Annotated in this window: 104 protein-coding genes, 1 other RNA gene and 1 CRISPR repeat array (2 of these 106 only partly in view); of the genes, 54 read left to right on the forward strand and 51 right to left on the reverse strand. The window is 29.5% G+C overall.

The window, feature by feature from the left end:
• Both Lupro_RS03555 and nusB read right to left on the reverse strand, forming a co-directional pair.
• On the reverse strand, window positions 1–185 hold the 5' end (the start) of the coding sequence (locus tag Lupro_RS03555; RefSeq protein ID WP_068206332.1) for a DUF1573 domain-containing protein. Its footprint begins 271 nt before the window's first position; only the first 185 of its 456 coding nucleotides appear in the window; it begins with the start codon at window positions 183–185; its stop codon lies beyond the left edge, outside the window.
• Window positions 186–219: 34 nt separating this feature from the next.
• Entirely contained in the window at window positions 220–1,158 is a 939-nt protein-coding gene (gene nusB / locus Lupro_RS03560) for a transcription antitermination factor NusB (protein WP_068206334.1), read from the reverse strand.
• 177 nt (window positions 1,159–1,335) lie between these two features.
• On the opposite strand from nusB, the gene Lupro_RS03565 reads away from it, so the two are divergent.
• Both Lupro_RS03565 and Lupro_RS03570 read left to right on the forward strand, forming a co-directional pair.
• On the forward strand, window positions 1,336–3,090 hold the full coding sequence (locus Lupro_RS03565) for an ABC transporter ATP-binding protein (RefSeq protein ID WP_068206337.1): 1,755 nt from the start codon (window positions 1,336–1,338) through the stop codon (window positions 3,088–3,090).
• Between the two features lie 82 nt (window positions 3,091–3,172).
• Window positions 3,173–3,538: a PUR family DNA/RNA-binding protein gene (locus tag Lupro_RS03570; RefSeq protein ID WP_068206339.1), complete on the forward strand. Its 366-nt coding sequence runs from the start codon at window positions 3,173–3,175 to the stop codon at window positions 3,536–3,538.
• A 75-nt stretch (window positions 3,539–3,613) separates the two neighbouring features.
• Here the strand turns inward: Lupro_RS03570 and sucC are convergent, their stop codons facing one another.
• Window positions 3,614–4,807, reverse strand: coding sequence for an ADP-forming succinate--CoA ligase subunit beta (sucC, locus tag Lupro_RS03575; protein WP_068206341.1), 1,194 nt, complete (start codon window positions 4,805–4,807; stop codon window positions 3,614–3,616).
• Window positions 4,808–4,989: 182 nt separating this feature from the next.
• On the opposite strand from sucC, the gene Lupro_RS03580 reads away from it, so the two are divergent.
• The 8 genes from Lupro_RS03580 (at window position 4,990) to ppgK (ending at window position 14,019) form a co-directional block, all read left to right on the forward strand.
• Window positions 4,990–7,407: a DUF5916 domain-containing protein gene (locus tag Lupro_RS03580; protein WP_068206342.1), complete on the forward strand. Its 2,418-nt coding sequence runs from the start codon at window positions 4,990–4,992 to the stop codon at window positions 7,405–7,407.
• 41 nt (window positions 7,408–7,448) lie between these two features.
• Window positions 7,449–8,111, forward strand: coding sequence for an ABC transporter ATP-binding protein (locus Lupro_RS03585; RefSeq protein WP_068206344.1), 663 nt, complete (start codon window positions 7,449–7,451; stop codon window positions 8,109–8,111).
• Between the two features lie 10 nt (window positions 8,112–8,121).
• Window positions 8,122–8,856: a 5'-methylthioadenosine/adenosylhomocysteine nucleosidase gene (locus Lupro_RS03590; RefSeq protein WP_068206345.1), complete on the forward strand. Its 735-nt coding sequence runs from the start codon at window positions 8,122–8,124 to the stop codon at window positions 8,854–8,856.
• 55 nt (window positions 8,857–8,911) lie between these two features.
• The gene (locus Lupro_RS03595; protein WP_068206347.1) at window positions 8,912–10,870 is read left to right on the forward strand and encodes a BatA domain-containing protein; all 1,959 of its coding nucleotides are present in this window, start codon (window positions 8,912–8,914) and stop codon (window positions 10,868–10,870) included.
• A complete protein-coding gene (locus Lupro_RS03600) occupies window positions 10,867–12,120 on the forward strand; it encodes a dihydroorotase (protein ID WP_068206349.1) in 1,254 nt (417 codons plus the stop codon). Before Lupro_RS03595 ends, Lupro_RS03600 begins: the two co-directional genes overlap by 4 nt.
• A 44-nt stretch (window positions 12,121–12,164) precedes the next feature.
• Window positions 12,165–12,494, forward strand: a complete 330-nt coding sequence (locus Lupro_RS03605; RefSeq protein ID WP_068206351.1) for a DUF4870 domain-containing protein — start codon at window positions 12,165–12,167, stop codon at window positions 12,492–12,494.
• A 62-nt stretch (window positions 12,495–12,556) separates the two neighbouring features.
• A complete protein-coding gene (locus tag Lupro_RS03610; RefSeq protein ID WP_068206353.1) occupies window positions 12,557–13,210 on the forward strand; it encodes an alpha/beta hydrolase in 654 nt (217 codons plus the stop codon).
• 65 nt (window positions 13,211–13,275) lie between these two features.
• The gene (ppgK, locus tag Lupro_RS03615) at window positions 13,276–14,019 is read left to right on the forward strand and encodes a polyphosphate--glucose phosphotransferase (RefSeq protein ID WP_068206355.1); all 744 of its coding nucleotides are present in this window, start codon (window positions 13,276–13,278) and stop codon (window positions 14,017–14,019) included.
• Here the strand turns inward: ppgK and Lupro_RS03620 are convergent.
• From Lupro_RS03620 to Lupro_RS03645, 6 genes are read right to left on the reverse strand one after another with little or no spacing between them, the layout of a single operon-like run.
• Complete coding sequence (locus tag Lupro_RS03620; RefSeq protein WP_068206357.1) at window positions 14,012–15,343, reverse strand: DUF58 domain-containing protein; 1,332 nt, start codon at window positions 15,341–15,343, stop codon at window positions 14,012–14,014. The genes ppgK and Lupro_RS03620 overlap by 8 nt on opposite strands.
• Before the next feature lie 18 nt (window positions 15,344–15,361).
• Window positions 15,362–16,345, reverse strand: coding sequence for an AAA family ATPase (locus Lupro_RS03625; RefSeq protein ID WP_068211413.1), 984 nt, complete (start codon window positions 16,343–16,345; stop codon window positions 15,362–15,364).
• Window positions 16,335–17,537 carry a DUF4350 domain-containing protein gene (locus tag Lupro_RS03630; protein WP_068206359.1) on the reverse strand — a complete coding sequence of 401 codons (1,203 nt, stop codon included), beginning with the start codon at window positions 17,535–17,537 and terminating at the stop codon, window positions 16,335–16,337. The genes Lupro_RS03625 and Lupro_RS03630 overlap by 11 nt, the downstream gene beginning before the upstream one ends.
• Window position 17,538: 1 nt before the next feature.
• Window positions 17,539–18,279, reverse strand: coding sequence for a DUF4129 domain-containing protein (locus tag Lupro_RS03635; protein ID WP_068206361.1), 741 nt, complete (start codon window positions 18,277–18,279; stop codon window positions 17,539–17,541).
• Between the two features lie 3 nt (window positions 18,280–18,282).
• Window positions 18,283–19,173: a hypothetical protein gene (locus tag Lupro_RS03640; protein WP_068206363.1), complete on the reverse strand. Its 891-nt coding sequence runs from the start codon at window positions 19,171–19,173 to the stop codon at window positions 18,283–18,285.
• Window positions 19,160–20,128, reverse strand: a complete 969-nt coding sequence (locus Lupro_RS03645; protein ID WP_068206365.1) for a stage II sporulation protein M — start codon at window positions 20,126–20,128, stop codon at window positions 19,160–19,162. Before Lupro_RS03645 ends, Lupro_RS03640 begins: the two co-directional genes overlap by 14 nt.
• A 107-nt stretch (window positions 20,129–20,235) precedes the next feature.
• Here Lupro_RS03645 and Lupro_RS03650 point away from each other — a divergent pair, with 107 nt between their 5' ends.
• Genes Lupro_RS03650 through Lupro_RS03660 form a run of 3 tightly spaced genes read left to right on the forward strand, consistent with a single transcriptional unit; the run spans window position 20,236 to window position 22,441 of the window.
• Window positions 20,236–20,955: an RDD family protein gene (locus tag Lupro_RS03650; RefSeq protein WP_068206367.1), complete on the forward strand. Its 720-nt coding sequence runs from the start codon at window positions 20,236–20,238 to the stop codon at window positions 20,953–20,955.
• Window positions 20,955–21,587 carry an NUDIX hydrolase gene (locus tag Lupro_RS03655; RefSeq protein ID WP_068206369.1) on the forward strand — a complete coding sequence of 211 codons (633 nt, stop codon included), beginning with the start codon at window positions 20,955–20,957 and terminating at the stop codon, window positions 21,585–21,587. The genes Lupro_RS03650 and Lupro_RS03655 overlap by 1 nt, the downstream gene beginning before the upstream one ends.
• A gap of 47 nt (window positions 21,588–21,634) precedes the next feature.
• Window positions 21,635–22,441 carry a lysophospholipid acyltransferase family protein gene (locus Lupro_RS03660; protein ID WP_068206371.1) on the forward strand — a complete coding sequence of 269 codons (807 nt, stop codon included), beginning with the start codon at window positions 21,635–21,637 and terminating at the stop codon, window positions 22,439–22,441.
• Between the two features lie 63 nt (window positions 22,442–22,504).
• Here Lupro_RS03660 and Lupro_RS03665 read toward each other — a convergent pair whose 3' ends face one another.
• A complete protein-coding gene (locus tag Lupro_RS03665; protein WP_068206374.1) occupies window positions 22,505–22,975 on the reverse strand; it encodes a Dps family protein in 471 nt (156 codons plus the stop codon).
• A gap of 125 nt (window positions 22,976–23,100) precedes the next feature.
• Between Lupro_RS03665 and Lupro_RS03670 the strand changes: the two genes are divergently transcribed.
• A complete protein-coding gene (locus Lupro_RS03670; RefSeq protein WP_068206376.1) occupies window positions 23,101–24,048 on the forward strand; it encodes a hydrogen peroxide-inducible genes activator in 948 nt (315 codons plus the stop codon).
• 13 nt (window positions 24,049–24,061) lie between these two features.
• Here the strand turns inward: Lupro_RS03670 and Lupro_RS03675 are convergent, their stop codons facing one another.
• The 3 genes from Lupro_RS03675 to Lupro_RS03685 all read right to left on the reverse strand — a co-directional run bounded on the left by Lupro_RS03675 (window position 24,062) and on the right by Lupro_RS03685 (window position 25,276).
• Window positions 24,062–24,259: a hypothetical protein gene (locus tag Lupro_RS03675; protein ID WP_068206378.1), complete on the reverse strand. Its 198-nt coding sequence runs from the start codon at window positions 24,257–24,259 to the stop codon at window positions 24,062–24,064.
• Between the two features lie 114 nt (window positions 24,260–24,373).
• A complete protein-coding gene (locus Lupro_RS03680) occupies window positions 24,374–24,640 on the reverse strand; it encodes a hypothetical protein (RefSeq protein ID WP_068206380.1) in 267 nt (88 codons plus the stop codon).
• 204 nt (window positions 24,641–24,844) lie between these two features.
• The gene (locus Lupro_RS03685; RefSeq protein WP_335339129.1) at window positions 24,845–25,276 is read right to left on the reverse strand and encodes a peroxiredoxin; all 432 of its coding nucleotides are present in this window, start codon (window positions 25,274–25,276) and stop codon (window positions 24,845–24,847) included.
• A gap of 136 nt (window positions 25,277–25,412) precedes the next feature.
• Here Lupro_RS03685 and Lupro_RS03690 point away from each other — a divergent pair, with 136 nt between their 5' ends.
• The 5 genes from Lupro_RS03690 to Lupro_RS03710 all read left to right on the forward strand — a co-directional run bounded on the left by Lupro_RS03690 (window position 25,413) and on the right by Lupro_RS03710 (window position 28,535).
• On the forward strand, window positions 25,413–26,420 hold the full coding sequence (locus tag Lupro_RS03690) for an adenosine deaminase (RefSeq protein WP_068206383.1): 1,008 nt from the start codon (window positions 25,413–25,415) through the stop codon (window positions 26,418–26,420).
• Window positions 26,420–26,911 carry a tRNA (N6-threonylcarbamoyladenosine(37)-N6)-methyltransferase TrmO gene (gene tsaA / locus Lupro_RS03695; protein WP_068206385.1) on the forward strand — a complete coding sequence of 164 codons (492 nt, stop codon included), beginning with the start codon at window positions 26,420–26,422 and terminating at the stop codon, window positions 26,909–26,911. Before Lupro_RS03690 ends, tsaA begins: the two co-directional genes overlap by 1 nt.
• A gap of 77 nt (window positions 26,912–26,988) precedes the next feature.
• Window positions 26,989–27,579, forward strand: a complete 591-nt coding sequence (locus tag Lupro_RS03700; RefSeq protein WP_068206388.1) for a coiled-coil domain-containing protein — start codon at window positions 26,989–26,991, stop codon at window positions 27,577–27,579.
• A gap of 48 nt (window positions 27,580–27,627) precedes the next feature.
• Window positions 27,628–28,254 (forward strand): Crp/Fnr family transcriptional regulator, encoded by a 627-nt coding sequence (locus Lupro_RS03705; RefSeq protein ID WP_068206389.1) that lies wholly within the window; start codon window positions 27,628–27,630, stop codon window positions 28,252–28,254.
• A 77-nt stretch (window positions 28,255–28,331) separates the two neighbouring features.
• Entirely contained in the window at window positions 28,332–28,535 is a 204-nt protein-coding gene (locus tag Lupro_RS03710) for a YgaP family membrane protein (protein ID WP_068206391.1), read from the forward strand.
• Window positions 28,536–28,774: 239 nt separating this feature from the next.
• On the opposite strand, the gene Lupro_RS03715 is transcribed toward Lupro_RS03710, so the two are convergent.
• Both Lupro_RS03715 and idi read right to left on the reverse strand, forming a co-directional pair.
• On the reverse strand, window positions 28,775–29,185 hold the full coding sequence (locus Lupro_RS03715) for a 6-pyruvoyl trahydropterin synthase family protein (RefSeq protein WP_068206393.1): 411 nt from the start codon (window positions 29,183–29,185) through the stop codon (window positions 28,775–28,777).
• Between the two features lie 2 nt (window positions 29,186–29,187).
• The gene (gene idi / locus Lupro_RS03720) at window positions 29,188–29,706 is read right to left on the reverse strand and encodes an isopentenyl-diphosphate Delta-isomerase (RefSeq protein WP_068206395.1); all 519 of its coding nucleotides are present in this window, start codon (window positions 29,704–29,706) and stop codon (window positions 29,188–29,190) included.
• Between the two features lie 133 nt (window positions 29,707–29,839).
• Here idi and Lupro_RS03725 point away from each other — a divergent pair, with 133 nt between their 5' ends.
• Window positions 29,840–31,429 carry a peptide chain release factor 3 gene (locus Lupro_RS03725; protein WP_068206397.1) on the forward strand — a complete coding sequence of 530 codons (1,590 nt, stop codon included), beginning with the start codon at window positions 29,840–29,842 and terminating at the stop codon, window positions 31,427–31,429.
• 1 nt (window position 31,430) lies between these two features.
• Here Lupro_RS03725 and Lupro_RS03730 read toward each other — a convergent pair whose 3' ends face one another.
• The gene (locus Lupro_RS03730) at window positions 31,431–32,792 is read right to left on the reverse strand and encodes a pyridoxal-phosphate dependent enzyme (RefSeq protein WP_068206399.1); all 1,362 of its coding nucleotides are present in this window, start codon (window positions 32,790–32,792) and stop codon (window positions 31,431–31,433) included.
• Between the two features lie 90 nt (window positions 32,793–32,882).
• The gene (locus tag Lupro_RS03735) at window positions 32,883–34,121 is read right to left on the reverse strand and encodes an ABC transporter permease (RefSeq protein ID WP_068206401.1); all 1,239 of its coding nucleotides are present in this window, start codon (window positions 34,119–34,121) and stop codon (window positions 32,883–32,885) included.
• A gap of 7 nt (window positions 34,122–34,128) precedes the next feature.
• On the opposite strand from Lupro_RS03735, the gene Lupro_RS03740 reads away from it, so the two are divergent.
• From Lupro_RS03740 to cas2, 3 genes are all read left to right on the forward strand, one after another.
• Complete coding sequence (locus tag Lupro_RS03740) at window positions 34,129–35,370, forward strand: exo-beta-N-acetylmuramidase NamZ family protein (RefSeq protein WP_068206402.1); 1,242 nt, start codon at window positions 34,129–34,131, stop codon at window positions 35,368–35,370.
• Window positions 35,371–35,528: 158 nt separating this feature from the next.
• A complete protein-coding gene (gene cas1, locus Lupro_RS03745; protein WP_068206404.1) occupies window positions 35,529–36,413 on the forward strand; it encodes a type II CRISPR-associated endonuclease Cas1 in 885 nt (294 codons plus the stop codon).
• Window positions 36,404–36,733: a CRISPR-associated endonuclease Cas2 gene (cas2, locus tag Lupro_RS03750; RefSeq protein WP_068206406.1), complete on the forward strand. Its 330-nt coding sequence runs from the start codon at window positions 36,404–36,406 to the stop codon at window positions 36,731–36,733. Before cas1 ends, cas2 begins: the two co-directional genes overlap by 10 nt.
• A 105-nt stretch (window positions 36,734–36,838) precedes the next feature.
• Window positions 36,839–38,123: a CRISPR direct-repeat array (repeat unit 37 nt; unit sequence AATATCGTTTTCTCTAATCTTTAATCAAACCACAACA).
• Window positions 38,124–39,806: 1,683 nt separating this feature from the next.
• On the opposite strand, the gene Lupro_RS03755 is transcribed toward cas2, so the two are convergent.
• From Lupro_RS03755 to Lupro_RS03765, 3 genes are all read right to left on the reverse strand, one after another.
• The gene (locus tag Lupro_RS03755) at window positions 39,807–40,124 is read right to left on the reverse strand and encodes a GIY-YIG nuclease family protein (RefSeq protein WP_068206407.1); all 318 of its coding nucleotides are present in this window, start codon (window positions 40,122–40,124) and stop codon (window positions 39,807–39,809) included.
• A 62-nt stretch (window positions 40,125–40,186) separates the two neighbouring features.
• Window positions 40,187–43,573 (reverse strand): type II CRISPR RNA-guided endonuclease Cas9, encoded by a 3,387-nt coding sequence (gene cas9, locus Lupro_RS03760; protein WP_068206408.1) that lies wholly within the window; start codon window positions 43,571–43,573, stop codon window positions 40,187–40,189.
• A gap of 376 nt (window positions 43,574–43,949) precedes the next feature.
• Window positions 43,950–44,447, reverse strand: coding sequence for a YkgJ family cysteine cluster protein (locus Lupro_RS03765; protein ID WP_068206410.1), 498 nt, complete (start codon window positions 44,445–44,447; stop codon window positions 43,950–43,952).
• A 76-nt stretch (window positions 44,448–44,523) separates the two neighbouring features.
• On the opposite strand from Lupro_RS03765, the gene Lupro_RS03770 reads away from it, so the two are divergent.
• The 7 genes from Lupro_RS03770 to Lupro_RS03795 all read left to right on the forward strand — a co-directional run bounded on the left by Lupro_RS03770 (window position 44,524) and on the right by Lupro_RS03795 (window position 51,505).
• The gene (locus Lupro_RS03770) at window positions 44,524–46,047 is read left to right on the forward strand and encodes a serine hydrolase (protein ID WP_068206411.1); all 1,524 of its coding nucleotides are present in this window, start codon (window positions 44,524–44,526) and stop codon (window positions 46,045–46,047) included.
• Window positions 46,048–46,101: 54 nt separating this feature from the next.
• Window positions 46,102–47,877, forward strand: a complete 1,776-nt coding sequence (gene argS / locus Lupro_RS03775) for an arginine--tRNA ligase (RefSeq protein ID WP_068206413.1) — start codon at window positions 46,102–46,104, stop codon at window positions 47,875–47,877.
• Between the two features lie 92 nt (window positions 47,878–47,969).
• Window positions 47,970–49,358, forward strand: a complete 1,389-nt coding sequence (gene lpdA / locus Lupro_RS03780; RefSeq protein WP_068206415.1) for a dihydrolipoyl dehydrogenase — start codon at window positions 47,970–47,972, stop codon at window positions 49,356–49,358.
• Between the two features lie 302 nt (window positions 49,359–49,660).
• A complete protein-coding gene (locus Lupro_RS03785) occupies window positions 49,661–50,080 on the forward strand; it encodes a hypothetical protein (RefSeq protein WP_068206417.1) in 420 nt (139 codons plus the stop codon).
• A 15-nt stretch (window positions 50,081–50,095) separates the two neighbouring features.
• On the forward strand, window positions 50,096–50,512 hold the full coding sequence (locus tag Lupro_RS03790; RefSeq protein ID WP_068206418.1) for a hypothetical protein: 417 nt from the start codon (window positions 50,096–50,098) through the stop codon (window positions 50,510–50,512).
• Between the two features lie 226 nt (window positions 50,513–50,738).
• On the forward strand, window positions 50,739–50,978 hold the full coding sequence (locus tag Lupro_RS13905; RefSeq protein ID WP_335339130.1) for an endonuclease/exonuclease/phosphatase family protein: 240 nt from the start codon (window positions 50,739–50,741) through the stop codon (window positions 50,976–50,978).
• Between the two features lie 8 nt (window positions 50,979–50,986).
• Window positions 50,987–51,505 carry an exodeoxyribonuclease III gene (locus tag Lupro_RS03795; protein WP_335339131.1) on the forward strand — a complete coding sequence of 173 codons (519 nt, stop codon included), beginning with the start codon at window positions 50,987–50,989 and terminating at the stop codon, window positions 51,503–51,505.
• A 181-nt stretch (window positions 51,506–51,686) separates the two neighbouring features.
• Here Lupro_RS03795 and bshC read toward each other — a convergent pair whose 3' ends face one another.
• Window positions 51,687–53,279 (reverse strand): bacillithiol biosynthesis cysteine-adding enzyme BshC, encoded by a 1,593-nt coding sequence (gene bshC / locus Lupro_RS03800; RefSeq protein ID WP_068206420.1) that lies wholly within the window; start codon window positions 53,277–53,279, stop codon window positions 51,687–51,689.
• Window positions 53,279–53,935: a methyltransferase domain-containing protein gene (locus Lupro_RS03805; protein WP_068206422.1), complete on the reverse strand. Its 657-nt coding sequence runs from the start codon at window positions 53,933–53,935 to the stop codon at window positions 53,279–53,281. The genes bshC and Lupro_RS03805 overlap by 1 nt, the downstream gene beginning before the upstream one ends.
• A gap of 131 nt (window positions 53,936–54,066) precedes the next feature.
• On the opposite strand from Lupro_RS03805, the gene Lupro_RS03810 reads away from it, so the two are divergent.
• The gene (locus Lupro_RS03810) at window positions 54,067–56,538 is read left to right on the forward strand and encodes a M14 family metallopeptidase (RefSeq protein ID WP_068206423.1); all 2,472 of its coding nucleotides are present in this window, start codon (window positions 54,067–54,069) and stop codon (window positions 56,536–56,538) included.
• 176 nt (window positions 56,539–56,714) lie between these two features.
• On the opposite strand, the gene rimO is transcribed toward Lupro_RS03810, so the two are convergent.
• The 7 genes from rimO to Lupro_RS03840 form a co-directional block, all read right to left on the reverse strand.
• Window positions 56,715–58,025, reverse strand: coding sequence for a 30S ribosomal protein S12 methylthiotransferase RimO (gene rimO / locus Lupro_RS03815; protein ID WP_068206425.1), 1,311 nt, complete (start codon window positions 58,023–58,025; stop codon window positions 56,715–56,717).
• A 70-nt stretch (window positions 58,026–58,095) separates the two neighbouring features.
• Window positions 58,096–59,742, reverse strand: a complete 1,647-nt coding sequence (locus Lupro_RS03820) for an amidase family protein (protein WP_068211416.1) — start codon at window positions 59,740–59,742, stop codon at window positions 58,096–58,098.
• A gap of 92 nt (window positions 59,743–59,834) precedes the next feature.
• Complete coding sequence (ftsY, locus tag Lupro_RS03825) at window positions 59,835–60,788, reverse strand: signal recognition particle-docking protein FtsY (protein ID WP_068206427.1); 954 nt, start codon at window positions 60,786–60,788, stop codon at window positions 59,835–59,837.
• Between the two features lie 86 nt (window positions 60,789–60,874).
• A complete protein-coding gene (locus Lupro_RS13110; protein WP_082703849.1) occupies window positions 60,875–61,027 on the reverse strand; it encodes a DUF4295 domain-containing protein in 153 nt (50 codons plus the stop codon).
• 42 nt (window positions 61,028–61,069) lie between these two features.
• Entirely contained in the window at window positions 61,070–61,255 is a 186-nt protein-coding gene (gene rpmG / locus Lupro_RS03830; RefSeq protein WP_068206429.1) for a 50S ribosomal protein L33, read from the reverse strand.
• Window positions 61,256–61,267: 12 nt separating this feature from the next.
• Window positions 61,268–61,507, reverse strand: coding sequence for a 50S ribosomal protein L28 (gene rpmB / locus Lupro_RS03835; protein ID WP_068206431.1), 240 nt, complete (start codon window positions 61,505–61,507; stop codon window positions 61,268–61,270).
• 80 nt (window positions 61,508–61,587) lie between these two features.
• The gene (locus Lupro_RS03840; RefSeq protein ID WP_068206433.1) at window positions 61,588–62,832 is read right to left on the reverse strand and encodes a competence/damage-inducible protein A; all 1,245 of its coding nucleotides are present in this window, start codon (window positions 62,830–62,832) and stop codon (window positions 61,588–61,590) included.
• A 108-nt stretch (window positions 62,833–62,940) separates the two neighbouring features.
• Between Lupro_RS03840 and Lupro_RS03845 the strand changes: the two genes are divergently transcribed.
• Entirely contained in the window at window positions 62,941–63,354 is a 414-nt protein-coding gene (locus Lupro_RS03845; RefSeq protein WP_144439106.1) for a hypothetical protein, read from the forward strand.
• A 3-nt stretch (window positions 63,355–63,357) separates the two neighbouring features.
• Here the strand turns inward: Lupro_RS03845 and Lupro_RS03850 are convergent, their stop codons facing one another.
• Together Lupro_RS03850 and Lupro_RS03855 are read right to left on the reverse strand one after the other, a co-directional pair.
• Window positions 63,358–63,969 (reverse strand): fumarylacetoacetate hydrolase family protein, encoded by a 612-nt coding sequence (locus tag Lupro_RS03850; protein WP_068206437.1) that lies wholly within the window; start codon window positions 63,967–63,969, stop codon window positions 63,358–63,360.
• A gap of 47 nt (window positions 63,970–64,016) precedes the next feature.
• Window positions 64,017–64,856: a 1,4-dihydroxy-2-naphthoyl-CoA synthase gene (locus tag Lupro_RS03855; protein WP_068206439.1), complete on the reverse strand. Its 840-nt coding sequence runs from the start codon at window positions 64,854–64,856 to the stop codon at window positions 64,017–64,019.
• Between the two features lie 165 nt (window positions 64,857–65,021).
• On the opposite strand from Lupro_RS03855, the gene Lupro_RS03860 reads away from it, so the two are divergent.
• From Lupro_RS03860 to Lupro_RS03875, 4 genes are all read left to right on the forward strand, one after another.
• Window positions 65,022–66,578, forward strand: a complete 1,557-nt coding sequence (locus Lupro_RS03860) for an NAD(P)/FAD-dependent oxidoreductase (RefSeq protein WP_068206441.1) — start codon at window positions 65,022–65,024, stop codon at window positions 66,576–66,578.
• Between the two features lie 176 nt (window positions 66,579–66,754).
• Window positions 66,755–68,944: a catalase/peroxidase HPI gene (gene katG / locus Lupro_RS03865; RefSeq protein WP_068206443.1), complete on the forward strand. Its 2,190-nt coding sequence runs from the start codon at window positions 66,755–66,757 to the stop codon at window positions 68,942–68,944.
• A 130-nt stretch (window positions 68,945–69,074) separates the two neighbouring features.
• Window positions 69,075–70,277 carry an alpha/beta hydrolase gene (locus Lupro_RS03870; protein WP_068206446.1) on the forward strand — a complete coding sequence of 401 codons (1,203 nt, stop codon included), beginning with the start codon at window positions 69,075–69,077 and terminating at the stop codon, window positions 70,275–70,277.
• 7 nt (window positions 70,278–70,284) lie between these two features.
• Window positions 70,285–71,442, forward strand: coding sequence for a C1 family peptidase (locus Lupro_RS03875; protein WP_068206448.1), 1,158 nt, complete (start codon window positions 70,285–70,287; stop codon window positions 71,440–71,442).
• 57 nt (window positions 71,443–71,499) lie between these two features.
• On the opposite strand, the gene Lupro_RS03880 is transcribed toward Lupro_RS03875, so the two are convergent.
• From Lupro_RS03880 to Lupro_RS03895, 4 genes are all read right to left on the reverse strand, one after another.
• A complete protein-coding gene (locus tag Lupro_RS03880; RefSeq protein WP_068206450.1) occupies window positions 71,500–71,922 on the reverse strand; it encodes a S1 RNA-binding domain-containing protein in 423 nt (140 codons plus the stop codon).
• 2 nt (window positions 71,923–71,924) lie between these two features.
• Complete coding sequence (gene menD / locus Lupro_RS03885) at window positions 71,925–73,592, reverse strand: 2-succinyl-5-enolpyruvyl-6-hydroxy-3-cyclohexene-1-carboxylic-acid synthase (protein ID WP_068206452.1); 1,668 nt, start codon at window positions 73,590–73,592, stop codon at window positions 71,925–71,927.
• Between the two features lie 75 nt (window positions 73,593–73,667).
• The gene (locus Lupro_RS03890; RefSeq protein ID WP_227807477.1) at window positions 73,668–74,738 is read right to left on the reverse strand and encodes a chorismate-binding protein; all 1,071 of its coding nucleotides are present in this window, start codon (window positions 74,736–74,738) and stop codon (window positions 73,668–73,670) included.
• 25 nt (window positions 74,739–74,763) lie between these two features.
• Window positions 74,764–75,183 carry a PaaI family thioesterase gene (locus Lupro_RS03895; protein ID WP_068206457.1) on the reverse strand — a complete coding sequence of 140 codons (420 nt, stop codon included), beginning with the start codon at window positions 75,181–75,183 and terminating at the stop codon, window positions 74,764–74,766.
• A gap of 77 nt (window positions 75,184–75,260) precedes the next feature.
• Between Lupro_RS03895 and Lupro_RS03900 the strand changes: the two genes are divergently transcribed.
• Window positions 75,261–75,752: an IS1096 element passenger TnpR family protein gene (locus Lupro_RS03900; RefSeq protein ID WP_068206459.1), complete on the forward strand. Its 492-nt coding sequence runs from the start codon at window positions 75,261–75,263 to the stop codon at window positions 75,750–75,752.
• A 25-nt stretch (window positions 75,753–75,777) separates the two neighbouring features.
• Here Lupro_RS03900 and Lupro_RS03905 read toward each other — a convergent pair whose 3' ends face one another.
• Window positions 75,778–76,839, reverse strand: coding sequence for a hypothetical protein (locus tag Lupro_RS03905; protein ID WP_068206461.1), 1,062 nt, complete (start codon window positions 76,837–76,839; stop codon window positions 75,778–75,780).
• A 91-nt stretch (window positions 76,840–76,930) separates the two neighbouring features.
• Between Lupro_RS03905 and Lupro_RS03910 the strand changes: the two genes are divergently transcribed.
• From Lupro_RS03910 to uvrB, 5 genes are all read left to right on the forward strand, one after another.
• The gene (locus Lupro_RS03910) at window positions 76,931–77,830 is read left to right on the forward strand and encodes an ABC transporter ATP-binding protein (RefSeq protein ID WP_068206463.1); all 900 of its coding nucleotides are present in this window, start codon (window positions 76,931–76,933) and stop codon (window positions 77,828–77,830) included.
• A gap of 1 nt (window position 77,831) precedes the next feature.
• On the forward strand, window positions 77,832–78,659 hold the full coding sequence (locus Lupro_RS03915) for an ABC transporter permease (RefSeq protein WP_068206465.1): 828 nt from the start codon (window positions 77,832–77,834) through the stop codon (window positions 78,657–78,659).
• A gap of 63 nt (window positions 78,660–78,722) precedes the next feature.
• Window positions 78,723–82,706, forward strand: a complete 3,984-nt coding sequence (locus Lupro_RS03920; RefSeq protein ID WP_068206467.1) for a T9SS type B sorting domain-containing protein — start codon at window positions 78,723–78,725, stop codon at window positions 82,704–82,706.
• A gap of 91 nt (window positions 82,707–82,797) precedes the next feature.
• Window positions 82,798–88,020 (forward strand): T9SS type B sorting domain-containing protein, encoded by a 5,223-nt coding sequence (locus tag Lupro_RS03925; RefSeq protein WP_068206469.1) that lies wholly within the window; start codon window positions 82,798–82,800, stop codon window positions 88,018–88,020.
• A gap of 321 nt (window positions 88,021–88,341) precedes the next feature.
• Window positions 88,342–90,339 (forward strand): excinuclease ABC subunit UvrB, encoded by a 1,998-nt coding sequence (gene uvrB / locus Lupro_RS03930; RefSeq protein ID WP_068206471.1) that lies wholly within the window; start codon window positions 88,342–88,344, stop codon window positions 90,337–90,339.
• Between the two features lie 66 nt (window positions 90,340–90,405).
• On the opposite strand, the gene fsa is transcribed toward uvrB, so the two are convergent.
• From fsa to ffs, 3 genes are all read right to left on the reverse strand, one after another.
• Window positions 90,406–91,059 (reverse strand): fructose-6-phosphate aldolase, encoded by a 654-nt coding sequence (fsa, locus tag Lupro_RS03935; protein ID WP_068206473.1) that lies wholly within the window; start codon window positions 91,057–91,059, stop codon window positions 90,406–90,408.
• Between the two features lie 114 nt (window positions 91,060–91,173).
• Window positions 91,174–91,977, reverse strand: a complete 804-nt coding sequence (locus tag Lupro_RS03940) for an SDR family oxidoreductase (RefSeq protein WP_068206476.1) — start codon at window positions 91,975–91,977, stop codon at window positions 91,174–91,176.
• Between the two features lie 74 nt (window positions 91,978–92,051).
• Window positions 92,052–92,150: signal recognition particle sRNA small type (gene ffs / locus Lupro_RS03945), an RNA gene on the reverse strand.
• A gap of 178 nt (window positions 92,151–92,328) precedes the next feature.
• Here ffs and Lupro_RS03950 point away from each other — a divergent pair.
• From Lupro_RS03950 to Lupro_RS03965, 4 genes are read left to right on the forward strand one after another with little or no spacing between them, the layout of a single operon-like run.
• Window positions 92,329–92,865, forward strand: a complete 537-nt coding sequence (locus Lupro_RS03950; protein ID WP_068206478.1) for a DUF4199 domain-containing protein — start codon at window positions 92,329–92,331, stop codon at window positions 92,863–92,865.
• 16 nt (window positions 92,866–92,881) lie between these two features.
• Window positions 92,882–93,829, forward strand: coding sequence for a glycosyltransferase family 2 protein (locus Lupro_RS03955; protein ID WP_068206481.1), 948 nt, complete (start codon window positions 92,882–92,884; stop codon window positions 93,827–93,829).
• Window positions 93,830–93,889: 60 nt separating this feature from the next.
• Window positions 93,890–95,605 (forward strand): phospho-sugar mutase, encoded by a 1,716-nt coding sequence (locus tag Lupro_RS03960; RefSeq protein ID WP_068206482.1) that lies wholly within the window; start codon window positions 93,890–93,892, stop codon window positions 95,603–95,605.
• Window positions 95,605–97,431, forward strand: coding sequence for an ABC transporter ATP-binding protein (locus Lupro_RS03965; protein WP_068206484.1), 1,827 nt, complete (start codon window positions 95,605–95,607; stop codon window positions 97,429–97,431). The genes Lupro_RS03960 and Lupro_RS03965 overlap by 1 nt, the downstream gene beginning before the upstream one ends.
• A gap of 139 nt (window positions 97,432–97,570) precedes the next feature.
• On the opposite strand, the gene Lupro_RS03970 is transcribed toward Lupro_RS03965, so the two are convergent.
• The 5 genes from Lupro_RS03970 to Lupro_RS03990 form a co-directional block, all read right to left on the reverse strand.
• Window positions 97,571–99,001 (reverse strand): CCA tRNA nucleotidyltransferase, encoded by a 1,431-nt coding sequence (locus Lupro_RS03970; protein ID WP_068206486.1) that lies wholly within the window; start codon window positions 98,999–99,001, stop codon window positions 97,571–97,573.
• 164 nt (window positions 99,002–99,165) lie between these two features.
• Window positions 99,166–99,729, reverse strand: coding sequence for an L-threonylcarbamoyladenylate synthase (locus Lupro_RS03975; RefSeq protein WP_068206489.1), 564 nt, complete (start codon window positions 99,727–99,729; stop codon window positions 99,166–99,168).
• The gene (locus tag Lupro_RS03980) at window positions 99,729–100,766 is read right to left on the reverse strand and encodes a CDP-glycerol glycerophosphotransferase family protein (protein ID WP_068206491.1); all 1,038 of its coding nucleotides are present in this window, start codon (window positions 100,764–100,766) and stop codon (window positions 99,729–99,731) included. Before Lupro_RS03980 ends, Lupro_RS03975 begins: the two co-directional genes overlap by 1 nt.
• A gap of 4 nt (window positions 100,767–100,770) precedes the next feature.
• Window positions 100,771–101,451 carry a phosphocholine cytidylyltransferase family protein gene (locus Lupro_RS03985; RefSeq protein WP_068206493.1) on the reverse strand — a complete coding sequence of 227 codons (681 nt, stop codon included), beginning with the start codon at window positions 101,449–101,451 and terminating at the stop codon, window positions 100,771–100,773.
• A gap of 264 nt (window positions 101,452–101,715) precedes the next feature.
• Window positions 101,716–102,531: a 2,3,4,5-tetrahydropyridine-2,6-dicarboxylate N-succinyltransferase gene (locus Lupro_RS03990; protein ID WP_068206495.1), complete on the reverse strand. Its 816-nt coding sequence runs from the start codon at window positions 102,529–102,531 to the stop codon at window positions 101,716–101,718.
• Window positions 102,532–102,625: 94 nt separating this feature from the next.
• On the opposite strand from Lupro_RS03990, the gene ruvX reads away from it, so the two are divergent.
• From ruvX to Lupro_RS04020, 6 genes are read left to right on the forward strand one after another with little or no spacing between them, the layout of a single operon-like run.
• Window positions 102,626–103,036, forward strand: a complete 411-nt coding sequence (gene ruvX / locus Lupro_RS03995; RefSeq protein WP_068211419.1) for a Holliday junction resolvase RuvX — start codon at window positions 102,626–102,628, stop codon at window positions 103,034–103,036.
• A gap of 3 nt (window positions 103,037–103,039) precedes the next feature.
• Window positions 103,040–103,693 (forward strand): DUF1919 domain-containing protein, encoded by a 654-nt coding sequence (locus Lupro_RS04000; RefSeq protein ID WP_068206497.1) that lies wholly within the window; start codon window positions 103,040–103,042, stop codon window positions 103,691–103,693.
• Window positions 103,694–103,750: 57 nt separating this feature from the next.
• Window positions 103,751–104,338, forward strand: coding sequence for a peptide deformylase (gene def / locus Lupro_RS04005; RefSeq protein WP_068206499.1), 588 nt, complete (start codon window positions 103,751–103,753; stop codon window positions 104,336–104,338).
• A 4-nt stretch (window positions 104,339–104,342) separates the two neighbouring features.
• Window positions 104,343–104,780, forward strand: a complete 438-nt coding sequence (locus tag Lupro_RS04010) for a DUF5606 family protein (RefSeq protein ID WP_068206503.1) — start codon at window positions 104,343–104,345, stop codon at window positions 104,778–104,780.
• A gap of 2 nt (window positions 104,781–104,782) precedes the next feature.
• Window positions 104,783–105,562 carry a nucleoside triphosphate pyrophosphohydrolase gene (gene mazG, locus Lupro_RS04015; protein ID WP_068206505.1) on the forward strand — a complete coding sequence of 260 codons (780 nt, stop codon included), beginning with the start codon at window positions 104,783–104,785 and terminating at the stop codon, window positions 105,560–105,562.
• A gap of 60 nt (window positions 105,563–105,622) precedes the next feature.
• On the forward strand, window positions 105,623–106,354 hold the full coding sequence (locus Lupro_RS04020; RefSeq protein ID WP_068206507.1) for an SDR family NAD(P)-dependent oxidoreductase: 732 nt from the start codon (window positions 105,623–105,625) through the stop codon (window positions 106,352–106,354).
• Window positions 106,355–106,607: 253 nt separating this feature from the next.
• Here Lupro_RS04020 and lon read toward each other — a convergent pair whose 3' ends face one another.
• The 7 genes from lon to Lupro_RS04055 form a co-directional block, all read right to left on the reverse strand.
• Window positions 106,608–109,061, reverse strand: coding sequence for an endopeptidase La (lon, locus tag Lupro_RS04025; protein ID WP_068206509.1), 2,454 nt, complete (start codon window positions 109,059–109,061; stop codon window positions 106,608–106,610).
• A gap of 502 nt (window positions 109,062–109,563) precedes the next feature.
• Window positions 109,564–109,968, reverse strand: coding sequence for a response regulator (locus tag Lupro_RS04030; protein ID WP_068206511.1), 405 nt, complete (start codon window positions 109,966–109,968; stop codon window positions 109,564–109,566).
• Window positions 109,965–111,053, reverse strand: coding sequence for an ATP-binding protein (locus Lupro_RS04035; RefSeq protein ID WP_144439107.1), 1,089 nt, complete (start codon window positions 111,051–111,053; stop codon window positions 109,965–109,967). The genes Lupro_RS04030 and Lupro_RS04035 overlap by 4 nt, the downstream gene beginning before the upstream one ends.
• Before the next feature lie 373 nt (window positions 111,054–111,426).
• On the reverse strand, window positions 111,427–111,909 hold the full coding sequence (locus tag Lupro_RS04040) for a toxin-antitoxin system YwqK family antitoxin (protein ID WP_068206521.1): 483 nt from the start codon (window positions 111,907–111,909) through the stop codon (window positions 111,427–111,429).
• The gene (locus Lupro_RS04045; RefSeq protein WP_068206523.1) at window positions 111,866–112,096 is read right to left on the reverse strand and encodes a toxin-antitoxin system YwqK family antitoxin; all 231 of its coding nucleotides are present in this window, start codon (window positions 112,094–112,096) and stop codon (window positions 111,866–111,868) included. The genes Lupro_RS04040 and Lupro_RS04045 overlap by 44 nt, the downstream gene beginning before the upstream one ends.
• A 7-nt stretch (window positions 112,097–112,103) precedes the next feature.
• A complete protein-coding gene (locus tag Lupro_RS04050) occupies window positions 112,104–112,541 on the reverse strand; it encodes a heme-binding domain-containing protein (RefSeq protein ID WP_068206526.1) in 438 nt (145 codons plus the stop codon).
• 2 nt (window positions 112,542–112,543) lie between these two features.
• The gene (locus tag Lupro_RS04055) at window positions 112,544–113,530 is read right to left on the reverse strand and encodes a DUF1028 domain-containing protein (RefSeq protein ID WP_099092390.1); all 987 of its coding nucleotides are present in this window, start codon (window positions 113,528–113,530) and stop codon (window positions 112,544–112,546) included.
• 325 nt (window positions 113,531–113,855) lie between these two features.
• Here Lupro_RS04055 and purB point away from each other — a divergent pair, with 325 nt between their 5' ends.
• Window positions 113,856–115,199, forward strand: a complete 1,344-nt coding sequence (gene purB, locus Lupro_RS04060) for an adenylosuccinate lyase (RefSeq protein WP_068206529.1) — start codon at window positions 113,856–113,858, stop codon at window positions 115,197–115,199.
• Window positions 115,200–115,343, forward strand: the 5' portion of a protein-coding gene (locus Lupro_RS04065) for a hypothetical protein (RefSeq protein ID WP_068206533.1). Its footprint extends 222 nt past the window's final position; only the first 144 of its 366 coding nucleotides appear in the window; it begins with the start codon at window positions 115,200–115,202; its stop codon lies off the right edge, out of view. It abuts the gene before it with no gap.

The raw sequence follows: 115,343 nt of genomic DNA on the forward strand, positions 1-115,343 counted from the left end.
GTAATAGTACCAAACTCAAATGCTGGTTTATCAAATTCAATAATTGCTGATCCCAAACTAATTTTAGCATCTCTTTCTTTAGCGGTTTCTAAATTGGTTTCTTTAACTTTTGAAGTTGCATTTTCTTTACATGATATAACTGCTAAACCTAATATAGCAATATAAATTATTGTGATTTTTTTCATTTTTATTTCGTTTAATTTTTGTAAAAATATAAAATTATAATAATCCTCGCCCTATTTTATCTAATCTTTTTGACTCCGTAAAATCTTTCAAAATTTTATCTAACACTCCATTAATAAAAAAACTGCTTTTTTCTGTTGAATAGTCTTTCGCAATTTCAATGTATTCATTAATGGTTACACGAACTGGTATTGATGGGAATTTTAAAAACTCACAAATAGCCATTTTTATCAAAATCATATCTATTTCAGCAATACGATCGGTATCCCAGTTAGGTGTTTTATCTATAACTTCTTTTTCAAACTCAGTATGATTTAGTACAACTTTTCTAAATAAATCAACTACAAACGCCTTATCTCCTTCATCTTTATATAAATTGCCCAATCTAAAAGCTTCTGCTACATTTATTTGATTTAAGGTTTTAACTATCCATGTGTTTACAAAAGGAATATCATCAACCCAACTAATATTTTTGTCTTCAAAATAATCAGCCAATTTTTCATTTGGTGCAATTATTTCTTTAAATAATGCCACAACAAACTCTTTATCTTCCTGAAATGAAGATTTTTTAGAGTTCATATAAGTTGCATACGATTTGCTTTTTTTGGTGAGTTTTAATATTTCATGAACGTATTCATTGTCTAAGTTCCAATAATTTAATTTATTGGCTTCAATATAATTTTTTAATGAAACACTCTCCTCTAACAATTGAAAAATTTGATTTTCAATAAATTTTGTGTTTGGTTTTAATTCTTCAGGAGTTGCTAAAAACTTCTTCTGAGAAATTACAATATGCTTTTTTTCTAAATTTCTAACTTCAACTAATAAACGAAGCAACAATACGTATAAATCAAACATCTTGTCAATACTATTGTATAAAAATTTTTCTTCCTTATCGAGAACATCACTTTTAGATTGTAAGAATGCATAAACTGATTGCATTACCTTTACTCGAATATGTCTTCTATTTATCATTTAAAGAACTTTGATTTTTTTTGTGTTTTTAATAGCGCAAAAGTACTATTATTTTTCAGAAATAAAATGTTGTTTTCGTTTTTTTAAAGCAACGTTAAATCTATCACAAAATATTAAAATTAAAATTTTAATAATGTATATTCGTGCTTTTAAAATTAAAGTGCTTTTAAATACTTTATGAAAGCTTTACAATACTTAAATAAATACTTCTTAAAGTATAAATACCGACTGCTAACAGGGATAGTTATTACAATTTTCTCTAAAGTTTTAGCTTTACAGGTTCCTCAACTTATTAGAGAATCTGTGAATTTAGCCGAAAATTATAAAAATGGTATCGTAACCGATTTACCATTGGTAAAGGCTGACTTGTTAAATAACATACTTTTAATAGTTGGTGCTGCTTTACTTTCTGGTTTTTTTACTTTCTTAATGAGACAAACAATAATAGTTACCTCTCGTTTAATTGAGTTTGACTTGAAAAATGAAATTTATCAACAATACCAACGCTTATCCTTAAATTTTTACAAAAAAAATAAGACTGGTGATTTAATGAATCGTATTAGTGAAGATGTAAGCAAAGTACGTATGTATTTTGGCCCAGCCATTATGTACTCTATGAATATGTTGGTGCTATTTGTTGTTGCAATTATAAAAATGTATAACATTGATACAACATTAACTAATTATACTTTATTGCCGCTACCTATTTTATCTGTTTCCATTTATTTTTTAAGTAGAATTATAAATAAAAGAAGCACTATTGTTCAACAATACCTATCTAAGCTTACAACCAATGCCCAAGAAACTTTTTCAGGTATAAGTATTTTAAAATCTTATGGTATTGAAGATAAAGCAATGCAGGAATTCCAACATATTGCCAATACTTCAAAAGAAAAAAACATACATTTATTTAAAGCACAGGCATTATTTTTCCCTGCAATGATCCTACTTATTGGCCTAAGCAATATTTTAGTGATTTACATAGGTGGATTACGCTATATTGAAGGATCCATTTCATTAGGGGTAATTGCAGAATTTATTATGTATGTTAACATGTTAACGTGGCCAGTTGCTGTTGTTGGTTGGGTAACCTCAATGGTACAACAGGCTGAAGCTTCTCAAAAACGAATTAACGAATTTTTACAACAAGAGCCTGAAATTAAGAATAATTGCCTTACACCTTCAAAAATTGAAGGAAATATAGAATTTAGAAATGTATCCTTTACCTATGATGATACCAATATCACCGCCTTAAAAAATATAAGTTTTAAAATTGAGAAAGGAAAAACATTAGCCATTTTAGGTAATACTGGTTCTGGAAAATCTACCATTATAAATTTAATTGCACGTTTATACGATGTAAAATCTGGTGAAATACTTATTGATGGTAAAAATATTGAACAACTAAATTTAGATAATTTGCGTCAAAGCATTGGCTTTGTACCTCAAGAAGCTTTCCTATTTTCAGATACCATAAAAAACAATATTAAATTTGGTGATGAATCTGCATCTGACAGCAAAATTGAACAAGCTGCAAAAGACGCATATATACACCACAACATTATTGAATTTAATGAAGGGTATAACACCTATGTTGGCGAAAGAGGTGTTACACTATCTGGAGGGCAAAAGCAGCGTATATCTATTGCTAGAGCAATTATTAAAAATCCTAAAATATTAATTTTTGACGATTGTTTATCGGCTGTTGATACCGAGACAGAAGAAATAATTTTGAGTAATTTACATAAAATTAGTAAGGATAAAACAACCATTATAGTTAGCCATAGAATTTCATCAATAAAAAATGCCGATAGTATTATTGTACTTTCAAAAGGAAAAATAATTCAACAAGGCTCGCACAACGAGTTAGTTAATAAAAATGGTTATTATAAAGAACTTTACCAACAACAACTTTTAGAAAAAGAAATTTAAAAATAGTGAGATAAGTCAAATATTTTTATAGATTTGTGTATCAATCTAATTTATAAGATTAATTAAAAATAGAGAATTAATTATGGAAAAAGAACATTTAGAACAAGAAGAGATATTCTCACAGGTTCTTAGAGCAGGAAGAAGAACTTACTTTTTTGATGTAAGAGCAACAAAAGCAGAAGATTATTATTTAACCATTACTGAAAGTAAAAAATTCACACATGATGATGGATCTTTTCATTACAAAAAACACAAAATTTACTTATATAAAGAAGATTTTGCTGAATTTAATGAAATGTTGAAGGCCGCAACAGACTATATTTTAACTGAAAAGGGTGAAGAAGTAATCTCTGAGCGTCACCAAAAAGACTTTAAAAGACCTTCTGAAATTTCAGAAGAGAATAAAGGTACTGAAAGTTTTACTGATGTAAATTTTGAAGATATTTAAGAATTACTAGTTTACTAAAAACCATAAAAAAAACCGACTTATAGTCGGTTTTTTTATGGTAATAAAATTGTTGTTTTACTTTAAAACTTCTTTTACTTTATCTGCTGCTTCTTGAAATTCAGTTGCAGAAATAACATCTAAGCCACTTGCATCAATAAGCTCTTTAGCCTCTTTAGCATTGGTTCCTTGCAATCTTACAATAATTGGAATTTTAATAGCATCACCCATATTTTTATAAGCATCTATAATACCTTGTGCTACTCTATCACAACGTACAATACCTCCAAAAATATTTACTAAAATTGCTTTCACATTTGGATCTTTTAAAATAATTCTAAAAGCCGTTTCAACACGTTTAGCATCAGCAGTACCTCCAACATCTAAAAAATTTGCAGGCTCACCTCCAGATTGTTTAATTAAATCCATTGTACTCATTGCCAAACCAGCACCGTTAACCATACATCCTACATTTCCATCTAAATCTACATAATTTAAACCTGCGGCATTGGCTTCAACTTCAATCTCATTTTCTTCACGTAAATCACGTAATTGAGCTAAATCTTTGTGACGAAAAAGTGCACTATCATCTATAACAACTTTAGAATCAACCGCTAAAATTTTATTGTCAGAAGTTTTTAATACGGGATTAATTTCGAATAATGATGCATCAGACTTTACAAAGGCAGTATATAACGAAGTAACAAATTTTATCATTTCTTTTAAAGCGCCGCCTGAAAGACCTAAATTAAATGCTATTTTACGAGCTTGAAATGGTTGCAAACCAATTAAAGGGTCAATTTCTTCAGTAAAAATTAAATGAGGTGTTTTTTCTGCAACACCTTCAATATCCATACCTCCTTCAGTAGAATACATTACCATATTTCTACCTGTAGCTCTATTTAAAAGTACAGACATATAATACTCTTCTGGCTCATTTTCTCCAGGATAATAAACATCTTCTGCAATCAACACTTGATTCACTTTTTTACCTTGAGGAGGTGTTTGAGGTGTTTTTAACATCATTCCAATAATGTTTTCTGAAATTGTACTCACTTCATCTAAACTTTTAGCAAGTTTAACTCCTCCACCTTTTCCACGCCCACCTGCATGAATTTGTGCTTTTACAATCCACCAATCTGTACCAGTTTCTGTAGCTAATTGTTTTGCAGCTTCTACAGCTTTTTTATGATTATTAGCAACAATTCCCCGTTGTATTCTAACGCCAAAACTGTTTAACAATTCTTTTCCTTGATATTCGTGTAAATTCATCGTTATTTTATTTAAAGAAACCACAAAATTACATTTCTTAATTAAAATACACCTTGTTTTTTATATAAAATTTACAACAATTAATAATAGTTTTTGTCTTTAACATGAATTTAACAAATTTTAATAGTTAAAGAAAAATAGATTAAATAATTTTGCTTGGTTTCTTCTTCCAAACTCATTCTATGAAAAATTATTTTTTGGTGTTTTGTTTCTTTAGCTTTTTAATAAGTTTTTCACAAAATATCAAACGAAAATCTTTAGCTGCAACTCGCGTAACAACACCCCCAAAAATAGATGGTATTCTTAATGATGCTGCTTGGCAAAACTTACCTGTTGCAAAAAACTTTGTAATGCTTAAACCTGGCGATGGAGATCCTGAACCTAGCAACCAAAAAACCGAAGTAAAAGTAGTTTATGATGATGAAGCAATTTATTTTGCTGCTTACATGTACGACTCTCACCCTGAAAAAATTATGCGTCAATTAAGTGATCGAGATAATTTTTCTCAAGCAGATTTTTTTGGAGTGATACTAAACCCTCTTAATGATAGCCAAAATGACACTGAATTTTTTGTTTCTGCCGGTGGTACACAAGCTGATGCAAAAGTTTCAACTGCAAATGGTGAAGATTTTAGTTGGAACGACGTTTGGTACAGTAAAATAAGTTTTGATAGTAAAGGTTGGTATGTAGAAATGAAAATTCCTTATTCTGCACTTCGTTTCTCCAATCAAAAGGTACAAACTTGGGGGTTGAATTTTCAAAGACTTATTCAAAGTAAACGTGAACAATACAGTTGGAATTATATTGATAAATCTGTGGGGAGTATTCCTCAATATTCTGGCTTACTTACCAATTTGGAAAATATTAAAACACCCACTCGATTAAACTTTTTACCTGTTACAACATTAAATACTTCTAGTTTTGAAGGAAAAACTTCTACAAAAGGACAATTAGGTTTTAATATAAGATATGGCTTAAGTGATAATTTTACACTTGATGCCACTATAAACCCAGATTTTAGTCAGGCTGGTTTTGATAATTTAGTTTTAAATTTAGGTCCTTTTGAAGTTCGTTTTGATGAGCAACGCCAGTTTTTTATAGAGGGTGCAGACCTACTTAATAAAGGTGGTTTGTTTTTTTCAAGACGTATAGGGAAACGTCCTATTAATTATTTTGACATATATTCTAACTTAGCTACAGATGAAACTATTATTCACAATCCAGATATTGCAAAATTACTTACAGCTGTAAAAATATCGGGAAGAACAAAAAAAGGGTTAGGTATAGCAGTACTAGATGCTATTACTGATAAAACCGAAGCTATTATTGAAAATACTACCACTAATGAAATTAGAAAAGAAGTGACTGAACCCTTTGCTAATTACAATGTGATTGTAATAGATCAAGAATTTAATAAAAATTCATCTGTATCATTAATCAATACAAACATATCTCGAAGTAATCACTTTAGAAAAGCTAACGTGTCTGCTCTTCTTTTTAATTTAGCAAACAAAGAAAATTCAAAAAAGTTAAATGGATCTGTAAAATACAGTAGCACCAAAGACCCAACAGAAGGTACTACAAACGGATATTCTGCCAACTTATCTTACAATAAAACTAAAGGGAAGTTTCGCTATGGATTAAGAAGTAGTTTGGCTGATGATAAATATGAAATCAATGATCTAGGTTTCCAAAGACGTAATAACTTTAGTTCCTTTTCTGGTAATATTTCTTATCAAATTTTTAAACCAACAAAAAAATTCAATAATTACCGCCTCCGATTGAGTGGCGGCATGTTTAGACGTTTTAAACCAAATGTTTATACCGGAAACTTTTTGCAATTGAATTTATTTGCTACCACTATCAAACAATTTTCATTTGGAGGTAGAATAAATGCTCGAATTGGTGAAGGTAGAGACTATTGGGCTCCAAGAAATAATACAGATTTTTTAGTAACAACACCTCGAGTTGGTTTTTCTAGCTTTGTATCATCCGATTTTAGGAAAAAATTTGCATACAATGCTTCTGTTAGTTACAATAGACATTATGGAGAAAAAGACAACGGTTATTCATTTAGTTTCACTCCAATATATAGAGCGAGTGATAAATTTTTCATGAGCTATTCTTTTAATTATGACATAACATTTGATGAGCGTGGCTATATTACAACTTTAGATGAAGGAGATATTATTTTTGGTTTCCGAAAAATAAAATCGGTTTTAAATACGCTAAGCGGAAAGTATAGTTTTAATGATTTAGCATCTTTAACTATTGCTTTTAGATACAACTGGTCTCCTGTAATATATAGAGACTATTATACAAAATTAGATGAAAATGGATACCTAATTTCAAGTAATTATACTGGTGACAACGACGTGAATTTTAATTCATGGAACTTAGATTTAAGATATATTTGGCAATTTTCAAGAGGTAGTGAATTGTCTATTTTGTACAGAAATTCTATTTTTAAATCCGACAATAAATCCTATTTAACATTTTCTAACAATTTAAATAATTTATTTGAAGAGCCTTTGCAACAAAACTTATCTGTACGACTTGTGTATTATTTAGATTTCAACAAACTTAAATCCTGGTTGTAATACCAATTTATTTACGTATTTTCACACCATTATTTTACACAATGATAGAAGCAAGAAATATTCATAAATTTTACGGTAATTTAGAAGTTTTAAAAGGTGTTAATTTATCAATTAAAAAAGGGGAAATTGTTGCTATAGTGGGACCTTCAGGTGCGGGTAAAACAACGCTATTGCAACTTTTAGGTACTTTAGACAAACCTGCTGCTAACACCAATGCTAAACTTCATATAAACAATACTAATCTATTAGAATTAAAAGATAAATCTTTATCAAGGTACAGAAACCAGCATATTGGTTTCATTTTTCAATTTCATCAACTGTTACCTGAGTTTACAGCACTTGAAAATGTTTGCATCCCTGCTTTTATTGGAAATGTTTCAAAAAAAGAAGCAGAAACAAAAGCCAAAAGATTATTAGATTTTTTAGAACTTTCAAATAGAATTAATCACAAACCAAACGAATTATCTGGTGGTGAGCAACAACGAGTTGCCGTAGCTAGAGCGTTAATTAATAACCCTGATGTTATTTTTGCCGATGAGCCAAGCGGAAATTTAGATTCAGCTTCAGCAAAAAAATTACACGAATTATTTTTTACACTTAGAAGTAAATTTAATCAAACGTTTGTAATTGTTACACACAATCAGGAATTAGCAAATATGGCTGATAGAAAACTAGAAATGAAAGATGGATCCATTATCAATTAAAATTGAATAAATGATTGGTATTATTAGCGCAATGCAAGAAGAAATTCAAGCATTACTGAACAAACTTCAAAATATTTCAACTTCAACAAAGGGAATGAGAACCTATTATACTGGCACTTTATTTGGTAAAAATGTAGTACTTGTTTTTTCTCGTTGGGGAAAAGTTGCTTCTGCCGTAACAACAACACAATTAATTAATGATTTTAATATTCAAGAGCTTATATTCACTGGTGTTGCAGGAGCTATTAATAGCAAACTAAATATTGGAGACATCATTATTGGGAAAAAATTATTTCAGCATGATATGAATGCGAGCCCATTATTTGAACCTTTCGAAATCCCCTTATTAGAAAGAAAATTTTTAGAAACTAAAAACCCTACAAAACTACTAAATGCTACCAATAAATTTCTAGAATCCTACACATCCTATATAAACCCTAACGAAGCTAAAAATTTCAATATAACTCGCCCTAAAGTTGTTTATGAAGATATTGCCAGTGGAGATCAGTTTATTTCAAGTACAGACAGCATAAAACGTTTAAACCATATTTTACCAACTGCATATTGCGTAGAAATGGAAGGAGCTGCAGTTGCACAAGTTTGCTTTGAATACAATATTCCTTTTTCTATTATTCGTGTAATTTCAGACAAAGCCAACAACAATGCAACTATAGATTTTCCTAAGTTTGCAAATTCAATAGCAAGTAACTATGCTTTAGGTATTTTAAAAAAATATTTTGACTAATTTTTTACAACTAGTTATCCATATTTTTATATCTTTGAAAAATCCTTTTTGAACAATGCATTTTAAGCATCCAGAAATTTTATATGCACTTCTGCTACTTATCATCCCGATAATTGTTCACTTATTTCAATTACAACGTTTTGTTAAAGTCCCTTTTACCAATGTTCAATTTTTAAAAAATATAGAACAACAAACTCGTAAAAGTACAAAGCTAAAAAAATGGTTAATTTTAATTACAAGATTACTCTTATTAACATCCTTAATCATCGCTTTTGCACAGCCCTATTTTTCAAATTTTTCAACACAAACAAAATTTAACACTACCATTTATTTAGATAATTCTTTTAGTATGCAGGCTAAGGGAAGTGAAGGGGAGTTATTAAGAAGTATTTCGCAAAAAATTATAAAAGAAAATACACCGCTAAACAATACTATTTCACTAATAACTAACGATGCTATTTTTAAAAATTTAGATGTAAAAAGTTTAAAAAACAAACTTATTTCTCTTAAATATTCAAGTACTAAATTAGATTTAAACACTGTTTTACTAAAAATAAACACCTTAAACAAACACCTAATAAACACTTTAAATAAATCACTACTAATATCTGATTTTCAACGTGCTAATTTTAAAAATAAATCAAGCTTTACAAATGTAAACTCGCCTTTATCTCTTTTAAAACTTACTCCTAAAAAAAATATAAATGTTTTTATAGATAGTATTACCGTAACAAAAAATAATTTAAACGAAATAACCATTAAAGTACTAATTAAAAGCACCTCAAATAATACCTCTGCAATTCCTATTTCACTCTTTAACAATACAAAATTAATTGGTAAAACAACTGCACAATTTAAAAATTCAACAGTTACAACTGTTAAATTTACCATTCCAGATTCACTAGATTTTAATGGAAAACTTTCACTAGTAGATTCTTCGTTGAAATTTGACAACGACTTTTATTTCTCGATTTCAAAACCTGAGAAAACAAATGTACTTTCTATTGGAAATTCATCAGAGTTTTTAGACAGGATTTATACAGAGAAGGAGTTTAACTATACTTCTGTACAACTTCAAAAATTAAACTATAATGATATACAAAATCAACATTTAATTATTCTGAATGAAATTGCTGTTATTCCCCCAGAATTGACACAAAGTTTACAGAGTTTCTCTAAAGATGGTGGTATTTTGGTTATTATACCTTCAAAAAATAGCAATCTTAATTCGTATAATAACATATTTAAAACGTTAGATATAGGTATTATAACCCAAAAAATTGAAAATGAACAAAAAATAACAACAATCAATTATGAGCATCCATTAATAAAAGATGTTTTTGAAAAAAGAGTTTCTAATTTTCAATATCCCAAAACAATAATTTACTATAAAGCCTATTTAAAAAATAGTTCTTCTGTTCTAAAATTAGCTAATAATACATCCTTTATTTCATCAAAAAAGAATAAAGAAGGTATAATTTACTGGATTTCTTCACCTCTAAATAGCAACATATCAAACTTTTTACAATCGCCTTTAATTGTACCCATTTTTTATAATTTTGCGGCAAAAAATCTAAAAATTAACCAGCCATATTATACAATAGCTTCAGAAAATAGCATTGATATAAAAACTACCATTGGGAAAGATGCTATTTTAAAAATTGAAAATAAAACTCAGAAATTCATTCCTTTACAAACTATTTCACAAAATAAGGTAACTCTTAAAATTCAAGGCTTACATTTACAAAGTGGGTTTTACCAAGTTAAAAATAACGATAAACTTATCAAAACAATTGCTTTTAATTACAATAGAGATGAGAGTAATTTAACCTACATTGACTTAAAAAGTTTAACAATTAACAATAAAAATATAGCTATTATAAAATCTATCGACGATTTTTTTAATGAAATAAATAATCAGGAACAAATCAATTGGCTTTTTAAATGGTTTTTAGTATTTTCTATACTATTTTTGTTAATTGAAATGCTTATACTAAAATATTTCAACAAATGAATTTACTCTTAAAATTTGCGATAATTATTGACAATACAAGTCCATTCCATCTCCAAAAAAAAGATATTTTAATTAAAAATGGCATTATTACTAAAATTGCAAATTCAATAAAAAATACCGATAATTACAAAGAAATTAAATTAAACAATCTTCATATTTCTCAAGGTTGGTTTGATACAAGCGTATGTTTTGGAGAGCCCGGTTTTGAAGAGCGCGAAACTATTGAAAACGGATTAAAAACCGCTGCAAAAAGTGGATTCACAGCTGTTGCAGTAAATCCAAATACAAATCCGGTAGCTGACACAAAATCTACTATTGAATTTCTAAAAAACAAAGCTATTTCTGCCGCTACAGAACTATATCCTATTGGGAATTTAACAAAAAATGCACAAGGGGAAAATCTTGCTGAGTTATTTGATATGCAAAATTCTGGTGCTATTGCTTTTGGAGATTATAACAAATCTATTTCCAATGCTAATTTGATGAAAATAAGCTTGCAATACGCCCAAAATTTTAATGGCCTTATTATCAGTTTTCCACAAGATAATGCTATTGCTGGTGATGGATTGGTTAATGAAGAGGTAAATAGCACAAAATTAGGTTTAAAGGGAAATCCTACTTTGGCTGAGGAATTACAAATTGTTCGCGATTTGTTTATTTTAGAATATACCGGGGGAAAGCTACATATCCCTACAATTTCTACAAAAAAATCTGTTCAATTAATTAAAGAAGCAAAAAAGAAAGGCTTAAATGTAACTTGTAGCGTATCTGCACATCACTTAACATTAACTGATAACGAATTAATAAAATTTGATTCAAACACTAAAGTGCTACCTCCTTTGAGAACGTCAAAAGACACAAAAGCATTAATTAAAGGAATAAATGATGGAACTATAGATATTATAACCAGTGACCATAACCCTATTGATATTGAACATAAAAAAGTAGAATATGAAAATGCTAAGTTTGGAACTATTGGTTTAGAAAGTTTATTTGGAGCTTTAAATAAAGTAGTAGCATTAGAAACATTAATTAACTGCTTAACAACAAAACCTAGAAACACATTTAATATTGAAAATAATACAATTAGAGAAGGTACTAAAGCCAATTTAACACTGTTTAACCCTAATTTTGAATATACATTTACTGCAAATAATATATTTTCTACTTCTAAAAATGCTATCTTTTTAAATAAAAAAATGAATGGGAAAGTGTATGGAATTTTCTCAAAAAATAAATTAATACTATAAATTTATTTATATTTACAAACAACTTAAACTTTAATTCTTAATAAATGGAAAATCAAACAGTAAACGAAGGAAAAACAACTGCTATTATTAGTTATATCACTTGGATTGGAACATTAATTGCTTTTATTATGAATACTAATAAGAAAAACTCATTTGCATCTTTTCATATTCGGCAAATGATAGGTTTATCTCTTTTTTCTTTGGCAAACTCATTTGTTATTGGGCAATTTGCTGGTTACTGGGTGACAGGTGCTATAGGTATGGGGCTTTTTGTTCTTTGGATTATAGGTTTTATTGGAGCCATTCAAGGTGAAGAAAAAAGAGTACCTTTAATTGGCGATTTATTTCAAGACTGGTTTAAAGGAATTGCTTAAAAATATTTAAAATATTACTTTTGAAGTCGCGTTTAAAAACGCGGCTTTTTTATGTTATAATTATGGAAGAATTATCCCTAAAATATATTGTTAGAGAACCAAATCATCAAACTGAGAAAACATCGCTATTAATTTTATTACACGGTTATGGCAGTAACGAAGAAGACTTATTCTCTTTTGCAACTGAACTACCTGAAAACCTCTTAATTGTTAGTGCAAGAGCACCACAAAGTTTAGGTTTTGGAAGTTACGCCTGGTACACCATAAATTTCACAGCAGACCAAGGAAAATTTTCTGATATTCCAGAAGCTATTGAAGCTAAAGAAAAGATAGCAACTTTTATTGATGAAATTCAAGAAAAATATCATATTTCTCCCAATAAAACCTTTTTATTAGGTTTTAGCCAAGGAACAATTTTAAGTTATGCCGTGGCTTTAAATTACCCACAAAAAGTTCAAAAAATAATAGCTTTAAGCGGTTATATAAATCCTGAGTTACTTCCAAAAGATACAAATAGTAAAGATTATTCAAATTTAGATTTTTTTATTTCTCATGGAAACGTAGACCAAGTAATTCCTGTTGAATGGGCTAAAAAAGCTCCTGAGTTTTTAAATACTTTAAATATTAAAAATAGGTACAAAGAATACCCTGTTGGACACGGTGTTGCACCTCAAAATTTTATTGACTTTAAAAAATGGATTGAAGAAAGGTTATAAAAACAACTTTTACTACTTATTATTTAATTTATTTTCAATAACATTGTATCTTAAACTTTTATAGTATGGAAATATTAGGCATTGATATAGGTGGCACCGGAATTAAGGCGGCTATTGTTGATGTAACAACAGGTAATTTAACAACAGAAAGGCATAGGATAGCAACACCAAACCCTGCAACTCCAGAAGCAGTTGCAACTACTGTACTGGCATTGGTAAACTATTTTAAATGGAACGGATTGGTGGGGTGCGGTTTTCCTACACCGTTACAACACGGAAAATGTTTATCAGGAGGAAATTTACACCCTTCTTGGAAAGGAGTTCAAGTAGATGAACTTTTTAAAGCAAAAACTGATAATGAATTCTATATTGCAAATGATGCAGATGCGGCTGGACTCGCAGAAATTAACTTTGGAGCAGGTAAAAATGTTCATGGAACTGTTGTAATGATAACTTTAGGAACCGGTATAGGTTCAGGGCTTTTTTTAAATGGTAAACTAATCCCAAATACTGAATTTGGACATATACTGTATAAAAATGGTGAGATTTTTGAAAAATACGCTTCAGATTCTGCTAGAAAAAGAGACAATTTAAGCAGAAAAGAATGGGGAAAGAGACTTCGTAAATACTTCGAACACATTTATTTACTACTATCTCCCGATTTAATTATTGTGGGCGGAGGAGCAAGTAAAAAGTTTGATAAAATTGAAAGTCAAATTGAAATTGACGTACCTATCGTTCCTGCTAAAGCTGAGAATGAAGCTGGCATTATTGGTGCTGCAATGGCGGCTAAATTTCATATCAAATAAAACCTTTAGCCTTCAATTCTAAGTATTTATTAATCACATTTACTGTAAGGTTTTGAGGCTTAGTTAGGATACCATAAATACCTTTACTTTCAAGCTCCTTAACTATTAGCTTTTTTTCATAAGCAAATTTTTCTGCAATTGTTTTGTGATAAATTGTTTGCAAATCTTCTGCATTCTCATTTATCAAACTATCCAACGCTGTATTTTCAAAAAACACAACTACCAATAGATGGTGTTTGGCTATTGCTTTTAAAAAAGGTATTTGACGTTTTAATGACGAAATATGCTCAAAGTTTGTATATAAAATTAGCAAACTTCTTTGCGTAATTTTACGTTTTATAAGTGCGTATAAATAGCCAAAATCTGAATCGGTGTATTTAGTGTTAATGTTGTATAAGGCTTCGTTAATAGTGTTTAAATGCGTTTTTTTATTACTTGCCGCAACAATAGCATCTACTCTTTTCCCAAAAGTTAACAAACCCGCTTTATCATTTTTTCGAAGTGCTATATTTGAAAATGCCAATGTTGCATTGATTGCATAATCAATTAATTTTAGCTCTTCAAAGGGCATTTTCATAACCCTTCCTAAATCAATAATAGAATAAATGGGTTGTGATTTTTCATCTTGATATTGGTTAACCATTAACTGCGACCGTTTTGCAGTTGCCTTCCAGTTAATTGTTCTAACATCATCTCCTGTAATATAATTTTTAATTTGCTCAAACTCTAAGGTATGCCCTATTCGTCTAATCTTTTTCAACCCAAATTCAGTTAAATGATTGCTCATTGCTAAAAATTCATATTTTTTCATTTGAATATACGAAGGGTATACTGCAACCATCTCATTATCCTGAAACATATATCGCCTAGAAACTATTCTAAAAACAGTAGAAATATAGACATTTAGTTTCCCAAAATAATATGCACCTCGTTCAACAGGCCTTACGGTATACTCAAACTCCCAAACACCTTTAGGATTTATAAATGCTTTCTCTTCTAAATCTCTTTTTTGAAATTGAAATGGAAGTTCATCTATAACACTAGCTTCAATTCTAAATTTATAGTTATTTTGTATTGTAATAGGAATTGGATTTTCATCAGAGTTTGAAAATTTTTCAGTTAAAATTCTTCGAGCCTCAACACCTTTATTAACCTTAAAAAGTACATAAATATCAATTGTAAAAAAGGCAATTAAAACAACAACCAACAACCATGCAACTTGGTACAAAATTGAAAACCAAAACGACACTAGAAATGTAATAGCTATTACAGCTACATAAATAAAAAAACGATTGTGAATATATAAGTTTCTAATTAAATTCAATGTGCTATTTTTTAAATATTATCTAGGTACCTCAACAGATTGCACAATCATATCAATCACCTTATCAGCAGTCATACCTTCCATTTCACGCTCGGGAGTTACAATTATTCTATGACGTAAAATAGGTGAAACAACTTTTTTAATATCTTCAGGAATTACAAAATCTCTCCCATTTATTGCTGCAAATGCCTTTGACGCATTTAATACTGCAATGCTTGCTCTTGGCGAACCGCCGAGGTATAAATGTGGATGATTTCTTGTTTTTGTAATTAATTGAGCTATATATTTCATTATTTTTTCTTCAACCAAAACTTCAAAAATCTTACTTTTATACTCTAATAAATCTGTTTCTGATAGTAATGCCGAAATCAATGTTTGAGGTAATATTCCTTTTCTATCCTGATGCGTTTTAAGAATCATAATTTCTTCTTCTAAATTTGGGTAGCCAACATCTATTTTAAACAAAAACCGATCTAATTGTGCTTCAGGTAAAGCATAAGTTCCTTCATGTTCTATTGGGTTCTGAGTTGCCAAAACCATAAATGGAGGTTTCATTTTATAGGTATTTCCATCTATTGAAATTTGTCTTTCTTCCATAACCTCAAACAAGGCAGCTTGTGTTTTAGCTGGTGCTCTATTAATTTCATCTATTAAAACTAGGTTTGAAAATATAGGGCCCTCTTTAAATTCAAATTCAGTAGTCTTCATATTTAAAATTGAAGTTCCTAACACGTCACTAGGCATTAAATCTGGTGTAAATTGAAGTCTGCTAAAACCTGTATCTATTGTTTTTGCCAGTAATTTGGCAGTAATGGTTTTAGCAACACCTGGTACACCTTCAATTAATACGTGACCATCAGCTAATAAAGCAACTATAAGTAGTTCTATAAAATTTTCTTGTCCTACAATAATTTTACCCAATTCTTCTTTAATTTGAATTACGGTATTTTTTAGCTTTTCCAAATCAACTCTACTGTCAAAATTCAAATCGTTATTTTCCATATTGAATTGTTTTTTTAAATTTTTCAATCATTTTATTTAGTTTCACAAGTTCATCACTTGTTATTTGATTTTTTAAATGAATTTGTTCGCAAAACTGAAACAATTTAGCTACACTTTCGTATGAATTTCCACTACGTGATGCCACATATTTATAAAAAGTAGTATCAATGATTGTGGTTGGTATGTGCAATTTAGTTCTAATAAACTCTAATAAATAACTTATTTTATGTTCTGCTATATTTTTATGCTCTTGCTTTTCAAAATACATATTAGCAATTGTTCTTGTAAAGGCAATAGTTTGATTTTTTAGAGGTAATATTATTGGAATACTTCGTTGTTTACGTTTCCCTTCAAAAATTATAAAAAATAAGATTCCTATCAATGTTGTATAGTATGCCCATTTTAAATATTTTGAGTTTAACAAATAATAAATGGGTGATGTTATTTTAGTTTTACCTGTTTTGTAATACGCATCCCATAAAATGGGTAAATCTTCTCTTAAATATGATAAAACATTGGCTGCATGTTGCTGGTTAGGAGATTTTAAAATATTATAATTTGTAAAAACCTCAGGAAAGGTATGAAAATAAAAATGCCCTTTGCCATAAGAAAATTTCACAAAGTTAACGCCTTCTTCTGTACGTTCACCTTTAGCGTTTACATAACCCGAAATACCTAATACAGTAGTGTTTAAAGTATCTATTTTTGTGAATACGTGATTTACAAAAGGTTTATCAAATGTATATTCTTTACCCTTAAAAATTTTATTTTTAAATTTGAAAATTACTTTTTCATCTAAGTTTTTACTTACTAAACGCTCAGTCTTAAAATTTAAGGTGTCAATTTGAATGCCATGTGTAGAAATAAAAACATCATTTCCTCTTTCAACAAATTTTAACAAACGTAAAAACTCAGAATCACCAAAATTTAGTGCTTCATCTACAAAAAAGTAAGTTCCCACACGTGTTGAATCTTCTAAATAAATATAAGGAGGTGTGTGTACCTCTTCTATTTTATTTGGAAATAAATTAGGCATTTCCTTACGTAAAACAAATGTTCCGTAAGGAATTTTATGCTTCGAAACATAACTTGGAAACCAATTAACAGGCTTCTTTTCAGTGCTTTTAAGGTAAATAAACCCAAATATTAAGACTAAAAAGGCTCCAATATATATTTTAGTTTGCTTGTCCAATTTATTTTTTATGAATTAAATTATTTGCTTCAATAAAATCTTGTTCAACACGGGCAAATTCAGTCTCATTTATTACAAAATTTCCATACCATACAAAATCGTATAATCTTGTTAAATTGACGAATGAGTGTTGAATATTCTTTTGTGATATTTCTTTTATATAATCTTCATTCGTCTTTTGCTGTTCCCAAATAATAAGTTCATTATTTTCTAGTTGTTTTAATACATTTAGATAATAATACCTAACAGCCAATCTGTAATTTTTTTGTTGAATTGCTTGTTGAATTAGTTTTGAAATATCTTTAATTTTAATTAACTCTTCTTCTTCAGTAATTGAAACAACAGGGTTATTTTTTGAAGTTAAGCTCGATGATTTTAAATTTACTTTTAAGAAAAATTTCAGCAAAAGAAATAGTACAATACCCAGAATAATATATGGCAGCGCTGAAAGAATTGAGGCAAAAAGACCTTTAGCGTACTTAACTCCAAAAATCCATTCCAAAAAGCGAAATAGTTGACGACCAAGCCAATTAAACACACGTTCAAGAAATGTAGGTTCTTTATTTACATTTTCTTCTTCATAATTAAAATCCTTATCTGTCTTATATTCTTCTAATTTTTTAGAGTCAAATTTCTTTTTAACAATACTACTACTTCTATCATTTTTAACAATAAGTGAATCTGTTTGAGCAAAAATACCAACCGAAAATAGGATAAAAAAAAGAAATAGGATTCTGCTCATAAATTAGTACTCATTAGTCTTGTTACCTAAATTTTCAATTTTTTCAAAAGTGCCTGAAAAGTTTTTTTGCTCATTTAAATCAAAATAAATAAACACTGTAGAAATTAAAGGGATAGAATACAAAATAAATTGAAAAACATACGAAACAACATTCAACATTAAATAAATAGGATCTTTAAAAATTTCGAAAATAGCTGTAGGGTCATCATTTTGCATCATTGTTCCCATTTTAACAAATTGATAAATTAATGCAGGAATTGAAAACGCTTGCCCTAATACCATTAGCAACATCCATACTACAATTAGCACTCCAAAAGTATTCCACCATTCACCTTTTATCAATGTAAATGCATGAGAAAACGTATCTCCAATACTTTTGTTTTCAAATACCATTATTGATGTTGTTAAAGACAATACCGTTCCTAAGTAAACACCTGGTATATAACAAAATACTGCTCCAAAAACCGTTACAATGGTAACCAAAACGCCCAAGCCTAAAAATTTCCAAACATTTTGAATAATATTGGTTTTAATTTCGTCAAATTGTGGTTTTCCTTTATTTTCTATATATGATTTTATAAAGTATAATGAAGCCATTGAAAGCAATGTATACAATAAAATATAAACAAACATTAAGCCAAATACCCATGAGAATATTTTTGAAAAAAATGAACCTGGATTTGCATCAATATTATCAATATCATTAAACATATCAGACATTGCAAACATGTAAAATACTAGTGTTGCAATGGCTATAAGTAAAAATGGTCCAACTATTTTTAACACTGTTAAAAAATATGCTTTCCAGTTTTCACGTATAAATTGAAACGTATCTGTTATAATAGCACCTAAATCTCGTTCTTTCTTAAATTCAATAAAGTTATTCTTTTCCATATTTTTTGTGTTTGTTTAATTTTATAGGATATATTACGTAATAATAAATAATTGCAAAAAATGAAGTGATAATTATAAATAACGCCAGCCAGTCTGGCATTTCTGTATGTCTAGTTACAAACCCTTCTAAAAATCCGGCAACAATAAAAAATGGTATTGTACTCACCATAATTTTTAAACCAGCTTTAAAACTTTGTTTAAAAGAAGCTAATCTTGTATAGGTTTTTGGAAAAAGTAAACCATTCCCTAAAACCAACCCTGCACAACCAGCAATAATAATAACTGAAATTTCTATGGTACCATGAATCCAAATGGTACGTGAAGATTCCCATAGCAATCCTTTTTCATAGAAGAAATATAAAAATGAGCCTAACATTATTCCATTACGCATCATTATAAACAGCGTACCTACAGAAAAAAGCATTCCATAAACAAAAGCTGTCATAGCCACTTTAATATTATTTAAAGTTATTACAATAAACATATTACTTTCTTCCATTTTTTTATACACAGCCATTGGATCTCCTTTCGCTATATTATCAAGCGTAGTATTTACATAATTATCTCCTAAAATTAAACGAACAAAATCACCATTAGCTGATGCCGAATAGGCTCCTATAATTGTAAAAAATAAAAAAGTTAAAAATGCTATAAGTAATTGTTTATGATATTTTACAAATTCAAGAGGGAATTCGGTTTTAAAAAATGTTACTAACCTATTTTTACTTTCTTTTTTAGTTTTATAAATTTTTTGATGCGCTTTTGATGCGATAGAATTTAAGTACCTCTCGGTATTACTTTGTGGATAAAATGTTTTGGCATAGCTCAAATCATCAGTAACTTCAATATATAAATCTGAAAGCTTATCAGGAGAAACTTGTGCTGTTTTATTAAGAACATTTTCAAATAACAACCATTTATTTTTATTCCTTTTTATAAACGATGCTTCACGCATTTTTTTTATTTTTGTTTTTCTTATAGTTCATTATCTTTACAATGAAACTTTGAAGTTAACGAATGTAAAAAATCAAACTGTACTAGCCAAAAAAAGATTAAATATAAATGGATAATTTTCATATAGAAACTGCACAAAATGTAACAATTCAACAAAATGTAGCTTCATTATACAATCGTATTGGAGCTTTTTTGTTAGACCTGCTTATTATTGTAGCGTATTATATGCTTATTGTATTAATTCTTATAGCATTAGATTACAAGCCAACTGAGTCAATTTATACTTTTTATGCATTATTAAGCTTACCTGTTTTCTTTTACAGTTTACTTTTTGAAACTTTAATGAATGGACAAACACCCGGAAAATATGTGAGTAAAATTAGAGTTGTAAAAATTGATGGTTCTAAACCAACTTTTGGAAGTTACCTAATTAGGTGGGTTTTACGTATTATTGATATTAGTTTGGCTTCTGGGTCTGTTGCAATACTAACTATTTTATTAAATGGCAAAGGGCAGCGTTTAGGTGATTTAGCTGCAGGTACCACCGTTATTTCTGAAGTAAAAAGAGTTACCATTAATGATACGTTATTGGTTGACATCCCTGAAGAATACACACCTACTTTCCCCCAGGTAACACTGTTAAATGATAAAGATATACAAACCATAAAACAGTTATATTTAACAGCAAAAAGAAGAGGCAATTATAAAACAATACTAAAACTTCACACTAAAATAATAGAAATTACCGGAATAACAACTGAAATGAAACCTACTAACTTTATTGATGTTGTGCTAAAAGATTATAATTATTTTACACAACAGATGTGATGGATTTTAACTTTTTTAAAACAACTATTTCAAAATTAGAAAATTTACCTGTTGGCGGATTGGAAGCTCAATTTAATTTAGCTCCAAAATTAAGATTGAACTATTCACAAAATAAAATTAAATCACTAAACCCTAAAAAAGCAGCAGTAGTTGCTCTTTTTTATCCAAATAAAAATAATGAAACCTGTTTTTTATTAACACTACGTGCTAAATATAATGGAACTCATTCATCTCAAATTAGTTTTCCGGGAGGAAAATATGACAAAAAAGATAATAACTTAGAAAATACTGCACTACGTGAAACATTTGAAGAAGTTGGAATTCACCCTAATAAGGTTACCATTTTTAAACAAATGACCGATGTTTTTATACCGCCAAGTAATTTTTTAGTAACACCCTTTTTGGGGTATTTAGAGAGGACACCTATATTTACCAAAAATCATGAAGTTGAAAAACTCATTACTGTTACAATTAAAGATTTACTAAAAAACACTTCTATTTCAACAATAAATTTATCTACATCTTATGCTACAAATATAGAAGTACCCTGCTTTGTATTAAACAGTTACATTGTTTGGGGTGCCACAGCTATGATGCTTAATGAAATCAAACAATTAATAAAGAATATTTAAATTATTTTTTTCTTAAATTTGTATTTCATTCAAACCAAACCAACTTAATGCCAATTTTTAAAAAAAAACCATTTGGACATATTTTATATATAAAAAAGTGGATTATTCGTATACTTGGAATTGTATCACACGGTAGATATCGTCGCTTTAATAAACTTCAAATAGAAGGTTCAGAAATAATTAGAGATTTACCTGAAACAAATGTTTTATTTGTCTCAAATCATCAAACTTATTTTGCTGACGTAGCTGCAATGCTGCACGTTTTTAATGCTGCCTTAAAAGGGAGAGTTGATTCTTTAAAAAATATTGGATACATCTGGCATCCCAAACTAAATGTTTATTTTGTTGCAGCTTCTGAAACTATGAAATCTGGTTTATTACCAAAAATATTTGCCTATGCAGGTTCAGTTTCTATTCAAAGAACATGGAGAAGTAAAGGGCAAAATGTAAATAGGCAAGTAAAAATGTCAGATATTAGTAATATTAAAAAAGCATTAGATGACGGTTGGGTAATTACCTTCCCTCAAGGTACTACAACACCTTTTAAGCCTATTAGGCGAGGTACTGCCCATATTATTAAAACTTATAAACCTGTAGTAGTTCCAATTGTAATTGACGGATTTAGAAGAGCTTTTGATAAAAAAGGCTTATTAATAAAAAAACGAAATGTTTTACAATCTATGGTTATTAAAAAACCTATGAAAATTGATTATGAAAACGAAACTATTGATGAAATTGTAAAAAGAATTGAAATAGAAATTGAACAAGATCCATCATCATTAAAAGTAATTACACCAAAAGAATACAAACGTTTGGAAGATGAATTAAATAAGCAACGAAAATTTTGGAAATAAATTAGTTTAAAAAGCCGCTTTCTATTTTTAGAAAGCGGCTTTTTGATTTTATACAAATCCTATTTAATTTAACCAAGCATTTAACATCCATATTGTTTTTTCCTGTTCAGCTATAAAATCGCTCATCATTGAGTTGGTTCCTTCATCATTAGCTTCGTCTGACTCATCTAAAATTACACGTTCAATTTTTAATAATTCAGATAGTGATTTTACAACCAACGTTACCGCCTCTGTACCATTTGTAATATTTCTTCCTACAGGTACTTTTGCTAATTTTGCATAATCTTCAAAGGTATGCAATGGCGTTCCTCCTAGCGTTAAAATACGCTCGGCAATTAAGTCAACTTTCTCTTGAGAATCTGTATAAAATTCTTCGAATTTTACGTGTAATTCAAAAAAAGATTTCCCTTTAATATTCCAATGTAATCCTCTTAAACTTTGATAATAGACTTGAAAATTTGATAACAAACTATTTAAACTTATCACTAAATTCTCTGATTTTTGTTTGTCTAATCCTAATATTGTTGTATTCATAATGTATGTATTTAGGTTTATTAAATATTTTACTAATTTCTATTACAAATTTATTTAAAAATAAACTTAATAATACATAATTATTATTGATAGTTTTAATATCTTTATCATAAATATTTATACTTATGACTATTACCCAATTAAAATATGTATTAGCTGTAGCTGAATATAGAAATTTCACTATTGCATCTGAACATTGCTTTGTTACTCAACCCACTTTGAGTATGCAAATTCAAAAGTTAGAGGAAGAGCTTGGTACAAAAATTTTTAATAGAACAAAAAAGCCTATTCAACTTACTGAAATTGGAATTAAAATTATTGAACAAGCAAAAATTATTGTTGATGAAAGCAATCGGATAAATGATATTGTTGACCAGCAGAAAGGATACATTGGAGGCGATTTTAAACTGGGTATTATTCCCACAATAATGCCTACTCTTTTACCTATTTTTTTAAAAACATTTATACAAAAATACCCAAAAGTAAATTTAAAGATTGAAGAACTCACTACAGACGAAATAATAAAAAAATTAGCTGAAGGACATATTGATGTTGGTATTGCTGCTACCCCTTTAGAAAATGAAACAATTAAAGAACGCGTATTGTATTATGAGCCATTTGTAGGCTTTGTTCCTCCAGAGCATCGTCTCTTTAAAAATAAATTTATTGATGTTGAAACCTTAAATATTGAAGATATTTTATTACTTGAAGACGGGCATTGTTTTAAGGAAAATATTATTAACTTGTGCAGTACTTTTGGGAAAAGTAATCAACATTTTCAACTACATAGCGGCAGTTTTAACACTTTAATTAAATTATCAAAAGAAGGATTAGGAATGACTTTGCTTCCCTATTTACAAACATTAGATTTAAATACCGAGGATAAAATTTATTTACGAGAATTTAATCATCCTGTACCTGCTAGAGAGGTTAGTATCATTTACCATAAATCACAATTAAAAATTCATTTAATAGACTCATTAAAAGATGTAATTGATGGTTTAGTTAGGGGTGTAATTGCATTTAGTGATGTTAAAATAATTAGTCCTATACATAAAAAAAGAGGAGTTTAAAACTCCTCTTTTTTTAATATTTAACTATTGCTAAACAAGTATGCAAATCTGGTTTATTAATTGTAAACTCTTTTAGCCAAAAATACAACTCTTTAATTTCGTAAGGCAGTAATCGGTTAATTGCCTTTTCTAATTCTTTTTTAAATAAGTCTTTATTAAAGCTCACTTTTTCAAGTACGGTTTTTGTATACTCAAACATTGCTCTTGCCATAAATAATATAGATTTTAGTTGGTAAATTAAGAACGTTTTAATAAATAATTTATTGCTCTAAATTACAAAAAAAAAGGATATTATAAAATTAAATATCCGTTTTTTAACAAAAATTTACAGTTTATTTATCTTTTCAAGTAATTTATTAGCTGCTTCCTCTAACTCTAAAGTTATACTTTTAAAATGTGCTTTTGTGTCTTCAACATTTTTTTCGTGAACTTTATCTATTAAGGCATCAAAAATAATAATTGCTTCATCTATTATTGCTTCACTTTTTTTAGTGTTTTCAGTAGGATTTAATAATTCCCAAGTGTAACATTCTCCAATAATATCTCCTAAAACGTAATTAATATCTTTTTTTAAATTTTTTATACTCGCCATAATTATTGCATTTATTTATTTTTGCAAATTTACAAGAATTTGATTAATTAGAATACTAAAGATTAGATTATTTAAATCTAATATCAAATAAATATTAATTATACCATAATTACAAACTCTTAAGTTTTTTTAGCGCATTCTCAATATGTTCTTCGGTTTTAAACTGACTGTTAAAAATGTATTGTACAACCCCATTTTTATCTATCACATAAGTAACACGTCCCGGTAAAAAATCATACTTTTAGACACTCCAAACAGCTTCCTAACTTCATTGTTAACATCAGCTAATAAAACAAATGGCAGGTTATATTTTTCTTCAAATCTTTTGTGAGATGCTACATTATCGGCGCTAATACCAATAACGGTAACATCTAAATCTTTAAATTTTTCAAATTCATCTCTAAATTTACAAGCCTGTTTTGTACAACCAGGTGTATCATCTTTTGGATAAAAATAAATTACCATTGGTTTTCCACTTGTACTGTTTACAGTATAGAGGTTTCCATTTTGATCATTTAATGTAAATGATGGCACTTTATCTCCAATTTCAATTTTTTTCATAGGGTTATTAGTTACTTTACAGTTTAAAAATAGTATTCCAACTACTATTACAACTAAAATAATATATTTTTTCATATTTAAGTTTTAACAAATATCAATTAAAATAATTAAATGGTTAATTTTGTAATATAAAATATGTGCATTCTAGAAATTTCAACTTAAATTAATGAATGCCTATTACATTTGACAATAAAAACTTAAACATAAATAGATGAAAACATTTATTGAGAATTTACCAAAAGCAGAATTACATTTACATATTGAAGGTTCTTTTGAACCCGCTTTAATGTTTGAAATTGCAAAAAGAAATAACATTAAAATCCCATACAATTCAGTTGAAGAAATTGAAGAAGCCTATAAGTTTGACTGTTTACAAGACTTTTTAGACATTTACTATCAAGGTGCAGGTGTTTTAACAACTGAACAAGATTTTTATGATTTAACTTATAGCTATTTGCAAAAATGTGCCAATCAAAATGTGCGCCATACTGAAATTATGTTTGACCCTCAAACACATACTGAACGTGGAATTTCCTTTGAAACTGTTATCAACGGAATTTCTAAAGCCTGTGACGATGCTAAAGAAAAACTAAATGTTACATCCCTATTAATTATGAGTTATTTACGTCATTTAAGTGAAGAGGAAGCATTTAAAACCTTAGAACAATCATTACCTTTTAAACACAAAATAACTGCTGTAGGATTAGATTCTTCAGAAAAAGGAAATCCTCCTTCAAAATTTAAAAATGTATATAAAGCCTCTATCAAAGAAGGGTACATTCCTGTTGCACATGCAGGTGAAGAAGGGTCGGCAGATTACGTTTGGGAAGCTATTGATCTTCTAGGAATTAAACGTATTGATCACGGCAATAACTCTTTACAAGATGATAAATTAATAGCTGAAATTATAAAACGTGATATGGCATTAACCGTTTGTCCGTTATCCAATACCGCTTTACAGGTTGTTGACGATTTAAAAAATCATCCATTAAAAAAAATGATAGATTTAGGATTGAAAGTAACCATAAATTCTGATGATCCAGCATATTTTGGCGGACAAGTAAATAAAAATTACTCAGACATTCAAAAGGCTCTTAATTTAACTAAAAAAGATCTTTATTTGTTGGCGAAAAACTCATTTCAATATTCCTTTTTAGATGAAAATTCTAAAAAAAATTACATCAAAGAATTAGATAACTATTATTTAAACAACGCCTAGTGGAAACTAAAAAAATTACATTAAATGTAATTGGTAATATTAAAACACCTTGGCATACCTTGCAACACATGCCTATACAACCAATTGGTGCTAAAGGTATTAAAGGAGTTGTAGAAGTATATCCCGAATTTGCTGATGGTTTAAAAGAAATTGAAGGGTTTTCACATATTATTTTAATTTACCAACTACACCTAGTTACAAAACCGCAGCTAGAGGTTATTCCTTTCATGGATACTAAATCCAAAGGTGTTTTTGCCACTAGATCTCCAAAGAGACCCAATAAAATAGGTATTTCAACGGTAGAAATTGAAAAAGTTGAAGGGAATAAAATTTACATATTAGATGTAGATATGATAACTAATTCTCCACTACTAGATATTAAACCTTTTTTTGAAGATTTTGATAATAGATTTAACACTAAAAAGGGATGGTTGTCTAGTAAAAAAAATATTGATAAATTTAATTTTAAATCAGATGATAGATTTATATAATTTTAGCTAAAATTACAATAACTATCAATTACAATCGTTACACACTATAAATTAACTTACCCCTTTTACAAACTTTTATGAAAACCAAAATTCTTATATTAATAGTTGTTGTTTTTTCTTCTACAGCATTGTTTAGTCAAACAACCAAAAAGTTTATAGATACAGGTTCTGTAAAAAATCAGTTTGATTATTTAATAAATAAATCATATAAATATAAAGACTATAAAAGCGTAAAAATAAGTTGGTTACACAAATTAAAAGCAAATGTTGCTGATTCAATTTCTACTTTAAAAAAAGAAATAAGAAGTACTAATGCAACCATAAATTCTCAAAACAAGAAAATTGATAGTTTAAAACTCGCTATAAATTCTTCCAAAGAAACAGTTGATAACCTCAATACTAAAATTGACAGTATTTCTATTATTGGTATACAATTTAATAAAGGGACCTTTAAAACCATTGTATTTTCATTCATTGGCATACTTGTTATTTTACTCTTATTTTTTATTACTAGATTTAAACAAAGTAATACTATAACTAAACAAACAAAACAAACACTTAAAGAATTAGATGAAGAGTTTGAAACTCATAGAAAAATAGCTTTGGAACGAGAGCAAAAAGTTAGACGCCAATTACAAGATGAATTAAATAAACAAAAAAAAGAGTAACTTCTTATAAAATTTTATAATAAATTCGCTTATATATTTTTATTATAAATGGATATAAATGAGTTAATTAAATTTGAACTTTCTTTTTTAGGGAGTTCATTGTTAGATGATATTGTGGCTTCTTCTTCTCTATTAAATTTTGAGAAAGATACAGAATTGTTACGCGAAGGGCAGTTTGTAAAAGTAATTCCCATTGTACTTACCGGTTTAATAAAAGTATTTTCACGCTATGAAGATAAAGAATTGCTATTGTATTACATAAAACCATCTGAAAGTTGTGTAATGTCATTTTCAGCAAGTTTAAAAAATACACCAAGTTTGGTTTTTGCTATTACTGAAGAAGATACAACTGTATTGCTACTACCCGCGTCAAAAATTAATGGATGGGTAAAAAAATTCCCTAACTTTAATCAATTATTTTTTGAGCAATACAATGTTCGATACCACGAATTATTAAAAACTATAAATCATCTTTTGTTTGATAAATTAGATGTTAGATTATATAACTATCTCATTGAAAAAAGAGACATCACTAAAAAAAATCCAATTACAATCTCACATCGGCAAATTGCGAACGAATTGGGTACTGCAAGAGAAGTTATAAGCAGACTTCTAAAAAAATTAGAAGGTGAAAATAAAGTGCAACAATTACCAAGTCAAATTAAAATTTTATAATTGGTGACCGTAGTCACTGCATAATTTATACCTTTAAAGTAATTTTACTTATATTTATTAATTAAAACTTATACAAAATGAAAAAAAACATGGGATCTATCGACAAAATTATTAGAGTATTAGTAGCTGTTGTTATTGCTGTTTTATACTGGCAAGGAATTATTAGCGGTACACTTGCAATTGTACTTTTAGTTTTAGGTATTGTATTTTTATTAACTAGCCTAATAAACTTTTGCCCATTGTACACCATTTTTGGTATAAATACTTCTAAAAAAGAATAACTTTAATTGAATTTAGAGTGAAATTATAAACAGCGCAATTTTACATGAATTTGTGATGGAGTAAATTTAAAAAATGTAAATGTGTGAAATTCAAGTTGAGAGCTAAATTTTAACTTTCAAAATAATTTTCGGAGATATTACTTTACTTGTCTTCAGTAGGTAAGGCTTATCGAAGCACAATTCTCTTTGATTTCGACTACGCTCCTTTAGAATTGTATTTAAATATCCTATAAAATTATCTACGCTCCGCAATAGGTTACAAAATTGCGTGGTGTTTCATACAACGTAATAGAAAGTTCTAGTTCTTTTGCAATTTTACTGCGTAATATATTCCAAATAACCACAACAATATTTTCGGCTGTAGGGTTTAACGTTTTAAATTCTATAACCTCTTCATTTAAGTTTTTATGATCAAATTTTTCTTCAATTTCGGTTTCAATTAAATTTTTTAACACCTTCATATCCATTACAAAACCAGTATCAGGGTGTATTTCTCCCTTTACTGAAACTATTAACTCATAATTATGCCCGTGATAATTTGGGTTAGCGCATTTTCCAAATACAGTTGCATTACGTGCATCAGACCAATCTGCATTGTACAACCTGTGTGCAGCATTAAAATGTGCTTTTCTATTTACCGTAACTTTCATAACTATTGTTTTATAAAATCGTAAAAATAATTAAAAATAATTTTAAACCATGCTGTATAAATAATAGGGTTTAGAGTAATGTCATTTTTAACATCTTCAATATCCATCCATTTATACGCTTCAACCTCTTCCCTATTTATAATGGGGTTTTCATTGTAAAATCCTACCATAATGTGGTCTAATTCATGTTCCGTTAAGCCGTTATCAAACGGAGCTTTGTAAATAAATGATGTTTTTTCTTCCAACGCACAAACAAAACCCATTTCTTCATGCAAACGTCTTTTCCCAGCAGCTAAATTACTTTCTCCATCTCGTTGATGGCTACAACACGTATTGGTCCACAATAAAGGGGAATGGTATTTATCTGCAGCTCGTTGTTGTAGCAATAATTCATTTTTATCATTAAAAACAAATACTGAAAAGGCTCTGTGTAATACCGCCTTTTCATGCGCTTCCATTTTTGGCATTAAACCAATCTGCTCATCTTTTTCGTTGACTAAAATAACTTGCTCTTCTTTCATTTTTATTGAATTGGTACAAATTTACAAAAATGAAATTGTATAATTTACTATTGAAAAATTAAATAAATTTTGAACTTTTAATCTTTTCAACTTTCAAACTTTTAAACCTATCTTTGCACCTCAATTTTGATAAATGAGTTTTTTAGAAGAAATACAACGCAGACGAACTTTTGGAATTATATCGCATCCCGATGCTGGTAAAACAACCTTAACTGAAAAATTATTATTATTTGGTGGTGCTATACAAGAAGCTGGTGCAGTAAAAAATAATAAAATAAAAAAAGGAGCTACCTCTGATTTTATGGAAATTGAGCGCCAACGTGGTATTTCTGTTGCTACTTCTGTTTTAGCATTTAATTATAAAGGCAAGAAAATCAATATTTTAGACACTCCTGGCCATAAAGATTTTGCCGAAGATACTTTTAGAACGTTAACTGCTGTTGATAGTGTTATTGTTGTAATAGACGTTGCAAAAGGTGTTGAAGAGCAAACTAAAAAATTGGTAGAAGTTTGTAGAATGCGTAGAATTCCTATAATTGTTTTTATTAATAAATTAGACCGTGAAGGTAAAGACGCTTTTGATTTATTGGATGAAGTGGAGCAAAAATTAGGATTAAGGGTTACACCACTAAGTTTCCCAATTGGAATGGGTTACGACTTTAAAGGAATTTATAATATTTACGAGAAAAAAATTAATATACTTTCAGATAATCACAAACAAACTGTTTCTGAAGGAGTTGAATTTACAGATATATCTGTACCTGAACTAGATGAAATTATTGGAGAAAATGCAGCAAACATACTAAGAGAAGAGTTAGAATTGATTACCGAAGTTTACCCTAAATTTAACAAGGATGCATATTTAAATGGTGATTTACAACCTGTATTTTTTGGCTCTGCACTAAATAATTTTGGAGTTAAAGAATTGTTAGATTGTTTTATTGAAATTGCACCATCACCACAGCCAAAAAAATCTGAAGAGCGTTTGGTTGATTCTAAAGAAGAAAAGTTAACCGGATTTGTATTTAAAATACATGCCAATATGGATCCTAATCACAGAAACCGTTTGGCATTTGTAAAAATTGTTTCTGGCACTTTTAAACGTAACGCTCCTTATTTACACGTACGCTTAAACAAAAAAATGAAATTTTCTAGTCCGAATGCTTTTTTTGCAGAAAAAAAACAAATTGTAGATGAATCGTTTCCAGGTGATATTGTCGGACTTCAAGATACTGGGAATTTTAAAATTGGAGATACTTTAACAGAAGGAGAACTATTAAATTTTAAAGGGATTCCTAACTTTTCTCCAGAACATTTTAGATATGTTAACAATGCTGACCCCTTAAAATCTAAACAATTACACAAAGGCTTAGATCAATTGATGGATGAAGGTGTTGCACAATTATTTACTCTAGATTTAAACGGAAGAAAAATAATTGGTACTGTTGGAGCTTTACAATATGAAGTAATTCAATACAGACTTGAACATGAATATGGTGCAAAATGTAGCTATGAAAACTTACCAGTTCACAAAGCTTGCTGGGTAGAACCTGAAGATGTTAAAAGTGATGAGTTTAAAGAATTTAAACGCGTTAAACAGCGTTATTTGGCAAAAGACAAACAAGGACAATTGGTGTTTTTGGCAGATTCTGCATTTACCATTCAAATGACACAAAGTAAATACCCAACTGTTAAATTGCACTTTACCAGTGAATTTAAATAATTTATTGAATTGCGCTAATTACATCGTGCTTTGTAATAATGTGAAATTTATCATTCTCTAAATCAACCAATACTGCACTATTTTTTCTGTTGATTAATTTAGAAATTTTATCAATTGAAGTTGTACTTTTTACAACAGGAAAAGGGGTACTCATAACTTCTTTAATAGGTTTATTGGCAATATTTTTATCGTCAAAATACAAACTAAACAATTCACTTTCATCAACCGAACCAACAAATCCTTGAATATCAGTAACAGGAATTTGAGATATGTTATTAACTCGCATACGCTCAATTGCATGAGAAACTAACTCTTCAGTTTTAACCGTAATTAATGGAATCTCAATTCTATCTTTAATTAAATCTATTGCTACTAACTTTTCTTCATCTAAAAAACCTCTTTCACGCATCCAATCATCATTAAACATTTTCCCTACATAACGGCTTCCATGGTCATGAAATAATACAACCACCACATCCTCTTTTTTAAAATGTTTTTTTAATTGCAACAACCCTTTTACAGCAGACCCGGCAGAGTTACCAACAAAAATACCTTCTTCTTTAGCTATTTTTCGTGTATAAACAGCTGCATCCTTATCTGTTACTTTGGTAAAACCATCAATTACACTAAAATTTACATTTTTAGGTAAAATATCTTCTCCTATACCTTCAGTAATATATGGGTAAATTTCATTTTCATCAAAAATACCTGTTTCATGGTATTTTTTAAATACTGAGCCATACGTATCTATTCCCCAAATTTTAATAGCAGGATTTTTTTCTTTTAAATACTTCCCAATTCCAGATATGGTTCCTCCAGTTCCAACTCCTACTACAAAATGTGTAATTTTACCTTCGGTTTGTTCCCATATTTCAGGGCCAGTTTGTTCATAATGTGCCAAGGAATTTGACGGATTATCATATTGGTTTACATACCAAGAATTTGGTGTTTCAGTTGCCAATCGCTTAGAAACAGAATAATAAGATCGAGGATCATCTGGCTCAACATTTGTTGGACAAACAATAACCTCGGCTCCTACTGCACGAAGAATATCCATTTTCTCTTTAGATTGCTTATCGCTAATTACACAAATTAATTTGTAACCTTTAATAATAGCTACCAATGCTAAACCCATACCTGTATTGCCTGAAGTGCCTTCAATAATAGTATACCCAGGCTTTAACAAACCTTGAGATTCTGCATCATCAATCATTTTTACCGCCATTCTATCCTTTGCTGAATTTCCTGGGTTAAAAGTCTCAACTTTTGCCAATACCAATGCCTCTATTTCTTCAACTATTTTATTTAATTTTACTAAAGGCGTATTTCCTATAGTTCCAAGTATATTTTTAACGTATTCCATTTTTCTAATTTAGAGTTGCAAATGTACAATGTTTTTATAAAGATATATTATGAAGATGTTTGTTAATTTAAACGATATTATAATTTTATATCATTCAAATTTTATAGTTTTTACAGGACTTATTTTTGAAATTATTATCGATGGAATTATCAACATTAAAAAACACAGTAAAAGTGTACCTAAATTTAATACTATTAAATAATTAATATTTAAATATATAGGAACCGTATTTACGTAATAGGTTTCAGGATTTAAAGAAATAAATTTACCGTATTTTTGAGCAAATAACAATAGTAATCCCAATAAGTTACCCCAAAACAAACCTCTCAAAATTAAATAACCTGCATTGTATAAAAAAACTTTACGAATACTAACATTTGTACTTCCTAGTGCTTTTAAAATCCCAACCATTTGTGTACGTTCTAAAATTAAGACCAACAATGCAGTTATCATATTAATACCTGCTACTAAAATCATAATAGCAATAATTAAATAAATATTGGTATCAAATAAGTTAATCCATTCAAAAATAGCTGGATACTTTTCAATAATACTTTGGCTGTTCAAGGTTGAACCTGTTTGCTGATAAACCTCTTGGCTTTTGTTTTTAATTTCGTTAAAATTAGTTATAAACACCTCAAAACCACCAACCTCATCATTTTTCCACCTATTCATTTTTTGTATATGCTGAATATCGGCCATTACAAAATTCTCATCAAAATCTTGAAATCCTGAATCGTAAATCCCTATTGCTTTTACCACACGAATCCAAGGTGCTTTTGAAGGGTCTTCTTTTACAAAAAGGATATTAAACTCATCTCCTAATTTAATTCCCAATCTATTAGAAATTTCTCTAGATATAAGTACGTTGTTTGAAACTGTTGCCGTATTATAGCTTGGTAAAATTCCTTCAACCAAATAGTCTTTAAAAAATGTCCAATCATAATCTCCTGAAACACCTTTAAAAACAATCCCTTCAAAGTCTGTTTCAGTTCTTATAATACCCGCTTTTGTAGCGAAAACTTGAACCTTACTAATTCCTTTTACACTGGTGAATTTAGGATAAAAATCTTGTTTTTTAGAAACTGGAATTAAGGTGATTTCAGAATTATTATTATCAAAATTTGTAATTTGAATATGACCATTAAACCCAGATAATTTTTCACGTATCTTTTGCTGTAATCCTAAACCTGTAGCCATAGAAATCATCATAATAATAATTCCTATTGCAATAGCAATAATTGCAATTTTTATTATAGGTGAAGATATGCTACTTTTGTATTGTTTTGCAGCAATAATACGTTTTGCAATAAATAATTCGTAATTCAATACACTTATGATTTCTTATCAGTTCAAAAATACATATTTCTTATTGGTTTCTCTATTTTTTTTTAGTTTGATTTCTTGCAATCCATCTAAAAATTCAAAATTCAAAATTACAACCTTACCAAAAAGTGAAACTTCTTCAACTTTACAAATAAGTACCGGAGCCGACCAAACTAAATTGTATTTAAAATTATTAAAAAATAAAACGATTGCTGTAACTACTAATCAAACATCTGTAATTCATAAAAATAATGGTAACTACACACATTTAGTTGATAGCTTATTAAGTTTAAACATTCATGTTAAAACCGTATTTTCTCCTGAACACGGTTTTAGAGGTAAAGCAGATGCGGGTGAAAAAGTAACTGATGGGATTGATGCCAAAACAGGATTACCAATTATTTCGTTATATGGGAAAAACAGAAAACCTTCAAAAGAACAATTAAATGGTATTGATGTGGTAGTGTTTGATATTCAAGATGTTGGCGTTCGTTTTTACACCTATATTTCTACGCTTCACTATGTAATGGAAGCTTGTGCAGAATTAAATATCCCTGTAATTATTTTTGATAGACCAAACCCAAATGGTTATTATATTGACGGGCCAACTTTAGAAACTGAATACAAAAGTTTTGTTGGTATGCACCCAGTACCTATTGTTTATGGAATGACTATTGGAGAATATGCACAAATGATTAATGGTGAAAAATGGATGGAAAATGGTATACAATGCAATTTAACAGTGGTAGCTTTAAAAAATTATACACACGCAAGTAACTATAGCCTTCCTATAAAACCTTCTCCTAATTTACCTAATGATAAATCTATTAACTTATATCCAAGTCTTTGCCTTTTTGAAGGAACCAATGTAAGTGTTGGAAGAGGAACTGAAAAGCAATTTCAAATTTTTGGTTCTCCTTTTATGAAAAATAAAGATTTTACGTATTGTTTTACACCTCAACCCAATTTTGGAGCAAAACATCCTAAACATGAAAATGTTGAGTGCTGTGGTTTAGATTTAAGTACAACTAAACCTCTAGATAAAATTAATATCTCTTACTTAGTTGAAGCCTATACTTCAACACTTGATAAAAGTACGTTTTTTAATACATTTTTTGTAAAATTAGCCGGTACAAATAAATTACAACAACAAGTAGAAAGTGGTGTTTCAGCTAAAGAAATTCACCAATCATGGCAACCTAAAATTGAAGTATTTAAAAAAGTGCGAGAAAAGTATTTGTTGTATGAGTAAATAATTAATATGTTAGTGTATATTACTTAGAACAGTTATTAGAAGCTTTTAGTTTTTAAAGCAAATTCGTTATTAATAAAAAATTACCCATTTAAATTTTAGCATTCGTATTCATAATATTTTAATTAAATTTATAGTATTCATAAAATTTAATTGCTATGTTAAAACGAACCCTTTTTTTTGGTAATAAAGCAACATTAACTACCAAATTAGAACAGCTTGTTATTAAAACCAAAGACCGTGAGCTAACTGTTCCTATTGAAGATATTGGATTTATTGTTCTAGAACATCATGAAATTTACATTTCAATACCAACATTAACAAAATTATCGGCTAACAATGTAGCCGTAATTTTTTGTGATGCGAAGCATATGCCCTCAAGTATGCTTTTAAATTTAGACAACCATTACATTCAGCAAGAATTATTTAAAAACCAAATAAACGCATCACTTCCATTAAAAAAACAACTTTGGCAACAAACCATAAAGTCCAAAATTAAAAATCAAGCCTATTTGCTAGAACAATTAAACAAACCATCTAAAGTTTTACACTATTTTGAATCTAAAGTATTGAGTGGAGATACTGAAAATATGGAAGGTGTTGCTGCAGCTCATTATTGGAAGCACTTGTTTAATTTTAAATTTAAAAGAGAACGTTACGGTGCATATCCAAACTTATTTTTAAATTATGGATACATTATTTTAAGAGCTGCAGTAGCAAGAGCCTTAGCTGGTAGCGGATTATTAAGTACTCTTGGGATACATCATCATAATAAATACAATGCATTTTGCCTAGCCGATGATATTATGGAACCTTTTAGACCTTTAGTTGATGCAAAAGTTATTGCTATTCTTAAAAATTATAATGAAGAAGAATTAACAACACCTATAAAAGCTGAACTTTTAAATGTATTGACTGAAACTGTATATTTTGAAGATACTAAAAGTCCGTTAATGGTTGCTTTATCTAAAACCTGTACTTCACTTCAACAATGCTATACAGGAAAAATAAAAAAAATTAACTATCCTAGTTTATGGAATTAAACGCTTACAGAATTATGTGGTTATTTGTATTTTTTGACTTACCTACTGAAACAAAAAAAGACAGAAGAAATGCACAACAATTTAGAAAAAATTTACTAAAAGATGGTTTTACTATGATGCAATATTCTGTTTATAATAGGCATTGTGCCAGTAGTGAAAGTGCTGATGTACACGAGAAAAGAATTCACATGTTGCTTCCACCTCTAGGCAAAGTTAGTATTCTTAGGATAACCGATAAACAATTTGGTAATATTTTAAATTTTTGGGGGAAGTTTGAAGTTCCAAAAGAACCACAACCGCAGCAATTAGAATTATTTTAAAACCAAAAAATGCTCCAATATTGCCTTAAAAGTACAATAAAGGAGCATTTTAAATTACGATATTTTCAATTAATCTTTTGAGTACCAGAAGCTAACAGCGCAACTAATATCGTTTTCTCTAATCTTTAATCAAACCACAACATATAATTTAAATAATTCTTTTGTAATATAATATCGTTTTCTCTAATCTTTAATCAAACCACAACTCATATAGTCCTTCGCATAAAGTTTCTGCTAATATCGTTTTCTCTAATCTTTAATCAAACCACAACATTAAGCCAATCGCATATTGTTTTTGGTTAATATCGTTTTCTCTAATCTTTAATCAAACCACAACATTGTTCTAATAATGACTTAGTTAGTTTAAAATATCGTTTTCTCTAATCTTTAATCAAACCACAACAAGATTACCCTAGTTATGTAGGTGCTAGAAAATATCGTTTTCTCTAATCTTTAATCAAACCACAACTAATTGCTGAATATCTTTTTTACTCGCTAAATATCGTTTTCTCTAATCTTTAATCAAACCACAACACTGCTGTGGTGTAGCAGCAATAACAGGATAATATCGTTTTCTCTAATCTTTAATCAAACCACAACACGTAAATAATCTATTTCTTTTTTTGCAAAAATATCGTTTTCTCTAATCTTTAATCAAACCACAACAACTGTAATATTTACGGTTATGTTACCTAAAATATCGTTTTCTCTAATCTTTAATCAAACCACAACGAACTCTTTAAACTCTTTAAGAAATTTTTTAATATCGTTTTCTCTAATCTTTAATCAAACCACAACAGTTTGAAAACATTACTACAACATCCGATAATATCGTTTTCTCTAATCTTTAATCAAACCACAACAAATTGATATAACAACAGGAAAAACAAAATAATATCGTTTTCTCTAATCTTTAATCAAACCACAACTTGATAAACGAGGGTAGTCTTTAACCATATAATATCGTTTTCTCTAATCTTTAATCAAACCACAACTTATGCTTGAGTCTTTACGAGCCACCAAGGAATATCGTTTTCTCTAATCTTTAATCAAACCACAACACGATGGAATAGGGGCTATTCATTTACAAGAATATCGTTTTCTCTAATCTTTAATCAAACCACAACATTTACCTCTATATATCCTTCACTTTTTGAATATCGTTTTCTCTAATCTTTAATCAAACCACAACAATCTCATCTTTCCATTTTTCTAAAGTTTAATATCGTTTTCTCTAATCTTTAATCAAACCACAACATTAGCATCCTTAATTACTACACAACCTGAAATATCGTTTTCTCTAATCTTTAATCAAACCACAACATAGGCTGCCCATATTGCCGTTGCGAAATCAATATCGTTTTCTCTAATCTTTAATCAAACCACAACAAAACCTCGCTTTGCTCGGTTTTGTTATAGATTAATTATTTAAAAGAGTTTTAATTTGTCATTCCGACAAAGGAGGAATCCCATTAAAACTTAGCATTATGTGATACCTCGCCTACTCGGTATGACAAAACAAACCCAAAAGCTCTATATTTTTACTTACATATTAAACCATAAAAATTAATTTAAACAGATTACAATACCTCAACTACTTGGCTAACAAAATAAACTGTTAAAATAACCAACCTTTTATATTGTCATTCCGACAAAGGAGGAATCGCATTAAAACTTAGCATTATGTGATACCTCGCCTACTCGGTATGACAGAAGAAGCTATAAACTCCTTTTTTTACTCCACATATCAAACATGAAATTAATTTAAATAAATTACAATACCTCAACTATTTGGCTAACAAAATAAACTGTTAAAATAACCAACCTTTTATATTGTCATTCCGACAAAGGAGAAATCTCATTAAAACATTTAATTTATATCAATGAACTTAAAACTTGTCATTCCGACAAAGGAGGAATCCCATTAAAACTTAGCATTTTGTGATACCTCGCCTACTCGGTATGACAAAACAAACCCAAAAGCTCTTTACTTTTACTCACATATTAAACCATAAAAATTAATTTAAACAGAATACAATACCTCAACTATTTGACTAACAAAATAAACTGTTAAAATAACCAACCTTTTATATTGTCATTCCGACAAAGGAGGAATCCCATTAAAACTTAGTATTATGTGATACCTCGCCTACTCGGTATGACAGAAGAAGCTATAAACTCCTTTTTTTACTCCACATATCAAACATGAAATTAATTTAAATAAATTACAATACCTCAACTATTTGGCTAACAAAATAAACTGTTAAAATAACCAACCTTTTATATTGTCATTCCGACAAAGGAGAAATCTCATTAAAACATTTAATTTATATCAATGAACTTAAAACTTGTCATTCCGACAAAGGAGGAATCCCATTAAAACTTAGCATTATGTGATACCTCGCCTACTCGGTATGACAGAAGAAGCTATAAACTCCTTTTTTTACTCCACATATCGAACATAAAATTAATATAAATTGAATACAATACCTCAACTACTTGGCTAACAAAATAAACTATTGAAATAACCAACCTTTTATATTGTCATTCCGACAAAGGAGGAATCCCATTAAAACTTAGCATTATGTAATACCTCGCCTACTCGGTATGACAAAACAAACCCAAAAGTTCTTTACTTTTACTTTCAAATAAACCATAAAAATTAATATAAATTGAATACAATACCTCAACTACTTGGCTAACAAAATAAACTATTGAAATAACCAACCTTTTATATTGTCATTCCAACAAAGGAGAAATCGCATTAAAACTTAGCATTATGTGATACCTTGCCTACTCGGTATGACAAAACAAACCCAAAAGCTATTTACTTTTACTCACATATTAAACCTTAAAAATTAATTTAAATAGATTACAATACCTCAACTACTTGGCTAACAAAATAAACTATTGAAATAACCAACCTTTTATATTGTCATTCCAACAAAGGAGGAATCCCATTAAAACTTAGCATTATGTGATACCTCGCCTACTCGGTATCACAGACAAAACATTTGAATAACAACCCAATATTTCAAAGAACTTATTACTTCTAATTTTACAATTTCAATTCTTATTCAAAAAGATAATTTAATGACTTAAACGTTGGATTAAACGCTCTAATCAAATTTAACTTTTTTTCTCTACGCCATCCTTTCAATTCCTTTTCACGTGCAATGGCTTGCTGCACCCAACCAAATTTCTGATAATATACCAAATATTTTAAATTGTATTTGGCAGCAAACGTTTTTTTAGTACTTTCTGTATTTTTAATATGCTCTTGTAAGCGTCTATTCAAATTATTGGTTACACCTATATAAAAGGTAGTACGGTATGTGTTTGTAATAATGTACACATAAAAAGAATAAATGCCTTCTGTAAATTCTATCATTTGTATTTAATTATAATAGTATGCGATTCCTCCTTTGTCGGAATGACACGTTTTATTGAAAATTATACTTTTTCTATTTTACCAGAAACTGAAACTTTAATTTTTATTGGGTTAAATGTTTTCCAGCCTGTTTTACCCTCTCCAAAACCTTTAATGTACTGATATGCTTTTCCTAATTCACCATTTAAATTACTCTCAATATGCTTCCTAAAATAATAATCTCCAGAAGTAAATTTCTGAACTCTATATAAATGCTCTTTCAACAAAGTAAACTTGGGATGTTCCCAATTAATTTCATCGTCTTTTAAACCCAACAAAAACATATCATTTATTTGTAAAGTAGTAACTATTTCTTTTCCATTTTCGGGTAATTGAAAAACAGCTTGCTTCTGTTTTTTACGCTCAACTGCTGTCCAAAATGTTACTACTTTCTCTTTCAAGTTATCATCAAAATCTTTATAAATTAACACATGATGATTACTGCGAGGATTTACATGTTGGTTCACTGTACTTTTTAACTGTTCAGCTCCTCCAATATTTTCTCTTAGCCTTATCTTTTTAATTGGCACAGGATTTCCATTTTTATTTGGTAGAAAAATTTGAGGCTGTTTATTTCCATTTTCATCTGTATTATAAAATGTACCCTCTGGTATTTTTCCTTTTACAAAACCACCTAATTTATTAACTTGTTTTAAAATAAGTAATCGAATAGTTTCATCTACTACCTTATTAATATGTTTATGCGTAGACAAACTTTCAATTGGTTTACGCACATGATATGCTTCTATACCATCTGGTGCAGTTCTTTTTCCAAACACAGTTTCTTTATGTAGCTGCCCTCTTGCAGCTACTCCTATATTTTTATAGACAACACCATTTTTCTTTGTTTTGTGTGTTCTTACTGTTAAAATAGTGTTCAATTTTTTATGAGATACTAATATCTGTTCTACAGATTTTTCTGCATCTTGCCTAAAAAATTGCCAAGGCATTGGAAAATCTTTAAATTCATAATCTTTTTGATACCTATTTCTTTTACTTAATTCTTGTAAATGACTTCTTGTAGAACACGCCATAACCAAAGCGTCTATAGCATGATGCCGATGGTCATCTCTTGTTTTAGTATCATCATCTTTATTTAAAATAGTGTTTAAACCCCACTTATGCCGCAATGTTGCGGTCATTTGTCCTGGTGCTACTTGCACATTATTACAGATTTTAGATAAATAATTTTTTGCTTCTTTACTTATATAACGAGTATCGTTTAATTGACGACTTATAAAATCTTCGTCATGTTTTTTCTTTACAAACTGTTTAAACTTTTGATAAGCATTTGGATAATTAGGTTTATTTTTAAAACAACTTAAGGCTTGTATTTTTATTTCTTCCCATTTTTGTTCTCCTTGTTCACTATAAAACTCATAAGGAGTTTTATTTCCTTTAGCTCTATTTTCGTCAGCAAAACAAAGTGTTTTGTTCATAAAGCTATCATTTAAAGATCTGCTCCAAGGGAAAATATGTTCTATTTGAACTTCTCCACTAAAAAGCTCATTCACTTCAATATTTTTACCAGTAAACGGACATCTTTTATCACATTCTTCCCATAGTTTGTATTTTAAAATGGTGATATGGTTTATTCGCTGCCCTAGATTTTCTAATTCTATTTTAATTCTATCATTTTCTTTTTCTAATCTTAGTTGCTCTCTTCTTGTATCATAACGTTTAGACTTTGAAGCCTTCAAATCTCGTGCTAGTTCTACCTTTATTTCATCAAATTTTCCGTACGTATCAATAATTTCATTTACTAATTTTCTAATTTCAAATAGAGCGGTAATTACAACAGGGTTTTTAATACTTTGTATTTCTTTATCTGCTTCCGAATTTATAGGCAATTTTTTTAATAATTCAGTAGTCTCAATAGCGCTACTATGGTGATATAATTTTAATAATTGTTTATCTGAAACATCAAACTCATATTTAAGCATTTGTTTTAGCGGCTCAATATAACCCCCTTTAAAATTAGACCGTACAACACTTGGAACATTATCTAAAATAAATTGTTCATTCTCTATCCATTTATCAGCTAGTGCATTTTTAACACCTCCAAGTCCTACAGCAACATCATACATAAAACCTAGCTTTAGAAAAGGTAAAATATTATGAATTGCTTTTCTACTCAAATTAGAATAGCCTTCTTTTAAATTAAATTTTGAAATTTTAACAGCTTTCTCTTCATTAAATCCCCAATACTTTATTGCGTATTGTTTTAACTTATCTCTATCGTCAAAAAATGATAACACATGCCAAATATCTTCCTGTTCTTTATCTGAAAAATCAAACCATTTTTTACCGAAGAATTTCTTGTTAGATAAATTACTAATGGTATAAGAGCCAACTATTTTATCGTCATTTTTATAATTAAACTGATAATAACCATCCGATTTATTAATAACTTTTCTAATTTCTTTAAAACTAACTTTTTCTTTAGATAGTAATAATTCAACCATTTTCCCTCTATCTTCACTAGTAACTTTTTCATTACAATCTACTGTATTTACCCATTGATAAATTCTAAATAACTCAAATGGAATGGTGTTAATTTGACATTTTGTTTTTTTAGGTTCAAAAGAACAATAGCCTACTAAATGCTTTTGTGAACGTAATGGCCTTTGATGAAATAAAATACCATCTTCCTTATAACCATCTTTTTTACGCCCTCCCAAAACAGTTTTTAATTCATTTGAAAGTTCTGAATAAAATTGTTTTTGATATTCCCAAATAGTTTCAAACTCGTAAATATACATTTGTCTTGTTGTATATCTATTTCTAATGCGTTCTTTATGTCCAGAATAAGGTTTATTTTGTTTTGGGTATATAGTATGTAAATAAGAGCCAAGAGTTTTAGTGTTTTTAATGCTCTCTAGTGTTTCTGAAATACCAATTTTACCTGTTTTGGTATCTCCTTTAAAAATCACACTTTTTTCAATATTATCTACTCCTGCACTCCTACTGTTACTTTGAAAGCCTCTACGTTGAATAAAATGATAGAATATTCTACCTAATTCTTCTAAAGAAATTTTTTCTTGGATTGCTTTTGAACGCAACTCATAGGGATTTAATTTAAACCATTCCTGTAATTGTTTATTTTTAAAAATTTGCGCTTCATTCCACTCTTTAACTAAAGTGTAGTTAATTGGGCAAAGCCCTTTTTTAGCAAGTTCTCGTAACAAGTAGCGTTTGCGTAGACGTCTTCTAAAAAACTGTCGTCTCGTTCCTCTAGCATCAGTTCTACTAGCGTTTTTTGAAGTTTCCCTACCTTCACCTTCACCAATATTTACAACACCTTCTGGGAAAATTCTACTTCCCATTCCAAGTATTTTTTCCTTTTTTTCATCAACCACAGCCCATCCAATAGAGTTGGTACCTAAATCTAATCCTAAAATTTTGGTCATATTATTTTTGTGTTAGCAATTTTTTAAACAGAACTCTAAATTTAAACATTTTTAGAATAAGAAACCTTTTTATTAAATATTTAGAATGAATAAAAATTAAGGGCAAAAAATAAATGCTATCAAATTATTTGCTATATTTGAGTTGTGAAAAAATTATTCTAATCTTTAATCTTATCACAATAAGGCTATATGCCGTAGATGTTAAAATCTTGAGTCCTGCGTACTTTCCGTAGGACTTACTTTTTATATACTGTTTTAACAGGCAAAAATTACTATTATAAAATACTTTAATAACATAAAAATTTACACCGGTGTATTTTTAATTTTCTAAGGTGTTTTTTAACAACTTCTAAGGTGTTTATTTAGAAGAGTTAAACTACAACGGCAACTTCAGTTTTAATGCTTCAATAATATTGTATGTTGCTGGACAAATTTCAATGTTTTTTAACGTTAAATCTGTAATTTGAATAAACTTTTTACGATTTGTATGTGGATATTCTCTACAAGCCTTTGGCCTAACATCATAAATAGAACAAGTATTATCACTCAAATCTAAAAAAGTACAAGGTGCCGTTTTTAACACATAAAAATCATCACCATCTCTCTCTAAATACTGTGAAATAAAATTCACAACCTTCATTTTAAAATGCTTTGATATACGCTGAATATCCTTTTCTGTAAAAATTGGACTCGAAGTTTTACAACAGTTTCCACATGCTAAACAGTCTGTTTTATTAAACTCTTTATCATGTAAATCTTGCATTATCAAATCTAAACGCTTTGGTGTTCGTTTTTTTAATTTAGCAAAATACTTTTTGTTTTCTATGTGTTTTTCTTTTGCTAATTCAGGTAGTTCTTTTAAAAAATTATCCATAGCGCAAATATAAGTAAGTTCCAAATGTAAATACTATTATAATTATTATTAAATTAGCTACTTAAAAAACTTTTTTATGAAGTTATTAAAATTATCACTTCTGTTACTTTTTTTAGTAACTCCTGTTTTTTCACAAACAACTGAACAACTTAAACATTTAGATTCTTATTTTCAAAAAACATTAAAAGAATGGCATATTCCTGGAATGGCAATAGCTATTGTAAATGCAGATTCTATAGTATTTAGTAAAGGATATGGCTATGCCAACATTGAAAAAAAACTAAAAGTTGATGGTAACACTTTGTTTGCTGTTGCATCTAACACAAAAGCTTTTACAGCTTCTTCATTGGCTAAGTTGGTTGAAGATGGGAAATTAAAATGGACAGATAAGGTTATAGATTATATTCCTTATTTTAAAATGTACAATGCTTATGTTACCAATCATTTTACAATTGAAGACTTATTATCTCACCACAGTGGTTTAGCAACATTTAGTGGTGATTTATTATGGTATGGAACTTCAAAAACACCACAAGAAATTATTACAGCTCAACAATATTTAAAACCAATCTCCGAATTTAGAACTGCATATGGCTATTCTAACATTGCTTTTTTAACAGCTGGAGAAATTTTAGCTAAACTTTCAGGTAAATCGTGGCAAAATTATGTAACTGAAAATTTTATTAATCCCTTAGGAATGAGTAGAACTTTAACGTCAACTTCTCAACTAAAACACACCAATAATATTGCAACTCCCTATTATTATAAAAACGGGAAAAACATTGAATTAAAATGGGTGAATTGGGATAATATTGCTCCTGCAGGAGCAATTATTTCTTCGGTAAATGATTTTTCAAAATGGATACAACTCAATATTAATAAAGGAACAATAGCTTCTAAAAAATACTTTTCAAAAAAGAGTTTAAATCGTTTAACTACTCCGCATACTAATTTTAATGTAAATCGTAATGATGAAAAAATTCATTTTAAATCCTACGGGCTAGGTTGGGGATTGCAAGATTATGAAGGCTATAAAATTGTATCACACGGTGGTGGTTACGATGGTATGATTTCTAAATCGTTTTTTATTCCTGAGAAAAAAATAGGAGTTGTAATTTTAACAAATTCATTAAACTGGGCTACAAGTGCTTTAACCAATAAAATATTAGACGTTCTTTTAACGGGTAAAACCAACAAAAAAGATTGGTCTGCATTATACTTATCTTATAAAACTAGGAGAGATAGCATTACCAAAAATAAGCAACTTAAAGATAGTGCATTGAGAGGGAAATTAAATTCAAAACATTTAGCTTTTGAAAATTATACAGGGACTTACAAAGATAAAATGTACGGAACGGTAACCATTAGCTTAAAAAATAAGCAATTGTATTTTACCATGGATAAAACATCTATTTTTTATGGTAATTTAAACCATTGGAATGGTAATATTTTTACCTTTAATTTTAATAAAAATTTATCATCCCTACCAGAAGGAAAACTGTGGTTTGATATTGATAAAAATGGAAAAGTAGCCATACTGCATATTGATGTTCCTAATCCTGATTTTGATTTTACAGAATTTGAATTTATAAAACAGTAAAAACAATATTGAATTTACTACTTTTGCACTTCAAAATATTTGAGCACAAAAAATATGCAACACATTTTAGAAACAGCTGTTAAAAAAGGATTTGAAGAAATTTATGGGGTAGCTATAGAGTCCGTTGAATTTCAAGCTACTAAAAAAGATTTTGAAGGAGATATAACCATTGTTATTTTTGCATTTTTACGTTTTATTAAAGGAAATCCTGTTGAAATAGGCACTAAATTAGGCGAATACTTAAAAGAAAATGTAAAAGAAATATCAGGTTTTAATGTGGTAAAAGGTTTTTTAAACCTCGTAATTACAGATGCATACTTTCTTTCAAATTTTAATACAATTTATAAAACTTCCAATTTTGGTTTTGTTTTACCAAAAGCAACTGAAAAATCCGTTATGGTTGAGTATTCTTCACCAAATACTAACAAACCATTACATTTAGGGCATATTCGAAATAATTTATTAGGCTATTCGGTTGCTGAAATAATAAAAGCATCAGGAAAAAAAGTATATAAAACACAAATTATAAACGATCGAGGAATTCATATTTGCAAAAGTATGCTGGCTTGGCAACGTTTTGGAAATGGTGAAACTCCTGAAAGTACTGGACTAAAAGGAGACAAATTAGTTGGAAACTATTATGTTGCTTTTGACAAAGCATATAAAGAAGAAATCAATCAGTTAATTTCTGAAGGTAAAACAGAAGCAGAAGCTAAAAAACAAGCTCCAATTTTAATTGAAGCTCAACAAATGCTTCGCAAATGGGAAGCAGGTGATACCGAAGTTGTTTCACTTTGGAAAAAAATGAATCAATGGGTATATGATGGCTTTGCAATTACGTATAAAGAATTGGGTGTAAACTTCGATAAAAATTATTACGAAAGTAACACCTACTTATTAGGAAAAAATGTAGTTGCTGATGGATTAGAAAAAGGTGTTTTTTATAAAAAAGAAGATGGTTCAGTTTGGATAGATTTAACAGAAGAAGGCTTAGATGAAAAAATTGTACTAAGAGCTGACGGAACTGCAGTTTATATGACGCAAGATATTGGTACTGCTATAGAACGTTTTAAAGATTACGATTTAGATGAATTGGTTTATACCGTTGGTAACGAACAAGATTACCATTTTAAAGTGCTTTTTTTAATACTTAATAAATTAGGTTTTGACTGGGCAAAAAACTGCTATCACTTATCTTATGGTATGGTTGATTTACCAAGTGGTAAAATGAAATCTCGTGAAGGTACCGTAGTTGATGCCGATGATTTAATGCTAGAAATGACCAATACTGCTAAAAATATTTCTCAAGAGTTAGGAAAATTAGAAGGTTATTCAGAAGAAGAAAAATCTAAACTTTACAAAACCATTGGTTTAGGTGCTTTAAAGTATTATATTTTAAAAGTTGACCCTAAAAAACGTATTTTATTTAACCCTGAAGAATCTGTTGATTTTGCAGGTAATACAGGGCCTTTTATTCAATATACCTATGCCCGAATTCAATCTATTTTAAGAAAAGCTACTTTTAATTACAATGCTACGTTAAATGAAGTAGAAGTTTCTTTACACCCAAAAGAACGTTCATTAATTAAACAATTATTATTATTTCCCGAAATAATTCAACTAGCTGCTAAAAACCATAGTCCGGCTTTAATTGCTAATTACACTTATGATTTAGTGAAGGAATACAACTCTTTTTACCAAAGTGTTCCTATTTTAGGTTGCGAAAATAAAAATGAGAAAATACTTAGAACACAACTTTCGTCCAAAGTTGCAACAGTTATAAAATCTGCTTTCAAATTACTAGGAATCAATGTTCCTGAAAGAATGTAAACGTTTTCGTTTAAAAATTAAAAAGAAGGACGTTAAAAATAAATAATTATTAAATTTGTTACTTGAATAAGCTTATTAAAACCAAAAAAATCATGAAATACGACATTATAATTATTGGTAGTGGTCCTGGAGGATATGTTACTGCAATTAGAGCTTCACAACTTGGATTTAAAGTTGCTGTAGTTGAAAAAGAAAATTTAGGTGGAATTTGTTTAAATTGGGGATGTATTCCTACTAAAGCGCTATTAAAAAGTGCTCAAGTATATGATTATTTAAAGCATGTAGATGCTTATGGATTAAAAGCTGAAGCTATTGATAAAGATTTTAATGCCGTTATAAAAAGAAGTAGAAATGTGGCCGACGGAATGAGTAAAGGCGTTCAATTTTTAATGAAAAAGAATAAAATTGATGTTATCAACGGTTTTGGAAAAATTAAAACTGGCAAAAAAGTTGATGTAACCAATACTGATGGAAATGTTACTGAATATAGTGCAGACCATATAATAATTGCAACAGGAGCGCGTTCTCGTGAGTTGCCAAATTTACCACAAGATGGTAAAAAAGTTATAGGCTATAGAGAAGCTTTAACTTTACCTAAACAACCTAAAAAGATGATTGTTGTTGGTTCAGGCGCTATTGGCGTTGAATTTGCACATTTTTACAATGCTATGGGTACTGAGGTTACTATTGTTGAATTTTTGCCAAATTTGGTACCACTAGAAGATATTGATGTTTCAAAACAATTTGAGCGTTCCTTTAAAAAATCAAAAATTAAAGTAATGACCAATGCTTCTGTTGAATCTATAGATATTTCAGGAAATGGTGTAAAAGCTGTTGTTAAAACTAAAAAAGGTGAGGTAATTTTGGAAGCCGATATCGTACTTTCTGCTGTTGGAATTAAATCAAACTTAGAAAATATTGGATTAGAAGATGTTGGTATTATAACTGATAGAGATAAAATTTTGGTGAATGATTTCTACCAAACAAACATTCCAGGTTATTATGCTATTGGTGATGTGGTTCCGGGTCCAGCTTTAGCACATGTTGCTTCTGCTGAAGGTATTACGTGTGTTGAAAAAATTGCCGGTTTACCTACAGAAACTATTGATTATGGAAATATTCCAGGATGTACCTATGCAACTCCTGAAATTGCAAGTGTTGGTTTAACTGAAGCACAAGCAAAAGAGCAAGGTTACGAACTTAAAGTAGGAAAATTCCCTTTTTCAGCTTCAGGAAAAGCAAAAGCTGCAGGAACTCCAGATGGGTTTGTAAAAGTAATTTTTGATGCAAAATACGGAGAATGGCTTGGATGCCATATGATTGGTGCTGGTGTAACAGATATGATTGCAGAAGCTGTTTTAGGTAGAAAATTAGAAACTACTGGGCACGAAGTGTTAAAGACAATTCATCCTCACCCTACTATGAGTGAAGCAGTTATGGAAGCTGTTGCAGATGCTTATGATGAAGTAATTCACTTATAAAATAAGATACATAAATATTTAAAAGTCCAAACTTAATTGTTTGGGCTTTTTTATTTTAATGGTTTTACAAAATTTGTTATTCTGAACTTAATTCAGAATCTCACCAGTCAAATTAGTGCTTATTATAAGAACCTCTATTTCCACTACACTCAATAACCACTTACTGAGCCCAATCGAAGTACAGTGTGAAATCAATTGTATTTTTAAACAACATCTTTTTTAATTATCAAAGTCCTAATTCTTTAGTTCCTAAACTTATAATTTTATACTATATTTGAAACTTATTAAGTAGCATTATCTATATGAGAAAATTACACCTAATTTTAGTTTTAATAATTGCAATTACATTTTCTTGCAAAGAAGATAAACCTAAAACTCAACCTTCAAAAAATAAAATAACTGCTACAGTAAAACATTATATTTGTATGAATAAGTGTGCAAATAGTGGTGGATCAACTGCTGGTATTTGTGCAACTTGTAATACCCCATATACACATAATCCTGCTTTTCATAATGATGAGTTTTTAAAAAATGGGCCATTAAATGTTCCTAAAGTTGGTTTAGGAGCAAATCCTAAAAGTAACACACCTGCACCTGCTCAAAATGCTTTAGGTGTTTATCACTACACCTGTCCTAACGGCTGCTCTGGCGGATCAGGTTCTGCAAGTAAATGCACTTCTTGCGGAGCAGATTTAGCTCATAATCAAACTTATCATAATTAAATATTTAAAAACACAATGGCTTTTTCATTTTCAAATATCTTAAAATCTAAGAAAAAGGTAGTACCTACTGAAATTCAAAAAATTAAATTTGATGGTGCTACAAAATATGCTGAAAATAAAACGGATGATATGTACTTAGATTTTGAAGAATTAGGAGGCTTTCCTTTTATCAAAACAGTTATTATTGGGTTATTTTCAACAAAAATCAAAAGAGTTGGGTGTACACTTACATTTATTTTTGAAAATGATACATTAACACTAAATTCAGATAATACTGATGTTGAATCAAATCAAATAAAAAATACACCCTTCTATTTTACAGAGATTGATTTTGAACTGAATGATGATGAAGCTGATAAAATTAGGACTCAAAAAGTAATTGAAATTCAATATAATTTTAAAAATAAAATTATTTCATTTAATCTTCTCTAAGCCATTCCCAGGCACTGTCCATATCTTCAATATCAAAATACTTTTCTTTAAACTTGGTGAAGAAATCATCAATAGCAATTAGTACCTCCCAATTTTTTTTAACACTTTTTTTAAAGTGAAAGATGTTATTTAGATTCGATTCTGTTTTTTATAGAAATAGTTTTATTAAAAAAAATGATTAATATTCTTTCTTTTATTTAATTTAGTTCAATTATATATTTACCTTATGAATATAATTACTTGGAATGTAAACGGTATTAGAGCTATTGTTAAAAAAGATTTTTTTGATACCATAAAAAAATTAAACCCAGATATACTTTGCTTACAAGAAACCAAAGCTCAAAATAGTGAAGTTGAAAAAGCTCTTACTCCTTTGGCAAGTACTTATCACATTTATTATAATGCAGCTGAAAAAAAAGGGTATTCAGGAACTGCAATACTTTGCAAAAAAAACCTCTCAAAATAGTAAATAATATGGGGATTGATGAACATGATACTGAAGGAAGAATACAATGTATTGAGTATACAAATTATTATGTAGTTAATGTTTACGTTCCAAATTCTGGACAGCAATTAAAACGATTAACATATAGAAAAAAATGGGATGCTGATTTTTTAACTTACTTGAAAAACTTAAAAAAAGTAAAACCCGTTATTGTTTGTGGTGACTTTAATGTTGCTCACCGCTCAATTGATTTAAAAAACGACAAGTCTAACTATAATAAAACTGCTGGTTATACCCAAGTTGAAATTGACGGATTTGAAACCCTAATTAATAATGGATTTATTGACTCTTTTAGATATCTACATCCTAATGAAATTTCCTATACCTACTGGAGTTATCGCTTTAATGCTAGAGCTAGAAATACTGGATGGCGTATTGATTATGTTTTAGTTACTGAAAATATTATCGATAAAATTAACTCTGTACAAATACTTTCAGCACTTATGGGGTCTGATCACTGCCCTGTTCTTGTTAAAATTAATTTATAGCCTGCAAAATTAATAATATAATCTTATAATCAATTGTTACCTTCTTTAAATTTATTCAGTAAAGCCTCCGTATTTTTTATTTTAATATGATTTCTATCTATTTTAATAATATTTTCATCTTTTAATTTTTGAAGATGCCTGTTTAAAACATTCCGAGCGCTTCATAATTTACTAAATAAACTCAATATTCAATAATACTAAATTCAAGTTGTAAAGGTTGCATTATATCAATTAGCATTGGTATAAATTGATCGCCTAATTTTAAGTACATCTCTGAAAAATTACGTGTTCTCTCTTCTAAACTTTGATTTGGAAATAAATTATCTTGTAATATTTTAATTCTTTCAACAATATCTGAAAGTTTACGCTTTTGAGCTCTTAAAAGTCGTTTTTCTAAATAACTAAGTCCATTTAGCTGCTTTTTTTCTTGTGCGTTTACAGCTCCTAAAAAAGAAATATCGGTTTGTTTTGCTAATTCTTTTAGCTCATTAAATTGTTGTTGTAAAAATTCTTTCTGATGAGTAAAATCTATATTAATGTCTGAAATTTCTTTTATTTTTTTGGAAATAAGTTCTTCTTGTTTTAAAAATAATTCTGGTAAAGTTATATGCAACTTACCTATCTTAGTTAATTGTTTATCAGTTATTAACAGAACAGAGTTTCTTAACAATAAAATTGGAAAAACAACATTTACAGTATCAAAATATTTTTTTAGCTGAAACCAATAAGCCAATTCTCCACCACCACCTATATAACAAAGGTTTGGCAAAATAGTTTCTTGGTACAATGGTCGCATAATTACATTTGGGCTAAATCTATCTGGATATTTTGAGACTTCATTTAAAATTTCACTTTTAGAGAAAACAATATTCGTATTATTTATTAAGTAATTATTGTTTTTAAAAACAATGCGCTCTCGTAAGTTTTTATTGAGGTAAAATAAGTTAATTTCTCTTGGATTAACCTGTATATTATAGTTTTCTTCTAACTTGGTATTGGTAGCTGTAACTTCTTTAAATGACGTTTTATGTAACAATTCATCTTTAATTGTTGGAATAAATTGTTTTTTCAACTCAATATCATCACCATCAATAATTACCAAACCATACATGCCAAAAAGTTCATTTACTAAAAACCTAGTTGCCTTTGATAAATTACGATGTTTTAAGTAAGTATTCTTAAATAATTCTTTTAAATAAGTAGCGTTTTCAGAATCTCCTAACAACTTAGAAAACTCTTCATAAACAGTATCAAATCCTGTTGTTTCCAACCTCCCAACAGCGCCATTACTTTCTATATTCCAAGAAATTTTCTTTCCTTTAAAATTAAAATAATTAATTTCCTCAAAATCGTGATCCTCTGTAGCCATCCAATATACAGGTACAAAATTGTATGATGGGAATTCTTTTTTTAAAACTTTTGTTAAATTAATTGTAGTTATAATTTTATACAAGAAATATAAAGGACCTGTAAAAATATTTAATTGATGCCCTGTTGTTATGGTAAATGTATTTGAATTTTTTAAAATATTTATATTTTGAGCTGTTAAATCACTTATCTCAATACCTTTATTTTGTTTTAAAAGTGAGTTTACTAAAACCTTTCTTTTTTCATTTTCAAAAGAGTCTTGTTTTAATTTAATTTGACTGCTAAACCCTTTTAAATCTGGATATTCTTGGTAAAAGCTTTTTAAGCTTGACTTTTTTTCTATATAATCACAAATCAAATTTGAAAAATAATCCGTTTTTCGAAAAGGAATATAATGTACTTTCATTAATCTTTATTTTTTCTTTGAAACAATGTGTACACATATTCACGTAAACCTCCTGATGGTTGTGTATAAGTGTAATTAAAAGATTTTAATAACTCAAAGTCTTCTCCTAATCGTTCATGAAGCATTTTTTCATTGTAGTTAAAAACATCTAAACCACTACATTTTTTGGCACCTTCTAAATTAAATTCAGCCAAAATTACGTACCCATTTGGTTTTATTATTTTTTTTAATAAATTAAAATATGAATTTTGTTGTTGTTGAGTTGTAAAAAAATGTAGCACTGCCCTATCATGCCATAAATCAATATTTTTTAATTTTAATAACTCTGAGGGATTTGTTAAATCATCAACAATATATTGAACATGAGAAGTTTTATGATTTACTAAATTATTTTTTAATTCAACCAATGCTGAAGATGAAATATCATTAACCACAAGATTCGAATACCCTTCTTTTAATAACTGTGCAATCAATATACTAGCTCCCGCTCCTGCATTAAAAATTTGTGCGTTTTTTGGTAAATTACACAATGTTATTAACTCTAATGACGGTGTTGATTCTTTCTCGTACCATCCTAATTTATCTACAGGTGTTTTTTGATAAGCATTATTCCAATGATTTTCAAAATTATAATTCGACTCTAAACTGTTCTCCATTTATAAAATTAACTTTTGCTAAAAGTAAACAATTTATGCTTTCTGTTTAAATTGCACAAAACATCTAACATATATTTAACTATAATTTATAAATATTATTTCTTTACATTTGAAACCTAATTTATTTTAATATGAAGAAAAGTATTTTTACAATTATTACCGTATGTATTTTGGGAGTCACTTCTGTTTATTCACAAAATATAAAATCACCTTCTGAATTTTTAGGCTATGAACTTGGTTCTCATTTCACAAGACATTCAAAGGTTGTAGCTTATTTTAAGTATGTTAGTAACACTTCAAAAAATGTTAAACTAAAAAAATACGGTGAAACAAATGAAAATAGACCTTTGTATGTATCTTATATTTCTTCAGAAGAGAATATCCAAAATTTAGAAGAAATTAGAAAAGATAATTTAAAAAGAGCTGGTATTTTAGAAGGTAATTCTAATTCAAACATAGGTATTGTTTGGCTTAGTTATAATGTTCATGGCAATGAAGCCTCAAGTACAGAAGCTGCTATGCTTACATTATACACTTTAATTACAAAAAAACAAGATTGGCTAAAAAATACCATCGTAATAATTGACCCTTGTATAAATCCTGATGGAAGAGAAAGATATGTTAGTTGGTATAACCAAACCAAAAGCACACCATACAATACAAATCCTGATGCCTCAGAACATCATGAGCCTTGGCCAGGAGGAAGACCTAATCACTACTTATTTGATTTAAACAGAGATTGGGCCTGGGCAACACAAATTGAAACTCAACAACGTTTAAAAATTTACAACAAATGGATGCCACAAATTCATGTAGATTTCCATGAACAAGGAATAAATAATCCCTATTATTTTGCTCCAGCTTCTGAGCCCTTTCACGAAATTATAACGGATTGGCAACGTGATTTTCAAATAAAAATTGGTGAAAATCATGCGAAATATTTTGATGAAAATGGTTGGAGATATTTTACAAAAGAAAGGTTTGATTTATTTTACCCAAGTTATGGAGATACCTACCCTACGTATATGGGAGCAATAGGAATGACTTACGAACAAGCTGGAAATGGAAGATCTGGATTAGGAATTACCATTGAAAACAAAGAAATACTTACTTTAAAAGATAGAATATCACATCATACCACAACAGGGCTTTCAACTGTTGAAGTTGCTGCTTCCAATTCTTCAAAAATGATTGCTGAGTTTCAAAAGTTCTTCAATAATTCTAACTTAAAAACCAAAAGTTATATTTTAAGAGGTGATAAAGAAAAAATTAATAATGTAATTAAGCTCTTGAACAAACATGAAATAGTAAGTTGTTTTTCAGTAGAAAAATCTATTAAAGCCTACGATTATTACTCAAAAAACACTAAAACTATTAAACTGACTAAAAATGATTTAATTGTTTCTACAAATCAACCAAAAGGAAAAATGGTACAAGTTTTATTTGAGCTAGAAGCAAAACTTTCTACACCTATTACCTACGATATTACAGCTTGGAGTATTCCTTTTGCCTATGGTTTACATGGTTTTTCTTCAGAAGCTTCACTTATAAAAAATACAAAATCTTCAAATTTAAACAGTGTTACGCCTATTCAAATAAACAAAAATACTTATGCCTATATTCACAAATGGAATGAAATTTCTGATGCTGAATTTCTTGGTGATTTATTAGAAAAAAAGTTTAATGTACGCTTAAGCAATAGCGATTTTTCAATTCATGGAAAAAATTATAAAAAAGGAACTATTGTTATTATGAAAGGTGAAAATAAGCATATTGCAAATTTTGATGAAAACATTACAAAAATTGCAAACCAACTCAAAACACCTTTAACTTCAACCTCAACAGGATTTGTAACTTCTGGTTATGATTTTGGATCTTCTTATTTTTCACTAATAAAACCTAAAAAGGTTGCAGTACTTGCAGGAAATGGGACATCATCTTTAAGTTTTGGTGAAATATGGCATTTCTTTGAAACACAATTAAACTATCCTTTAAATAGAATCAACACCAGCTATTTTAAACAAATTGATTTAGCGAAATACCAAGTTTTAATTTTGCCAAATGGTTATCGTTCAACTAAAGAAGCCATGAAAAAAATTAAAACATTTGCTTCTTCGGGAGGTACAGTTATTGCGATAGGTAGTTCTTTAAATAATTTTGCTGACAATGATGAATTTTTATTGAAGAAAAATAATTCTGAAGATAAGGATAGTATTAATCCTAGTGATAATTTAACTCCTTATGGTGAACGTCAACGTACAGATATTAAAAAAAGAATTACTGGAAGTGTTTTTAAAAGTAATATTGACAATACACATCCTTTAGCGTATGGGTACACTACTAATTATTACAGTTTAAAATTAAGTTCAAATGCATTTAAATTATTAAAAGAAGGTGAAAATGTTGGTTATTTTCCTAAAAATTCAAAAAGTGTTTCGGGTTATGCTGGTGAAAAAGCTTTGATAAAAATTCCTAACTCTTTACTTTTTGGCGTTGAACATAAGGGCAAAGGAAAAATAATTTACATGGTAGATAATCCTTTATTTAGATCATTTTGGGAAAATGGTAAGCTATTTTTTGCGAATGCCATATTCTTAAATTAAAAATATCATTTTTAAATATAAAAAGAGGTTGTCTAAAAAGTGTCATTCTGAATGTAAATGAAGAATCTCCTTGAAATTAAACACTTATATATCAAGATGTTGAGATTTTTCACTTTGTTCAAAATGACAAGTATAATTACTTTTTAGACAGCCTCTTTTTTTATGTTATCTGCTTCTTATGCAGGTTCTCCATATAAATCAAATTCAGTAGCAGAAGTAATTTTTATAGCTGCAAATTTTCCAACTTGAACGTAATGTTTTGTTGCATCAATCAATACTTCGTTATCCACATCAGGAGAATCAAATTCTGTCCTACCAACAAACTGATTCCCATCTTTTCTATCAATTAAAACTTTAAATATTTTATCAACTTTTTCTTGATTTAATTCAAAAGAAATCTGACTTTGGATGTCCATTATTTCATTAACACGTTGCTGTTTAACCTCTTCAGGAACATTATCTTCTAAATCAGCTGCCGTAGTATTTTCTTCATGAGAATAGGCAAAAGCACCTAAACGTTCAAAGCGCATTTCTTGTATCCAATCTTTTAATTCTTGAAAATTTTCTTCTGTTTCTCCTGGATAACCAACAATAAGTGTTGTTCTAATTGCCATATTTGGCACAGATTTTCTAAATTCAGCAATTAAATTAGTAGTTTTCTCATGAGAAGTTCCTCTTCTCATTGATTTTAAAATATCATCATTTATATGTTGTAAAGGAATATCTAAATAATTACAAACTTTAGGTTCATTATGAATCACCTCCAAAACATCTAACGGAAACCCTGTTGGAAACGCATAATGTAAACGTATCCATTCAATTCCATCAATTTTAGCTAGTTCTTTTAATAAATCGGCTAAGGCTCTTTTTTTGTAGATATCTAATCCGTAATACGTTAAATCTTGAGCAATTAAAATCAGTTCTTTAATTCCTTTTTTAGCCAATTTAGTGGCTTCAATCACTAAATTTTCAATTGGAGTTGAAACGTGCTTACCACGCATTAAAGGAATTGCACAAAATGAACAAGGACGATCACAACCTTCAGCAATTTTTAAATACGCATAGTGTGTAGGTGTTGTTGTTAAACGTTCACCTATTAATTCATGCTTGTAATCTGCCTCTAAAACCTTTAATAAATTTGGTAAATCGTGAGTTCCAAAATACTCATCAACATTTGGTATTTCTTTTTGTAAATCTGGTTTATATCGTTCGCTTAAACAACCTGAAACATACACTCTATCTACTTCTCCTAATTCCTTTTTGTTTACATAATGTAAAATAGTATTTATGGATTCTTCCTTCGCATCACCAATAAAACCACAGGTATTTATAACAACAATATTACCTTCATCATTTTCATCTTCATGAACCACATTTTTATTGTTTGCCTTTAGCTGTCCCATAAGTACTTCACTATCGTACACATTTTTAGAACATCCTAAAGTAACAACATTTATTTTATTTTCTTTTTTTGATTTGGTACGCATCTTATCTATTTAAGGAGCGCAAAAATACTACTTTTTAGTTGTAAACCAATAGTTTACTATAACTACTTTATTAATAGTCTTTTGGTTGTTTACGAATCTTAGATATTTGCTCAAAAGCATAACCCATTTGTAATAATTTTTGTTCTTGAAATGGCTTTGCTATAAAGGTTAAACTAATTGGTTCACCAGAATTTTGATACCCCATTGGCACAGTTAAACAAGGATATTTTGCAACCGCAGCAAAACCTGCATGATAATTATTTATTGATAAAACAGCATCTAAATTAAGTGAATCCATTGGTTTTTTAAAAAATGTTACACCATTTTCATGTAAATTCTGCTTTATTGTTTTAAATGAGGTAATTGAAGTTGTGTCGCTTACAATTCCATCAAATAATTGTTGTCCGTAAGGTGCTCTTTTTAATGAATCTTGCAGATTTAAATCAATAACATCTTGAACAGAAGTAACTGAAATACTTTTATCTGCATCGTTTTTAAGATAGTGAGGTAAATCGTTTTTCATATCTACATTCAACAAAGTTCTAAAACCTTCTAAGCCTATTTTTGGAGGATCAAATTCTATAATTTCAGCACCCGCTTCTCTTATTTTATGTACTGCAATTGAATAGATTGAATCTGATAATAGTTGTTTAACTATGCCAAATCTTTTACCTTTAAGCGTTGATTTTGATAAATTTTTTAAATAATCAATATTCATATTGTTACCCTTTGTTGCTAGATCTCTAGAATCTTCACCTGTCATAGCTGCCAAAAAAATAGCATTGTCAATTACATTTTTTGTCATTGGCCCAGGAGTATCAAGTGTACTAGAAATTGGAATAATTCCAGTTCTACTTAACAAACCAACGGTTGGCTTTAAACCTACTACAGAATTTTTACTTGAAGGTGATAAAATAGAACCTGATGTTTCAGTACCAACAGCTGCTACTGCATAGTTAGCAGCAACACTTACACCACTTCCTGCACTTGAGCCACCTGTTTCAAAAATTTTTCTTCCATAAGGGTTTAAGGTTTGTCCGCCAATTGCACTATAACCAACCGGACAACCACTACAAAAATAGTATGCCCATTCACTTAAATTGGCTTTACCTAGAATTAGTGCTCCACTTTCTTTTAATTTTTGAACAATAAAAGCATCATCTGTATTTTTATTCTCTTTCAAAGCAAAGGCTCCGGCAGTAGTTGGCATACCTTTGGTATTTATGTTATCTTTTAACAGTATTGGTAAACCATATAATGAATAAGAGGTATCATAAGGTCTATTTTTATCTTTTTCACGTGCTTCTTGAATTACGCTTGGGTTTAATGAAATTATGCTATGCAACGCCAATTGGTTGTTACTTTCAAATTTTCTAATTCTATACAAATAGAATAACACTATTTCTTCATAAGATAAAATTCCTTTTACTACTGATTCTTGAATGGAGGGAATATCTTGTTCAATAATATAAGGCATTAAATTGTTGTAGTCCTCTTCAGAAAAATAAGCTAATTCATTTTCAAAAGGTTTAAAAACTTCATTCATATCTAGATAGTTAGATTGAATGAGTTTTAATTGCATTCTCTTAATTTCATGATTTTGCTGTTCAGCTATTTCTGAAGTTTCATCATATGTAGTAAAAACAACGGGTAATTCTTTCTTTTTACAAGAAATTACAATTAACATAATTCCCAAAATAACTACTATTTTTTTCATCCTTAAAATTTTAAACTTAAAAATTAAAGGTAAACAAAAAAACCTCTTGATGTTATTAATATCAAGAGGTTTCATATTCATTTTAATAATTTCTATTTAAAAAAACTGTCTACAAATTCAATTTTATTAAACACTTGTAAATCATCTATACCTTCACCAACACCAATGTATTTAACTGGAATTTGGAATTGATCTGAAATGCCAATTACCACACCACCTTTTGCGGTGCCATCTAATTTGGTAACTGCTAGTGAAGTAACCTCAGTTGCTAAGGTAAATTGTTTTGCTTGTTCAAAAGCATTTTGACCGGTTGATCCATCCAGCACTAACAAAACTTCATGCGGAGCATCAACTACAACTTTTTGCATAACACGTTTTATTTTAGTCAACTCGTTCATTAAGTTCACTTTATTATGAAGCCTTCCCGCAGTATCAATAATAACAACATCTGCATCTTGTGCTACAGCAGATTTTAACGTATCAAATGCCACAGAAGCAGGATCACTACCCATCTCTTGTCTAACCATTGGAATCTCAACTCTATCTGCCCAAATTTGTAATTGGTCAATGGCAGCAGCTCTAAAAGTATCAGCTGCTCCAAGAATAACTTTTTTACCATTTTTCTTAAATTGTGCAGCCAATTTACCAATAGTTGTTGTTTTACCCACTCCATTAACTCCAACTACCATTATTACATATGGTTTTTTATCTGAAGGAATTGAAAACTCGGTTTCATTTCCTGTATTTGTTTGAGCTAATAAACCCGCAATTTCTTCGCGAAGAATTACATTCAACTCTTCTGTTCCTAAATATTTATCTTTCGCTACTCTAGCTTCTATTCTTTCAATTATTTTAAGAGTAGTGCTAACACCAACATCCGATGATACCAAGATTTCTTCTAAATTATCGAGCACATCACCATCAACAGTTGTTTTTCCGGCAACTGCTTTAGATAATTTTGAGAAAAAAGATGTTTTACTTTTTTCTAACCCTTTATCTAATGTCTCTTTTTTTTCTTTCGAAAATATTCTTTTAAATAAACTCATTTTTTTTAATTGATATGGTAAATATATAAAAGAAAAGCTACCCTCAATAATGAAAGTAGCTAGTATATAAATATATGAACAAATTTTTATTTTTTGCTCAAAAAGTCTTTTACGTTCTTTGGATCCATAATAGCTTCAACAAAAGTATAAGCTCCTGTTTTTGGAGATTTTACCATTTTTATTGCTTTTGATAATCTTTTTGAACCTGTTTGTAACGATGCTACTGATTTCTTTGCCATGTTCCTATTGTGTTATTTGACGTTTCTTTTAGAAACCTCTAATTATTTAATTTCTTTATGAACTGTCATTTTCTTCAAGATAGGATTGAATTTTTTAATTTCCATTCTATCAGGAGTGTTCTTTTTATTCTTCGTAGTAATATATCTAGAAGTTCCTGGTTTACCAGAAGCTTTATGCTCTGTACATTCTAAAATTACTTGAATTCTATTTCCTTTAGACTTTGCCATTTTCTAGTATAATTATTTTTTTAAAAATCCTTTTTCTCTTGCTTCTTTAACTACAGCGGAGATTCCTTTTTTATTAATATTCTTTAAAGCTGATGTAGAAACTTTTAAAGTAACCCATTTATCTTCTTCAGGAATATAAAAACGTTTTTTAATTAAATTAACGTTAAATTTTCTTTTAGTTCTATTCAATGCGTGAGAAACATTATTCCCAACCATTGCTTTTTTTCCTGTAAGTTCACAAACTCTTGACATATCTCTAGTACCTTTTTAATGTATTCTCAAAACGAGATGCAAAATTAAATTTTTAAAACTAAATACACAAACTTATTTTACTAGTTTTTCAAAATTTCTTTTCTCAGTAATTCTAAAGCTTTATTTGAAGCTCTTTCTATAACTTTTTCTCGAGGTTTACCAAAGAAGAATTCTTTTGAAAAAAGCATTGTTGGTGTTGCAATTGCAATAAAAACAGTACCAACTGTTTTATCGGTAATATCGGTTGTAGGCCCAGCATTACCGGTAGTTGCTACGGCATAACTTGTTTTGAATTTTTGTTGAATTCCCTTTACCATCGCCTCTGCAACTTGTGAACTTACAACCGAATATTTTGTTATTAATTCTCTATCAACATTTAACTCATTTATTTTAACAGATGCATGATATGCCACAATTGAACCCATAAAATAGGCTGATGAACCTGCAATTGATGTTATTTTTTTCGCAATATTACCTCCTGTACAACTTTCAGCTGTAGATAATGTTTGTTTTTTACTAGTTAATAATTTCCCAATTATAAACTCTAGTGTTTCACCATCTTCAAACCCAACAATAATATCAGGTATTAGTTTTGTTAATTTTTCAACTTCATTGTTAACCGTTTGTTTTAGTAAATCACTATTCTCTCCTTTTGCTGTTAACCGCAATCGAAGTCTGCCATACGCAGGTAAATAGGCTAATTTTACAAATTTTGGTAAATTATCTTCCCATGTTTCAATACGTTCAGCCACCATACTTTCGCCCATACCATAGGTTAATATTGTTGTATGCAATATAAATGGCAATTGAAATGTTTCTTTTAATTTTGGTAAAACACTTCTTTGCATTAACCCCTTCATTTCATTTGGAACTCCTGGCAAAGATATAACAACTTTACCTCTATAATTAAACCACATGCCTGGCGCCGTACCAAACTCATTTGTTAATGGGATGCATTTTGAAGGTATTAAAGCCTGGTTTTTATTGACTTCAGTAAATGGGTAGTTCATTTTTGAAAACATCTCCTTAATATGCGATAAAATTTTTTGATTTAAAATTAGCTCATCATCAAAATATTCAACCAATGTTAGTTTTGTAATATCATCTTTTGTTGGTCCCAAACCACCTGTAACAATAACAATATCAACATTGCTCTCTGCTTCTTTTAAGGCTTTTAAAATATGTTTTTTATCATCTTGAATAGAAGTTATTTGATATACAGAAATACCAATTTTGTTTAATTCTGAGGCTATCCATTTTGAATTAGAATCGAGTATTTGTCCTATTAATATCTCATCTCCAATAGTAATTATTTCTGCATTCATTCTTATAACATAATTTTGCGCTAAATATACAAATTACAACGCAACCTTTTGTAAAAATTGCATCTCATTAATAAAGATTACATTTTAATTTTAATAACCTCTACAGCTATGATTATAAGTACACAGATAAGTGATAACGAACTTCTTGAAAAAATAAAAGATTGCACTTTAGATCCTAATTTATTTACACACGAAACGCAGTTAAGACTTTCTTGGATATTAATTAATAAATATGGCTTGGATGAAGCTATCACAAAAAACTGTGAACTAAAAGAACAATTTTATATAAAAGCATTAAACAGTAATAAATTTAATCTTCCTTTAAGTAAAGCGTATACTGAAATTTTGTATTTTTTTATGAATAAATCTTCTACAAAAGATTTCGACAAGTTATTGAGAGAGTTCCCACGGTTAAAATACAATTTTAAAAATTTAGTAAAAACCCATTACGGATATAACATCTTAAAAGAACATAGAAAAGAAGAAATAAAACCTTTGGGAACAATTTTATTTACATTTTAAAAGCTATTTAATTTTTATTGAAAATAATTTTTGATCTTTTATTTTACCTGTTAGCACATCATTTTCACTAACTTTACCAACACCTGCAGGTGTACCTGTAAATAATACATCTCCTTTTTTAAGCGTAAAAAATTGGGAAACATATGAGATTAGTTCATCTATCTTCCACAACATTGCATTTGTATTTCCATCCTGTACTAATTTTTCATTTTTATGCAATGTAAAAGTTAAATTATTTAAATCTCCTAAACTTTCTTTAGGTAAAAATTTACCTATAACTGCACTTCCATCAAAAGCTTTTGCTTTTTCCCAAGGCAATCCTTTTTCTTTACAATCTGCTTGAATATCACGTGCTGTAAAATCAATCCCCAACCCTATTTCATCATAATATTTATGAGCAAATTTTTCTTCAATATACTTCCCTACTTTATTTATTTTTACCAATATTTCTACTTCATAATGAATATCATTTGAAAACGGAGGTATAAAAAACGGTTGATTTTTAAGTAGAATAGCTGAATCTGGCTTAAGGAATATTACTGGATTTTCAGGTTTTTCATTAGCTAATTCTTCTATATGCTTGGCGTAATTACGTCCAATACAAATAATTTTCATGTTATTTAATTTTAAAATTAATGCTAGTATTTCTCTTAACTAAAAATCTAAGGAATCCATTTTTTTTCAAAATTTGGTTTCCGTTTTTCTAAAAATGCGTTTCTACCTTCTTTAGCTTCATCTGTCATATAAGCTAAACGAGTTGCTTCTCCTGCAAAAACCTGCTGTCCAACCATACCATCATCTGTTAAATTCATTGCAAATTTTAACATTCTAATAGACGTTGGCGATTTAGCTAATATTTCTTGAGCCCATTCATACGCAGTATCTTCTAATTCATTATGAGGAATTACAGCATTTACCATTCCCATTTCTAAAGCTTCTTGTGCTGAATAATTTCTTCCTAAGAAAAAGATTTCACGTGCCTTTTTTTGCCCAACCATTTTTGCTAAATATGCTGATCCATAACCGCCGTCAAAACTAGTTACATCAGCATCGGTTTGCTTAAAAATCGCATGTTCTTTACTTGCCAAAGTTAAATCACAAACCACATGCAAACTATGTCCACCACCAACAGCCCAACCTGGAACAACTGCTATTACAGGTTTTGGCATAAAACGAATTAGCCGTTGAACTTCTAATATATTTAACCTGTGATAACCATCTTCTCCCACATAACCTTGATGTCCACGTGCCTTTTGATCTCCACCACTACAAAACGAATAAACCCCATCTTTTGTTGAAGGGCCTTCAGCAGAAAGTAATACAACTCCAATTGAAGTATCTTCTTGAGCATCATAAAATGCTTCATACAACTCCTTAGTAGTTTTTGGTCTAAATGCATTTCTTACATTTGGTCTATTAAATGCAACACGAGCAACACCATTACACTTTTTATAAGTTATATCTTCATATTCCTTGACTGTTTTCCAATTTATTTTACTCATTTCAATAAAAATTAAAGTGTAAAAATAATGTATTTAAATGGGTAAAAAAAAGGATTATATCAAAACCTATAGTTTATAAATCTATCTAAACTCCAAAAACAGAATCTAACGGCAAATTCAAAAATACAAATAGATTCTTATTCAAAATTTAACTAGTTTTGTCATATGATTCAGGAAATTCAATTACGAATTAATTTAAATGAAGAAAAACAAGCAGACATTTTAACTAAAAAAGCTGCACTTCTATTACATATAGATGAAACTGAAATTTCGGCTATAAAAATACTTCGTAAATCTATTGATGCTCGTAAATCTATCATTATTTTTAACTACAAAGTAGCCGTTTATATCAACGAAAAACCTGAAAAATCTTCTACTTATATTTTTAATTATAATGATGTTTCTTCAGCCAAAGAAGTCCACATTATTGGTTTTGGCCCTGCTGGAATGTTTGCCGCATTGCGTTGTATCGAATTGGGTTACAAACCTATTGTTTTAGAACGAGGCAAAAAAGTAAATGAAAGAAGACGCGATTTACGTGCTATTAATCAGTTTCATGAAGTGAATGAAGATTCTAATTATTGCTTTGGAGAAGGCGGTGCAGGCACCTATTCCGATGGGAAATTATATACCAGAAGTTTAAAACGAGGTGATGTTCGCAGAATTTTTGAAAATCTAGTATTTCACGGTGCTACTGAACAAATTTTGATTGATGCTCATCCACATATTGGGACTAATAAATTACCAAAACTAGTTACAAATATTCGTGAAACCATTTTAAAACATGGTGGTGAAATTCATTTTGAAAGTAAAGTTATTGATTTTAAAATTAAAAATAACAAGCTGAATTCCATTATATTACAGAACAATAAAGAACTTCCGGTACATGTTGTAATATTAGCAACGGGGCATTCAGCACGAGATATTTATTATTTATTGTATAAAAAAGATATTTCACTTAAAGCAAAATCTTTTGCTATGGGAGTTCGTGTTGAGCATCCTCAGCAAATTATTGATTCCATTCAGTACCACTGCAAAGGAGAACGAGATGAATTGTTGCCAGCAGCTTCTTATAATTTAGTTCAGCAAGTAAATGAGCGTGGCGTATATTCATTTTGCATGTGTCCTGGCGGATTTATTGTACCAGCAGCAACAGCTAACGGTGAAATTGTGGTAAATGGAATGTCTCCTTCTAAAAGAAATAATAAATATGCAAATTCAGGAATTGTAGTTGAAATTAATGCTGAAAAAGATTTGTATAAGTACGAAAAATTTGGAGTACTAAAAGGATTAGAATTCCAAAAAGATTTAGAAAAAATGGCTTTTAATGCTGGTGAAAAAACACAAACAGCTCCTGCACAACGCTTAACTGATTTTGTTGAAGGACGTTTATCTAATAGTTTGAATACAACATCCTATCAACCAGGACTTAAATCTGCTCCTCTGCATTCACTATTACCTAAAATTATTGGAGGAAGATTACGAAAAGGTTTTAAAGCATTCGGACAAAAAATGAATGGATTTTATACGCAAGAAGCTAATGTTATAGGCGTAGAATCTAGAACTTCTTCTCCTATTAATATCCCAAGAAAAGACAATTTAGAACATCCTGAAATTGAAGGTCTTTTCCCTTGTGGAGAAGGTGCTGGTTACGCAGGAGGTATTGTTTCTGCTGCGATGGATGGAGAACGTTGTGCTGAGGCAGCCATACAAAAATTATAGAATTAATTTCTTATCTACTCTACAAATAAAATAATGCTGTATTTTTAAATTATTTATAATAATTAATATTGAAGTTCAACAATATAATTTTAATATTTATATATAAATAATATCTATTGCTTTTAACGATGTAATCAAAATAATTTTTTTAAGTTTAAGGTACAAAAAAATAAATTATGAGCAATTCAAACGAAAGTAAATGCCCTTATCATAATGGGCAAACAAATCAACAACAAACGACCAACAAAGATTGGTGGCCTAATCGACTAAATTTAAACATTCTTCGTCAGCATGCTACTTTATCTAACCCAATGGAAAAAGAATTTAACTATGCTGAAGCTTTCAAAAGTTTAGACTTAAATGAAGTAAAAAAAGATATCAATGAATTAATGGTTAATTCACAGGAATGGTGGCCTGCAGATTATGGTCATTACGGTCCTTTATTTATCCGTATGGCTTGGCATAGTGCAGGAACTTATCGAGTTTCAGATGGTCGTGGCGGCGCATCAACTGGAAATCAACGTTTTGCACCTGTAAATAGCTGGCCAGACAACATAAACCTTGACAAAGCACGTAGATTACTTTGGCCTATTAAACAAAAGTATGGTAAAAAAATATCTTGGGCAGATTTAATGATTTTTGCTGGAAACTGTGCTTTAGAATCAATGGGGTTAAAAACATTTGGATTTGCAGGTGGACGCGAGGATATTTGGGAACCCGAACAAGATGTTTATTGGGGAGCAGAAACTGAATGGCTAGGAGATAAACGCTACACAGGTGAACGAGATTTAGAAAACCCTTTAGCTGCAGTTCAAATGGGTTTAATTTATGTTAATCCTGAAGGGCCTAATGGAGAACCAAATGTAATTGCTTCAGGTAAAGATATACGTGAAACTTTTGCTCGTATGGCAATGAATGACGAAGAAACTGTGGCTCTTGTTGCAGGGGGACATACTTTTGGTAAATGCCACGGAGCTGGTGACACAGCACACGTGGGTAGAGAACCAGAAGCTGCATGCATTGAAGACCAAGGACTTGGATGGGAAAATAGTTTTGGGACTGGTAAAGGAGTAGATACAATTAGTAGCGGGATTGAAGGTGCTTGGACGCCTACTCCAATACAATGGGATAACAGTTATTTTGAAACCTTATTTGGTTATGAGTGGAATTTGGAGAAAAGTCCTGCTGGTGCGTGGCAATGGGTTGCAGTTGGAACAGATGCAGCTACTGCTGTTCCAGATGCTCACGACTCATCAAAACGACATGCTCCAATTATGACTACAGCTGACCTTGCATTAAGAATGGATCCTGCTTATAAACCAATATCAAAGCATTTTTATGAAAACCCAGATAAATTTGCTGATGCGTTTGCTAAAGCTTGGTTTAAATTAACTCACCGTGATATGGGACCTATTTCTCGCTATTTAGGTTCAGAAGTTCCTCAAGAAAAATTAATTTGGCAAGATCCTGTTCCAGTGGCCGATTATAATTTAGTTAATGATATGGATGTTTCTATTTTAAAAGAACAGATTTTAGATTCAAGTTTATCCATCTCTCAATTAGTATCAACGGCTTGGGCTTCAGCATCTACATTTCGAGGTTCAGACAAGCGTGGCGGTGCAAATGGGGCTAGAATTCGGTTTGCTCCTCAAAATAATTGGGAAGTAAATAATCCCATTCAATTAAAAAAAGTTTTAGAAACATTAGAAACTATTCAAAAAAAGTTTAATGTTGTTAATGATAATAAACAAGTATCATTGGCAGACTTAATTGTACTTGGTGGATGTGTAGCTATTGAAAAAGCTGCAAAAGATGCTGGTTACAATATTACTATCCCTTTTAATCCAGGAAGAACAGATGCAACTTTAGAACAAACTGATATAGAATCATTTGAGGTTCTTGAACCAAAAGCTGACGGGTTTCGTAATTATAAAAAAGCAACCTGCACTTTAAGAACAGAAGATATGCTAATTGATAAAGCGCAACTTTTAACCTTAACTATCCCTGAAATGACTGTACTTGTTGGAGGTATGAGAATGTTAAACACCAATTTTGATAATTCTAAATATGGAGTTTTTACAAAAAATCCTGAAACATTAACTAATGATTTCTTTTTAAACTTACTTGATTTAAGTACAGCTTGGAAAGCAATTGATGATACTGAAGAAATTTTTGAAGGTGTAGATCGTGCTACTGGGAATCGAAAATGGTTGGCCACACGTTCTGATCTTATTTTTGGTTCAAATTCAGAGTTACGTGCAGTAGCAGAAGTATATAGCTATAAGAATTCTCAAGATAAATTTCTACAAGACTTTGTAAAAGCTTGGACAAAAATTATGAATCTTGATAGATTTGATTTGGAATAAATATGTTTATGTTGTAATAATAACCAGAATAAAGTATTTAAATAGGAAAAAGTACAGTTTTTTGTAAAAAAATTGTACTTTTCTTTTTTACAATATTGAATATTCTAAAAAAACTATTTAATTTTAGCCTATGAAATTTACCTCACTAAAAAGCATTTACATACTGCTCATTGTTTTCATTTCAAATTATAACTACGCTCAAAATATTCAAATTAAAAAATTTGATTCACAAGAGTTAGAAAATGATAGGTATTTAAAGATATATATCCCCGATAGTTACCAAATTGATTCTACAAAGGTTTATCCTTTAACAATTGTGTTAGATGCTGAGTATTTATTTGATGTTTATGTAGGAAATTCTATCCTATTTGCAAAAAAAGATAAAGCCCCTGAACAAATAATTGTTGGTATCAATCAGAACTACAACGAAGAACGTTACACTGATTGTTCGTATTCTAAAGAAAATAGTTTACCTAACTATGAAGGAGAATCTTTTTATAGATTTATTAGAGGAGAACTTCTTGATTATTTTGAAGAAAATTATCGCATTTCACCCTTTAAAACAATTGTTGGTAATACGCTTACTGCAAATTTTATTAATTATTTTTTAATTGAAGAATACCCTGGATTTAATGCTTTTATAAATATCAATCCATATTACGCATTAGATATGCCAACTATGCTTCAGCAAAAAACAGAAACGCTAAACGATGAAAATATTTATTATTATCTAAGCAATAGCAAGTACAATTCTGAAAAAAGAAAAGATTTAATAAAAGTGACACACTCTGTATTAAATAACATTAAAAATTCAAAATTCAAATATAAATTTGATCAGTTTGATAATAGTTCAAAAACAGCATCTATAGGGCAATCAATGCCAAGTGCTTTGGCATTTATTTTTGAGATGTATTCAGCCATATCAAAAGAAGAATTTGAGAAAAACATAAAAGACCTATCTCCTCCTGATGCTATTGCATATTTAGAAAATAAATATGTAGAAATTGATTACTTATTTGGTAGTAATTTAAAAATTAGAGAGAAAGATATATTTGCAATTGAGTCTATTATTATAGATAAGGAAAACGGTGATTATTTAAAGAATTTTGGCGAAATGATAAACAAATTATACAAAGATTCACCACTTGGCGATTATTATATTGGTAGGTATTATGAAACTGGAGGAAAATACAAACAAGCTTTAAGATATTATAAAAACGGGTATATGAAATTACCTGAAGACGACCCTAACTCTGATGGATATTACGAAAATATTGAACGAGTTTTAGACAAACGCAATGGAACATACATAGAACAAAACGAAGAAAATTAAATTAACTATGAAAAAATTATTACTTTCAATTGCGCTTGTTGCTATTTCACAATTATTTTTTGCACAAGAAGGAAATGTTGTAAACGTAAAAATACCAATCGCCGAAAAATATATATTCACACCTGTTATTGATATTGAAACATCAAATGTGAAAAACCAAGGAAATACTGGTACTTGCTGGAGTTTCTCTACCTCATCTTTTATTGAATCTGAAATTTATAAAAAAACTGGAAAGAAAATTGATATTTCAGAGATGTATACCGTTAGAAATACATACCCTGTTAAGGCTTGGGATTATGTAATGCGCCAAGGAAGAACTCAATTTGGAGAAGGTGGCTTAGCACATGATGTAATTAATTCAATTAAAAATAATGGATTGGTACCCGAAAATGCTTATTCCGGATTAATGGAAAATGCAACCACTTATAACCATTCTAAAATTGTTCCAGAACTAAAAAAAGTGTTAGATGCTTATATAAAAAATGATGAAAATGCTACGTATCCCAATTGGAAAATTGCGATAGATTCTATATTAGATACAGATTTGGGTAAATTACCTAAAAAATTCATGTACGATGGTGTTTATTATACACCTAAATCGTTTTTGGAAATGACTCAATTAAATCCTTCTGATTACGTAACGCTAACTTCTTTTTTACAACAACCTTTTTACACCAAATTCATTCTGAATATTCCAGATAATTTTGCCAATGGTAGTTTTTATAATTTACCATTAGATGAGTTGGTTAAGATTGTTGATAATGCTTTAAAAAAAGGCTATACGTTGGCCTTAGATTGTGATGTTTCTGAGAAAACATTTTCTCAAAAATATGGTATTGCTGTAGAACCAAAAAATATAGATGACAATGAAAAAGCAATGACTTATATAATTACTGAAAAACAAATAACTCCTGAATTTAGACAACAAGAATTTGAAAATTACAATACTACAGATGACCATTTAATGCATATTGTGGGTTTAGTAAAAGACCAACATAATACAGAATATTACAAAGTAAAAAACTCTTGGGGAACTACAGGAAATAGAATTGGGAATGGAGGCTATGTGTATATGAGCAAAGCTTACTTTAAGTTAAAAACAATATCTATCTTAGTAAATAAAAATGCTTTGGATACTACTGTGATTAAAAAACTTAACATTTAAATCAAACCTAACTAGCAAAACCTGTTAGGTTTGATTTAGCATACATATTCACTTTATTTAGTCAAATTTATTTAAACGAATTCCATCTTCAGAAATAGTTATTAATTTTTGTCTAAACAATCCTCCTATGGCACTTTTAAATGCCTTTTTACTCATACCTAACTGATATTTAATATCGTCTGGCGCGCTTTTATCATGTAAGGCAATAAAGCCCTGCTGTTTTTTTAAAGCATTTAAAATTAAAATTTCATTTTTCACAATAGTCTGCTTAAACCCTACTGGTTGTAAGCTCACATCTAACTTTTCATCTTCACGAATTTTTTTAATGTAACCAACTAATTTTTGACCTTCTTCAATTTTTTGATACAATTCATCCTTGTAAAGCAATCCTTCAAACTCTTCATTTATTAATACTGTAAAACCCATTCCTGTATTTCTTACAACCATTAAGTCTACTTTTTCTCCTACTTTTAAATCCATTTTTATTCTTTTAAATTGTTGAAATATGCTTTTAATATTTTATCATTTTCTTCTCTTGGAGTAAATACCTCTAGTAATTTAGGGAATTTCGATTTATTATAAAATTTAGAAAGTTGTGTTTCAAGCTCAAATTCACTCTCTGCTTTAGTATATTCAAAATTATGCATTTTACACAAATATTCAGCTGTTAAATTATGAGGTGTTTCAAAATAATCTAAGGCATTAGACTCTTTTGGCCCCGGAATAAATCTAAAAATACCTCCTCCTCCATTATTTAGTACTATAATTCTAAAATTAACAGGAATATAGTTGTTCCAAAGTGCATTACTATCATAAAAAAAGCTAATATCACCTGTAATAAACACCGTGTTTTCTTCTACTGCAAATGCCGCACCAATGGCTGTACTTGTACTACCATCAATACCGCTTGTACCTCTATTGCAAAATACATGTAACGTTTTGTTTATATCAAACAATTGGGAATATCTAATTATTGAACTATTACCAAGCTGCAATTGTGAATTATTTGAAATTGAAGGTAATACTTTACTAAATACTTTTAAGTCTGAAAACTCACAGGTTTCTAAAAAATCTTGATGCTTTTTTAATCTAATTTCTTTCTTTTGTAACCAATAATTTTGATAATTACTTTTAGTTGTTTTTGTTAAAAAGAAAAACTGACTAAAAAATAATTGTGCTGATATTTTAAAATGGTGTGATAAACAATGAAATGTATCAAAAGCTCTTTTAGCATCAGCATGCCAATGATGTACTGGTTTATACTTACGAAGATGCTGTTTTATTTTTTTTGAAACAATTAATCCACCCAAACTTAGTAAAATATCTGGTCTAAATTTCTCAAGTTCATCATCATTTAAAGGGAAAATTAATTTATCAATGCTATTTATAAATTTGGAATGTGAAATATTCGATGTATTCTCTATTAAAACTAATACTGAAGGATCTTTCACTAAATGTTCTAACTGGGTTTGCAGTAGTTCATCAGGAAAATGCGCTCCAACCAATACCATTTTTTTTGTAGAGGCATTCCATACATCAGCATATTTTTGAAGTTCATCTACTTCCAAAGGAATCTCATCTATTAAGCTAGTTTTCAACTCTTCAACAACAACTTCTTTTTTATAGTTTACGTATTCTTTTTCATACAAAGGCTCATCAAAAGGTACATTTATATGTGCTGGCCCTTTTTTATGTATTATCGTTTCAATTGCTTTTTTTATATTTTCAGTATCATTTTTAGTTCCTAAATTTGCAGAGTATAAAATATGATTTTCAAATACATTTTCTTGTTTAATTGTTTGTCCGTCTCCAATATCAATTAAATGAGAAGGTCTATCTGCTGAAATAATCAGTAAAGGAATATTACTGTAATATGCCTCCGCAATTGCAGGGTAATAATTTAATAATGCAGAACCCGATGTGCATAGCAATGCAACAGGTTTTCTTGTTTGTTGTGCAATTCCTAATGCAAAAAAAGCAGCACAACGCTCATCAACTATAGATAGTGTTTTAATTTTTTCCGAATCATTAAACCCAATAATTAACGGTGCATTTCGTGATCCTGGAGATATTACAATGGTATTTATATTAAAATTTTCACAGTTTTTTACAACTAACTGAGCTAATTTATTTTTTGGAAATTGACGCATTTACATTCTAAATAATTGTTGCAAAGTTACGGAAAGTTATTCTAGTTATAATCTAATAAAAATAAGTTTAACTATTTATAAAACTTTTTTCATTACCGCTGCTTTTAAAACTGTTTCTTGCCACTCCTTTTCTGGTTTACTATCTGTGGTAATACCTCCTCCTATATAAATGGAAGCAATCTTATTATTCACTTGCATACACCGTAAATTAACAAACAAATGCGTGTTCTTTTCTATATTGAGTTCGCCTAAATAACCTGCATAATAAGCTCTATCATAATTTTCATTCTCAAAAATAAATTTAGTAGCTTCTTTTTTTGGCAAACCACAAACTGCAGGTGTTGGGTGCAATGCTTCTATTAAATTTTCTAATAAATCCGTAGTTTTTAAGTCTCCTGCTATATCTGTCCTAATATGAAGTAAATCCCCTGCTTTAACAGTATATGTCCCTGACACTTCAATATTTTTAATACTTCCTTTAATTGTATTTAAAATATAATCTGTAACATACTGTTGTTCTTGCACTTCTTTCTCTTTCCAAACAACATGTACCGTGTTTTTATAACGTTGTGTTCCAGCCAACGCCATTGTATTAAACTTATTTTGAGTTACATTTATCAATCTTTCTGGTGTTGCTCCCATCCACAAACCAATACTTGGATGATACCACAAATACACAAAAGCATTTTTATAGTTATTCAGCATTCTTTTGAATGTATTTTCAATATCAAAATTAGCACATTCAACAGTTTCTTTTCTTGATAAAACTACTTTTTTTATGTGACTATTTTTAAGAAAATCAATCCCTTTTTGTACTAAATGAAGGTGATTTTTTTTTGACTTTTCATTGTGAAAAACTTTATTTGTTGAATCACCTAATGTTATTTTTAAATCCTTATCTGTTGCAATTTCAGAAGTAAGTATACGGCATTTATCAGCTGAAAATAATATTTTTTTTTCATTTTTATTAAAAGGAGCAAAAAGAAAACCTTTCGCATTAAAAGAGTTTAAAAAATGTACTTCTTTATCATTATGAATATAGGCTTTAAGAATTGTTTCATTGGGCTTTCTAAAAATTACCAATGGTTGTTTAGCATTATAAAATCTTAAAGTTTCATGAATAAATTCTGTAGTCTCTTTTTGCAATTGCATGTAATTTAATTGTTGAAACTTATTTGTTTTCTAAAATAAAATTGGTGATTTTACAAATTGAAATCATTCTATTTTTGTCATCTTCAATCTTAATTTCAACCAAATGAATTGTTTTTCCTTTGTGAATAATTTTTGCTGTTGCAGTAACAACACCACTTTTAACACTTCTTAAATGATTTGCTGAAAACTCAATACCTCTAACACTGTATTTATCTCTATCAATTGCTAACAATGATGTTGGACTCCCAACACTTTCAGCTAGTGCCATTGTTGCTCCACCATTTAAAATTCCATCAGGCTGATGTACTCTGTAATTTACAGGCATTGTAGCCACTAAATAGTCATTACCTAAATCTACATATTTAATATTTAACGTTTCCATTAAGGTGTTTTTACACATGTTATTTAATAACTCAAGTATTGATTCTTTCTTACTCATAAAAAATTGTTATGCTGTAAAAATAAGAATTTAAAACTTTAAATAGTACCTTTGCTCAAGAATTGTATTTGTTTAAAATGGCTTATAAAATTAGAGTAATATTAGATGTTGAAAATGATGTAATTAGAGATATTGTTATTAATAAAACTGTTAATTTAGAAGATTTTCATTTAATTATTGCCAAATCTTTTGGTTTTAAAGGGCAAGAAATGGCATCTTTTTATAAAACGAATAACAATTGGGAACAAGGTGAGGAAATACCATTGTTTGACATGTCTGAAAATGGAAATTCTATAGCTATGAACTCATTTTTAGTGAAAGATATTTTTAAAAATGTAGGTGATAAATTAATTTATGTTTATGACTTTATGGCTATGTGGACTTTTTTTGTTGAACTTTCAGGGATTTCTGAAGATGAAATAGAAGATTTCAAAATAACATTCTCTTTTGGAAATACACCTGACCAAGCTCCTGAAAAAAAATTTATTGCTGAAAAATTAGATGATGTTTTTGATGTTTTTGATGATGAAAATAATTTTGAAAATATTGATGATTATGATATTTACTAATACAAATTAACCAAGGTTGGTAATTTTAGTGTATAATATAAATATTTACATTTTCGTAATTTCTTGTCACAAAATCAAATGCTACTTTTAAAATATCTCCCATAGAATTACAATGTTTAAAATTTTTATCTTTTGTATAAGCATTTAAATCCATTTTTAGTTGATTTATTTTTTCGGGTGTAGAAATTTTATCATTACACATGCAATCTAACAATGCATTAATCCTATCTTGAGAACCTTTAATTCTACGTGCAATTGCAGATCGTTCTTCTCTTTTATACTGCTCAATAGATTCTTCTTGTAAATTTTCAGACACCATTTTAACAAATGGATAATTTTCTTTAAAAAACTGAGGAAAATAAACTTTTAAATTCCCCTCAAAACTCTGTTGATCAAAATCCATTGCTCGAATACGGTATTCAACTTGGTCAAAATCATATGAAGCAACAATAACATAGTTATAAGAACGCATATCTCCTAACAACCGAATCATACATCGCTCATTAAATTTTACAAATTCTTTTGACAACCGTTTTTTCCCTTTAACAGAAACTGTTTTCATATTTTCAATTAAAAACTGATCGCCGGGAATTCCTAACACATGCTCTTCAATTAACGTATCCTTATAAACTAAAAAATTAATATTATTGGGAGATAAAATATGTTCTAACTCCAAGCCGTAAACCCTAGAAGCATCTGCTTTTTTCACATACAAATACGTATGGTTATCATTTAAAATATTTCTAACTTTTACTCTAAAAGGTTTAGAGTTACCAAAAGTGCAATAATCTATAGCATCAACGGTTAAAAAGGGTAAAGAATTTTCACTTCCATCTCCGTGTAAAATCATATACATTCTTTTCAAACTTAAATCTATTTCATCACGTTCATGTTCGGCATAATACACTCTTATCCATAAAGTATCATCTCCATTTTTATCATAAACCTCAACACCTCCAACAAAACGAAGCAAGTCATCATAAAACACAGGAATTTTAATATTCCTATTGTATTCTGTTAAATAATTATACAGTTGTTCATTAATTGGATATGCTGGTTTTTTCTTTGAAATTAATTTTTCATCCATGTTCAAAATCTATAGTCACTTCCAAATTTAGTATATTGCTGTAACAATTTTGTATAAATGTCGTCTTAATTTTATACTAAACAAAAAAATATTGGAAACAATCTTATCTCTTCGTAATCTCAATAAAAAATTTGGACATATTCATGCTGTTAATAATTTATCCTTTGATATTAAAAAAGGAAATGTATATGGTATTTTAGGCCCAAACGGAAGTGGAAAATCAACCACATTGGGTATTATTTTAAACGTTGTAAACAAAACTTCTGGCAGTTTTAATTGGTTTAATGGTAATTTATCTACGCATCAAGCTCTAAAAAAAGTGGGTGCAATAATAGAGCGCCCTAATTTTTATCCTTATATGACTGCCATTCAAAATTTAAAATTAGTTTGTAAAATAAAAGAAATTCCTTTTACTAAAATTGAAGAGAAACTAAAAATCGTCAATCTGCATGAAAGAAGAAACAGTAAATTCAAAACGTTTTCTTTAGGTATGAAACAACGATTAGCCATAGCTTCAGCATTATTAAACGACCCTGAAATTTTAATTTTAGATGAACCTACAAATGGATTAGACCCACAGGGTATTCATGAAATTAGAAAAATAATTAAAGATATTGCGACTAACGGAACTACAATTTTACTAGCTTCACACTTACTAGATGAAGTTGAAAAAGTATGCTCTCATGTAGTAGTTATTAGAAATGGTATTAAATTATATGCGGGTAGCGTTGATGAAATAACAGCCTCTCAAGGTTTGTTTGAACTTAAAATTGATGGTGATTTTAAAAAGCTAATTACTTTACTTTCTGATTTTGATGGAATAGCTTCAGTAAAAGTAATTGATGATAAAATAATTGCAACTTTAAGTAAGGAAATTTCAGCCTCTGAAATAAACTCTTTTTTGTTTAAAAATGGATTGGTTTTATCACATTTAATAAAGCGTAAACCAAGTTTAGAGCAACAATTTTTAACATTAACAAACAGTAACTAAAATGCTACGACTTTTAAATATAGAAATTCACAAATTAAAATACAATAGAGCCAGTAGAATATTAATACTAATTTACTTTATTCTATTAACTTCAATAGCTTTAATTGCTGCTGTTAAATTTGATATTGGCCCTATAAAATTTCATTTAGCTGAACAAGGAATTTTCAACTTCCCATACATTTGGCACTTTAATACATTTATGGCCTCCTTTTTTAAATTCTTTTTACTACTTGTTATTGTTTCAATGATGGCCAACGAATACAGTAACAAAACACTAAAGCAAAATTTAATTGACGGGTTAAGCAAAAAAGAGTTTGTCCTCTCAAAGTTTTATACCGTTATATTACTAGCCTTAATCTCAACCATTTTTGTATTTATTGTTTCATTAATACTCGGATATATCTATTCTGATTTTACAGAATTTTCAATAGTTACAACCAATTTAGAGTATTTACTTGCTTTTTTTGTGAAATTAGTAGCTTTCTTTTCTTTTGGACTATTTTTAGGAGTCCTTGTTAAACGTTCTGCTTTTGCCGTTGGAGCCTTGCTAATTTGGGCTATGTTTGAAAGTTTTGTAAAAGGGATGGTCTATTGGAAAACAGAAGATAATGTTGAAAGAATTATGCAGTTTTTCCCTTTAGAAGCAATGAGTAATTTAATTAAAGAGCCTTTTACACGTTTAAGCGCTGTTAAAACTGTTGCTAAACAAGTAGGCGAAAACTTATCAAAAGACTTTTCTGTGCAACCTTTAGACATTCTAATTGTAATTATTTGGACCATTATCTTTATTTATCTTTCTTATGTATTACTCAAAAAAAGAGATTTGTAAATAATTATTAATTTTTAATAGATATTCATACATTTGGAGAATTACTAGCAAGTGAAATCCTGTATGAAAAAATTACTAACAATCCTTTCTTTTTTATGTGTATTACAAAGTTTTTCCCAAGGGGAAGCTAATTTCTGGTACTTTGGTGAAAATGCTGGATTAGATTTTAATAGTGGTTCTCCTGTTGCACTTAATGACGGCCAATTAAATACTTTTGAAGGGTGCTCATCTTTCTCAGATTCAAATGGCAACTTATTGTTTTATTCTGATGGAACTACAATATGGAATAAAAACCACACTGTAATGCCTAATGGTTTTGGGTTAAAAGGACATCCTTCTAGCACACAATCTGCTATGATTATTCCACGCCCCGGAAGCACAAATGAATACTATCTTTTTACTGTTGGATCTGCAGTATCTGGAGGTGAATTTGGATTTAATTATTATACTATTGATATGAATGCTGATGGTGGATTAGGTGATATTGTAGCTGGGCCTATTGATCTTTCTGGACTTAAATCAAATTTATGGACAGAAAAAGTTGCTGCCATTAAAGGAGGTGATTGCAATACTTTTTGGGTGCTCTCTTATGCTGAAAATCAATTTTATGCTTACAAAGTTTCTAGCACTGGAGTTAACTCAAATGCTGTAACTTCAACAACTTCACACACTGCTGATGACAGAAGAGGCTACTTAAAAATAGCTCCAAATGGCAAAAAAGTAGCTATTGCGCATATGGCTGATATGAAACTCCTACTTTATGATTTTGACAATACAACTGGAATAGTAACCAATGAAAAAAGTTTGCCTCTTGTTTTTCCTGAAAATAAACCCTACGGTGTTGAGTTTTCTGCAAATAGCGAAAAGTTATACGTAAATGCTTCAAACGACTATTATAGCAACATATTCTCTGAGTGGAATAATCCTAGTAACCACTTATCAACTTTATACCAATTTAATCTAAGCTCAAATATAATTGAAGATATTATTGACTCTAGAGAAATTATAGATTCTAGAAATTTATATAGAGGAGCACTACAATTAGGTCCTGATCAAAAAATTTATAGAGCCCTTTCTGAAACATATAATATTGGAATACCTTATCTTGGCGTTATTGAAAACCCAGAAAAGGATGGAATTTTATGTAATTATAAGCACAAAGAAATCTCTTTAGGTATTAAAAATTCAACACAAGGATTACCTCCTTTTATTGCTTCAATTTTTTCACAAATAGAGATTACAAGTGTAGATGATCAGGGTACAACAACGGTTTTAAATGACCAAACAACACATGTATGCGTTGGAGATAGCTTTGATATAATTCCTGAACCTTTAACAGGTACTTCAACCTACAAATGGTTTTTTAATAGTGATACTACTCCTTTTTCGAATTCAAAAAATTTAACTTTTACAAATATTAACACCTCTGCAAGTGGTTTATATTCTTTGGAAGTTTCACAAACTGATAGTTGTGGAAACATTATTATCTTAGAAGGTGAATTTTCCATAGAAGTTTATGACGTTCCTGTTGCATACCAACCTTCATCAATTGATCAATGTGATGATGATAATGATGGTTTTTATGCATTTGATTTGGCTGCTTTAAGAGATGCTGAAGTACGGAATGGTCAAAGTTCAACAGAATTTAATGTCTCTTATTTTAGAAACTTGATTGATGCTGATACAAATTCTAATGAAATTACAAATCCATACATAAATTCTTCAGCTTATAGTACAGATACTATTATTGCCAAAATTTATAATGTTCAAAACCCTAATTGTTATAATACCAAAAGCCTTACCATTCAAGTATTTGAAACACCCAAGCCCTCTTTAACAATACCTGTTTTAGGTCAATGTGATTCTAATTTAGTTGGGACAGATATTGACGGTATTGAAATTTTTGATTTAACCTTAAAAGAGCCTGAAATTTTAAACGGACAATTAGCTACAGATTTTACGATTACTTATTTTCTAGATGCTACTTTAAATAATCCCATTCCAAATCCTGCAACTTTTCAAAATACGATAAGAACACAACCTATTTATGTAAAAATAGTAAATACTTTAAATCCTAATTGTAGTGCTGTTACTAATTTTGATATTGAAGTATTTGAATTGCCAACTGTAACATCATCAGCTAATTTAAAGCAATGTGATGATGACACCGACGGATTTAGTACTTTTAATTTAACAGAGGTAAATGAAAAAATTTCTACAAATTCAACCAATGAAAATTTCACCTATTTCACAACATCTTTAGCTGCAGACACAAATGATAATACTAAATTAATAACCAATCCAACTGCATATATCAACCAAAATGTGACAACAGATACGGTTTGGACTCGAATAGAAAACAATAATGGGTGCCACCGTGTTGCTGAAATAAATTTAACCGTTTCAACAACTGGTATTCCTCCTTCTTTTAAACAAAGAGCGTTTTATGAATGTGATGATTTTATAGATGTACTTAATAACGAAAGAGACGGAGTAACATCCTTTAACTTTAGTGGCATTACCAATGACGTAAAAGCCCTTTTTCCTGCCAATCAGCAATTAATTATCACTTATTATAGAAATGAAGCTGATGCTTTATCTGAATTAAACCCAATTGTTGACCCCTCAAATTATAGAAATATAGGATATTCTAGTCCTCAAATTATACACATAAGAATTGATAGTGAACTAGATAATGATTGTCTTGGAATTTGGCCTCGTATTACCTTAAATGTTGAACCTGTACCTATTGCTAATAGCGTAACTATATACAGACAGTGTGATGATGATTTTGATGGGTTTTTTCCTTTTGATACAACAAATATTCAAACAACCGTTTTAAACGGACAAACAGGAATGACTGTTTCTTATTTTGACCAAAACGGAAACGCTTTACCAACTCCACTACCTAACCCTTTTTTAACTAAAAGTCAAACCATTACAATTAGAGTTACCGATAACAATTCTATTGACCCTGATGGTGCTTGTTTTGACGAAACTACATTAGAATTTATTGTTGATAAAAAACCCGTGGCATACACAGTCCCAGATTTTGTTGAATGTGACGATAACATAGATGGTATTATCTCTTTTGACACTTCCACTATTCAAACTACTGTTTTAAACGGGCAAACAGGAATGCTTGTTTCTTATTTTGATCAAAACGGGAATTTACTTCCAAGTCCACTACCAAACCCTTTTATTACTGAAACAAAAACAATTACAATAAAAGTTGAGAATGAGTTAAATGGTACTTGTACAGCTGAAACAACTCTAAATTTTATTGTAAATGAAAAACCTCAATTTGAATTATACCCTACAGCAATTTATTGTTTAAATCTACCTCCTATTACTGTAGAAACATTCAATGCCTTAGATAATTACACTTATGAATGGAAAAATGAAAGTGGCATCATTATAAGTACAAACTTTGATGCTGTTATTTCTAAAGCAGGGAAATATACCGTTATTGCAACTTCAACTGAAGGGTGTCAATCTTTTCCTCAAACCATAACCATTGAAGCTTCAATAATTGCAACTATTACCTTAGATGATATTACAATTGTTGATGATTCAGATAATAATTCTATAACAATCTCAACCACAAATTTAGGAATTGGAGATTATGAATTTGCAATTCAAAAAACAAATGAGTTTATGGGAGCATTTCAAGATGAACCTTATTTTGAAAACCTAATGCCTGGTATTTATACTGTTTTTGTTCGTGATAAAAATAGTTGTGGTATTGCTCAAATTGATGTCTCAGTTATTGGATTTCCTAAATTTTTCACTCCAAATAATGATGGATATAATGATACTTGGCTTGTGTTAGGTGTAAATGAAAATTTCTATGCCAACTCTAATATTTATGTTTTTGACAGATTTGGAAAGTTAATTACTCAAATTGACCCTAAAAGCAATGGCTGGGATGGTATATTTAATGGGAGACAACTACCTGCTACAGACTATTGGTTCTCTGTTGAGTTAATTGACAATAATGGAAATATAAGAAGCAGGAAAGGTCATTTTAGCCTTATTAGAAGATAAAAATACAATATTTTTTCATTTTTTCCTGTTATAAATTATTAATACTAAGAGATTTATATTATATTTATAACTATTGGAAAGAATTTTTGCCATGAAAAAAATAATTGTCTTATTGTTAACACTATTTCCAATTATTTTAGCTTCACAAAATGAAGCTGCTATATGGTATTTTGGAAATCAAGCTGGACTAGATTTTAATAGTGGAGTTCCTGTTGTTCTTACAAATGGACAATTAGATACTTATGAAGGCTGTGCCTCTATTAGTGATTCTTCAGGTAATTTACTTTTTTATACAGATGGTGTTTCTGTTTGGAATAAAAACCATACAATAATGGCAAATGGAACAGGATTGGATGGCAATTCTTCTAGTTCTCAATCTGCAATTATCATTCCTAAACCCAACAACGCTAATCAATATTATATTTTTACAGTTGATGATAACCCATTACCAATAGGCGGACAGTTAGGAATCAATTATTCAACTATTGATATTACCTCTAATGCAGGTTTAGGTGCTGTTATTTCAAAAAATAATTTAGTTAAACAATATGCTTATGAAAAAATAACAGCTGTGCGACACGCAAATAATAATGATTTCTGGGTTATTTCTTTTGTGAAAGATTCTTTTTATGCTTGGCTTGTTAGTGGAACTGGTGTAAATACTACTCCTGTGATTAGTTCAACTGGTATTAGTTCAACAAATGCCTCGCGAGGATATCTAAAAACATCAATTGATGGTTCTAAAATTGCAAGTGCAAATTTTGGAAATAATGGAACTTTAATGCTTTACAACTTTGATGCTTCAACTGGGATTGTAAATAATGAAATACAACTCAACTTTGATGATCCTGCTGATATTCCGTATGGTGCTGAATTTTCAAAATTTGGAACAAAATTATATGCTACTACCTGCAGATTACCTGGATCGGGTGTAGGCCCTCCTGGAAGATTATATCAATTTGATTTGTCAAATGCCAATGCAAGAACATTAATTGAAGACCAAAATGAGTACACACGAGGAGCCTTACAATTAGCAATTGACGGTAAAATATACCGAGCACTTTCAAAGGTAACAACCGCTCAAAACCAAGCGAGTGGCTCTCAATATTTAGGTGTTATAAATGATCCTGAATTGGTTGGGTTGGCTTGTAATTATACTTCTAATGCCATTGATATAACAGTAGCAGGTGCATTTCCTACTCATAAAGTATTTGAAGGATTACCTCCTTTTATGTCTTCTTACTTTTTATTACCTTCCATTACAGCAAATAATGTTTGTTTTGGTGATAGTACACTATTTAGCTTTAATTCAACTACACCTCCTTCAAGTATTACTTGGAATTTTGGGGATCCTTCAACAGGTATTAACAACACTTCTACATTAATAAACCCTACTCATGTATTTTCATCATCAGGAGTTTTTTCAGTTACAGCCGATGTTGTAATAACTGGTGTTCCAATTACACTTAATTTAGAAGTTACAGTCTACAATGTACCAACTATTACATCTCCCGTTTCTCTTATTCAATGTGATGATGACTTAGATGGTATTGTTAACTTTAATTTATTAGAAGCAAATACATTAATTACAACAGATTCACCAACGCCTACTATTTCCTATTTCCTTACTGAAATTGATGCCATAAACAATACAAATCCTATTTCAAATGTAACTACTTTCTCTGGTAGCACTGGTGATGCTGTTTGGGCAAGAGTGGTTAATAATGTTGGATGTTTTGATACAGCTGAAGTACAACTAAATGTAACTTCAACGCAAATCCCTGCCAGTTTAATGGTTACTTTTGATGAATGTGATGATGCAACTGATGGTAATGATACGAATGGACTCACTACTTTTGACTTTAGTAGTGCAACAGTTCAAATTCTTAATGCGCTTCTTCCTACCACAAATCTCTCTGTTTCGTATTATGAAAATATTGCTGATGCGCTTGCTCAACTTAATAGTATTGACCCTACAAACTATACAAACACAACACCTAACTCGCAACAAATTGTAGTAAGAGTTGATGATTTAACTAATGGTTGTTTTGGATTGGGTTACCACGTTACATTAAATGTAAATCTTATTCCCCAATTTGAGCTAGATACCTCAGCTGATTTTTGCAATGATGGTACAACATCAATTATTGGCGTTCAAAATCCTGCTGCTGTTTATACCTACGTTTGGGAAAATAGTGCTGGTACCGTTGTTGGAAATACATCTGCCATATCTGTAACCTCTTCTGATACCTATACCGTTACTGCAACTGATACCACTGGTAATAATTGTCAGAATTCAAAAAGAATTATTGTTAATATTTATGATATTCCGGTAGTTACATCTCCCGTTTCTCTTACTCAATGTGATGATGACCTAGATGGTATTGTTAATTTTAATCTAAATGAAGCCAACTCGCTAATATCTTCTGAAAGTCCATTCCCTAGTTTCTCTTACTTTTTAACCCAAAACGATGCTATAAACAACACAAACCCCATTTCAAATGTAACAACCTTTTCTGGTAGCACTGGTGATGCTGTTTGGGCAAGAGTGGTTAATAGTAACGGATGTTTTGATACGGCGGAAGTACAACTAAATGTAACTTCAACGCAAATCCCTGCTGGTTTAATGGTTACTTTTGATGAATGTGATAATGCAAATGATGGTAATGATACGAATGGGCTCACTAATTTTGACTTTAGCAGTGCAACTGAGCAAATTAAAACAGCCCTATTACCTGAAACAAACTTAACTGTTTCGTATTATGAAAATATTGCTGATGCACTTGCTCAACTTAATAGTATTGACCCTACTAACTATACAAATACAACACCTAACTCGCAACAAATTGTAGTGAGAGTTAACGATTTAACAAACGACTGTTTTGGATTAGGTTACCACGTTACATTAAATGTAAATCCTACTCCTCAATTTCAGCTAGATACCACAGCTGATTTTTGCAATGATGGTACAACATCAATTATTGGCGTTCAAAATCCTGCTGCTATTTATACCTACGTTTGGGAAAATAGTGCTGGTACTGTTGTTGGAAATACATCTGCCATATCTGTAACCTCTTCTGATACCTATACCGTTACTGCAACTGATACCACTGGTAATAATTGTCAGAATTCAAAAAGAATTATTGTTAATATTTATGATATTCCGGTAGTTACATCTCCCGTTTCTCTTACTCAATGTGATGATGACCTAGATGGTATTGTTAATTTCAATCTAAATGAAGCCAACTCGCTAATATCTTCTGAAAGTCCATTCCCTAGTTTCTCTTACTTTTTAACCCAAAACGATGCTATAAACAACACAAACCCCATTTCAAATGCAACTGCTTTCTCTGGTAGCACTGGTGATGCTGTTTGGGCAAGAGTGGTTAATAGTAACGGATGTTTTGATACGGCAGAAGTACAACTAAATGTAACTTCAACGCAAATCCCTGCTAGTTTAATGGTTACTTTTGATGAATGTGATGATGCAACTGATGGTAATGATACGAATGGGCTCACTACTTTTGACTTTAGCAGTGCAACTGAGCAAATTAAAACAGCCCTATTACCTGAAACAAACTTAACTGTTTCGTATTATGAAAATATTGCTGATGCACTTGCTCAACTTAATAGTATTAACCCTACTAACTATACAAATACAACACCTAACTCGCAACAAATTGTAGTAAGAGTTAACGATTTAACAAACGACTGTTTTGGATTAGGTTATCACGTTACATTAAATGTAAATCCTACTCCTCAATTTCAGCTAGATACCACAGCTGATTTTTGTAGTGATGTTACAGCTCCAACTATTGGTGTGCAAAACCCTGCTGCTGTTTATACCTACGTTTGGGAAAATAGTGCTGGTACTGTTGTTGGAAATACATCTGCCATATCTGTAACCTCTTCTGATACCTATACCGTTACTGCAACTGATACCAGCGGTAATAATTGTCAGAATTCAAAAAGTATTTTAGTTAATATGTATGATATTCCTGTTGTTACATCTCCCGTCTCTCTTATTCAATGTGATGATGACCTAGATGGTATTGTTAATTTCAATCTAAATGAAGCCAATTCTCTTATATCTTCTGAAAGTCCGTTCCCTAGTTTCTCTTACTTTTTAACCCAAAACGATGCTATAAACAACACAAACCCCATTTCAAATGTAACAACCTTTTCTGGTAGCACTGGTGATGCTGTTTGGGCAAGAGTGGTTAATAGTAACGGATGTTTTGATACGGCGGAAGTAAATTTACAAGTTATTACAATTGATATCCCCAGTGATTTAATGATTACTTTCGATGAATGTGATGATTTATTTAATGACAACGATACTGATGGTTTTGCTACTTTTGACTTTAGCAGTGCAACTGAGCAAATTCTCAATGCACTTCTTCCTACCACAAACCTTTCTGTTTCTTATTATAAAAATATTTCAGATGCACAAGCTAAATTAAATGCTATAAACCCTAATAGCTTTAGAAATACAATAACGAACTCGCAACAAATTTTTGCTAGAATAGACCACAATTTAATTAATTGCTACAAAATTGAACCTCTTATCTCCTTAAATGTAAATCCTGTTCCTCAATTTGATTTATTAGATACAATTGAGTTTTGTTTTCTTTCTTTAGAATATAGTATTGGTATTGAAAATCCCTCAGACGAATATGATTATCAATGGAGAAACGAGCTGGGAAAAATGATAGGGAGCACTCCAAATATTACAATAAATTCAGAGGGATTATACACTGTTACTGCAACTAACAACAATAATTGTATAAAAACAAGAAGTATACAAGTTAATAGTATTCCTGTAACACCTTTATTAAATTTTGATAAAAATAATATTGTTCTTGCTGACAATTCTGACAACAATACAATAACTGTATTAATAGACAATTTACCTACTAGTACCTATGAATTTGCCATTGATAATAACACTTTTCAATCTAATAATTTATTTGAAAATGTACTAGCGGGTCTACATACCATTAAAATTAGAGATGTTGAAAATTGTCTTGAATCTTCCGTAGATATTTCTGTAATTAATATTCCCAATTTTTTTACGCCTAATGGTGATGGATATAATGATACTTGGCATGTAACAGGTATAGCGTTTCAGCCAACCTCTAATGTTTATATATTTGATAGATTTGGAAAATTAATAGCCATTTTGAATCCCTTAGGACGTGGTTGGAATGGTTTGTACAAAGGAAACCCTCTACCTTCTACAGATTACTGGTATAAAGTAGAATTAGATGATGGAAGAGTTCTAAAAGGTCATTTTAGCTTAATTAGACGTTAGCTATAATTTCTTCAAAATAGCATTTTGTAAGCCATTACTAAAATATGATTTTATTTCTAGAGTTTCTTCTTCTTTATATTTCTAATTTCCAGTAATAATAGATTTTTGTTTAAGCTACAATAACTTCAAATAGTCTATTTTAATTATTTTTAATATCGATTAAAATTATGTGTAAATTTATCACTTCAAAAAAAAAGGTAAAATTTTTCATGTTGTAATAATCATCAATTACAATTGTATTTTTTAATCAAAAAAATTAAAGAATTCTTAAATATAAAGTTAGATAAACCAAAACAATAGAAATTAGTTTATTTTTGCGCTATGCAATTTAAATTAGAATCTAAATTTAAACCTACTGGTGACCAACCTGAAGCAATTATACAGTTAGTTGAAGGTATAAATTCTAATGAAAAATATCAAACTTTATTGGGAGTTACTGGTTCAGGAAAAACATTTACTGTTGCTAATTTAATTGAAAAAGTTAAAAAACCAACTTTAGTTTTAGCACATAATAAAACTTTAGCAGCTCAATTGTATTCTGAGTTTAAACAGTTTTTCCCAAATAATGCTGTAGAATATTTTGTTTCGTATTACGATTATTATCAACCTGAAGCCTATTTACCAACTACAGGAACTTACATAGAAAAAGATTTATCTATAAATGAGGATATTGAAAAACTACGAATTAGTGCTTCTTCTGCCCTACTTTCTGGAAGAAGAGATGTTATTATTGTAGCTTCTGTATCTTGTATTTATGGAATTGGGAATCCTGTAGAATTTAAAAAAAATATTATTTCTATTGAAGTTGATGAAGTTATTTCTCGTACTTCTTTTCTACATCAATTAGTAACAAGCCTATACTCTAGAACAGAAACAGAGATAAGTAGTGGAACTTTTAAAGTAAAAGGAGATACTATAACTGTTTTTCCATCTTATGGAGAACACGCTTATAGAATTCATTTTTTTGGAGATGAAATTGAAGAAATAGAAAGTTTTGATGTTAGTAACAATAAGGTTATTGAAAAATTTGATACCCTAAAAATATATCCAGCTAATTTATTTGTTACTTCTCCCGATGTTTTACAAAACGCCATCCATTCTATACAAGAAGACTTAGTAAAGCAATATGATTATTTCAAAGAAATTGGTAAACATCTAGAAGCAAAACGACTTAAAGAGCGTACCGAATTTGACTTAGAAATGATTCGAGAATTGGGATATTGCAGTGGCATTGAAAACTATTCTCGCTATTTAGATCAAAGAAAACCAGGCACAAGACCTTTCTGTTTACTAGATTATTTTCCTGATGATTATTTAATGATTATTGATGAAAGTCATGTTACAATTCCTCAAGTTCACGCAATGTATGGTGGCGATAGGTCAAGAAAAGAAAACTTGGTAAGTTATGGTTTTAGATTGCCTGCTGCTATGGATAACAGGCCTTTAAAATTTGATGAGTTTGAAGAAATCCAAAATCAAGTTATTTATGTTAGTGCTACACCTGCAGATTACGAATTACAAAAAACGGAAGGTGTTTTTGTTGAGCAGGTAATTAGACCAACAGGTTTACTAGACCCGGAGATTGAAGTACGTACAAGTATCAATCAAATTGATGATTTAATTGAAGAAATTCAAATTAGAGTAGAAAAAGATGAACGTACTTTGGTAACAACACTTACTAAAAGAATGGCTGAAGAATTAACCAAATATTTTAGTAGAATTCAAATTAGATGTCGTTATATTCACTCAGACGTTGATACTTTAGAGCGTGTAGAAATTATGGCAGATTTACGAAAAGGATTATTTGATGTACTTATTGGTGTAAACCTTTTGCGTGAAGGATTAGACCTACCTGAAGTTTCTTTGGTAGCTATTTTAGATGCTGATAAAGAGGGGTTTTTACGCTCACATCGTTCATTAACTCAAACTATTGGTAGAGCTGCTAGGCATATTGAAGGAAAAGCAATTATGTATGCTGATAAAATTACCAAAAGTATGCAACTAACTATTGATGAAACAAACCGAAGAAGAGAGAAACAAATAGCCTATAATACCATAAACAAAATTACTCCTAGCCAAATTATAAAAAGTATTGAAAATACACTGGCAAAAAATACGGGAGCATCCTATCGATATGATATAACTTCAAATATGGCTGCCGAAGAAGAATTATCTTATCTACCAAAATCTGAAATAGATAAAAGAATACGTGAGAAAAGAAAACAAATGGAAGTTGCAGCTAAAGGTTTAGATTTTATGGCTGCAGCAAAATTACGTGATGAAATTAAAATTTTACAAGAAAAAATTAAAAATAAGTAAGCAGTTATCAACGTAATATATCTTTTTAGATATAGTTTATTAATAACTGCTAACTAAACCAACGTTTTAGTTTCCTTTTTTATAATCTTCTAAAAATTTAGCTAATCCTATATCTGTTAATGGGTGTTTTAATAATCCTTTTATAGAAGATAATGGCCCTGTCATTACATCTGACCCTAATTTAGCACAATCTATAATATGCATTGTATGACGTACAGATGCTGCTAAAATTTGAGTTTCAAAACCATAATTATCATAAATTAATCTTATTTCAGATATCAAATGCAATCCGTCTGTTGAAACATCATCTAACCTACCAATAAAAGGCGAAACATATGTTGCCCCTGCTTTTGCTGCTAATAATGCTTGTCCGGCAGAAAATACCAACGTTACATTTGTTTTTATTCCTTTATCAGAAAAATACTTGCAAGCCTTAATTCCGTCCGCAATCATAGGTAGTTTAACAACAATTTGTGGATTTAAAGCTGCTAATTCTTCTCCTTCTTTTATCATTCCTTCAAAATCGGTTGCAATAACTTCAGCACTTACATCGCCATCAACCACTTCACAAATTGCTTTGTAATGGTTTATAATATTTGTAGCACCTGTAATTCCCTCCTTAGCCATTAATGATGGATTTGTAGTAACTCCATCTAAAATACCTAAAGCCTGTGCTTCTCTAATTTGATCTATATTGGCAGTATCAATAAAAAATTTCATGTATTCTTAATTTAATAATTAATTTTATTTTATATGGTTATTGAGCGTAGTCAAAATAATATATTTCACAACTTAACATTAACTCCTCCTTCACTCAGCGACAAAAGTGCAAAGTTACAATTTATAATGATTCATTAATAATTTTTCATAAATTGTATCTGGTAATATTTTTTTTAATACAATTGAAAATTTTTGCATAAAACTCCCTACTTTATAATGAACTTTTGGTTTTGATGTTTTGATGATTTTATAAATAGCTTCTGCCATTTCAATGGGGTCGTTTCCACTATTTACATGAGTATCCATTAAATCCAAATTGCTTTGATAAACTTCTTTATAGGGCGAATTTTCAAAAACTGGTGTATGATATCTTCCTGATGCTATATTGGTAGCGAAATCGCCTGGAGCTACATTGGTAACTTCAATGCCAAAATTTTTAACTTCCATACGAATGGCTTCCGTAACAATTTCTAGCGCACCTTTGGTAGCAGAATAAATTCCTCTAAAAGGCAACCCCATATAACCTGCTATAGAAGTTACATTAATAATCAGTCCACTTTTTTGTTTTCGCATTTGTGGTAATACCGCTTTCATTACATCAATTGCACCAAAAAAATTAGTATTAAACACCTTACGCATTTCACTTGTAGGTGTTTCTTCAATAGAACCAGTAATTCCCATACCAGCATTATTTATCAAAATATCTAACTTTCCTTCATTTTTAATCACTTCTTCAACAGCACTTTTTATGGTATTTACATCATTTACATCAAGAGAAACCAACTTAAAAGGATGATTTTTAATTTTAGTAGAATTTCTACTAGTTCCATAAACAATAAATCCTTTTTGAGATAAATATTCCCCAACAGATTTACCAATTCCTGAAGAACCTCCTGTAATTAAAACAACTTTAGACATAAATTAATTATTAAGGTGTAAAGTTATAAAGTTAAATTAAAGTTGAAAGCTAAAAGCCAAATAAAGTGCATAAAAAAAGGCAAGCTACCTACATCACACTGCTACAACCTAATACCCTTGCTGCGTTCCCGCCCTGGGGGATTCAAAGGGAGCTAGTTGTGTAGGACTTGCCAGCTGCAAATTTACAATCAATTTTTAGTTATAGCAATGATTTTTTTATAATTTTATGTAACATTTATAATTCACTGTTTACTAATAAATTACTTAAAACAATTTATTAATATTAACAATTAGCATTATATACTAAACGGTATTTAGTATATTTGTTAAACTAAAACCTATACTTTAAATATGGAAAACCAAACAACTACACCAAAACAAATAATGTTAAACTATGGTTTAGTATTAGGCCTTACAAGTATTTTAATTAATGTTATTATTTTTGCCATTGGTAAAACTTACGACCCTCACTGGTCTGTAGGAGTTCTAGGATTTATTATTATGATAGTAATATTAGTCTTGGGAATTAAAAAAATGAAAGAAATTAATGGAGGTTACTTAGGCTTAGGCGAAGCCTTAAAAATAGGACTAGGAATTGCCCTTATCTCAGCATTAATCAGTGTTATTTATACTCTAATTTTCACAAATTATATTGAACCAGAATATTTTACAAGAATGGCTGAAGTACAGCAACAAAAGATGTTAGAAGCTTATCCTAATTTTACCGATGAACAGTTAGAAGCTTCTATGGCTATGACAAAAAAAATGTCAGGTCCTTTTGTAACTTCAGCAATGACAATTATTGGTAGTTTATTTTTTGGATTTATAATTGCTTTAATAGGAGGCTTGGTTATGAAAAAAACAAATGAAGAAATTGATAGTATTTAATAAAATCAAAAATTAAATGGATATATCAGTAGTTATTCCACTATTGAACGAAGAAGAATCTTTAAATGAATTATACGATTGGATTGTAAAGGTTATGCAATCCAATCGTTATTCTTATGAAATCCTTTTTATTGATGATGGTAGTACCGATAATTCTTGGAAGGTAATTGAAAAATTATCAGAAAAAGATAGTAACGTAAAAGGAATTCGTTTTCAAAAAAACTATGGAAAATCTCAAGCATTAAATGCTGGTTTTAAAAAAGTTAAAGGCGATGTAGTAATAACTATGGATGCTGATTTACAAGACAGTCCAGATGAAATTCCAGAATTATACCACCTCATTAAAAAAGAAAACTTCGATTTAATTTCAGGATGGAAAAAAAAGCGATACGATTCCAAAATTCGAAAAAATTTACCTTCAAAATTATTCAATGCAGCCGCACGTAAAACATCTGGATTAAAATTACACGATTTTAATTGTGGATTAAAAGCCTATAAAAATGAAGTTGTAAAAAATATTGACGTTAATGGTGAAATGCATCGGTATATTCCTGTTTTAGCCAAAAATGCAGGATATACTAAAATTGATGAGAAAGTAGTTGCACATCAAGCTAGAAAATACGGTATTACAAAATTTGGAATAGACAGATTTATCAATGGTTTCTTAGATTTAATTACCATTTGGTTTTTATCAAAATTTGGAAAAAGACCTATGCATCTGTTTGGGCTATTAGGAACTATCATGTTTATTATAGGATGTACTTTTGCTTTTTATTTGGGGATTGATAAATTATTTTTTAACCCTACAGGTAGGTTAATTACACAACGACCTCAGTTTTACTTGGCTTTAGTAACTATGATTATTGGAACTCAATTCTTTTTAGCTGGTTTTTTAGGCGAAATTATTTTACGCACTAAAACCGACACCAAACGTTACACTATTTCAAGTAAAATTAATTGCTAACAAATTTCTAAAAAACTACTATTTAATAGTATTTTTGCATTAAAATTAATTTTAAAGATTATGAGCACAATTTTAGAAAAAGCCAAGCTTTGGCTGTCCAACACTTTTGATGCCACTACACAACAAGAAATTAAAGAACTCATCACTAATAATCCCGAACAATTAACCGAACGTTTTTACAAAAACTTAGAATTTGGCACAGGCGGAATGCGTGGTGTTATGGGAGCAGGTACTAACCGAATTAACAAATATACTTTAGGTAAAGCTACCCAAGGTTTATCAAATTACTTAAAACAATCGTTCCCTAATAAACCCTTAAAAGTAGCAATTGCTTATGATTGCCGCCACAATAGTCAATCATTCGCTAAAATAGTTGCCAATGTGCTGTCTGCCAATAATATACAGGTTTATTTATTTGAAGATATGCGGCCAACACCTGAATTATCATTCACCGTAAGGCATTTAGGCTGTGATGCAGGAATTGTATTAACAGCTTCTCACAATCCCCCAGAATATAACGGATATAAAGTTTATTGGAATGATGGCGGACAAATTGTTCCTCCAAATGATATTAATATTATCAACGAAGTAAATAGTTTAGATTTTTCTGAAATTAATTTCAATACCAATGAAAACCTAATTGAATATGTTGGTAAAGAAATTGATGATGCATTTATAACTGCTTCTGTAAAAAATGGCACTTTTAATGTAAAAGGAAGAGAAAATCTAAAAATTGTTTTTACTTCATTACACGGAACCTCTATTAAAATAATTCCGTTTGCCCTTGCAAAAGCAGGCTATACAGATGTTAATATTGTTGAAGAACAACGAGAACCAAATGGTGATTTTCCAACTGTTACTTCTCCAAATCCCGAAGAACCAGCGGCTTTAAAAATGGCTACAGATTTAGCCGAGAAAATAAATGCTGATATTGTAATTGGAACCGATCCTGATAGTGATAGAATAGGAATTGCTGTAAGAAATTTAGAAGGTAATATGATTCTTTTAAATGGGAATCAAACAATGAGTGTAATGACCGATTTTTTGATTAAAAATTGGCAAAAACAAGGGCTATTAAATGGAAAACAATTTGTAGGTTCAACCATAGTGTCAACTAATTTAGTCAATAAAATTGCCGAAAGTTATGGCGTTGAAACCAAAGTTGGTTTAACAGGATTTAAGTGGATTGCCAAAATGATACGTGATGCTGAAGGCAAACAAGATTTTATAGGTGGTGGAGAAGAAAGCTTTGGCTATATGGTTGGTGGTTTTGTTCGTGATAAAGACGCTGTAACTGCTACTTTATTAGCTTGTGAAATTGCAGCAAATGCAAAAGTAACTAAAAGTTCATTTTACAAAGAATTACTTAAATTATATGTGAAACATAATTTTTACAAAGAACATTTAATTGCTATTGTGAAAAAAGGAATGGACGGCGCTGAAATTATTAGTAAAATGATGATTGAATTACGTAAAAACCCTTTAAAAGAAATTGACGGTTCAAAAGTAACGTATTTATATGATTATCAAGCTTCAAGTAAAACCAATTTACGAACGGGTAAAGTTGAGCCTATCAATGTTGAAAAATCTAATGTCTTAATTTATCATACTGAAGATGGTACAAAAGTTGCTGCACGACCAAGCGGAACAGAACCAAAAATAAAATTCTATTTTAGCGTAAATTTACCTTTAGACGCTATTGAAAATTCTAAAGCAATTGAAGCCAAATTGGATGCTAAAATTCAACGAATTATTAAAGAAATGAAATTAGATTAATGAATTATTTTAAGAAAATTATAGCGTACGCTAAGCCATATACAAAATTTGCATGGCTTAATATCTTATTCAATATTTTGTACGCTATTTTTAATGTACTAACCATTGTTGCCTTTATTCCTGTATTAAATATTTTGTTTAAACAACAAAATAAAATTGAAGCAGCTCCTGTTTATAAAGGAATTTTCTCTTTAGGAAAGTATGCTCAAGACAGTTTCTATTATTTTATTTCTCAAAAAATTGAAACTGAAGGCGTTATAAATACATTGGTTTTTGTATGTCTACTAACACTATTTTTGTTTTTCTTTAAAAACTTTTTTAGATATTTAGCATCATTTTCGTTATCGTTTTTACGAAATGGTGTTGTTAAAGATTTGCGAGATAGTATTTATCAAAAAATTATTGAATTGCCTATCGCCTATTTTTCAGAAAAAAAGAAAGGTGATATTATTGCTCGTATGACTTCTGATGTTCAAGAAATTGAAAATTCATTTTTAACTTCTCTAGAATCTGTAGTTAGAGAGCCATTAACCATTTTAATTTCATTAATAATTATGTTAGTTATCAGTACTAAACTAACCTTGTTTGTATTTATATTATTACCTATTTCAGGATTTATTATCTCTTCCATTAGTAAAAAATTAAAAGCACAATCACTAAAAGCACAACAAGAAACGGGTAATTTTTTATCGTTTATTGAAGAAACTTTAACCGGTTTACGAGTGATAAAAGGATTTAATGCAGAAGATAAAATAAAAGATAAATTTAAAAATTCCACCAATAATTTTAGACTATTAATGAACAGTGTTTTACAACGTAAAACACTCGCTTCTCCAATGAGTGAATTTTTAGGTTCAGCCACAATCATTTCAATATTATGGTATGGCGGAAAATTAGTTTTAGGAGATCACAGCACGTTACGACCTGAACAATTTTTAACTTATATTGGGTTGTTTTATTTAATTTTAAATCCTGTAAAAGCCTTAACCACATCTTTTTACAACATACAAAAAGGAAATGCTTCTGCTGAACGTATTTTAGATATTTTAGAAACCGAAAATACCATTGTTGATAAACCAAACGCTATTAATAAAAAATCATTTGACAAAAGTATTTTGTTCGAAAACATTTCATTTAAATACAAAGATGAATATGTTCTAAATAACTTTTCATTAGAACTAAAAAAAGGGCAAACGGTTGCATTGGTTGGACAATCAGGAAGTGGAAAATCTACTTTAGCAAATTTAATTACTCGATTTTATGATGTAAATAAAGGAACTATTAAAATTGATGGAATTGATATTAAAGATATTTCTCAAAAATCATTAAGAGGGTTAATGGGTATTGTAACTCAAGATTCTATTTTATTTAATGATACTGTTAAAAATAACATTAGTTTAGGCGTTGAATCTGCCACTGATGCTCAAGTAATTGAAGCTGCAAAAATTGCCAATGCACATGAATTTATTAAAGATTTACCTGAACAATATGAAACTAATATTGGCGATAGTGGCAATACGCTTTCTGGTGGACAAAAACAACGATTGAGTATTGCCAGAGCAGTACTTAAAAACCCTCCAATAATGGTTTTAGATGAAGCAACTTCAGCTTTAGATACTGAAAGTGAACAGTTGGTACAAAAAGCACTCGAAAAAATGATGGAAAACAGAACATCGTTAGTAATTGCTCACCGTTTATCAACCATTCAAAAAGCAAATTTAATTGTAGTAATGAAAAAAGGTGCAATTGTTGAACAAGGTAAACACAGCGAATTATTAGCAAAGAAAGGTGAATACTTTAAGTTAGTTACCATGCAATCACTTTAATAATTGACAATTGTCAATTATCAATGCTGTTATAACTAAGCATTTTTTGCGAATGAAGTTATCAATTTATTTGTAGTTCCTGTCATGAAATTACTTCAGTTTTCTATTGAAAACTTCGTAATGACGAATTCTGAAATTATTAATTGTTAATCTTTTTCAGCCCTAATTTATTAGCTTTTTTAAGCATAAAAGCATAAGCTTCCTCATAATTATTTGCTATTTCGCCTTCTAAAATAGCTTCTTTAATGGCATCTTTAATCTGCCCTATTTCTCTACAAGGCTTTAAATTAAAAGTGTTCATAATTAATTCGCCTGAAATTGGTGGTTGGAAATTACGAATATGATCTCGTTCTTCAACTTCTTTAATTTTTTGACGAACGATTTTAAAATTACGGTGATATTTTTTAAATCGTGAAGGGTTTTTAGTGGTAATATCTGCCTCACACAAGGTCATTAAACTTTCAATATCATCACCTGTATCAAAAACCAGTCTTCTAACTGCTGAATCTGTAACTTCCGTAGCCAACACAATAGGTCTAGAACTTAAAAATACCATTTTTTGAACAAATTTCATTTTTTCATTCAAGGGCATTTTTAAACGTTTAAATAATTTGTATACCATTTTTGCCCCAACAAATTCGTGTCCGTGAAAAGTCCATCCAATTGTTTTGTGAAATTTTTTGGTAGGTGCTTTCCCTATATCATGTAATAAAGCAGCCCAACGCAACCACAAATCGTTAGTGTTTTTAGAAATATTATCTACTACTTCTAGGGTGTGATAAAAATTATCTTTGTGTTTTTGCCCTTCAACTTCATCAACACCTTGTAAATTTGTTAATTCAGGTAAAAACCGTTCTAATAATTTAGTTTTATGTAATAATAAGAGCCCTACTGATGGAACTTTAGATAACATTATTTTATTGAATTCATCTATAATGCGTTCACGTGTTATAATATCAATTCGTTTAGCATTTCTAGTAATAGCTTTAAGTGATTCTTCTTCAATAATGAAATTTAATTGAGATGCAAACCGTATTGCACGCATCATTCGTAAAGGGTCATCAGAATAGGTAATATCAGGGTTTAAAGGTGTTTTAATAATCTTTGCTTCTAAATCATTCAACCCATTAAAAGGGTCTAATAATTTCCCAAAATCAGTCTTATTCAAACTTAATGCCAGTGTATTAATTGTAAAATCTCTTCTGTTTTGGTCATCTTCTAATGTGCCTGTTTCAACTTTAGGATTTCTGCTATCTTTAGTATATGATTCTTTTCGTGCTCCCACAAATTCAATTTCTACATCCTCAAAACGCAACATTGCGGTTCCATAAGTTTTAAAAACTTGGACTTTCGGCTTATTCGGTAATAATTTTGCAACCTCTTCAGCCAAATCAATCCCACTTCCAACTGCAACAATGTCTATATCTTTAGGAATTCCTCTCTTTAAGAAATAATCACGTACAAACCCACCTATTACATAAGTTTCGATTTTTAATTTATCTGAAGCTTTTGAAATATATTTAAATATAGGATGCTTTAGAGCATCTTTATAACTGTTTTTTTCTATCATGTTATTCTATAAACAATAGGTGTCATTAAAAAAAATAAACGCCATTCTAATCTTGTTTCAGAATCTCATCAAACTAATTGTATAGTATAATTTGAACCTAAACAAGTTCAGGTTAACGGAACATCATATTTTTAATAAACTCCTATTTTAGCTTTTAAAATTTATTATTCACGAAGCACTATCAATTCTCCATTTTCAGCTACTTTTAAAATAGTTGAAGACTTCACATTTATTTCCTCGCGATGCAAATTTACAATATAGTCAACGCTATCCAAAATTGAAGTATCAATTTCATTAAAACTTTTAGGAGTCAATGTACCACTTATATTTGCCGAAGTTGAAACAATAGGTTTTCCAAACTTTGCTATTAATTGATTACAAAATTCTTGTTTTACTATTCTAATAGCAACAGTGTTATCACTTGCTACTACATTTTTAGCTAAACCAACCGGATTTTTATAAATAATGGTAGTTGGTTTGTTAGTTTTAGATAACAAATTAATTATTTCTTTAGAAATAGATGAAATATACCTTTTAAGCATTTCAATATTATTCACTAAAATAATTAAACTTTTACTTTCTGAGCGTTTTTTAATTTTAAAAATATTTTTAACAGCTTCTTTTGAAGTAGCATCACAACCAATTCCCCATACAGTATCTGTTGGATACAAAAGTATTTTTTTATTTTTTAAAATTTCTAAGGCCTTATTTATCTCTGTATTTTTCATTAATATTTTCCAAATATTTTATGAATTTTTAATTTTCTTAAAAATGATAGTTTTCTCTTTTCTGGAACACCATTTTTGGTAATGTATTTTAAACTAGCTTCAACCATTCTTAACGCAGATTTACCATCATTATAAGGATGATATTGCTGTGCAATTTTTAATCGTTTTTCTTTAAAATTATCGGCTTTAAGATTTGATTCAATTTTACTTGAAAGGTTTTTATATTCATTAGAATTATCCCAAAGAATATTTTTAGAATTACTTTTAAATGTAATAACAGGTTTATTTAACAGCAAAAACTCATAAACTACAGATGAAGTATCACTCACCATAATATCAGCCATTAGTAAAAACTTAATAATATTGCGTTCTTCTTCAAAAATTATATTAGCTGTTGATTTTGCTAGTTGTTTATATTCCTCAATTAATTCAACAGCCATTAAATCATGAAACTTTATTAAAATTAAATATTTCCTGTTTTTTGATAATTCCTTAAATTCTTCAATTAAAAATGATGCCGAAGTTAATGATGGGGAGAATGTTGGTGCATATAAAACTATTATTTTTGCCTTAAATTTTAATAACAACTCTTTCTTAATTACATTATATTTATGAAGTTCTTCACCATAAATATCTAATTTTGGCCAACCTGTTTCAAGTACTTCAAAATTTTTAAACTTTTGCTTAAGCTCTAAAAATTTCTTTGTAAAATAAGGGCCTTGCGTTAAATACAAATCAAAATAATGTCTAATTCTAAAATGTCCTTTTTTTTCACCTGCCAAGCCATGAAATATTTGGACTTTTAACCCTCTTAAATAATAGGGCACTTCATTTCCTGGCACAAAAATAACATCACTTTTAAATTCTTTCACCTCTTTCATATCTGATGTAAAAGGCTCATTTTGAAAAGGGAATTGTTTTTGAATGGTTTTTCTAACAAACCACAAATATGAAAAGTTTTTTTCTTTTAGAACTTCCATAATAGGCTTTAAAATTCCAAAAGCATACGGATTTTGACAAAAAAGAACCGTTTTCATAAAACTAAACTAACTTATTAGCATTTTTAAGATCTTCTTTAAAATCTACTTCAATACAATTGTATTTGGAAATATCAATTGCTTTAATTTTTAAATTATTTTCTTCAATTGCCATTTCCAATCCTTTTTCAAAATAATCGGTATCATCACATTTTTCCAATTGAGAAATAAAAACGTCCAAATCATTTGAAGATATAAAATTAATCCCCACAGCTTCACCCAAGCCATTTTTAACTTCTTTAGATAGTTTATTTACAACATTATTTTTTAGCGTGTATTTAACTTCCTCTTCTGCTACCCTCATGGTGTTTACAGCTATAAATGAATTATTTTTTTTAATATCGTCTTGTAAAACTGATAGTAATTTTTCATCAAAAACAACATCTCCATTAAACCATAAAATAGCTTTTCCTCTGTGTTTTTTTAACGCTTGTAATAAACTTTTTGAGGTATTTGTTCTATCAAAAAAGGGATTATATACGTAATTCACTTCAGGAAAACGTTCCATAATTAAATCTTTTTTAAAACCTACAACCGTGGTTACATCATTAATATCAAAATACTTGGTAATATTTTTAAGTTGTTTTGCCATAATACTTTCACCATCTTTTAAAAGTGTTAATGGCTTAGGAAAAGGATTTCCTAATCTAGACCCAATACCTGCAGCAAGAATAACTATTTTCAAATGTTTTATTTTAATGTTTTAGAGGTCAGTAGATAGTTTCATACAATTAATTTAATAATTCTATTTGTTTGTGTCAGGTCGAGCGCAGTCGAGACCTATTTATGTGTGATATAGTTCTCGACTGCGCTCGAACAGACAAATTATTTTGCATTACACTTTTTATATTCCGTGTTTTACCATTTCAAATTTACATGTAATTATCTACTGACCTCTATAATGTTTTATAAATTCAAGCAAAAATAAGACATTAAAATTTAATTCTATTTACACAGCAACATCATTTTCACGAAGGGCATCATTTAACGAGGTTTTTTTATTGGTACTTTCCTTTCGTTTTCCTATAATCATAGCACAAGGCACATTAAATTCTCCTGCCGTAAATTGTTTTTTATAACTCCCCGGAATTACCACTGAACGTGCAGGCACTCTTCCTTTTAGCTCAATTGGTTTGTCTCCAGTAACATCAATAATTTTAGTACTCATTGTTAAAACTACTCCTGCTCCCAAAACAGCCTCTTTTTCAACACGTACACCTTCTACCACAATACAACGTGACCCTATAAATACATCATCTTCTATTATTACTGGTGCAGCTTGCAAAGGTTCTAAAACACCACCAATACCAACACCACCACTTAAATGTACATTTTTACCTATTTGAGCACAACTACCAACGGTTGCCCATGTATCAACCATCGTTCCTTCATCAACATACGCCCCAATATTTATATAACTTGGCATTAAAATAGTTCCTTTAGAAATATAGGCTCCATAGCGTGCAACTGCAGGTGGTACAACTCTAATTCCTTTTTCTTTATAGCCTGTTTTGAGTGGAATTTTATCATGGTACTCAAAAATACCTACTTCCTGAGTTTCCATCTTTTGTATTGGAAAATATAGAACCACCGCTTTTTTAATCCATTCGTTAACCTGCCAACCATTATTTGTAGGTTCTGCAACTCGTAACTTTCCACTATCTAATAAACTAATAACACTTCTTATAGCTTGTTTAGTTGAAGTATTTTTTAATAATTCTCTATTTTCCCAAGCGTTTTCAATTTGTTCTCTTAACAACTTCATATTTTAACTTCTTTATATGGCAAATATAAAATTAAAATAGTTTTATATTTCAATTTTTGTAAATTTGAACACTTTTAAAATTTATGTTAGTATTTTGGGTAGAATTTTAGCAATTGATTTCGGAGAAAAAAGAACTGGAATAGCAGTAACTGATGAATTACAAATTATTGCATCTGGACTTACAACTATTCAAACTAAAAATATTTTTTCTTTTTTAACTGAGTATTTAAAAAATGAAAAGGTTGAATTATTTGTTGTGGGCGAACCTAAACAAATGAATAATAAGCCCAGTGAGAGCGAACAGTTTATAGCGCCTTTTGTTCAAAAATTAAAAACAACTTTTCCTAAAATTCCTATAAAAAGAATAGATGAACGTTTTACTTCAAAAATGGCTTTTCAAACGATGATTGATAGTGGTTTAACTAAAAAACAGCGTCAAAACAAAGCATTGATTGACGAAATAAGTGCAACTATAATTTTACAATCTTATTTAAATTATAAATAATAAATGTTAAGGATTACATCTGTATTTATAAGGCGGAAATTTAGAAGAATCTTCAAAAATTTTTTAAACAAAAAAGATATAAAATCTTTAAAAAATAAAGAATTTGTAATAATTGCAAATAATTGCTGGGGCGGTGAAGTTTATCAATGGTATAAAAAACCTTATAATTCTCCTTTTGTTGGGCTATTTCTGTATAGTCCTTGTTTTATAAAGGTTGTTTCCAAATTTGACCATTATATGTCTAAAAAATTAAAATTCACTAAAATATCGAAATATTTAAAAGAAGAACAAAACTACCCAATAGGTTTAATTGGTGATGCTGAAATTCATTTTTTACACTACAAAACAGAAGAGGAAGCTATTGAAAAATGGAATAGAAGAAAAAATAGAATGTTAGAAGTCACAGACAAAAACAATTACTTTTTTAAACTATGCGATATGTATAATACTGATGAAAATATTTTAAATGAATTTCATAAATTGCCCTATAAAAATAAAGTATCGTTTGGTATAAAAGATTACGCTTCATTAAAAGATAAAAATCATATTAAAATAAATGAAGTAGATAAAAAAACTGGAAAGCATGTTCCAAATGGTGTAAAACTATACAAACTCACCTTTTTATACTTTGATATTACAAACTGGCTAAAGAATTAATTTTCATAATTTTTTTAATAAACTAATCTTTGTACTTTTGCAATCCAAAAAAATAATATGATATTACCAATTATTGCATATGGCGATCCTATTTTGAGAAAAGTAGGAATTGAGATTGATAAAGATTACCCTAACCTTGCTGAGCTTATTGAAAACATGAAAGAAACAATGGTAAATGCTCAAGGTGTTGGCTTGGCTGCTCCTCAAATTGGCAAAGCTATTCGGCTTTTTATAATAGACACTTCCCCATTTGCAAATGATGAAGAGTTAGAAGATGGTGAACGTGAATTTTTAGCTAATTTTAAAAAAATATTTATCAATGCTAAAATTGTAAAAGAAGAAGGTGATGAATGGGCTTTTAGTGAAGGTTGCCTTAGCATCCCAGAAATTAGAGAGGAAGTTTTTAGAGAAGAAAAAATTACCATTGAATACGTAGACGAAAATTTTAAAAAACATACTGAAACTCTTGATGGGCTAGCTGCAAGAGTAGTACAACACGAATATGACCATATTGAAGGAATTTTATTTACCGATAAAATTTCATCTTTAAAAAAACGATTAATTAAAAAGAAATTAGAAAATATTTCAAAGGGAAAAGTAAACCCTGATTATAGAATGAAATTTCCCTTATTAAAAAGAAAATAAACTTATGGAATTAAAAGACATAGTAGCAATTACTGGAAAACCCGGACTGTATGAAATTAAAGCACAATCTAAAGGAGGAATTATTGTAGAGTCGTTACTTGATCGTAAAAAATTTCCTATTACAGCTACACATAATATTAGTGCTTTAAATGAAATTGCAATTTTTACATATGAAGAGGAAATTCCACTGCGTATCGTATTTAAAGCCATTAGCGAAAAGGAACATGGGAAAAAAGCTATCAATCCTAAAGAAAGTGGTAAAGTTTTAACTTCTTACTTTCGCGAAATTTTACCAAATTTTGATGAAGAACGCGTGTACACTTCAAACATAAAAAAAGTTTTACAATGGTATAACTTACTAGCTTCAAATAATTTCGATTTCTCTTCAATCAAAGAACAAGAAGAAGAGCAAGAAGAGAATCAAAAAACAAAAGAAGCCTAATTATGCATACAAGAGAACAGCAACTTAAAGCCATAAATCAATTATTGGATATTATGGATGAGTTACGTTCTAAATGCCCTTGGGATCAAAAACAAACATTTCAATCTCTTAGACATTTAACCATTGAAGAAACCTATGAGTTGGGCGATGCTATCCTTAAAAATGACTTTCAAGAAATAAAAAAAGAGTTAGGAGATTTGTTGCTCCATATTGTCTTTTACGCAAAAATAGGTTCTGAAACCAATAATTTTGATATTGCTGATGTAGCAAACTCAATTGCTGAAAAATTGATTTATCGACACCCTCATATCTATGGTGATGTTACTGTTAAAAATGAAGATGAGGTTAAACAAAATTGGGAAAAACTAAAATTAAAAGAAGGAAAAAAATCGGTGTTAGAAGGTGTTCCAACTTCACTTCCATCTATGGTAAAAGCAAACAGAATACAAGAAAAAGTTGCTGGAGTAGGTTTTGATTGGGAAAAACCTGAACAAGTTTGGGAAAAAGTGCAAGAAGAATTAGGTGAACTAAATGACGAAATTAAAAAAGGAAATAACGATAATATTGAAGCTGAATTTGGAGACGTCTTATTTTCTATGATTAATTATGCACGTTTTATTAACGTAAATCCTGAAAATGCACTTGAAAGAACAAATATAAAATTCATAAAACGCTTTCAATATTTAGAAGAAGCAGCTAAAAAAGAAGGCAAATCTCTTCATGATATGTCACTTACCGAAATGGACGTATTTTGGAACGAATCAAAAAAAATGTACAAATAATAATTTCTATTTCTAATCTCTCAAAATATTTTTCTATTTTAGTAATATAAATTCGTTAAAATGGGTAAAATTGTAATAATTACCGGTGGTAGTAAAGGATTAGGTTTTGGATTAGCAAATGTGTATCATCAAAATGGATATCGTGTAATTTCAATATCAAGGAGCAACATTAAAAAACTATATACGGTAGAACAATATCAATGTGATCTTAGTAAAACTGATACTATTGATGGCGTAATGACAGAAATATTCTCACATTTAGATAAAAATAGCACAACCCATTTAACATTAATTAATAATGCTGGAGATTTAGGAACAATAAATACCATAGATAAACTATCTCCATCAGAAATTAATTATACCATTCAGGTAAATTTGGTTGCACCTCTTATTTTAAATGCACTCTTTATCAAATTATCAAAAGATTGGAATTCTAAAAAGCAGATTTTCAATATTTCTTCTGGCGCGGCTGTAAATCCCTATGAAAGTTGGTCACTTTATTGCGCTTCAAAAGCTGGTGTAGATATGATGACTAAAGTTATTTCCAAAGAGCAAAAAGAAATAAATAACGGTGTTAGCGTAGTTTCAATATATCCGGGAATTGTAGATACTGATATGCAAACTAAAGCGAGAAATACCCCTCATGAAAACTTTAAATCTGTGCAACGTTTTATAGATTTTTATAAACATGGCGATTTATTTACACCAAAAGAAGTGGCAGAGAAAATTTATAAACTAGATATTTCTGGTGCATTAAAAAACGGACAAATATTAGATATTAGAAATGTTTAAATTCTTGTTTATGGCGTTCCCCTTTGGGGCAGGCTTTCACTACTCGCTCTTTAATAAAACATTAAAGTAGCTCAAACAAACCGTTCAATCCTTAACGCAAAAGAGGCTGTCTGAAAAGTGTCATTCTGAATGTAAATGAAGAATCTCCTTGAAGTTAAATACTTACATATCAAGATGTTGAGATTTTTCACTTTGTTCAAAATGACAAGTATAATTACTTTTCAGACAGCCTCTTTATAAAATGTTAATTCACTTACAATGTTTTAGCGTTTTTAACTTTTTGTTTCAATAAAGCAATATCTATTACTTCTTTCATTTCTGAAACATAATTAAATTTCAATCCTTTTAAATAAGTTTGTTTAATTTCTTTAATGTCTTTCTCATTTTCTGCTGAAAGAATTATTTCTTTGATGTTGGCTCTTTTTGCAGCTAATATTTTTTCTTTAATTCCGCCTACTGGCAATACTTTTCCTCGCAACGTAATTTCTCCGGTCATTGCCAAATGAGCTTTCACCTTTCTTTGTGTAAATACTGATACTAAGGAAGTTAACATAGTAATACCCGCACTTGGCCCATCTTTAGGTGTTGCCCCTTCAGGAACATGAATATGCACTTTATATTCATCTAATATTTTACTGTCAATTCCAAAATCATTCGCATTTGCTCTAATATACTCCATTGCAATTGTAGCAGATTCTTTCATTACTTTTCCTAAATTTCCGGTAATGGTTAACCCTTTACCTTTTGAAATAATAGACTCAATAAATAAAATATCACCTCCTACTTGTGTCCAAGCCAAACCAGTAACTACACCTGCAACATTATTACTTTCATATTTATCTCGTTCCAAATGTGATGGACCTAATACTTTTTCAATAGTTTCAATAGAAATTTTAACTTCATAATCCTCTTCCATAGCAATAGATTTTGCAGCATAACGCACCATTTTAGCAATTTGTTTTTCCAAACCTCTTACTCCAGATTCACGCGTATAGGCTTCAACAATTTTTTCTAGTTGTTTTTTACCAATTTGCAAATGTTCTTTTGTTAATCCATGTTCTTTTAACTGCTTAGGTAATAAATGACGTTTTGCTATTTCTACTTTTTCTTCAATGGTATAACCTGAAACATTGATAATTTCCATTCTGTCACGTAATGCCCAAGGAATAGTAGATAAACTATTGGCAGTTGCAATAAATAACACCTTAGATAAATCGTAATCTAGCTCTAAATAATTATCGTAAAAAGTAGTGTTTTGCTCTGGATCTAACACTTCTAACATTGCTGAAGAAGGATCTCCATTATGACTAGAAGATGCCAGTTTGTCAATTTCATCTAACACAAAAACCGGATTTGATGTTCCTGCTTTTTTAATATCCTTAATAATTCTACCTGGCATTGCTCCAATATAAGTTTTTCTATGTCCACGTATTTCAGCTTCATCACGTAATCCACCTAAAGACATTCTAACATATTTTCTACCTATAGATTCGGCAATTGATTTCCCTAAAGAAGTTTTCCCTACACCTGGAGGGCCGTACAAACAAATTATTGGAGATTTCATATCTCCCTTTAATTTAAGTACTGCTAAATGCTCAATAATTCGCTCTTTCACTTTTTCTAACCCAAAATGATCTCTATCAAGAATTCTTTGAGCGCGTTTTAAATCAAATTTATCATCTGAATATTCGTTCCAAGGTAAGTCTAACAATAAATCTAAATAATTACGCTGAACAGAATATTCTGCAACTTGTGGATTCATACGTTGTAAACGCCCCAACTCTTTTTCAAATGTTTCTTTAACATCATCATTCCATTTTTTAGTTTTGGCTCTTTCTCGCATTTCTTCCAACTCTTCATCATAAGAAACACCTCCTAATTCTTCTTGAATTGTTTTGAGCTGTTGATGCAAATAATATTCACGCTGTTGTTGATCCATATCAGAGCGTGTTTTAGATTGAATATCACTCCGTAATTCTAAACGTTGTAATTCTGCATCCATCTTTTTTAACGTAAGTAACGCTCTTTCTTTTAAGTTTTTAGTTTCTAACAATTCTTGTTTTTCTGCTACTTTTAAATTCATGTTAGAAGAAACAAAATTGATTAAAAAAGGCTTACTTTCTATATTTTTAATTGCAAAAGTAGCTTCTGTTGGCAAATTAGGATTCTCTTTAATAATACGAACAGCCATTTCTTTAATAGAATCTATAATAGCCTCAAATTCAGGCTCGTTTTCTTCAGCACGATCTTCTATATATGGTTTTGTTATAGCCTGAATATACGGTTCCTCTTGCACAAAACTATCCACTTCAAATTGCTTTTTCCCTTGAATAATTACGGTCGTATTTCCGTCGGGCATTTTTAGCATTCGTAAAATACGAGCAACTGTACCAATTTTATGAATATCATTAATTGTTGGATCTTCTATGGCCTCATTTTTTTGAGCTACAACCCCAATAATTTTATTCCCTTTATTGGCTTCTTTAATTAATTGAATTGATTTATCTCTTCCAGCTGTAATTGGAATTACCACCCCTGGAAATAGCACCGTATTACGCAATGGTAATATTGGCAATACATCAGGAACATCTTCTTTGTTTATTTCCTCTTCATCTTCAGGCGTCATTAAAGGTATTAAATCTGCATCTTCATCTAAAATATGCTGTAATGACATATTGTCTAATTTTAAAAATTTTGAATTGCTCATAGTCTATATCTGGTCATTTTGTCATTAATAATTTCAATCTTAAAGAAAATATCAACTTAAAAATAATTTATTTTTCTGATTATCAATATTTTATATTTAAAATAAATATATTTCTACAACTTAAATTTCAATTGTTATGCCAAATAAGATAATATCAAACAATATTTTTATATAATTTTAAATATAACTGTAATAGTTTATAAATAGTAATGTATTTTATATAGAAATAGATTTTTAAAAGCCCCATTTTACATTTTGAAAAAAACTTTAAATTCGAGTGAATTTCACGACGGAAGTTCATGAAATTACGATTGAGAATAGTGCTTTTATATGTGCAAATACTTCAGCTAACTCAAAACCTAACAATTTTACAACCTACGCATGATTCTTCAAACACGCAATCTATAAAATTTGAATATTTTAATCTTCTGATAGATTTTTTAAAATAAACTTTTAAGTGTTTTTTATTGAATAGATTAGGGAAAGAAAATCTTAGAAAAACTTATATACAAAAATACTTTTCACATATTTCTTCTAACACTCCTTTAGTAAGAGGTTTACTTCTAAACTCTCTAATTTCTTTAATGTTTTTGGCTTTTTCTCTATCATCAGGATCTAGAGAAGTGGTTAACATTACTATTACTACCTCCTCACGGTGTTTTATATCCAATTCATTATATTTATCAAGAAACTCCCAACCATTCATCCCCGGCATGTTGATATCAAGAAAAATTAATCGGCATAGTTTCTCTTCTTCTTTTGAATTAATGAGATTTAAAGCCTGTTTTGCGTTTTGCATAGTCACTATATTTTTAACATAGCCCGTTTGCTCTATAATCAACTTATGAAGGTAATTAACTGGTTCTTCATCATCAATTAGTAATATACAGTTTAATGCTTGTTTCATAAATTATTTGAATTTAAAATTGTAAAGTAAAATGTACTTCCCTTGTTAGGGACAGAGTCTACCCAAATTTTACCACCGTGCAATTCCACAATTTTTTGGCAGAAGGCAAGCCCTAAACCAAAACCTTTATATTCAGTTCGGGCATTTAATTGTTGGTAAATTATAAATATTTTCTTCTTATGTTCTTCAGCTAAACCAATTCCGTTGTCCTGAACAGAAAATTTCCAATAGTTACCTTCCTTTTCTGAAGAAATTTTAATTTGAGGTGCTGTACCTTCCTTCCTAAACTTAATAGCATTACTTATTAAATTCTGAAATAATATGCTTAATTCTAATTCACAACCATATACTTGAGGCAATTTATCAATAATAAATGTAGTATTTGTTTCTGCAATAGAAAAGGCAAAATCGTACTGAATTTCAGTTACTAATTTGTTGCAATCAACCATAGAGAGTTTACGTTCCCTCCCAATACGTGCATAATCAAGTAAACCCCTAATTAAAAAACGCATACGACTAGATGCTTTTGTAATAAATTGAAGGTACTTGTCTGCATTTTTATCTAACCGTCCTTTATACTGTTCGTTCAACAATTCAACAAATCCAGTTACTGTGTTTAATGGCTCTTGTAAATCATGTGCAGCGATATAAGTGAATTGCTCAAGTTCCTTATTTTTATTTTTAATAGCTGTTAGTGATTGTTGAAGTTTATTGACAAGATGAACTCTTGCAGAAACATCTCGTATGGAAGCCGAAATAAATATTTTATTTTCCAATTTAATAGGATTTAAACCAATTTCTATAAAAAATTCACTACCATCCTTTCTTTTTACCAAAAAGTCCTTGCTTTCTGACATTTCTCGTCTTACAGGCGCTCTGAGGTATTTATCAATTATAAGGCGCGTATGTACAATACGTTCTGGAATTAAATATTCTACTTTCTTCCCAACAAGTTCTTCTCTCTCATATCCAAAGAGTTTTTCTACTTGGTGATTTATTTTAACAATAATTCCGTTCTTATCAACCAGCAGTTCTGCATTGGGTGCAAACAGAAACATCTCTTTGTATATTGTTTCAGTATCCAAAAAATTACAATTAATCTTATACAAATTTAAAAAAAAATGATAAATATTCTTTTTTATGAAGATATTTATGATGGAAGTATTACTGATTTCTTTAGATTAAGTAATAATTTTTTAGAGGTCAATAGATAGTTTCATACAATTAATTTAATAAATTCTATTTATGTGTGATATAGTTCTCGACTGCGCTCGAACAGACAAATTATTTTGCATTACACTTTTTATATTCAGTGTTTTACCATTTCAAATTTAGATGTAGTTATCTACTGACCTCTAAAATTTTTAATAAAAAAAATATATTAAAAGTAACCAAAAAAAATTAAATATCTGAATTTAAATGTATTACGAAGTTCGCAACCCTTTTACTTTTACGCTTTCAGTTTGCTCTCTTTACCCGTTTTCCGTTTTCAAAATACTCCCATTTCCCTACTTTCTCATCATTTTCATACACTCCACTATAAATAAGTTTTCCTTGTAAATTATAATATTTTGCAAGTCCTTGTAACTTACCTTTAACATAATTCAAATCATCTAACAAATTACCATTATCTGCAAAACGTTTTGTATTTCCGTGTAACTTTCCATTTCTATAGTTTAAAATTTCAGTAATTTTACCAGAACTGTAGTATGTTTTAACTTCTCCATCCAATAAGCCATTTATATAACTTTCTTCGGATAATATTGTTTTCCCATCAGAATTATAATATATCCACTTACCAATTCTTTTTTTACCTACCATTGCTCCTTTACTTTCCAAAATTCCTTCTACGGTATAAAATTTAACTTTTGCTAAACTGTCTTCTTCTCTAAAGGTTTTAAGGAAATTTAGAACTTTTAGCACTATAATATCTAAAAACACCTACTTCCTTTCCATTTTTAAACTGACCAACATAGCGCACATTTCCATTGTTGTACTTTTTTTTCCATATGCCAATTCTTTCCCCTTTAGAATTGAATTGATTAATTTTAGCTTGAGCCTGTATATTATGTAGGCTCATTGTTAAAATTGTAACGGTATAGATTAATATGTTAGTTATTTTTCTCATTTATCAATTAATACTTCTCAATTGTATTAATCCAATCAAGAAATAATTTGTTTTGTGACTCATTCAATGCAGCATTTTCATGAATTAATAAATAACTAGTTAACGGCATTTCACGGTTTTTTATTACTTCTTTTAACTCTTTTACAATGTGATTTTTTTGGTCTTTATTATATGTTGTCCACTCAGAAAAGTTTAAGTGTTCTTTGGCTTCGTTAATATGCTGAGCCAAATACCATGAAAATGGTGCAATTTTATTGTACCAAGGGTAAACCGTTGAATTTGAATGACAATCTGCGCACGAAGTTTTAATTAGCTGCTGTACTTCATCTGGAATTTGGAGTTCTGTAGTAATATCATTTGTATAATCTTTTGAATTATTTTTTTGAGGTTTAATAAATTGAATTAAAACCAATACAGCTATAATTCCTAAAAGTATTTTTTTCATTTTTATAAATTTAATATTTCTTTTAATTGCTTTTCTGAAACTTTCAACAATTTTGCCTTTAACAATCTAGGTATTAATTCTCTCCACTTATTATTTTGCTCAAAAATTAATTTAAAAATTTGTGTTGCTTCAGTTAACTCTCCATTATTAGCTAAGGTAACTGCATACCAATATTTCATTTCCAAATTATTAGGATTTAGTTGTTGAGCTTTCATATAATATTCTTTTGCTAGCTTATTATTACCTGTCTCAACGGCTAAATCTCCTTTATTCATATACTCGTACGCTGTATGAATTGTTAACAATCGTCTCATTTCTTTTAACGGATTTTCATTATCTTCAACACGTAAATCTACAACTTTATCTTCCCAACTATTTCCTGTGCTTTTTGCTTTTACAACTAAAATTGCAGCTGATTGTTTTCCTCTAATATCTCCACCTTCTTTTTGGGCTGCTTCTAAAGCTATCAATAAGCGTTCTGCCAAAGCACCTTTTGAATTTTTAAAAGCTTTTGCCATTGCTGGCCAAACCGTACTTTTTTCCATTAAATTCGCCTGAACTGAAAAATTATCACCAACAATATGCCCTGCCATTTCTATACAGTTTTTTCCTGTATAGGCAGCTACATTCCCTTGCACATCTAAAATTGCTAATTGCCTAACTTCTCTTCCCTCATCCAATTCTAACAATGATTCTACAGCCATTTTAGGGGTTAAACCGTTTTTCAACAAACTCAACCCTCTAGGGCCAAACGATGGATTTATAAACGATTGTGTTGCCACTACTCCTACTCCTGCTTCTCCCCAAGCAACTAAACTACCTACTGAAAACCAGTGCGATTGTACAGCAACTCCCATTTCACCTGTAACTGTATCTCGTGCTACAATAGAATAAGTATGTGCAAACGGTTCTTTTTTTGAATAAAATTGTTGAGAGTTCCCTTCAAAATTCATCATAAATATTAAAATTATTATACTAAATGACTTCATAATTTGTTATTTTTAGGGTTTAAAGATACTATTCTTTTATATAATTAAAGACATATTTTATGGTGGCTATTTCAAATTTTTGGTTTTATACAATTGCAATTGTAGTGATACTACATATAGTAATTGGTTTTATATATCTAGTGTACAAATTATCTCCTAAAAAAAAGGATAAATCTAAAAATAAATAATCTTATAGTTCCGTTTTATAGCTCCATGATGTTCACATAATGAAAAGGCAAATTTTAAGTTGAATAAAGAGTTTATAAAACAATTCATTTTTATCTTAATTTCATTAATTTTACATTTTTCAACACAAACTAAAAAAATGATTTTAACCAATTTAAATGCCATATCGCCAATTGATGGTAGATACAGAAATAAAGTAGAAAGTTTAGCGCAATTTTTTTCAGAAGAAGCACTTATCAAGTATCGAGTAAAAGTAGAAATTGAATATTTTATTGCTTTATGTAAAATTCCATTACCTCAATTAATCAAATTTAATACTTCTGAGTTTGACAAGCTAAGGGCTATTTACTTAAAATTCTCTTCTGAAGATGCACAAAAAATAAAAGATATTGAGAAAATAACCAACCATGATGTTAAAGCTGTTGAGTATTTTATCAAAGAAAAATTTGATGCGTTAAATTTTCAGAAATACAAAGAATTTATTCATTTTGGCTTAACTTCACAAGACATAAATAATACCGCAACACCGCTTTCAATAAAAGATGCTTTTAATGGTGTTTATTACCCTCAATTAGCTACTCTTATAGAAAAATTAAAAGAATTAGCAACTGCTTGGAAAAATATACCAATGCTTGCCAGAACTCATGGACAACCTGCATCACCTACAAGGTTAGGAAAGGAAATTTATGTTTTTGTAGAAAGAATTGAACAACAAGTAAAACAGCTACAAAACATTCCTTATGCAGCGAAATTTGGTGGAGCAACAGGAAATTTTAATGCTCATAAAGTTGCTTATCCAACTATTGATTGGAAACAATTTGGAACTAGCTTTGTTGAAAAAGTGTTAGAGTTACATCATTCATTTCCAACTACTCAAATTGAACATTACGATCATTTAGCTGGTATTTTTGACGCTCTAAAACGTATAAACACCATATTAATTGATTTTAATAGAGATATTTGGACCTATGTTTCTATGGAGTATTTTAAACAAAAAATTAAAAAAGGTGAAGTGGGTTCTTCTGCAATGCCTCACAAAGTAAATCCAATAGATTTTGAAAATTCAGAAGGAAACTTAGGAATTGCAAATGCCCTTTTTGAGCATTTATCTGCAAAACTTCCTATTTCGCGTTTGCAACGTGATTTAACAGACTCTACAGTTTTAAGAAATATTGGCGTACCCATTGCTCACACAATTATTGCATTTAATTCTACGTTAAAAGGATTGAATAAATTATTAATTAATGAAGAAAAATTTGCCGAAGATCTTGAAAATCATTGGGCTGTAGTAGCTGAAGCTATTCAAACTATATTGCGTAGAGAAGCATATCCAAATCCTTATGAGGCTCTTAAAGGTTTAACAAGAACCAATGAAAAAATTACACAAAAATCTATGTCCGATTTTATTGAAACCTTAGAAGTTTCTGAGATTATTAAAAAAGAATTAAAAGCTATAACACCAAGTAATTATACAGGAATTTAAATGAAAAAATTTATACTTATTTTCGCTATATTAATATCCATAATATCGTGTAAAAACGATGAATTAAATCCCGACCGTTTTAAAACTGGAACTTTTGAAATCCCTGAAGGTAAGGGCTATAAAAAAACAATTATCATTAGACAA

The sequence above is a fragment of the Lutibacter profundi genome (assembly GCF_001543325.1).
Lineage (GTDB): Bacteria > Bacteroidota > Bacteroidia > Flavobacteriales > Flavobacteriaceae > Lutibacter > Lutibacter profundi.

Excerpts from the sequence above, each read along its gene's own strand:
- nusB (WP_068206334.1), bottom strand. The coding sequence starts at position 1,158 with ATGATAAATAGAAGACATATTCGAGTAAAGGTAATGCAATCAGTTTAT.
- Lupro_RS03565 (WP_068206337.1), top strand. The coding sequence starts at position 1,336 with ATGAAAGCTTTACAATACTTAAATAAATACTTCTTAAAGTATAAATAC.
- Lupro_RS03570 (WP_068206339.1), top strand. The coding sequence starts at position 3,173 with ATGGAAAAAGAACATTTAGAACAAGAAGAGATATTCTCACAGGTTCTT.
- sucC (WP_068206341.1), bottom strand. The coding sequence starts at position 4,807 with ATGAATTTACACGAATATCAAGGAAAAGAATTGTTAAACAGTTTTGGC.
- Lupro_RS03580 (WP_068206342.1), top strand. The coding sequence starts at position 4,990 with ATGAAAAATTATTTTTTGGTGTTTTGTTTCTTTAGCTTTTTAATAAGT.
- Lupro_RS03585 (WP_068206344.1), top strand. The coding sequence starts at position 7,449 with ATGATAGAAGCAAGAAATATTCATAAATTTTACGGTAATTTAGAAGTT.
- Lupro_RS03590 (WP_068206345.1), top strand. The coding sequence starts at position 8,122 with ATGATTGGTATTATTAGCGCAATGCAAGAAGAAATTCAAGCATTACTG.
- Lupro_RS03595 (WP_068206347.1), top strand. The coding sequence starts at position 8,912 with ATGCATTTTAAGCATCCAGAAATTTTATATGCACTTCTGCTACTTATC.
- Lupro_RS03600 (WP_068206349.1), top strand. The coding sequence starts at position 10,867 with ATGAATTTACTCTTAAAATTTGCGATAATTATTGACAATACAAGTCCA.
- Lupro_RS03605 (WP_068206351.1), top strand. The coding sequence starts at position 12,165 with ATGGAAAATCAAACAGTAAACGAAGGAAAAACAACTGCTATTATTAGT.
- Lupro_RS03610 (WP_068206353.1), top strand. The coding sequence starts at position 12,557 with ATGGAAGAATTATCCCTAAAATATATTGTTAGAGAACCAAATCATCAA.
- ppgK (WP_068206355.1), top strand. The coding sequence starts at position 13,276 with ATGGAAATATTAGGCATTGATATAGGTGGCACCGGAATTAAGGCGGCT.
- Lupro_RS03625 (WP_068211413.1), bottom strand. The coding sequence starts at position 16,345 with ATGGAAAATAACGATTTGAATTTTGACAGTAGAGTTGATTTGGAAAAG.
- Lupro_RS03635 (WP_068206361.1), bottom strand. The coding sequence starts at position 18,279 with ATGAGCAGAATCCTATTTCTTTTTTTTATCCTATTTTCGGTTGGTATT.
- Lupro_RS03640 (WP_068206363.1), bottom strand. The coding sequence starts at position 19,173 with ATGGAAAAGAATAACTTTATTGAATTTAAGAAAGAACGAGATTTAGGT.
- Lupro_RS03645 (WP_068206365.1), bottom strand. The coding sequence starts at position 20,128 with ATGCGTGAAGCATCGTTTATAAAAAGGAATAAAAATAAATGGTTGTTA.
- Lupro_RS03650 (WP_068206367.1), top strand. The coding sequence starts at position 20,236 with ATGGATAATTTTCATATAGAAACTGCACAAAATGTAACAATTCAACAA.
- Lupro_RS03655 (WP_068206369.1), top strand. The coding sequence starts at position 20,955 with ATGGATTTTAACTTTTTTAAAACAACTATTTCAAAATTAGAAAATTTA.
- Lupro_RS03660 (WP_068206371.1), top strand. The coding sequence starts at position 21,635 with ATGCCAATTTTTAAAAAAAAACCATTTGGACATATTTTATATATAAAA.
- Lupro_RS03665 (WP_068206374.1), bottom strand. The coding sequence starts at position 22,975 with ATGAATACAACAATATTAGGATTAGACAAACAAAAATCAGAGAATTTA.
- Lupro_RS03670 (WP_068206376.1), top strand. The coding sequence starts at position 23,101 with ATGACTATTACCCAATTAAAATATGTATTAGCTGTAGCTGAATATAGA.
- Lupro_RS03675 (WP_068206378.1), bottom strand. The coding sequence starts at position 24,259 with ATGGCAAGAGCAATGTTTGAGTATACAAAAACCGTACTTGAAAAAGTG.
- Lupro_RS03680 (WP_068206380.1), bottom strand. The coding sequence starts at position 24,640 with ATGGCGAGTATAAAAAATTTAAAAAAAGATATTAATTACGTTTTAGGA.
- Lupro_RS03685 (WP_335339129.1), bottom strand. The coding sequence starts at position 25,276 with ATGAAAAAATATATTATTTTAGTTGTAATAGTAGTTGGAATACTATTT.
- Lupro_RS03690 (WP_068206383.1), top strand. The coding sequence starts at position 25,413 with ATGAAAACATTTATTGAGAATTTACCAAAAGCAGAATTACATTTACAT.
- Lupro_RS03700 (WP_068206388.1), top strand. The coding sequence starts at position 26,989 with ATGAAAACCAAAATTCTTATATTAATAGTTGTTGTTTTTTCTTCTACA.
- Lupro_RS03705 (WP_068206389.1), top strand. The coding sequence starts at position 27,628 with ATGGATATAAATGAGTTAATTAAATTTGAACTTTCTTTTTTAGGGAGT.
- Lupro_RS03710 (WP_068206391.1), top strand. The coding sequence starts at position 28,332 with ATGAAAAAAAACATGGGATCTATCGACAAAATTATTAGAGTATTAGTA.
- Lupro_RS03715 (WP_068206393.1), bottom strand. The coding sequence starts at position 29,185 with ATGAAAGTTACGGTAAATAGAAAAGCACATTTTAATGCTGCACACAGG.
- idi (WP_068206395.1), bottom strand. The coding sequence starts at position 29,706 with ATGAAAGAAGAGCAAGTTATTTTAGTCAACGAAAAAGATGAGCAGATT.
- Lupro_RS03725 (WP_068206397.1), top strand. The coding sequence starts at position 29,840 with ATGAGTTTTTTAGAAGAAATACAACGCAGACGAACTTTTGGAATTATA.
- Lupro_RS03730 (WP_068206399.1), bottom strand. The coding sequence starts at position 32,792 with ATGGAATACGTTAAAAATATACTTGGAACTATAGGAAATACGCCTTTA.
- Lupro_RS03740 (WP_068206402.1), top strand. The coding sequence starts at position 34,129 with ATGATTTCTTATCAGTTCAAAAATACATATTTCTTATTGGTTTCTCTA.
- cas1 (WP_068206404.1), top strand. The coding sequence starts at position 35,529 with ATGTTAAAACGAACCCTTTTTTTTGGTAATAAAGCAACATTAACTACC.
- cas2 (WP_068206406.1), top strand. The coding sequence starts at position 36,404 with ATGGAATTAAACGCTTACAGAATTATGTGGTTATTTGTATTTTTTGAC.
- Lupro_RS03755 (WP_068206407.1), bottom strand. The coding sequence starts at position 40,124 with ATGATAGAATTTACAGAAGGCATTTATTCTTTTTATGTGTACATTATT.
- cas9 (WP_068206408.1), bottom strand. The coding sequence starts at position 43,573 with ATGACCAAAATTTTAGGATTAGATTTAGGTACCAACTCTATTGGATGG.
- Lupro_RS03765 (WP_068206410.1), bottom strand. The coding sequence starts at position 44,447 with ATGGATAATTTTTTAAAAGAACTACCTGAATTAGCAAAAGAAAAACAC.
- Lupro_RS03770 (WP_068206411.1), top strand. The coding sequence starts at position 44,524 with ATGAAGTTATTAAAATTATCACTTCTGTTACTTTTTTTAGTAACTCCT.
- argS (WP_068206413.1), top strand. The coding sequence starts at position 46,102 with ATGCAACACATTTTAGAAACAGCTGTTAAAAAAGGATTTGAAGAAATT.
- lpdA (WP_068206415.1), top strand. The coding sequence starts at position 47,970 with ATGAAATACGACATTATAATTATTGGTAGTGGTCCTGGAGGATATGTT.
- Lupro_RS03785 (WP_068206417.1), top strand. The coding sequence starts at position 49,661 with ATGAGAAAATTACACCTAATTTTAGTTTTAATAATTGCAATTACATTT.
- Lupro_RS03790 (WP_068206418.1), top strand. The coding sequence starts at position 50,096 with ATGGCTTTTTCATTTTCAAATATCTTAAAATCTAAGAAAAAGGTAGTA.
- Lupro_RS13905 (WP_335339130.1), top strand. The coding sequence starts at position 50,739 with ATGAATATAATTACTTGGAATGTAAACGGTATTAGAGCTATTGTTAAA.
- Lupro_RS03795 (WP_335339131.1), top strand. The coding sequence starts at position 50,987 with ATGGGGATTGATGAACATGATACTGAAGGAAGAATACAATGTATTGAG.
- bshC (WP_068206420.1), bottom strand. The coding sequence starts at position 53,279 with ATGAAAGTACATTATATTCCTTTTCGAAAAACGGATTATTTTTCAAAT.
- Lupro_RS03805 (WP_068206422.1), bottom strand. The coding sequence starts at position 53,935 with ATGGAGAACAGTTTAGAGTCGAATTATAATTTTGAAAATCATTGGAAT.
- Lupro_RS03810 (WP_068206423.1), top strand. The coding sequence starts at position 54,067 with ATGAAGAAAAGTATTTTTACAATTATTACCGTATGTATTTTGGGAGTC.
- rimO (WP_068206425.1), bottom strand. The coding sequence starts at position 58,025 with ATGCGTACCAAATCAAAAAAAGAAAATAAAATAAATGTTGTTACTTTA.
- Lupro_RS03820 (WP_068211416.1), bottom strand. The coding sequence starts at position 59,742 with ATGAAAAAAATAGTAGTTATTTTGGGAATTATGTTAATTGTAATTTCT.
- ftsY (WP_068206427.1), bottom strand. The coding sequence starts at position 60,788 with ATGAGTTTATTTAAAAGAATATTTTCGAAAGAAAAAAAAGAGACATTA.
- Lupro_RS13110 (WP_082703849.1), bottom strand. The coding sequence starts at position 61,027 with ATGGCAAAGAAATCAGTAGCATCGTTACAAACAGGTTCAAAAAGATTA.
- rpmG (WP_068206429.1), bottom strand. The coding sequence starts at position 61,255 with ATGGCAAAGTCTAAAGGAAATAGAATTCAAGTAATTTTAGAATGTACA.
- rpmB (WP_068206431.1), bottom strand. The coding sequence starts at position 61,507 with ATGTCAAGAGTTTGTGAACTTACAGGAAAAAAAGCAATGGTTGGGAAT.
- Lupro_RS03840 (WP_068206433.1), bottom strand. The coding sequence starts at position 62,832 with ATGAATGCAGAAATAATTACTATTGGAGATGAGATATTAATAGGACAA.
- Lupro_RS03845 (WP_144439106.1), top strand. The coding sequence starts at position 62,941 with ATGATTATAAGTACACAGATAAGTGATAACGAACTTCTTGAAAAAATA.
- Lupro_RS03850 (WP_068206437.1), bottom strand. The coding sequence starts at position 63,969 with ATGAAAATTATTTGTATTGGACGTAATTACGCCAAGCATATAGAAGAA.
- Lupro_RS03855 (WP_068206439.1), bottom strand. The coding sequence starts at position 64,856 with ATGAGTAAAATAAATTGGAAAACAGTCAAGGAATATGAAGATATAACT.
- Lupro_RS03860 (WP_068206441.1), top strand. The coding sequence starts at position 65,022 with ATGATTCAGGAAATTCAATTACGAATTAATTTAAATGAAGAAAAACAA.
- katG (WP_068206443.1), top strand. The coding sequence starts at position 66,755 with ATGAGCAATTCAAACGAAAGTAAATGCCCTTATCATAATGGGCAAACA.
- Lupro_RS03870 (WP_068206446.1), top strand. The coding sequence starts at position 69,075 with ATGAAATTTACCTCACTAAAAAGCATTTACATACTGCTCATTGTTTTC.
- Lupro_RS03875 (WP_068206448.1), top strand. The coding sequence starts at position 70,285 with ATGAAAAAATTATTACTTTCAATTGCGCTTGTTGCTATTTCACAATTA.
- Lupro_RS03880 (WP_068206450.1), bottom strand. The coding sequence starts at position 71,922 with ATGGATTTAAAAGTAGGAGAAAAAGTAGACTTAATGGTTGTAAGAAAT.
- menD (WP_068206452.1), bottom strand. The coding sequence starts at position 73,592 with ATGCGTCAATTTCCAAAAAATAAATTAGCTCAGTTAGTTGTAAAAAAC.
- Lupro_RS03895 (WP_068206457.1), bottom strand. The coding sequence starts at position 75,183 with ATGAGTAAGAAAGAATCAATACTTGAGTTATTAAATAACATGTGTAAA.
- Lupro_RS03900 (WP_068206459.1), top strand. The coding sequence starts at position 75,261 with ATGGCTTATAAAATTAGAGTAATATTAGATGTTGAAAATGATGTAATT.
- Lupro_RS03905 (WP_068206461.1), bottom strand. The coding sequence starts at position 76,839 with ATGGATGAAAAATTAATTTCAAAGAAAAAACCAGCATATCCAATTAAT.
- Lupro_RS03915 (WP_068206465.1), top strand. The coding sequence starts at position 77,832 with ATGCTACGACTTTTAAATATAGAAATTCACAAATTAAAATACAATAGA.
- Lupro_RS03920 (WP_068206467.1), top strand. The coding sequence starts at position 78,723 with ATGAAAAAATTACTAACAATCCTTTCTTTTTTATGTGTATTACAAAGT.
- Lupro_RS03925 (WP_068206469.1), top strand. The coding sequence starts at position 82,798 with ATGAAAAAAATAATTGTCTTATTGTTAACACTATTTCCAATTATTTTA.
- uvrB (WP_068206471.1), top strand. The coding sequence starts at position 88,342 with ATGCAATTTAAATTAGAATCTAAATTTAAACCTACTGGTGACCAACCT.
- fsa (WP_068206473.1), bottom strand. The coding sequence starts at position 91,059 with ATGAAATTTTTTATTGATACTGCCAATATAGATCAAATTAGAGAAGCA.
- Lupro_RS03940 (WP_068206476.1), bottom strand. The coding sequence starts at position 91,977 with ATGTCTAAAGTTGTTTTAATTACAGGAGGTTCTTCAGGAATTGGTAAA.
- Lupro_RS03950 (WP_068206478.1), top strand. The coding sequence starts at position 92,329 with ATGGAAAACCAAACAACTACACCAAAACAAATAATGTTAAACTATGGT.
- Lupro_RS03955 (WP_068206481.1), top strand. The coding sequence starts at position 92,882 with ATGGATATATCAGTAGTTATTCCACTATTGAACGAAGAAGAATCTTTA.
- Lupro_RS03960 (WP_068206482.1), top strand. The coding sequence starts at position 93,890 with ATGAGCACAATTTTAGAAAAAGCCAAGCTTTGGCTGTCCAACACTTTT.
- Lupro_RS03965 (WP_068206484.1), top strand. The coding sequence starts at position 95,605 with ATGAATTATTTTAAGAAAATTATAGCGTACGCTAAGCCATATACAAAA.
- Lupro_RS03970 (WP_068206486.1), bottom strand. The coding sequence starts at position 99,001 with ATGATAGAAAAAAACAGTTATAAAGATGCTCTAAAGCATCCTATATTT.
- Lupro_RS03975 (WP_068206489.1), bottom strand. The coding sequence starts at position 99,729 with ATGAAAAATACAGAGATAAATAAGGCCTTAGAAATTTTAAAAAATAAA.
- Lupro_RS03980 (WP_068206491.1), bottom strand. The coding sequence starts at position 100,766 with ATGAAAACGGTTCTTTTTTGTCAAAATCCGTATGCTTTTGGAATTTTA.
- Lupro_RS03990 (WP_068206495.1), bottom strand. The coding sequence starts at position 102,531 with ATGAAGTTGTTAAGAGAACAAATTGAAAACGCTTGGGAAAATAGAGAA.
- Lupro_RS04000 (WP_068206497.1), top strand. The coding sequence starts at position 103,040 with ATGTTAAGGATTACATCTGTATTTATAAGGCGGAAATTTAGAAGAATC.
- def (WP_068206499.1), top strand. The coding sequence starts at position 103,751 with ATGATATTACCAATTATTGCATATGGCGATCCTATTTTGAGAAAAGTA.
- Lupro_RS04010 (WP_068206503.1), top strand. The coding sequence starts at position 104,343 with ATGGAATTAAAAGACATAGTAGCAATTACTGGAAAACCCGGACTGTAT.
- mazG (WP_068206505.1), top strand. The coding sequence starts at position 104,783 with ATGCATACAAGAGAACAGCAACTTAAAGCCATAAATCAATTATTGGAT.
- Lupro_RS04020 (WP_068206507.1), top strand. The coding sequence starts at position 105,623 with ATGGGTAAAATTGTAATAATTACCGGTGGTAGTAAAGGATTAGGTTTT.
- lon (WP_068206509.1), bottom strand. The coding sequence starts at position 109,061 with ATGAGCAATTCAAAATTTTTAAAATTAGACAATATGTCATTACAGCAT.
- Lupro_RS04030 (WP_068206511.1), bottom strand. The coding sequence starts at position 109,968 with ATGAAACAAGCATTAAACTGTATATTACTAATTGATGATGAAGAACCA.
- Lupro_RS04045 (WP_068206523.1), bottom strand. The coding sequence starts at position 112,096 with ATGAGAAAAATAACTAACATATTAATCTATACCGTTACAATTTTAACA.
- Lupro_RS04050 (WP_068206526.1), bottom strand. The coding sequence starts at position 112,541 with ATGAAAAAAATACTTTTAGGAATTATAGCTGTATTGGTTTTAATTCAA.
- Lupro_RS04055 (WP_099092390.1), bottom strand. The coding sequence starts at position 113,530 with ATGAAGTCATTTAGTATAATAATTTTAATATTTATGATGAATTTTGAA.
- purB (WP_068206529.1), top strand. The coding sequence starts at position 113,856 with ATGATTTTAACCAATTTAAATGCCATATCGCCAATTGATGGTAGATAC.